The following is a 105,734-nucleotide window of genomic DNA, read 5'->3' as shown; positions in this document are numbered from 1 at the left end:
CGCCCAGCAGCGGCCAGATCAGCAGCAGATCGACCCGGATGTTGGCCTCGGGCGTTTGCAGCTGCACCAGCGCTTCCCAGGCGGCATACAACCCCCAGCCCGCGGAGGACCACAGCAGAGGCTGGGCCGATCGCCTGCTGATGGCCCCGGAGAAGCGCAGCAGGGACCAGCCAGCCAGCAGGACCAGAGCCACGATCAGACTGTGTCCGGGTTGTCCGACCAGAAGTTCAGCGAGGAGGGCCACCGTTCACGACCGAGGGCTCCCACAGGAGCGTGAGAGTTTCCTTACCTAGAACAGAATGCCGCCACAAGCGAGAAGGCACTGCTGCAGCTGCCCATCCTTGACCAGGAACGAGCTGATGAACGGTGCCTTGGAGGCCCGGCTGGTCATGGCACTGCGCCAAGCCGGGCGGCTCACGGTGTCCCTCGTCGCTACAGATCAGGAACAGATCGTCGGCCATGTGGCCTTCTCGCCGGTCACCACGGCGGCGGGACCTACCGGCGTTGGTCTGGCTCCACTGGCCGTGCCATCAACCTACCGCTGCCAGGGTATTGGCGCCCAGCTGGGGCGAGCAGGGCTGGACGTTGCCAGCCAAATGAGGCACACCTGGGCTGTAATGCTGGGGGAGCCCGGCTACCACGAGGGTGCGCAGGCCGATCTCGGCGGCTTCCCGCTTGGTGCGGGCGCCGCTGACCTGCATCGAATCGTGCATCAGCTGGTCGTCGATGACGATGTTCGTGCGCATGGCCGGCCTCCCTGATGTGTAGAGCGTAGGCATGTCATCCGCATCTTGATTGCTCGCGCTGGCGGCCAGCTTGCGCGCCAGCGCAAGGGCCCGCTCAGCAGGCATGAAACGGGGCTTTTGGACGGGACGGCCGGGAGCGGCCGTAGTGCTGGGTGATGCGCTTCTCCAACCCGATCGCATGGGCAGCTGCAAAGGCCAGGGCTGGAATCCGGCCAGGGCAAGCAAGCGCAGGAGCAATCCCTTATTCACCATCCCCCAGGAAGATCAGCGAATCCCGGTTCACCCACAGCACCCGGCCGCTCTGGCCGGGGTAGCCCACCCGGCACCAGGTGCCCTGGCTGTTTGAGGTGCACGCCAGCTTGTCGAGCGTTTCCCCCGACACCCCCATCCCCGCGATCGCGGCGCCGTAGTTGGGCTTGGCGTAGAGGGTCACCGTGGGCTGACCATGGCCGCTGAGTTTCACCTTGCTGTGGGCCTGGTGATCCACGGCCGCTGCGGGCCGACTCTTGACGTTGGAGACGGCGATTCGGTTGCCATCGCCGTTCTGCTCGCTGAGCGTGAAGCTGTGGTGGCCGCTCATCAGCCAGAGGCGGCCCTGCTCATCACGCATGCGGCGGTTGTCGGTGGTGGGTGGACCGGCCGGCACGAAGCGATAGATGGCACTGCCGCTGAAGCTGATCTCAAATCCCCCGTTGCCCCAGGGCTTCACCTGACAGGTCTGCTTGCTGTCGTTCATCCAGCAGTCCAGCGCCTGGGCGGCCGTGGCAGGACGCACCAGGGAGCCCCCGGCGATGACACTCGCGCTGACAGCAGCGATGGCGAGGAAGCGGCGGTGGAGCATGCGGGAGCAAAGGGAAGCCAATCGATTATCCAGGTGGGTGTAGCAATCCCCCCGCCACCATCACGCCATGACACACCCGGACATCACGGCACTGGAGGCCCTCAGCCGCGACTACAGCGAGACGCCCCGGCGGGTGCTGTTTGTGCTGGGTTCCGGGAAGAGCCCAGCGGTGGAGGTGTTTGAGGCTGCAGCGCAGCAGCGCTCCACCAGCATCGATCCCCAGCACCTGGCGGAGATGGCCGCCGGCAGGCGCCGCTCACTGACGCTCTGCACCCCGATGCAGATGGTGCCTGAGATCGTGCGCTCGCTTGCCCACAGCAATGTGGCCGTGTACCAGGTGCAGCTGCTGGAGGAGTGAGCCCAGACTCACTCCATCGTGCGCACGGGGGTGGTGCACCAGCGGCTGCGTCCGATGCCGGCAGCACTCTGGAAGCGATCGTCGCGGAAGTCCGCTCGGCCGGTTCTGGGCTCAATGCGGGCCACTCGCCAGAGCTCCTGCTCGCAGTTGATCGTGACGGTGATGCGGGTGCCGTCGGAGGCGTTGATGCGCACGAAGCGCACACCGTCGTAGAGGCCCAGGGGCTGGCCGCCCGCTGCCTGAAGCAGCACCGCGAGGTTGCTGCCGGCCGGGGCTGCCCATGCGGCAGCCGGGTGGGTGACAAGGCAGCCGGCGATGGCCGTGAGCACCAGTGGGAGCCGGGAGAACAGGCTGGTCATCGGGAAGAGGCGCGGCGACTCGGAACACCAGCTCCCAGCATGACAATCTATCTGGGGGCAAATCCGTCTGGAGAAAAGGCCCACGATGCGCAACTGTCTCCACCTGCTGCTGGCCGCCTCCCTGGTGCCGCTGCTGCTGCCGCTGCCGGCACCAGCAGCGGAGGTCTGCACCCCATCAGAAAGCACCGTGGCCGAAACCCGCTGCGTGATGGAAGCCCTCCAAGCCAAGGATCGGGAGCTGGAGAAGGCCCTGGTGCGAGTGGCCAGCGAGGCCAGGCAAATGCCCAGCGAAACCTTCCAGTCGCTCTGGCGCGACAACCTCACCGGCTCCTACAAGACGAGTGCCGACCCAAACGAGCAAGCGCGTGCTTTCCGAGCCGAACGCCGCAAGGTGTGCGCCTACGCCAAGTCGGTGAGTTTCCAGGGGACGGGCTACGGAATCGTCACGACGCGCTGTGAGCTGACGCTCACCCAGACCCTGCTGGAGCAGCTGCGGCCATGAAACGCCCGCTCATCCGCCTCGCGCTGCTGCTGCTCACCGGCGCGGTGGTCTGCGCCGTGGCCTACCGACTGATCGGGGTGCGGGTAGAGGCCGATGGCACGCTCAGTGAAGCTTTCGCCCTGATTCCAATCGGCTATTTCCTGGGCGGAGCCGGTATTGGGACCGGGATCGCCGGCCTGTTGTGGAGGAAGCCAGCCAAGCGCCGGTAAGGATCAGTACCGAGCCACTTCCGAACGCTCCAGATCAGAAGCGGGCAAATCATGCCTAGGGGCACCAGGCACGCTCTGCATGCCCGTCTTCTGAATCTGGATGTTAGATGCCATCTTCAAGGCGCGATTACTCGAGAAATCCGGTAAAGCAAGTCGCTATACGCTCCGTAGTAAATCTGGTTTGGAATTATAGGGAATAAATGAGCCACAGGAGCCGAAAGAAGCCTTCCTGCATCCATTCCTTGAGGTAAGACAGCATTATGCGGCAGGCCGAGATGCGGCCTTGCTGAGGCCAAGAAGCTATTGATACATTTCTTGGATCTATGTGCGACGCGATTGCGGATCACTTGTGCATACCCCAATAGTGCTCGGTCTGCTTGTGATACAGAAGAGAACGGTACGCCATTCTGAAAGTGACGATTCGCGTCTCTCACAACCCTGCTCCAACTTGGCCATGCGTGGTAATGCTGACTAGGGTTGAACTGGGGATTTCCCGTCAAGAGGCGTGCCGCATCAAGCAGAGACGATCTACGGGGTACTACTAGTGTTGGCCTAGTGCCGTTCGGCGATGCTGCGCCAATTAGGTATTTAAGATAGGCTAGATCCACAAGCTCTTCCCAGCTCCCAATAAGTGTCATAAACGAATATGACACAATTCTCTCCGCTTGCTTTCTTCTCAGTGCTTGCGTCGTGTTCCGGTAGGAAATGGTTAGATATGGGCGCATTGCAGTTACAAGGTTGTCAGAAGACAGCCTGACCGCATCAAAACTATTTCTTGCTGTTTGTATCTTTGGTGGTCTGCCTGCCATTTGTGTGCCTTGGATCCAGCGACTAGAGTTTACTGAGAGGGTTTCTGTTCTATGAGCATCTAACGCTGATTAGGCGGGTCCGGTAACCCCCTCCTTGGTGGCGCCCTAACCAGACTAAGCATCTGACGTCCTCCTCGCAACGGCTAAGAAGCCATGCCAGCACTGCTTTCTGAGTTCGAGCCTTCCAGGCTTCGGCAGTTTATGCGGACCCGTTAACCATCTGTTCGATTGGCTACAGAAGATCTGCAGGGCTGCTCACCCCCAGCGGTCCCCTGTTCAGGACATGGGTGTAGATCATCGTGGTCTTGACATCACTGTGCCCAAGCAGTTCCTGAATCGTTCGGATGTCCTGCCCCCGCTCCAGCAGATGGGTGGCGAAGGAGTGGCGGAAGGTGTGGCAGGTGGCTGGCTTGGTCAGGCCAGCTGCCAGCACGGCGCGGCGCACCGCCTTCTGAATCAGGCTGGGGTCGAGATGGTGTCTGCCCTGTTGTCCGGAGGAGACGTCGCGCCACCGCTGATGTTGGGGAAACACCCACTGCCAGCCCCACTCCACGGCAGCATTCGGATACTTTCGGCCCAGTGCATGGGGCAAGATCACCCTGCCCCACCCTTGGGCCAGATCCTGCCGATGGACCTGTCTCACCGCTTCAAGATGCCCTCTGAGCTGGGGTCCAAGCCGCTCTGGCAGCAGGGTGCGGCGATCCTTGCCGCCTTTGCCATCCCGCACCATCAGCTCGTGTCGGCCGAAGTCGAGGTCGTGCACCCGCAAGCGCAGGGCTTCGATCAGCCGCAGCCCGCTGCCGTACAGCAGGCCAGCCACCAGCGCCTCCACGCCATTCAGTCTTTGCAGCACGGCGCGCACCTCCTCCGGCGTCAGCACCACGGGTAGCCGTGGGCGCTTGCGGGCCCGCACCACCCCCTCCAGCTCCAGATCGCGATCCAGCAGTTCGCGGTAGAGAAAGAGAAGCGCTGCCAGCGCCTGGTTCTGGGTCGAGGCGCTCACCTGTCGCTCCACGGCCAGATGGCTGAGAAAGGCATTCACCTCGGCGCTGCCCATCTCCCTGGGGTGGCGCAGCTGGTGAAACCGCAGAAAGCGCCTGAGCCATTGTTCGTAGGTGTTCACCGTGCGGCGGGCGTAGTGCCGCACCTGCAGTTCCTCCCGGTAGCGCTGGATCAGCCCTGGTGGGCGTGGGGCGGGCTCCATGACGTTGGGTGCTGCTTCTGCTTCAGCATTCCCCAGCCGGAGGCCGCTTTCTACGCTGCCCATGGTTCTTGCCGGCTCACCCTTTGACCCCTTGCCTGCCCGACGGCCCCCAGGCCCGCCCGGAGGTGGAGAGCCTGCAGGCTTACAGCGCCCCGCTGGAGGGCCGCCGCGGCCTGCTGCGGCTCGATTTCAACGAGAACACAGTGGGGCCCAGCCCGAAGGTGGTGGAGGCGATCCGCGCCATCCCGGCCGATCACTACGCCATCTATCCCGAATACGACGGCCTGCGCGAGGCAGTGGTGGCATCTCTGGGAGGCAGCGGCCTGAGCCCGGCCCACATCGGCCTGTTCAACGGCGTTGATGCCGCCCTGCATGCGGTGTTCCACGCCTACGGCGCCCTGGGCGATCGGCTGCTCACCACCAGCCCCACCTTCGGCTATTACAGCCCCTGCGCCCGCATGCAGGGCATGGCGATCGAGGCGCTGCCCTACCGGGGGGCCGAGTTCGCGTTCCCGCTGGAGCAGATCCGCGCGGCGCTGCTCGGTCCCGGTGGGGCCGGAGAACCCAGCGGAAACTGGCAGCCGCCGCGGATCCTGCTGCTCTGCAACCCCAACAACCCCACCGGCACCCGTCTGGCGCCGGAGCTGATCCTGGAGCTGGCGGCTGCCGCGCCCCGCACCCTGGTGGTGGTGGATGAGCTCTACGAAGCCTTCACCGGCGACAGCGTGCTGCCACCACTGCTGAACCTGGGGGCTGCCGATTCCTTTGCGGCGCATCCCAACCTGCTGGTGCTGCGCTCCTTGGCCAAAACTGCTGGCCTGGCGGGCCTGCGCATCGGCTTTGCCATCGGCGCGCCGGCCCTGGTGGACCGCATCAGCCGCGTCACTGGTCCCTACGACATCAACAGCTTTGCCGTTACGGCTGCCCGCGCTGCCCTGGCGGATCAGGCCTACGTGGATGGCTATGTGGCCGAAGTGCTGCGGGCCCGCGAGTGGTTGCTGGAGCAACTCCAGGCCGCTGGCATCCGCCATCACGCCGCCGGTGGCAACTACCTGCTGCTCTGGCCCTCCCGGCCGGCGGCCGAGGTGGATGCTGAGCTGCGCCGTGCTGGCATCCTGGTGCGCTCCATGGCCGGCAAGCCCCTGATCGATGGGGCCCTGCGGGTGAGCCTGGGCAGCCGCCAGCAGATGGCGCGCTTCTGGGTGGCCTACCAGGCCATTGAGGCCAAGGGGATCAGCGCATCACCTTGATCTGGGGCCCATCGCTGAGGGGTGCACTGAAGCTGACCGTGCGGCCCACCCGTTGCACCGGGGTGCCGCTCATCGCTTCGAGGAAGGGCTCGATGCTGCCCTGGTCGCAGCCGTTGGGGATGCTGCCACTCACGTATTGCACCGGAATCACCCGCCGGGGTTCGAGTGCGCGCACCACGGCCGCGGCCTCAGCGCCGTCGTAGACCTTGGCGCCACCGCCCACGCCGATGATCAGCACATCGGGTTTGCCGATCAGCACCCGGTCTTCGGGGCGCAGGGCCGCCGCTGTTCCGCCCAGGTGGGCGAATTCCAGGCCGCCCTGCTTCCAGCGCCAGAGGGTGGCCTGACCGAAGCGCCGACCGCCGATGCGGTCGTGGGGGATGGCGGCCCCCTCCAGCTTCAGGCCCGCCATCCGGTAGGAGCCGGGGGTCACCAGCATCGGGCCGGAGGCCACCGGGGCGCCCTCATCGAGAAGCCGGCTGCTGGCCAGGATCACATCAGCGCGCACCCGTGGCTCGGCCAGGCCAGCGGCGCAACCCACGGCTTTGAAGGGGTTCAACAGCACGGTGGCACCGCCGCCCTGGATCAGCAGGGCGCTGTGGCCATAGCTGGTGATCGTGACGGCCCCGGCTGCCAGCCCGGCCCCGGGCAGTCCCAGGCTGACGCCAGCCACCAGGGCCGCCACGCCCAGGGCCTTGGTGCGGCGATGAAGGGGTCTGCTGACAATGCTGGAGGGGCCGTCGTGCGCTTGCCTTGATGCGGAGACCATGCCTGCTGGTGCGCCCCGCAGGCGCCGATCGTGGCGCGAACCTAGCAGCGTTGCCCCAGGGGCTTTCAGGCGGGGGTTCCGGTGAGCGCTCTGGCGCCGCCGGCTTGGTGCCGGGCCGCCTGGCGCAGGAAGTTGGCCAGCAGTTGGTGGCCGTTCTGGGTAAGCACGCTCTCCGGGTGGAACTGGACGCCTTCGATCGGGAAGTGGCGGTGGCGCAGACCCATGATCGTGCCGTCCTCCAGCCAGGCGCTGATCTCCAGGCAGGAGGGCAGGCTGTCGCGCTCGGCGATCAGGCTGTGGTAACGGGTGGCCGTGAGTGGGCTGGGCAGACCGGCGAACACCCCAGCGCCTCCGTGCAGCACCGGGGAGGTCTTGCCGTGCATCAGCTCAGCGGCTCGCACCACCCGGCCACCGAACACCTGCGCCAGGCACTGGTGCCCCAGGCACACCCCCAGGATCGGCACGGTCGGCCCCAGCTCCCGCATCACCTCCAGGCAGACCCCGGCCTGGTCGGGGTCACCAGGACCTGGTGAGATCAGGATCGCCGCCGGCTGCAGGGCTCTGATCTGCTCCACGTTCAGGGCGTCGTTGCGCTCCACCCGCAGCTCAGCGGCGATCGGGTGCTCCGCCGCCAGCTCCCCGAGGTATTGCACCAGGTTGAAGGTGAAGCTGTCGTAATTGTCGAGAACCAGGAGCATCAGGCCAGCCGCCAGGCCCCCATTCAAACGCCCAGGCGCAGCAGCAGGGGCGGCAGCAGCAGCAGTGCCGCGATCAGCAGTGAGGCCAGGGCGGCCACCAGCACGGCGGCGGCGGCGCAGTCCTTGGCGATGCGGGCCAGGGGATGGAAGCGGCGGCCGATGGCCAGATCCACCACCGACTCGATCGCGGTGTTGATCAGCTCCAGCACCAGCACGGCCGCCACGGTGAGCACCAGCAGGGCCAGATGCTCAGGGCTCAGCTGCAGCCATAGCGCCAGGGCGAAGACGCCGCCGCCGGTGATCGCATGGATGCGGAAGTTGCGCTGGCTGAGGAAGCCATAGGCCAGGCCCTGGGCGGCATAGCGAAAACTCAGGGGCAGGTCACCAGCCACCTGCCAGGCCCCGCTGCGTTGGCCCCGCCCCCGGCGTGGGGAGTCGCTGCTCATGGGATCGGCCAGCGCGAGGGGCACCGGTTTGAGGGGGACCGGGTTGACCATGCTGCCTCCTGCTGGCGTTCCGCTGCTGCGTGCATCCGGGCTGAACGTTACCGCTGCCGTCCAGGGGGCTCGCTGCCGTCGCTACAGGGTCCGCTCTCCAGCAACTGATCCTGGCGGCGCAGCATGGCCTCCAGGCGGGCGTCGTTGGGGTGGTCCCAGCCCAGCAGGTGCAGCAGGCCGTGGCTGGCCAGCCACCGCAGCTCCCGCGCCAGGCTCACGCCCGCCACGTCGGCCTGACGGGCCGCTGTGTCCAGGGAAATGACGATGTCGCCCAGCTCCAGCGGTTCCCCCTGCTTGGGCAACTCCTGATCAGCGGCCTGCTCCGGGGGCTTCGGCATCGCCGGAGCCCCCTCCAGCCCCTCGTCCTGGGCGGCGAAGGCCAGCACATCGGTGGGCCCCTGCTGGCTCCGCCAGCTTGCGTTGAGCTCGGCCATCTCCCCGTCGCCCACCAGGCTCAGCCCGAGGCTGTAGGCGGGCGCCCGCAGGGCCAGGGGCAACTCGGGCTGCAGCTGCTCCAGCCAGCCCGCCAGCAGATCGCTCCACGGCCCTTCGGCGTTGGCGGGGTCGGCCAGGGGGGCAGCCGCCTCCCGCAGCAATTCGCTCAGCTCCTCATCGCAGCTGAAGGCCAGGTCGAGGTCGGGTGGAGCGGCCGTCACTGGGGCAGGCTAGGCCGGCCGAACCAGGCCAGCAGAAAGAGAACGGTGCTGAAGCCCACGGCGGTGAGCCCGAAATGCAGCAGGCTCTGGCGGCCCTTGCGCACCATGTTGCGCATGGCCAGCTTCACGAAGCTGGGCGGCGGGCTGGCCGCAACCTCAGGGGCCGGGGCTGGGCTGGGCTCCAGGGGGGTCGTGCTGTCAGTCATGGGGAATTCGGCGGGGCTCAGGTGTCCCCATCGGTGGCGATCTCCACACCCTGGCGCAGCAGGGCCTGGATGAAGGGGTCGAGGTCGCCGTCCATCACGCCCTGCACATCGGTGGTCTCTACGGCGGTGCGCAGATCCTTGACCATCTGATATGGGTGGAACACGTAGTTGCGGATCTGGTTGCCCCAGGCCGCTTCCACGATGTCGCCGCGGATGTCGGCGATCTCCGAGGCCCGCTGCTCCTGGGCGATCACCAGCAGCTTGGCCATCAGCAGCGCCATCGCCTTCTCCTTGTTCTGGAGCTGGGAGCGCTCCTGGGTGCAGCGCACCGCCAGGCCGGTGGGCACGTGCAGGATGCGCACCGCCGTCTCCACCTTGTTGACGTTCTGGCCGCCGGCCCCGCCTGAGCGGGAGGTGGTGACCTCCAGGTCCTTGTCGGGGATGTCGAGCTTGACGTCCTCATCGAGCATCGGCATCACCTCCACCCCCGCGAAGCTGGTCTGGCGCTTGTCGTTGGCGTTGAACGGCGAGATCCGCACCAGCCGGTGGGTGCCCTTCTCGTTGCGCAGGTAGCCGTAGGCATAGCGGCCGTCGATCTCGATCGTGCAGCTCTTGATGCCCGCCTCCTCCCCTTCCGAGAGCTCATTGACCGACACCTTCATGCCGTGGTCCTCGGCCCAGCGGGTGTACATGCGCATCAGCATCAGCGCCCAGTCCTGGGCGTCGGTGCCACCGGCGCCGGCATTGATCGAGATCACGGCGCCTTCCTTGTCGTAGACGCCGCTCAGCAGCCGCTCCAGCTCCCAGCGATCGAGCGCGGCCTTGAGCGTCTGCAGGCCGCCGTTGGCTTCGCCCAGCAGCTCCTCATCCGCTTCGAGGTCGTAGAGCTCAAGGGTGGCGCGGCCATCGTCCACAGCGCTGCGCCACTGCTGCAGTTGCTCCAGCTGGGCCTTCACCTCATCGAGCTGGCGCATCTGTTTGCGGGCCTGCTGCTGGTCGTCCCAGAAGTCGGGCTGGGAGGCCAGCTGCTCCAGGTCCTGCTGGCGGGCATTCAGAGCCGGTACGTCAAAGACAGTCCTGGGCATGGCCCAGGCGGTCGGTGAGCTCGGAGAGGTCGCGTTTGAAATCGGTGAGATCGAGCACCGGCTGCCGCCCAACGGTTTTCACGACCGTATCAGCGGGGCTGAGCCCCTGAGGGGCTTCTAGGATCCCGCCACTGCCATGCAACTGGGCGATTGTGGTGAACTCACCGGCGAAAGTTGAGATCTATACCTGGCGGTTCTGCCCCTTCTGCGTGCGGGCCAAGTCTCTGCTCGACCGCAAAGGTGTGGCCTACGAGGAGCACTGCATCGATGGGGATCAGGCGGCCCGCACCGCCATGGCCCAGCGGGCGGAAGGCCGCTCCAGCCTGCCCCAGATCTTCATCGACGACCACGGCATCGGCGGCTGCGATGAACTGCACGCCCTGGAGCGGGCCGGCCGGCTCGATTCGTTGCTGCAAGGGGCCTGAGGGTGACGAGCCGCCTCGAGGCCGCCAGCCGCTCCCATCTCTTTGTCGTCGATCCGATCCAGCGGCTGCGGCCGGGCAAGGATTCAAGCGTGGCCCTGATGCAGGCCGCCCAGCGCGCCGGCCATCAGGTCTGGATCTGCGGCCTGGCCGATCTGGCGGTGGAGGGGCAGCGGGCCGACACCGCCGCACCCGGTCATCGCCCCACGGTGCTGGCCCAATCGGCCCACCTGGCTGACATTCGCCCGACGCCTGCGGGCTGGGAGATCCCTGATCCCTGGGTGCAGCTGGGGGCAGCTCAGCGCTGTGCGCTCGAGGCCTTCAACTGGGTGTGGATGCGCAAGGATCCGCCCGTGGATGAGGCCTACCTCTATGCCACCCATCTGCTGGAGCTGGTGGAGCCGGCTGGGGTACGGGTGCTCAACCGGCCGGCCGCCCTGCGGGCCTGGAACGAGAAGCTCGGCGCCCTTCGCTTCAGCCATCTGATGGCCCCCACCCTGGTGAGCGCCAACAGCGAGCAGCTCACGGCCTTCGCCGCCGAGCACGGCGAGGTGGTGCTCAAACCCCTCGGTGGACGGGCCGGCCAGGGGGTGGTGCGCAGCGACGCGCGGGCGCCGGGCCTGCGGGCGCTGCTGGAGCTGGTTACCCATCAGGGGCAGCTGCCGGTGATGGCCCAGGCTTTCCTGCCCGAAGTGGTGGCGGGCGACAAGCGCATCCTGCTGGTGAATGGAGAACCGCTGGGCGCGGTGAACCGGCGCCCAGCGCCTGGCGAGTTCCGCAGCAATCTGGCGGTGGGTGGGGAGCCTGAGGCCACGGCCCTCACTGATGCCGAGCGCCGCCTCTGCGCTGAGCTGGCACCGGCCCTGCGCGCCGCCGGGCTCTTCTTCGTGGGCATCGATGTGATCGCTGATCGCCTCAGTGAGATCAACGTCACCAGCCCCACCGGCGTGCGCGAGATCGAGCGTCTTGGCGGCGTGCCCCTGGCCGATCTCACCATCGAGGCCCTGCTGGCCAGTTGAGGGCCCCTGGCGGGCCGGATCAGGGCGCGGCTCAGAGCTCTGATTGCAGGGCGGTTCCGCAGCTTTTGCAGTAGCGGGCATCGTCGTCGTGGCTGCTGCAGGCGCAGCGCAGGCAACGGCGGCTCAAACGGCGGCTCGATTGGCTTCGCTGGCGATGGGCATCACGCAGGCCGACGCTGAGGATGCCGGTGGGCACGGCAATGATGCTGTAGCCGAGCAACATCACGGCAGAGGCCACGAAGCGCCCCAGCGGCGTGATCGGTGCCACATCGCCATAGCCCACCGTGGTGATGGTGACCACCGCCCAGTAGATGCCCACAGGGATGCTCACGAAGCCACCGGCTTCCCCCTCGATCAGAAACATCAGGGCTCCGATCACAATCACCAGGGTGATCATCGTGAGCAGAAACACCAGAATCTTGCGCCGGCTGGCCACCAGCGCCTGCCAGAGCAGGTCTGATTCCTTGAGGTATTCCCCCAGCTTGAGGATCCGGAAGATGCGCAGCAGCCGCAGGATGCGCACCACCAGGAACGACTGGGAGCCCGGCAGGATCAGCCCCAGGAAGGTGGGCAGGATCGCCAGTAGATCCACCAGGCCATAGAAGCTGGTGGCATAGCGAATCGGCTGGCCCACGCAGAGCAGCCGCAGCGCATACTCCAGGCTGAACAGCAGGGTGAAACCCCACTCGAGGGTCTCGAACGGGGCCAGGTAGAGCCCCCTCAGGCGCGGATCGCTCTCCAGCATCACCGCGAGCACACTGGCGACGATCGCCAGCAGCAGCACCACATCGAAGGCCTTGCCGGCTGGGGTGTCGGCTTCGAAGATGATGCGATAAAGGCGAGCGCGGCCCAGCCAGCGGCGCAGCAGCAGGGCCAGCCCCAGCAGGCTGGCGAGGATCAGCGCCATCTCCACGGGCGGCGCCATGGGCGATCAGCGCAGCGGCCAGGGGGCGCAGAGATTGAGCTGCTGCTGCAGCACCCCCAGCTTCAGGGCCACCTCCTGGAGTTCCCGCTCCGGCTCGGAACCGCGCACCAGCCCGGCGCCGGCGGTCAGTTCCAGCTGATCGCCCTGCAGGCGGCCGCTGCGGATCGCCACCCGCAGCTCGGCGTCGCCGGCGCTGTCGATCCAGCCGATCGGTGCGGCGTAATGCCCCCGCTCGAATGGCTCGAGGCTGCGCAACCAGGCCATCGCCTCCCGCCGCGGCAGCCCGGCCACCGCCGGGGTGGGATGGAGGGCCTCGGCCAGGGCCAGGGGCTGCTGCTCCGCCAGGGCGGCGGTGATGGGGGTGTGCAGGTGCACCAAGGTGCCGTGGCGGGCCAGGCGGGGATGGCGGGGGCGCCTTGGCGTCAGCCCCGCCTCCGAGAGCACCCGGGTGATCGCCTCCACCACCAGCTCATGCTCGTGGCGATCCTTGGCCGACTGGGTGAGCTGCTCGGCCGGTGGTCCCAGGGGGGCGGTGCCGGCCAGGGCATCGCAGCGCAGTTGCCCCTGGCGCACCGCCAGCAGCCGTTCGGGGGAGGCACCGATCAGGGCATCGCCGGGACGTTGCTGCCAGAGGAAGCGGCAGCTGCCCGGTTGGTGACGGCGCAGGCGGGCCAGCAGCTCCAGGGGGTCCAGCGGTTGATCCAGCCCCACCTGCTGGCGCACCGCCACCACCAGCTTGCGCAGGGAACCCTCCTCCACCAGCGCCAGGGCCTGACGCACCGCGTCGCGGTAGTCGCTCTCCCAGCAGGACCGGCTGGTGATGCTCACCCTGGGGTGGGCCGCCGGCTCGCCCTCGCCGCCGGCCGGCAGCCGGCTCAGCAGCTGGGCCCGCTCCCAGAGTTCCTCGGCCACGCCGCGGGGGGTGACATCACCGCCGAGGCAGCGCTGCAGCCGCAGCCAGCAGTGGCGCCCCTGGCGGCTCAGCTGCCAGCGGGGCAGCACGGCCTGAACGCCGGCAACGGCGCCGCTGCCCTCCTGCAGGGGACTGTCGAAAAAGGAGAAGGCCAGCAGCACCCGCGGCCTGGCCAGGGGCGGCACGTTCTGGGGCTGTTGCCCCAGGCGGCTGAGGCTCATGGCGCTGAAGCGCTGGGCCAGCTCGAAGCGCCTCGGTCCGCTCAGCTCCAGGCGGTGGGTGGTGCCGCTGGCCGCCAGGCAGAGCCCCGGTGCGCCATCCCAGAGAAAGCGGAAGCGTCCGCCGTCATCGAGGTGGGGGAGCAGCGCCAGGGGATCCCGGCAGGGCATGGGCAGCGCCAGGCTGAGCACGCCCTCCTCCTCCAGCTGCCGTGCCCCCTGGGCGGCGGCAGCGAGCAGTTCGGTGAAGGAAGGAACGACCTGCACCAAGACGACGGCGGCGGTGGCCAGGGAAGCTGCTCAAATGTATGGGCCCTTCCCGGCTCGCTGTCCCTGTAGCCCATGTCCGACCCCCAGGTCGTCGCAAGCCGTTACGCCGATGGGGACGCCAGCGGTGGCCTCCCGCCTGCCGATCGCTCCCTCGATCCGGCCCGCCGCCGCCTCTGGAAGGCGGCGATCAAATGGCCGATGTACTCGGTGGCGGTGATGCCGGTGCTGCTGGCCGCGGGCTGGTGGGCTGGCCAGGGCCAGGCGCCGCGGCTGGATCAGTTACTCACCTTCCTGGTGGCGGCGGTGCTGCTGCTGGCCTGGGAAAACCTGGCCAACGACGTCTTTGATGCCGACACCGGTGTGGACCGGCTTGGCAAGCCCCATTCGTTGGTGAATCTCACCGGCCGCCGCGATCGGGTGGCCCTGCTCGCCAACGGCTGCCTGGTGATCGGCCTGGCCCTGTTCGCCCTGGTGGCGGCCCGCAGCACCCCCCTGGTGCTGGCGCTGGTGCTGGGCTGCTGCGCCCTTGGCTACGCCTACCAGGGGCCACCCCTGCGGCTGGGCTACCGCGGCCTGGGTGAGCCGCTCTGCTGGTTGGCCTTTGGTCCGCTGGCCACCGCCGCGGCCCTGATGGCGCTGGCGCCCATGGCCGCCGTTGGGCTGGGCGATCCGCTGCCTGCTGCCGGGATTCCCTGGAGGGCCGCCCTGCTGCTGGGCAGTGGTCCCGCCCTGGCCACCACCCTGGTGCTGTTCTGCTCCCATTTCCACCAGGTGGAGCAGGACGCCAGCCACGGCAAGTTCTCGCCGGTGGTGAAGCTGGGCACCGCCGGTGCCGCCGCCCTGGTGCCCTGGTTCATCGCCCTGACCCTGGCCCTGCAGTGGGCGCCGGTGCTGCTGGGCCGCTGGCCGCTCACCGCCCTGCTGGGCATGGTGGGTCTGCCCGCCGCCAGGGCCCTGATCCAGCTGCTGCGCGAGCACCACGACGCCCCGGAGCGGATCGGCGGCAGCAAGTTCCTGGCCCTGCGCTTCCAGGCCTTCAATGGCCTCGGCCTGGCGCTGGGGCTGGCGATCGGCCCCTGGCTGCCGCTGCGGTGAGGCTGGGCCTGCACTGGCGGCGCTTCGAGCTGGCCCTGCCCACGCCTCTGGTCACCGCCCGGGGAAGGCTGAGCCGCAAGCGCGGCTGGTTGTTGCGGCTGGAGCGGCTGGATCGCGGCGGCGGCGAGTCTGGGGCTGGGCCTGATCAGGGCTGGGGCGAGGCGGCTCCGCTGCCGTCGGGCGCCGATCAAGGCGGGGATGGGCCGGAGCTGGTGCGCATCGCCCGGGCCATCGCGGCCCTTGGCTCCACGATCGAGGGCGAGGAGCTGGAGAGCGGCCTGCCGGGTTTGCCGCCGGCCCTGGCCTTCGCCCTCGGAGCTGCCCTGGGCGAGATCCAGGGGCTGGTGGGGTCCGCCGCCGGTGGCTGGCTGCCGGCCCCGGCCCCCGCCTGGCTGCTGCCGGCAGGGCCGGCGCTGCTGGGGGCCCTCGAGCGGGTCCTGGCTGGCCAGGAACGTGTTTGGCAGAGCAGTCCGCCTGCCCCGCCGGGAGGCCTCCCGCTGACGCTGAAGTGGAAGGTGGCGGCCAGCGGGGATCTCCAGGAGTGCCAGCTGCTGGAGCTGCTGCTGAAGCGCCTGCCCGGTGGGGCCAGGCTCCGCCTCGATGCCAATGGCGGCTGGGGGCGCCGCACGGCCGCCGCCTGGGCAACGCGCCTGGCGGGAGATCCACGCCTGGAGTGGCTGGAGCAACCCCTGGCTCCCGCCGATCACGCCGGCCTGCGGGCCCTGGCCGCTGGTCCTCCGGCCGTGCCGGTGGCCCTGGATGAGTCGCTGACGCAGGAGCCAGGCCTGCGCCAGCGCTGGGCTGGCTGGCAGGTGCGGCGGCCCTCCCAGGAGGGAGATCCCCGGCCCCTGCTGGCTCAGCTGCGCTCAGGGGTGCCCCAGCTGATGCTCAGCACCGGCTTCGAGACGGGCATCGGCCGTCGCTGGCTGGATCACCTGGCGGCCCTGCAGGTGCTGGGACCCACCCCCACAGCGCCTGGTCTGGCCCCGGGCTGGGGTGCCGGCGCGGCGCTGGCCAGTTCCGACCCCGAGCAGGTCTGGGCCGCGGCCGCCGGGCGCTGGGCTGGGCCGCCAGAGTTGCCAGGAATGACGCCGACCCCGCGATGAGCCTCAGCAAGCAGGACACCCTGGCGGCCTCGGCCCCCTGGGTGGCCGTGGTCCTCAACCTGGTGCCGGGCTTGGGCACCGGCTACATCTACCAACGGCGCTGGCGGGCCTACTGGATCACCTCGGCCCTGAGCACCGGCTGGTTCGCCCTGGGGCTGGTGCTGGGCCAGGGGGACGGGGCCGAGCTGGGCGCCCAGGCCGATCCGCGGCAGCAACTGGTGGGGCTGCTGGGCCTGCTGCTGCTGGCCGGTGTCACGGCCGTGGAGGCGGGGATCGCCGCCCGCCGCGCCCGCCAGGCCTAGGTCACGGGTTGCCGCTGATGGGGTCTCCGCTGCTGCTCACCAGTGCCCTGCCGCCCGAGGCCCTGGTGGCGCGGCTGGAGCGGGCCTGGCGGCGGGATCGTCTGGTGGGTCTCTGCGCCGAGCAGGAGCAGGACCTGCTTGCTGCGGCCTGGGCTGGCTCGGCCCTGAGCGGGGCCGGTGTGGTGGTGGGCAGCGGGGGTAGCGCTGGCGGCCGCCGCTGGTGCCTGCAGCCCCTGGCCCACCTGGAGGCCTCAGCTGCCGCCACCGGGCAGTGGTTGCAATCGATCGGCCTTGATCCCTCCACCACGCTGCAGCTCAACCCGCTGCCGCTCCATCACGTCAGCGGTCTGCTGCCCCTGGTGAGGAGCCGGGTCTGGGGAACTCCCTGGCGCCACTTGCCCCCCCAGCTGATGCGCCGGCCCCAGGAGCTGGCGCTGGCGTTCCCCCTGCCAGCGGAGGGCGGGGCGGGGGCGCTGCTGTCCCTGGTGCCCACCCAGCTGGAGCGGCTGCTGGCTGCAGCCGAGGGCTGCGCCTGGCTGCGCCGCTGCGCCGTGGTCTGGGTGGGGGGTGCGGCGCTCTCTGCTGAGCTGGCGGCCCGGGCCCGCGCCGCTGAGATCCGGCTGTCGCCCTGTTATGGGGCCAGCGAAACCGCCGCGATGGTGGCGGCCCTGCCCCCGCAACGCTTCCTGGCGGGGGAGGACGGTTGTGGCCAGCCTCTGGTCGATGTGCAACTGCGGCTCGACCCCGCTGGCGCTCTGCTGGTGCGTAGCCCACGCCTCAGCCCGGGGTGCCTGCAGGCCGGGTCGCTGCAGCCGCTGGAGCGGCCGGGCGGCTGGTGGCGCAGTGGCGATGGGGCCCGCCTCGGCCCAGCGGGCCTGGAGATCCTGGGGCGGCTGGATGGGGCGATCAGCAGCGGCGGCGAAACCGTCTTCCCCGAGCAGGTGGAGGGTCGGCTGCTGGGCTGGGCCCGGAGCGAGGGCCTGCCCCTCGACCAGCTGCTGCTGCTGCCCAGCCCCGATCCCCTCTGGGGCCAGCGTCTGGTGGCCCTGGTGCGTCATGGCGGTGGATCAGGCTCGCCAGGGGCTGAGGCGGATGTCGCCAACACGGAGGTCCTGATCGCCGCTTGCCAGCGGCTGGCCCGGCGGCTTCCCCCCGCCCAGCGCCCCCAGCACTGGCTGGTCTGCCCTGAGCTGGTCCCCAATTCCCTGGGCAAATGGGAGCGGGGGCGCTGGAGGGATTGGCTTTGCCAAGTAGAAGCAGGTATGCGTATTGGCTAAAATGTTTCCATGAATTGAAGGGATCTAAAGTTAATATCTACACTCCAAATATCATGAAAGCAGCCAAAATCTATTCGATGCCTAAGATCTTTGCCCGTAGCTTTTCTGCTTCTTCTGCTGTAATTAGATTTTGAGCTTTCATGGTTTGAATTTTTAATAGCCTTGCCTCTGTCTCCTCAAGTCCAGTTGGGCTGAAAATTGGAGAATCCTCTGAGTCGCTCAAGGTTTTGAGCTTTCTGACATGTTCTTTACTCGCTACGGGAATCGATATTGCCATAGCAATATAAATAAAAATTCCAACAAGCCAAAATAATGAGCCGAAGAAAAATAGTAAGCGATAGGCTATGGCTGAGCCTCGTCCACAGACTTCCAAGCCTTGGCAAACCCCTGATACGATCGCCCCTTCCTTGACTCGAAAAAGTTTTGTTTCTTCACTCACTGGGTTAATCTATAAATCTTTAGCAACTTTAGCACTAGCCATTTGAATGTCAAGTCAGTAGCAGGTGAAAACTGGGAATAGGCATTGATTCTTTGTAGTCATTTTATCTTGTAAGTCCTGAAGCAGGGCAAAGAGCTAGTGTGGTGTCCCGGAGATTTGTGAGCAAAGTCGCTGGAGCTTCTCCAGGATTGAATCCGCTGTGGCCGTCCAGTTGAACGGGGCCTTGGTTTTGTTGTAGGCCGCCACGAACTGCTCGATTTTGGCGATCAGCTCTTTGACGCTGGAGAAGCTTCCCCGGCGGATTGCTCGCTGGGTGATGATCCCAAACCACCGCTCCACCTGGTTGAGCCAGGAGGCGTAGGTGGGCGTGTAGTGCACGTGGAAGCGGGGCCGCTGCGCCAGCCAGGACCTGACCTTGGCGTGCTTGTGGGTGCAGTAGTTATCCACAATCAGATGGACGTCCAGGTCCTCGGGGACGGATGTCTCGATCTGGCGTAGGAAGCCCAGGAACTCCTGGTGCCGGTGGCGGGGCTTGCACTGGGTGATCACCTCCCCGGTGGCGACATCCAGGGCGGCGAACAGGGTGGTGGTGCCGTGACGGATGTAGTCATGCGTCACCCCCTCCACGTAGCCCAGGCCCATGGGCAGGAGCGGCTGGGTGCGGTCCAGGGCCTGGATCTGGGTCTTCTCGTCGACGCAGAGCACCATCGCCTTGTCTGGTGGGTTCAGGTAGAGACCGACGATGTCCCGCACCTTCTCCACGAAGAAGGGATCGGTGGAGAGCTTGAAGTGCTTCTGCCGGTGCGGTTGCACCGAGAACGTCTGCAGCCAGCGGTGCACGGTGGTTTTGGAGATGCCCGTGGCAGCGGCGAGGGAGCGAGCGCTCCACTGGGTGCTTCCATCAGCTGGCTTGGTTTGGAGTGCCCGGTTGATCACCTCCGCCACCTTGTCGTCCTCGTAGGTGCGCGGACGGCCAGGCCTGAGCTCGTCGTGCAGTCCCTCCAGGCCCAGCTCTCGGTACCGCTTGCGCCACTTGCCGACGGTCATGCCCGTCAGACCCATGCGCTTGGCGATGGCTGTGTTGGTTTCGCCAGCACCACAGGCCAGCACGATCTGGGCACGCTGAACGATGGAGTGTGGCAGTGAACGGGAGCTGGCGAGAGCCTGGAGCTGCTGAACCTCGTCGTCGCTGAGAACCAGCGGGGGCATCGGACGACCAAGCGCCACGGGGCACCTCGGGTGACACTCCTGATTCTAGCTGTTATATCCGGGACGGGGCACTAGAGTGCGCCTACAAAAAAAATGGCTGCGTTTGTAACGTCTGCGCGGAGGCTTCGGGCGTTTCTGGCTTAAATTTGGAATCAGATATCTTTCGTAGATTTAGGCTTATTGTTAAGCCCCGGCCGCATCGTTATTGTCCAGACATGGGTATCTGTGCATAATTGAGCGTATTATCATTCTAAGCTTTTCAAGCTGAATACAAAACTTGATGTCTCTTGATATCTGCGCTCGAGTGGCTTGTAGCAACAGAGGTCTTCTCGCTTGAAAATAAGATGTATGAATCATTTTTATCTATTTCACTTTCCAAAAATAGAATTAAATATTTCTCTGCGTGAATGCTTCCTCTCGTTGCCGTGCTGATTGAGGTGGCAAAATAATTGTTAATGCCTGACGCATTGAAGTGCGGAGATAGATTAGGATACTTTATGCGTGGAACATGAAGGAGTGGTTCTGATGCCTGGCCGCAGCCCCACTGCCCCGAAGGCCGGGGCCCTCAACCTGCGCGCGCCTGGGCTCTCCGGCCGCCTCGGCCTGACTCTGCTGATCGGCCTGGCGGCCACAGTGAGCTTCTCGCTGGCGGGGGTGGCGGTGGAGGATGGCTTTCATCCGCTCAGCCTCATGGCCAGCCTGATTCCGTTGCAGATGGCGGCATTGCTCTGGGCTCTCGCGCGCCGGGCGCCGATCCTCTGAAGGGATCCCGGCCTGCTGCCTCGGCCGAAGCCTCCAGCCACTGCGCGATCGCCCTGGGCAGATCACAGCGGCGGCGACTGAGGGGATCGATGGCCACATGGCGGGTGAGCCCGCGCGCCACAGGCTGAAGCCCTCCCTTCGCCTGGGTGAAGCAGTAGCCCAGCTCGAAACTTCCAGCCTCGAGCCGCTGAGGCCGCAGGGCAATCGTCAGTTGGTCGCCGCAGATCAGGGGGGCCAGGTAATCGGCCTGGCAGTGCACGATCGGCAGAGCTGTGCTCACCGGGCTGGATTCGCCTGCTGACCCCCCCGCAGGGCCCCTGTTGGGCGTGGGAAAGATCGCCGCCGCTGGGATCCCGAAGCTCTCAAGGCTTTCCTCGTAGGCCTCATGGCACCAGCGCAGCAGCTGGTGAAAATGCATCACGCCGGCGGCATCGGTGTCACCGAAGCGCACGGTTCGCTGGAGCAGCAGCCAGTGGGCAGGGGCCATCCGGCCATGCTGGCACCGCGGCCTGAGTTCATCCGGAAGACGGGAAGGCGGCAAGTCCCAACCCGTAGTGCAGCAGCAGCCGCAGGCCCCAGTAGCCCAGCAAGCCCGCTGTGGCCGCGGCCACCTGCCAGCCCCGCAGCCCCCGGGGCCGCAGACGCCTCGTGCGGATGGCCTCAATCGACCACAGCACCAGAGCCGTGGCCGCCAGCGGTCCGAAGGCATGCAGGACCACAACCTCAGACCAGTGGCCGCGCAGGCTGGCGCAGGTGGCGCGGGTCAGAAAGCAGCTGGGACAGGGGATACCCGTGAGCGCCCTGAGCGGACAGCTGAACCCAGGCAGGCCAGGATCACCGGCCTTCAGCCACAGGTAGCCCGTCAGGCCAGCCGGCAGCAGAAAACCTGCCTGGCGCAGCCGGGAGAGAAACAACGCCCTCAGCGATCCACAGAGCCCATGATCACATCGATCGAGCCGAGGATCGCCATGATGTCGGCCACCTTGGCCCCGGTAAGGATATGGGGAAGAATCTGCAGGTTGTTGAAATCAGCGGCGCGGATCTTCCAGCGCCAAGGGGTGACATCATTGTTGCCCATGATGAACACGCCCAGCTCGCCTTTTCCTGACTCCACGCGGGCGTAGAGCTCGCCATCGGGAATCTTGAAAGTGGGTGCCACTTTCTTGGCCACGTATTGGTAGTCAAAGCCATACCATTCGCTCTTCTTGCCTTCGGTCATGCGATGGGCCTCCAGGTTTTCGGTGGGGCCACCGGGGATCGCCTTGCAGGCCTGGTACAGAATTTTCAGCGATTGCCGCATCTCCTCGATGCGTACCCGATAGCGGGCATAGCAATCCCCTTCCGTCGCGGTGGCCACGTCCCAGTCGAAGTCGTCGTAGCACTCGTACTTGTCAACCTTGCGCAGGTCCCAGGGCACGCCTGAGGCGCGCAGCATCGGGCCCGAAAGACTCCAGTTGATCGCCATCTCGCGGCTGATCACCCCCAGGCCCTCGATGCGGCGCTTGAAGATCGGATTGTTGGTGATCAGCTTCTCGTATTCATCGATCTTCGGGCCGAAGTAATCGCAGAAGTCGAGGCATTTCTCCAGCCAGCCGTAGGGCAGGTCGGCGGCGACGCCGCCAATGCGGAAATAGTTGTTGTTGATCAGCCGCTGGCCGGTGGCTGCTTCCCAGAGGTCGTAGATCATCTCCCGCTCGCGGAAGATGTAGAAAAATGGGGTCTGGGCGCCCACATCAGCCAGGAATGGACCAAGCCAGAGCAGGTGGTTGGCGATGCGGTTCAGCTCCAGCATCAGCACGCGGATGTAGCTGGCGCGTTTCGGCACCTGGATGCTGGCCAGCTTCTCGGGGGCGTTGACCGTGATCGCCTCGTTGAACATGCCGGCGGCGTAGTCCCAGCGGCTCACGTAGGGCACGAACATCACGTTCGTGCGGTTCTCGGCGATCTTCTCCATGCCGCGGTGCAGGTAGCCGATCACCGGCTCGCAATCCACCACGTCCTCCCCATCGAGGGTCACCACAAGCCGCAACACCCCGTGCATGGAGGGGTGGTGTGGCCCGAAGTTGACCACCATCGGCTCCGTGCGCGTTTCCAGTTGCGTCATGGGCCCGTGGACTCGAAGGCGAACGAGCGGATCTTAGGAAGGAACCATGCCGAAGACGTTCGATCACCTGCCGGTTCTGGCCGCTGCCGTGGTAGCCGGCTTTACCGACGTGCCCTGTGAAGGAACCCTGCTGGATGCCACCGTGGGCGGCGGCGGCCACAGCGCCCTGTTGCTGGCGGCCCATCCCGGCTTGCGTCTGATCGGCCTCGATCAGGATCCAGCGGCCCTGGCGGCGGCGGCTGAGCGCTTGGCACCCTTCGCTGATCGGGTCAGCCTGGTGGCCTCCAACTTCGCCATCTACACCCCCAGCGAGCCCCTGGTGGGGGTGCTGGCCGACCTCGGGGTGAGCAGCCCCCAGCTGGATCGCCCCGAGCGGGGGTTCAGCTTCCGCCTCGATGGTCCCCTCGACATGCGCATGAACAGCGCCGAGGGTGAGACGGCCGCTGAGCTGATCGACCGGCTGGAGGAAAAGGAACTGGCTGATCTCATCTACGCCTATGGCGAGGAGAGGCTGTCGCGGCGGATTGCCCGCCGCATCGTTGAAGCCCGGCCGTGGCAGGGCTCCAGCCAGGGAACGGCGGCCCTGGCCTACCTGGTGGCCGGCTGCTATCCCCCCAAGGCCCGCCATGGCCGCATCCATGCCGCCACCCGCACCTTCCAGGCCCTGCGCATCGCCGTGAACGACGAACTCGGCGCGCTCGATCGCCTGCTTCAGCAGGCTCCCCACTGGCTGATGCCGGGCGGTGTGTTCGGTGTGATCAGCTTTCACTCCCTCGAAGACCGGCGGGTCAAGGCGGCATTCCTGGCGGATGAGCGCCTCGAGCGCCTCACCCGCAAGCCGCTGGTGGCCGCTGAAGCGGAGCAGGAGGAGAATCCCCGCAGCCGCTCGGCCAAATTCCGCCTGGCCCGCCGCCGTCCGCCGGCTCAGGCAGGAGAGGTTGAAGGATGAACCGAATGGAGCTGTTCTGGTGGCTGGCCCTGACCATCCAGCTGCTGGCGATCCCCGGCACCTTTCTGCCGGTGCTGCCGGGTCTGATGCTGCTGCCCCTTGGCGCCGGGGTGTGGGTGTGGGCCGCCGGCTGGAGTTCAGCCTGGCCTGAACTGCTGCTGGCCTCGCTGATCCTGCTGCTGGGCTGGGGCGCCGATGTGCTCGGGGTGGCCCTGGGGGCGGCGCGGCTGCAGGCCACCCGCTGGGCCTACGTGGGGGCTGGGCTGGGTTTGCTGGTGGGTCTGCTGGGCTTGCTGCCGGCCCTGCCGGTGGGCGGCCCCCTGATCGGGGCTCTGCTGGGGCCGTTGCTGGGGGCCTCCCTGGGGGAACTGCTCACGGCCTCCAGCGCCCTGGGTCCCCTGGGGCTGGAGCGTCTGCGCCGGTCGGTGCTGGTGGGACTGGCGGTGGTGGCAGGCATGCTCGTGAGCCGCGTGGCCCAGTTCCTGCTCGCCCTGGCGGGGGTGGTGGGCTTTGTGCTGCTCAGTCGGGTGCTGCTGCCGGGCTGAGCGGGCCCCGGTCGGGCGGGGCCCAGCGGAGGTAACAGTGGCCGGCATGCAGCAGCACGCCCAGGGAGAAGAGTCCTTCAGCAACCTCCTGGTCGCGGGTCACCAGCACGGGGATGACCAGGCCTTCCTTGATCAGCACCACCGGCACATAGATGAGCGCCGCGAAGAGGAAATAGCCCAACAGCGCGGAGTGTGGAAGCACCGCATCGGCCAGTGAGCGGGGGGTCAGGCCTCTGGTGTTCTCCAGCACCTGGCGGATCAGCACCAGCAGGGTCATGCCCACACACACCGCCGCCGTGATCGACCAGAGCCGGCTCTGAATCACTTTGAGGTTGTGCAGGTTGGTTTCCTTCTGGGCGTTGCCGGTGACGAAGATCTCAGGTGTCTCCCAGTTGAAGATGGTCTGCCCCCAGCTCATTTCCTCGAAGCCGATCAGCAGGCAGATCCCCCCCCAGGACGAGAAAGAGGCCGGCGAGTCGCCCCCTCCCCCATTCCCCCCGCGCAGTGAGCAGAAACAGGACCCCGGCGGCGAGGAAGAACAGGAAGGTGAGCCACTCCACCACGCTCCCTTCCGACACCAGCACCTGGTAGGCCTCCACATCGGTGACACCAAGTCGATAGATGGCGAAGAGGGCCATGGCTCCGAAGGGGAACCAGCCCAACAGACGCCTGAGGCGCCGTCGGCCCTCAGGCCTGGTCGCCGATCCCATCAGCCTGCGGCCGACACGGCCCCAGCCCAGGGTCAGCAGCAGCAGCCCCAGACCCGCCACCACCCCTTGCACCAGCGTGGCTCTGCTGCCGCCGATACCGGCGATCCGGCCGGCGGCCGAGAGCGTCAGGGCGGCCCCCAGGGCTGCCAGCAGCCCGTCAACCGATCCGGCCAGAACGTGCTCACGTCGCCGCCGCTGCTGCGACGGTTCCAGGGGCGGCAGGGCCGCGGCCCCCACATCCACAACGGAGGCACGGTCTGTCATCTGATTCGGCCAGGTCAGCCTCTGGAGGGGGCTGTGTTGGTTAAGGATCAGTGATCAATCGGTGATGGTTCGCTGCAAAAGGCCCCGATGGCAAGGATCCTTCATCCCCGCCGCAGCTGAGGCAGCACCGCTGCCATCACAGCCAGGGCCTGCTCGATGTCTGCGGCGGTGCTGCTGCGCCCGAGCCCGAAGCGGATCGAAGCGGCGGCCTGGGCGGGGCTCAGCCCCAGGGCCGCCAGCACATGGGAGGGGCTGCCGCTGCTGCAGGCCGAGCCACCGCTCACCGCCAGCTGGCGCCGCAGGGCCCGGTGCAGCTGGGTGCCATCCACCCCTTGCACCTGAACGTTGAGGTTGTGGGGCAGGCGGTGCTCGAGGCTGCCGTTCACCTGCACCCCGCCCAGCTCCAGCAGCCCCGCCAGCAGCCGATCCCTCAGTTCGCCCAGTCGCTGCTGCCGCTCCTCCCGGTCATGGCTGGCCAGCTCGGCCGCCCGCTGCAATCCCACGATCAGGGGCACCGGCAGGGTGCCGCCCCGCAGGCCCCCCTCCTGGCCACCGCCGTGCTGCTGGGGTGCCAGCACGATCCCTTCGGCCAGCACCAGGGCGCCGATGCCCTTGGGCCCGTAGAACTTGTGGCCGCTGAGGCTGAACAGATCGAGGCCCAGCTCGCCGGGGTGGATGGGTTGATGACCGAAGATCTGGGCCCCGTCGCTGTGCAGGGCGATGCCCCGCTCGCGGCAGAGCGCCCCGATGGCGGCAAGGGGCTGCAGCACGCCGATCTCGTTGTTGGCGGCCATCACGCTCACCAGCAGGGTGTCGTCGCGCAGGGCCTCGCTGAATCGGTTCAGGTCCACCAGGCCATCGGGCTGCACCGGCAGCACGGTGAGCTCAAAGCCATGGCTGGCCAGATAGCGCAGGGGCTCCAGCACCGCCCGGTGCTCCGTGGCCAGGGTGAGCAGGTGGCGCCCCCGCTGGCGGCGGGCCTCCACCAGCCCCTTGATCGCCAGGTTGTTGGCCTCCGTGGCCCCGCTGGTGAAGACCACCTGCTGCGGGGTCACCCCCAGCTGCCGGGCCAGGTTGCAGCGGGCCAGGTCCACCGCCGCTGCCGCCTCCAGTCCCGGGCGATGGGAGCCGCTGGCGGGATTGGCGAACAGCTCGCTCCAGTAGGGCGCCATCGCCGCCACCACGGCGGAGTCACAGGGGGTGGTGGCCTGGTGGTCCAGGTAGGTGGTGGCCATCCCTCCTTTCCATCCCAGCGGAACCATTCCATGCTGACAACCCAGCCGCCATGAACCAGCCGATGGCTTCACCCACGCGATCGCGGCTTCTCAGCGCTGCCCTGGCCGGCCTGGCCCTGGTCCCGGCGTCGCTCCTCTCCATTCCCTCCGCTGGAGCCCAGAGCGTGTTCGTGCGCCCGGACCAGAACCGCCCCGCCGGTATGGCCCTGCTGCTGGAGCGGGACATCGCCGATGGCAAGCAGGCCCTGGGGGTGTTCGGCATCAGCGCCGATCCCGTCCAGCCCCAGGTCTGGCGGATCAAGGTGTGGGAGGAGCTGCCCAACGACGTCAAGGTGCGCTCCGAGACCGTCCAGTGCTTGCCCTCGGCGCCGCTGAGGGTCACCAACGACGGCCGCAATCTGATCCTGCGGGAACTCAACCCCGGCGGTGCCGTCTCGTCGGCCAATCGCATCGACCATCTGGTCTGGTGGGCCACCTGTTTCCCCCAGCACGCCGGTAAGGACCCCAACAGCCTGCGCGACCTGGCCCGGGAGCTGGGCTACAGCGGCCACCGGGTGGAGCGGGAGCAGGTGGTGCCCGCCGCCAATCTCTGAATGCGCTTCAGGGAGTGCGCTTCAGGCCTCGATAGATTCCCCCCATCGCCCAGCCGGTCCATGAGCCAGAACGAGTCCATCAGCAGGCCGGAAGAAGACACCAGCGCCGAGGAGCCGATCAGCCCACCGGCCCCGGCTCGCCTGCTGCTGGTGGATGACGAGCCGGGGCTGCGCACGGCCGTGCAGGCCTATCTGGAGGATGAGGGCTTCGATGTCACCACCGCCAACGACGGCGAAGAGGGCTGGGTGGCGGCCCAGGAGCTGATCCCCGACCTGGTGATCAGCGACGTGATGATGCCCCGTCTGGACGGCTACGGCCTGCTCAAGCGTCTGAGGGGCGACGAGCGGCTGGGGGGCACTCCGGTGATCTTCCTCACCGCCAAGGGGATGACGGCCGATCGGATCGAGGGCTTCCAGGCCGGCGTCGACGACTACATCCCCAAGCCCTTCGATCCCGATGAGCTGGTGGCCCGGGTGCGCAACGTGGTGCGCCGTCAGGAGCGGCTGCTGGCCGAGGCGGCCCGCTACGCCGATGCCGACATCGGCCAGATGGCGCGGCAGATCACCGAGATCCGCTCCCTGCTGCAGCAGACCGGATCCCACAAGAGCGCCACGCCGGCCACCCATTCCTTCACCCCCCGGGAGGGGAGCGTGCTCCAGCTGGTGGCCGAGGGGCTGATGAACAAGGAGATCGCCCGCCGCCTGGAAACCTCGATCCGCAATGTCGAGAAGTACGTGAGCCGCCTGTTCACCAAGACCGGCACCACCAGCCGCACCGAGCTGGTGCGCTACGCCCTCGAGAACGGCCTGGTTGATTGAGCCGCTGCCTCCGGGCTGGCTGCCGGCCCAGCTCAACGGCGGCTGGACCTACAGCGACCGGGTGGGCCAGCCCCAGGCGTTGATCAGTGCATTTCTGGCGGAGCGCCACCGCCACTCCGCTGCCCCCCTCTGGCGGCAGCGGCTGCAGCAGGGCGAAATTCTGCTCAACGGCCGACGGCTCGATGCCGATGGCCCCCTGCAGGCCGGCGACCGGCTCCAGTGGCAGCGTCCCCCCTGGCTGGAGGAGGCGGTGCCGGCCTGTTGGCGGGTGATCCACGACGACGGTGATCTCCATGTGATCGACAAGCCCAGCGGCCTGCCCGTGCTGCCCGCCGGCGGTTTTCTGGAGCACACCCTGCTGCACCTGCTGGAGCGCTCCTGCGAGGGTCAGCTGCTGCCGAGGCCTGTGCACCGGCTGGGGCGCCACACGTCGGGGTTGCTGGTCTGTGCCCGCCGGCCCCAGACCCGCGCCTGGTTGAGCGCCAGGCTGCGCGAGAGCACCGCAGCCCGGCCGACCGATCCTGAACCTGCCAGCCCCGCCGGTGTCTGCAGAAAGGTGTATCGCGCCCTGACCGTGCCGGCCCCGCTGCCCCTGGACCCCGGCGACACCCTGGTGATCACCACGCCGATCGGCCGGTGTCCCCATGCCGGCCTCGGCCAGATCTGGGCCGCCGCTGCCAAACCCGAAAGCTCCGGCGCCCTGGCCGCCTGGAGTGAGCTGCGCCTGCTGGAGCGCCGCCCCCGGGGGCACCTGGTGGAGGTGGCGATCCGCACGGGGCGGCCCCACCAGATCCGCATCCACCTGGCCAGCGTCGGTGTGCCGCTGCTGGGCGACCCCCTCTACCGAGCGGGCGGGACGGCCCGTGCGGAGGCCCTGCCGGGGGATGGTGGCTACCGGCTGCACGCCCACCGGCTGCGCCTGCCGTTGCCCGATGGGGGCTGGCTGGATCTGGAGGCCCCGGCACCCCCGGAGCTGCGCTGAGCTCCTTTCAGCGGGGGTGCTGGCGCATCAGCCGCTGCACCTCTCCGGCGTGATAGCTGCTGCGGGTGAGGGGGCTGCTCACCACCTGCAGGAAGCCCAGCTCACCCTCGCCGCTGGCCCTGAAGCCGTCGAACTGGGCGGGGGTGACGAAGCGCTGCACCGCCAGGTGCTTCGGCCCTGGCGAGAGGTATTGGCCGATGGTCACGATGTCCACCTGGTGGGCCCGCAGGTCCCTCAGCACCGCCACCACCTCCGCGTCGGTTTCCCCCAGCCCCACCATCAGCCCTGATTTGGTGTAGGTGCGGGGCCAGCCCTGGCGCACCCGTTGCAGCAAGTCCAGTGAGCGCTCGTAGATCCCCTGGGGCCGCACCTGCCGGTAGAGCCTGGGCACGGTTTCGATGTTGTGGTTCAGCACCTCGGGCGCCCCTTCCATCACGGCGGCCAGGGCCTGCCAGTTGCCGCAGAAATCGGGGATCAGCAGCTCGATGGTGGTGCCGGGTGAGCGGCGACGTACCTCAGAGATGCAGGCCACGAACTGGCTGGCGCCTCCGTCGTCGAGGTCATCGCGGTTCACCGATGTGATCACCACGTGGGTGAGCCCCATGCGGGCCACCGCCTCCCCCAGCCGTTCCGGTTCGCTGGGGTCGAGGGCCCTGACGCTCTTGTCGAAGTCGATGTCGCAGTAGGGGCAGGCGCGGGTGCAGCCGGGCCCCATGATCAAAAAGGTGGCCGTGCCGCCGGCGAAGCACTCGCCGATGTTCGGGCAGCTGGCCTCCTGGCAGACCGTGTTCAGCTTGAGGTCCACCAGCAGATCGGCCACCGCACCGATCCGCTCCCGCTGCGGGGCCTTGACACGCAACCAGTCGGGCTTGAGCAGGGCGTCGGGGGCCATCACTGCCGGAATCCTGGGAACAGAAGTCTAGAAACCCGCCCCGGAGGCGATCCCGTAAACTGCCATCGGCGGGATGTGGCGCAGCTTGGTAGCGCACTTCGTTCGGGACGAAGGGGCCGCAGGTTCGAATCCTGTCATCCCGATTTCAGAGAGTTCAGCCCTGACAGGCTCAGCTCAGTTCGGCGCCCGGGTAGCCCCGGGGGGTCACCATCACTCCGTCCTGGCGGCGGGAGGTGCTGTTGCCCACCAGCACCAGGCTGAGCATGTCCACCTGCTCCAGGGGCAGCTCCCCGAGGCTGTACAGCTGCACGCTCTCTTCGGCCCGGCCCAGTTGCCGTGCCAGTACCACGGGGGTTTCGGCGCTGCGTCCCTCCAGCAGCAGCTCCCGGGCCCGGCCCAGCTGCCAGTCGCGACCGAGGGAGCGGGGGTTGTAGAGCGCCACTACGAAATCGCCGCTGGCGGCGGCCCGCAGCCGTTGCTCAATCGTTGCCCAGGGGGTGAGCCGGTCGCTGAGGCTGATGGTGCAGAAATCGTGCATCAATGGGGCACCGGCCCTGGCCGCGGCCACCTGCAGGGCGGAGAGGCCGGGATGCACCGTGAAAACGGGTCTGGTCCGGGGGTCGCGCTCCAGCCAGAGCTCCAGGGCCAGCCCCGCCATGCCGTAGATGCCGCTGTCACCTGACGACACCAGCGCCACACTCAGCCCGGCATCAGCCAGCTCCAGGGCCAGGCGGCAGCGGTCCCGCTCCTGGGTGAGCTGGCCGTCGCGGCGCAGCTGGTCGGGGCGCCGCAGGGGCTCCAGCAGATCCAGGTAGAGGCCATAGCCCACCCAGACCGTGCTCTCGGCCAGGGCGAGGCGGGCGTCAGGGGTGAGCAGGCTGAGCTGCCCTGGGCCGCTGCCCACCAGATGGAGCCGCCCCCGCTGCGGGGCCCACTGCCCGGCCGTCTGGGCCACCGCCAGGGTGGCGGCTCCGCGTTCCCCTGGCTGGGCCCGCTCGATGCGCTTCTCCAGCAGCAGCTCCGGCCGGGGAGATGAGGCCAGCAGAGCGGCCGCTTCAGCCACGCTGGCGGTGCCCATTTCCCGGAGCACGGCCTGGGATGGGCTGGGCACCGGCACCTCCGAGAGGGCCTCGGCACTGAACAGCCGCAGCGGCCAGCCCTGGCGGCGGGCCAGTTCCAGCAGGGCCGGTTCATCCCCTTTGCGATCGATGCTCGCCAGCCCGGCGACGGCTTCCGGGGCCAGCTGGGCGGCATCGAGGGCCTGCTCCAGCAGGCGTTCCAGCAGGCTGAGGCTGGTGTCGCGCTCGCAGCCGAGGCCCAGCCAGAGGCTGGGGGGATGCCAACGACAGCCGGGGCCCCGGCGGGAGCTGATCACCAGCTGCAGCGGTCGATCCTCCGCTGCCGAGCCCAGCAGGGGTGCGGCGGCCTGCAGGTCCTGCCAGTCGGGGCAGCCGCTCTCCTGGCGCACGGCGATCCGCTCGCCCCGGGCCGCGGCTTTCATCAGGGCATCCCAGTCGCCCGCTCCCTTGCGCCAGCCCCAGGCCTGCCCGAAGTGATCGAGAGCCAGCTGGCCGCTGCCACTGCTGGCGCCCGTGAGCACCGCTTCGCCTCCCAGCAGGGCCGCCACCCGCTGGCTGAGTGATTCGGCTCCTGCCCCATGCCCCCCCAGCAGGGGGATGGCGAAGCGCCCCTGGGGATCCACCACCACCACCGCCGGGTCCTGGTCCTTGCCCTGCAGCAGTGGGGCCACCAGCCGGGTCACGGCCCCGCAGGCTCCCACCACCACAAAGGCCGACGCCTCACTCCAGTGGCGGCTGAGCAGCTCGGCGGCCCCGATGCCAGGTTCGGGGTGGACCTGCAGCAGACCGCCCTGATCCAGGCGCTCCAGCACGGGGGCTCCGGCCCGGCTCAGGGCCAGTCCCCAACAGATGAAGTCACTCATCCCCCGAACCTGGCACGCAGCCGCTCCAGTGCCGATGGCTTCGCTTCAGGGGCCCCACCCACCTCGCCTGCAGGCACCAGCACGGGCTCGGCCAGCAGCTCCTCGGCGGGCTGATCCGGGGCCAGATCGGAGGGCGCCTCAACAGAGATGGCATCCAGCGGTGGTTCCTCCGAAGCTGGCCATTCGCTGGCCTCGGGCACGGCCAGCGGCTCGGTCGGCTCGGCCGGTTCTGCTGGTTTCATGGGCTGCACCGGCTCGACCATGGTGGCCCCTGGCCCTAAGGAGCTGTCGTCTTCCGCGTCCTCGGGGTCAGGACTCGCCTCAGGTTCGGATCGCCGCTCAACAACAGGCTCCTCCTCCTCCACATCAGAGTTGACCTCCTCTGGATCAGGCTCTGTCTCCATTGCCACCTCCTCGGCAGGGTTCTCCGGCCGCTCACCCAGCAGGCGTTCCAGGTCTTCGCCGGAGATGGAGGCCCTTTGCCAGGGAGGAGGGGATTCAGGGCGCATCTCCAGGTTCTGAACCAGGCTGTTGAAGGGCGGATTCAGCGGCTCCCCCAGCCCGTCCAGCAGCTCCAGTTGCAGGGGGTTGCTGCCGGGGTGAAGGCCGGTGAGCCAGAGCGGCTCCTGCCGATCCACCTGGAAGCTGTCGCCATTGAGGGTCACCCGCAGCCGCCAGAGCGAGCCATCCCCGGCCAGGCGCTGCAAGGGAGCATCGATCAACAGCCAGTCGATCAGCGCGGGCTCGTGGTGGATCAGATCGCTGGGGGTGCTGCTCACCAGCTGGGGGGTGCCCCGGCGGGGTTGACTGAGGGGATTGGCGGCCAGGCCATGCAGGCGGAGTTGCGTGGCGGCGCCGGGATCCTTCACCGCTTCGCCCCAGGGTCGGGCCGCGTAGATGGTGAGGCGGTGGCTGCCAGGGCTGAGGGGAGCCATCGCCACGCTCAGGCGGTTGTCCTGACTGACTGGCGTCCCGGCGGCGTCGGGGCCGAGGCGCAGGGGCTCCTGGTCATCCAGCTGCACCACCAGATGGGCGCCAAGACCGAGAGCGCCTGCATCGGTGAGAGGCCAGTCATCAAGCGCCAGCTCCAGCGCCCAGGGCGCCACAGGCAGCACGGTGTCATCGGCCGGGGCCAGAATCCGCAGCCGGGGCTGGTGCTCCGCCAGGCGCTGGCGCAGGGCCTGACTGCCCTTGGGTGGGGACACCTCGCGCAGACTCCCGGTCATGGCCGGGCTGCCGCTGCTGAGCGGTGGCGCCTGGGGCCTCGGCCGCAGACTCCAGCCTCCGCTCAGCAGTACGGCCAGGCAGAGGAGCATCGCCCCCAGGCCCCGAAGCCCCGCTGCCACCATGCCCACCGCTCCTGATCGATGTCGGCCCACGGCCCTGGTGCCGGAAACCCTGGGCACAGTTTGGCCAGCCGACCTCGGATCGGTAAACAATGATGCCGAATGTATCCCCAACTCCGTCGGGAATTGGATAAAGAAAGCGCACTATCGCACCCTTGATGAGTGATAGAGAGCCGTGGTCAGAGCCCTGTGCCAGACAGGGGTGGCGCCGGATTGAACCTTTGTTACTTATCCCCCAAAGGGCTTGAAACTCGCCCTTATACTTCCGCCAGCGGTCCCCTCATCGGGGCCCCAGCTCCAGTGATGGCAGTGGCTTTCGGTCTTTTCCGGAACCGCTCCGCACTGTTGCCCATGGTTCCAAGGGTCTTGCCCGCGGAGCCGTGAGGCCCACCGGCCTGGCCTTCTGGCCCGGTCCGGAGGGGTGGACCTCCACCTCGACTCCGTCCCTCGAGGAACGTCTCGATGACCATCAGCCCACCAGAGCGTGGGAAAACGGCGAAGGCCCAGGTCGACCGGGTGAACAACCCGGCCACCTTCGAGCTGTTCGGCAAGCCCGGACACTTCGATCGCACCCTCGCCAAAGGTCCCAAAACCACCACCTGGGTTTGGAACCTCCACGCCAACGCTCACGATTTCGACAGCCACACGAGCGATCTTGAAGAGGTCTCCCGGAAGATCTTCAGCGCTCACTTCGGCCATCTGGCCGTCATTTTCATCTGGCTGAGCGGCGCCTTCTACCACGGTGCCCGCTTCTCCAACTACACCGGCTGGCTGGCCGACCCCCTGCACGTCAAACCCAGTGCTCAGGTGGTCTGGCCCATTTTCGGCCAGGAAATTCTCAACGCCGATGTGGGCGCCGGCTTCCACGGCATCCAGATCACTTCAGGCCTCTTCCATGTGTGGAGAGCCTGGGGTATCACCAACGAGTTCCAGCTGCTCTGCACCGCCATCGGTGCCCTAGTGATGGCTGGCCTGATGCTGAATGCAGGCGTCTTCCATTATCACAAGGCAGCCCCCAAGCTCGAGTGGTTCCAGAACGTTGAGTCCATGCTCAACCACCACCTGGCTGGTCTGCTGGGCCTGGGCTCCCTGTCCTGGACCGGGCACCTGCTGCATGTGTCCCTGCCCACCACTCAGTTGATGGATGCCATCGACGCCGGCCAGCCGCTGGTGCTCGACGGCAAGACCATCGCTTCGGTGGCGGACATCCCCCTCCCTCACGAATTCCTGAACCTGGATCTTCTGACCCAGCTGTACCCAGGTTTCGGCGCGGGTCTCTCTGCTTTCTTCACTGGCAACTGGGCCGCCTACAGCGATTTCCTCACCTTCAAAGGTGGGCTGAATCCTGTCACCGGCAGCCTCTGGATGACTGACATCGCCCATCACCACCTGGCGATCGCGGTGCTGTTCATCGTTGCTGGCCACCAATACCGCACCAACTGGGGTATCGGTCACAGCATCAAGGAGATCCTGGAAGGCCAGAAGGGTGATCCCCTGCTGTTCCCGGCTCCGAAGGGTCACGATGGCCTGTTTGAGTTCATGACCACCTCCTGGCATGCCCAGTTGGCCGTGAACCTGGCCCTGCTCGGTTCGCTGAGCATCATCGTGGCGCATCACATGTATGCGATGCCGCCCTACCCGTACATCGGGATCGACTATCCAACGCAAGTGTCGCTCTTCACCCACCACATGTGGATCGGCGGCTTCATCATCGTTGGAGCCGGTGCCCACGCGGCCATCGCACTCATCCGCGATTACGACCCCGCCCTGCATGTGGACAACGTGCTGGATCGGGTGCTCAAGGCTCGGGATGCCCTGATCAGCCACCTCAACTGGGTGTGCATCTTCCTGGGATTCCACAGCTTCGGCCTCTATATCCACAACGACACCATGCGTGCCCTGGGTCGTCCCCAGGACATGTTCAGTGACACCTCCATTCGGCTACAGCCTGTCTTCGCTCAATGGATTCAAGGTCTGCACGCCGCCGCCGCCGGTTCCACCGCACCCAATGCGCTGGCCGGTGTCAGTGAAGTGTTCAACGGTGCCGTCGTCGCCGTTGGCGGCAAGGTGGCTGCCGGTCCGATCCCCCTGGGAACGGCCGACTTCATGGTCCACCACATTCACGCCTTCACGATCCACGTCACCGTGCTGATCCTGCTGAAGGGCGTGCTTTACAGCCGCAGCTCCAGGCTTGTTCCCGACAAGGCCAACCTGGGCTTCCGCTTCCCCTGCGACGGCCCCGGCCGTGGCGGTACCTGCCAGGTTTCGGCTTGGGACCACGTGTTCCTCGGCCTCTTCTGGATGTACAACTCCATCTCTATTGTGATCTTCCACTTCAGTTGGAAGATGCAGAGCGATGTCTGGGGCACCGTGAATGCGGACGGCAGCGTCCAGCACATCACGAACGGGAACTTCGCGCAGAGCGCCATCACCATCAATGGCTGGCTGCGTGATTTCCTCTGGGCTCAGGCCGCACAGGTGATCAACAGCTACGGCTCGTCCTCCAGTGCTTACGGCCTGATGTTCCTCGGCGCCCACTTCGTCTGGGCCTTCAGCCTGATGTTCCTCTTCAGTGGCCGCGGCTACTGGCAGGAGCTGATTGAGTCCATCGTCTGGGCTCACAACAAGCTGAAGGTGGCACCCGCCATCCAGCCCCGTGCGCTGAGCATCACCCAGGGCCGTGCCGTAGGCGTTGCCCACTATCTCCTGGGAGGTATCGCTACCACCTGGGCCTTCTTCCTGTCCCGACTCATCGCGGTCGGCTGACCTCACACCTGACCTTTCCCAATGGCAACGAAATTTCCTTCGTTCAGCCAGGGTCTGGCACAGGACCCGACAACCCGCCGTATTTGGTACGGCATCGCCACGGCTCACGACTTCGAGAGCCATGACGGAATGACGGAGGAGAAGCTTTACCAAAAGCTCTTCTCCACCCATTTCGGTCACCTGGCGATCATCGGCCTCTGGGTTTCGGGCAACCTGTTCCATATCGCCTGGCAGGGCAACTTCGAACAGTGGGTCGCCGATCCACTGCACGTCCGCCCTATCGCTCACGCGATCTGGGATCCGCACTTCGGCCAGGGGGCCATCACCGCCTTCACCCAGGCGGGAGCCACCTCCCCGGTCAACATTGCGTATTCCGGTCTGTACCACTGGTGGTACACCATCGGCATGACGACCAACGTCGAGCTGTATCAGGGTTCCATCTTCATGATGATCCTGTCGGCCTGGGCGCTGTTCGCTGGTTGGCTCCACCTTCAGCCCAAGTTCCTGCCTTCCCTGGCCTGGTTCAAGAACGCTGAATCCCGCCTCAACCACCACCTCGCCGTTCTCTTCGGCTTCAGCTCCATCGCCTGGACCGGTCACCTGGTTCACGTGGCGATTCCTGAATCCCGCGGACAGCACGTTGGTTGGGACAACTTCCTGAACGTCCTGCCTCACCCCGCCGGTCTGGCTCCGTTCTTCACCGGTAACTGGGGCGTTTACGCCCAGAATCCCGACACCCTCAATCAGGTGTTCGGCACTTCAGAAGGCTCCGGCACTGCGATCCTCACCTTCCTGGGTGGTTTCCAGCCCCAGACCGAGGCCCTGTGGCTCACGGACATCGCCCACCACCACCTGGCGATTGGCTGCATCTTCGTGATTGCCGGCCACATGTACCGCACCAATTTCGGGATCGGTCACTCGATCCGTGAAATTCTCGAGGCCCACAATCCCCCCAAGGGAACTCCTGGCGACCTCGGTGCCGGCCACAAGGGTCTGTACGACACCATCAACAACTCGCTTCACTTCCAGCTCGGTCTGGCCCTGGCTTCGCTGGGTGTGATCACGAGCTTGGTGGCGCAGCACATGTATGCACTGCCGTCCTATGCGTTCATCGCTAAGGACTACACAACGCAGGCTGCTCTGTACACCCACCACCAGTACATCGCCATCTTCCTGATGTGCGGTGCCTTCGCCCACGGTGCGATCTTCTTCATCCGTGACTACGACCCCGAGGCCAACAAGGACAACGTCCTTGCTCGGATGCTGGAGCACAAAGAAGCGATCATCAGTCACCTGAGCTGGGTCTCCCTGTTCCTCGGATTCCACACCCTGGGTCTCTACGTCCACAACGACGTGGTGGTCGCCTTCGGTACCCCCGAGAAGCAGATCCTGGTGGAGCCGGTGTTCGCTCAGTTCGTGCAGGCTTCCTCCGGGAAAGCCCTTTACGGCATGGACGTCCTGCTCTCCAATTCCGAGAGCATCGCTTCCACCGCCTGGCCCAACTCCGGAGCCGTCTGGCTTCCCGGTTGGCTGGAGAGTCTCAACTCAGGCACCAACTCGCTGTTCCTGCAGATCGGCCCTGGTGACTTCCTTGTTCACCACGCCATCGCGCTTGGACTGCACACCACCACCTTGATCCTGGTGAAGGGTGCCCTGGATGCCCGGGGTTCCAAGCTGATGCCCGACAAAAAGGACTTCGGCTATTCCTTCCCCTGCGACGGCCCCGGCCGTGGCGGCACCTGCGACATCTCAGCCTGGGACGCCTTCTACCTGTCGGTCTTCTGGGCTCTGAACACCGTCGGCTGGGTCACCTTCTACTGGCACTGGAAGCACCTCGCCATCTGGCAGGGCAACGTGGCTCAGTTCAACGAATCCAGCACCTATCTGATGGGCTGGTTCCGCGACTACCTCTGGCTGAACAGCTCCCAGTTGATCAACGGCTACAATCCGTTCGGCTCGAACAACCTGGCCGTCTGGGCCTGGATGTTCCTGTTCGGTCACCTGGTGTGGGCCACCGGTTTCATGTTCCTCATCTCCTGGCGCGGTTACTGGCAGGAGCTGATTGAAACCATCGTCTGGGCTCACCAGCGCACCCCGCTCGCCAACCTGGTTGGCTGGCGCGACAAGCCCGTGGCTCTCTCGATCGTCCAGGCCCGCGTGGTTGGTCTGGCTCACTTCACAGTGGGCTACATCCTCACCTACGGAGCCTTCCTGATCGCTTCCACATCAGGCAAGTTCGGCTGATCCCTGAGGATCAGCCATCCCGAGGGACGCACCTCTAACAACTCACCCCCGGAGATTCTCCGGGGGTTTTTTTATGCGCTCTTGTTCCCTGGCCACCAGCGACGGCCCTCCAACAGCTTCACCTCCAGGTACACCACCGGCACCACGAACAGGGTCAGGCCGGTGGAGACCAGCAGCCCGTAGAAGACCACCGTGCCGATGCTGATCCGGCTGGCGGCTCCAGCTCCGGTGGCCAGCAGCAGGGGCAGGAATCCGGCCAGCGACGAGAGAGCGGTGAGCAGAATCGGGCGCAGGCGGCTGACCGCCGCTTCTTCCACCGCCTCGCGCAGACCCAGGCCTTCCTTGAGCCGCTGGTTGGCGAATTCAACGATCAAGATGCCGTTCTTGGCGGCCAGGCTCACCAGCACTAGCATGCCCACCTGGGCATAGATGTCGAGGAAGAGTCCGCGGCCGGCCAGGCCCAGCAGGGCGCCCAGCAGGGCCAGGGGCACCGTGATCAGGATGATCAGCGGATCGAGGAAGCTCTCGTAGAGACCAGCCAGCACCAGAAACACCACCACCATTCCCAGGGCGAACAGCTGCCAGGTGCGCCCCCCCGCCTGCCGCTCCTCCTTGGCCAGCCCCACCCACTCCAGGGCGATCACGGGGTTGGCCAGCTCCTGCTTCACCGCCTCCAGTCTCTGGATCGCCTGGCCTGTGCTCAGACCTGCTTTCGGCAGAGCCTGAACGGTGATCGATCGGGCCAGGCGGCTGTGGTTGATCACCGTCGGGCCGCTGTCCTGCCGCAGAGTGGCCAGCTCACGCAGGGGCACCAGATTCCCGTCCTGGCTGCGCACCTCCAGAGCCAGCACGTCCTCCGCCGTACGCCGGTAGGCCCCATCCAGCTGCACGATCACCCGCCTGACCCGCTCACCTTCGAAGGTGTCGTTGACGTAGCTGCTGCCGATGCTGGCGCCGATCGTGCTCACCACCGTGTCGAGGTCCACCCCGAGCGAAGCCATGCGCAACCGGTCGGGTTCCAGGCGCAGTTGCGGTGAATCGGCACTGAAGCGTGTGCCCACCCTCTGGAAGTCGCCTGTGGCGTTGGCGGCGGCGATGAATTCGCCGGTGGCCTGCTCGAAGTCGCTCAGGCTGAGACGGCCTCCGCTGAGATCCAGCAGCTCCAGCTCCAGTCCCCCTTCACTGCTGAATCCCCTCACCACCGGCGGCACGCTCACCAGCACCGTGGCCTCGTTGATGGAGCTGCGCAGGCGCTGGGAGAGCCGCTCAGCCACCGCCTCGCTGCTGTTCTCCGGCCGGGATCCCCGCTCCTTCAGCGGTTGCAGGCGCAGGAAAAAGATGCCTCGGTTCGGGGCGCTGTCGCCGAAGGAGCGCCCTGAGTAGAAGTTGCCCACCCGCACCAGCGGTTCGCTGGTCACCAACTGCCGCACCTGCTCCATCACCGCTTCGGTGCGCTGGATCGAGGCCCCGCCAGGCAGTATCACCACGCCGCGGATCTGGCTGTCGTCTTCCTGGGGGATGAAAGCTGTGGGCAGCTGCCCCAGGCCCCAGCCCGCCAGGATCAGGCCACCCAGCAATCCCACCAGGATCCGCCGCCGCCAGCGGAAACTGCGGTCCAGGGCCCGGCCGTACTGCTCGCCGAGTTGATGGATCCAGCGCTGGGGGCGATCCAGCAGCCGGCGCAGCCAGCGTGGTTCCGTCCAGCCGTGTTGCAGCAGCCAGCTGGAAGCCACCGGTGTGAAGGTGAGGGCATTGATGGTGGAGAAGAGGATCGTGGCGCTGATCGTGATGGCGATCGGCTGATAGAGCCGGCCCACGCTGCCGGGCATGGCCAGCACCGGCAGGAACACCACCACCAACACCAGGGAGGTGGCGATCACGGCACTGCCCAGCTCCTGCATGGCGTTTTTCGCCGCTCGCCAGGGTGGCTCCCCTTGCTCCAGCCGGCGGCCGATGTCTTCGCTGACCACGATGGCGTCATCCACCACCAGACCTGTGGCCAGCACCATGCCGAACAGGCTGAGGGTGTTGATCGAGCTGTCGGTGAGGCGCAGGATCGTGAAGCTGCCCACCAGGGCCACGGGCACCGCCACGGCGGTGATGGCCGCCAGGCGGCTGTTGCCCAGCGCCAGCACCAGCACCAGCAACACCAGCAACACCGCGTCGCGCAGGCTGCTCCAGGTGAGATCGATGCTCTCGCGCACACTGTCGGCCACATCGACGATGCGCTGCAGCTCTACCCCCAGGGGGAAGTCGGGCTCCAGCTGGCTCAGCGCGGCGTTCACGGCTTTGCTCACCTCCAGGGCATTGCTGCCGTCGCGCTGGAAGATCAGCACCGCCAGGGTGGGCTGGCCGGCCAGGTTCATGGCAGTGCTCTCGAAGCTCTCCTCATCGAGCACCACCCGCCCCACATCCTTGAGCTGCACCACTCCGCCATTGCTGGCCCGGCTCACCACCAGGCCCTCCAGTTCTCCGGCGCTGCGCAGCCGTCCCTCCATCTCCAGGGGCAGGGTGATCTCCTGATCCGCCGGGCTGGGGGCAGCGCCCACCTGACCCAGGGCGGCGAGGACGTTCTGCTCCTCCAGCGCGTCTTCGACATCGCTGATGGTGAGGTTGCGCTGCTCCAGGGCCACCGGATCCAGCCAGATCCGAAACGCCAGTTCACTGCCGCCGGCGACGGCCACGTTGCCCACCCCCGGCACCCGCTGCAACTCATCCCTGAGGCGCTGATCCAGCCAGCCGCTGAGGAAGGCATCGCTGTACATCCCCTTCGGGGTGCTGAAGCTGATCACCATCAGCAGGTCATCGGAGCTGCGGCGCACCTGCACGCCCAGCCGGGCCACTTCGGGCGGCAGCCGCCGGTTCACCAGAACGGCTTCGTTCTGGGCATTGATCTGGTTGAGCTCGGGATTGCCCCCCTCGAAGGTGAGGGTGATCGAGCTGCCGTTGGCGGAACTGGTGGAGCGGATGCTCTCCAGTCGCTCCAGCCCGTTCAGCTGTCGCTCCAGCGGAGTGGTCACCCCCTGCTCCACGGCCAGGGCCCCGCCTCCGGGATAGCTGGCGCGCACGTTCACCCGCACCGGAGCGATCGGAGGCAGGCTCTCCACCTGCAGTCCCGGCAGGCTGAGCAGGCCGGCCATCACGATCAGCACGCTCACCACCAGGGTGAGCACCGGTCGGCGCAGGAAGGGATCAGAGACCGACATCGAAACGTCTGCTCGTGGCATGTCCGGGGAGTCTGCCTGCCCTGCCCCTGCCCCTGGGTTCTGCGCTCAGGCCTGCGCGGACCTCTGACCATGAAAAAACCCCGCCGAAGCGGGGCCTGGGACAACCCGGAGGGTGTGCCTAGGGTGTGCCTGGCGGGTTGTGAGATTCAGACCGTTATGGGCTGCGGCTCAGCCGCCGCTCCAGCCGCCGCCGATGAGGTCGACCAGGGGGGAAACCAGAGCCGTGCTGGCCAGGAACCAGGCGAAGGCGGCTCCACCGCAGCCACCCAGCCAGAAACCGCTGGCGAATTCAGCCCAGCCGGCCTTTGTGAATAGATCAGCGGGGGGATTGTCGATCGTTGCGTCGGGGGGCTGCACGTTGGGGCCGGTGCCGGCGGTGCCGTAGATCGACAGGCAGATCGTCAGGATCGTCACCAGGCCGATGGTGGCCAGCAGTCCAGCGGTGGTGGCGTACTCCGTGTGCCGCAGGGGGCCGGTGAGGGCGAAGGGTCCGTAGAGGAAGAACCCGTGGGCCATTCCCACTTCCAGGCCGCGGCGGTTGGGGGACAGCGCCGGGCGATAAGCGGGCAAAGCGTTCAGGAACGCTTTGGTGAAGTAGCTGGTGTTAATGGGGGTGGCGAGATTGCCGACGGTGGGGTCGGCCACGGGATGCACGGTCACGGTCATGGGCGGGCTCGTGGTGGGAACGAAGGGCAGAAGAACGGGCGAGGCGCTCAGTCGCGCGCTTCGATCACGTTGAACAGCAGGGCCATGGCCACGGCAGGGCCGAGAATCCCCACCATGGGGACCAACAACGAGGGCAGCCAGGCGGCAGCGAATTCTCCAGTCATGGCGAGGGCCAATACAGCAACCGCCGGTACTGTAAAGATCACTGCAGGGCAGGCTTTGTCGGCCTGCCGTTGCGACATAAAAATTCAATCCGATGCAGCAGGCCCTTCCCGCCGCCGCGGCGCTGCTGCTGCTGTTCTGGCTGCTGCGGCGCCGCAGCACTCCGCGCCCCTCCCTCAATGACGTCAGGGCTGTCGCCGCGATCAACCGGGCCCAGCTTGAGCAGGTCGTTCGACCAGTCGCGCCAGCTGCCACAACCGTTCCCGCCGTCCCAGCCGCTCCTGAGGCGGCTGGGACGGCGGGGGCCATCGCCTGGTCGATAGATCCTCAGCCGGCCGGGTTTCTGGAACCGCAGCGGCGCCAACAGCTGCTCGCCGCCCTTCGCGCCGCTGCCGCCGGCCGTGAGGACGAGCGGCTGGCGGCACTGGCCGCCTGCCTGGCCTGGGGCGATCGGGCCAGCCTGCCCCTGCTCAGGCGCGCTCGCTTCGATCCCGACCCCCGCGTGGCGGCCCTGGCGGCCGAGGGGATCGAGGGCTTCCGAGGACGAACGACCCTGGCGGCGGCCCCGGCTCAGCCCGCCAGGCTGCCGCGCAACGTGCTGCGCACTCGGTAGATCGGCCGACCCTGGCTTTCGTGGTATGTGCGCATCTGCAGCTCCGCCAGCAGCCCGAAGCAGAACAGCTGGATGCCGGCCACGATCGCCAGCACCGCCACCATCAGCAGGGGGCGGGTTCCCACGTCGGCATTGAACAGAATCTTCTCGCCCAGCAGCATCAGGCCCAGCGCCAGGCCGATCGCCAGACAGGCCAGGCCACCGAAACCGAACACGTGCATCGGCCGGGTGAGGAAGCGCTTCATGAACCAGACCGTGAGCAGGTCCATCAGCACCCGGAAGGTGCGATCGATGCCGTACTTGCTCTGGCCGAAACGTCGGGCGTGGTGATTCACCTTCACCTCGGTGATGCGTGCCCCCTCGATGAAGGCCAGCGCCGGCAGGAAGCGGTGCAGCTCGCCGTAGAGGTTCATGTCCGCCACCACCTCACGGCGGTAGGCCTTGAGGGAGCAGCCGTAATCGTGCAGGCGCACCCCGGTGACCCGCGCGATCAGACGGTTGGCGATCTTGGAGGGGAGCAGGCGTTTGACGGCCGCATCCTGGCGCTGGTGGCGCCAGCCGCTCACCAGGTCGTAGCCCTGCTCAAGCCGGTCCAGCAGCAGGGGAATGTCGGCGGGATCGTTCTGCAGATCGCCATCGAGGGTGACGATCACGGCCCCGTGGCTGGCATCGAAACCGGCGGCCATCGCCGCGGTCTGGCCGTAATTGCGCCGCAGCAGCACCGCCACCAGTTCAGGGGTGGCTGCAGCCAGTTCCTCCAGCCGGGTCGGGGTGCTGTCAGTGGAGCCGTCGTCGACCAGCACCAGCTCGAAGGGGCGAGCCAGGGGCCTGAGACTGGCCAGCACCTGCTCCACCAGCAGGCCGACGCTCTCCTCCTCGTTGAACAGAGGGATCACGATCGAGAGCTCGGGGCCGTGCGACGCGGTCATGGCGGCAGGGCTGCATCGATGCTGCAACCTACGGGAGCCGCGGTTCAGGGCTGGCTGGCGTGGTCAGGGCAGGCTTGTTCCGTCATGACAGCGGTGCACCCGCCCGGCGCCGCGCAGTTCAGAGCGGTAGTGGCACGACACGGGGTGGTCGGCCTCGGGACTGAGCTGATCGATGCCGAGGCCATCACGGCCATGCTCTTGACCGGAACTGTGCAGGTAGCGGCCTCCCCCCAGGTACAGCCCCACATGGCTGCAGCGCTGGGGGCGGCCGAAGAAGATCAGATCCCCCGGCCGCAGCAGCGCGAAAACCCCAGGGCGCACCGCCACCGGCTGACAGAAACGCTCCTGCTGGTAGGCATCCCGGGGGATCCAGATCCCTGCGCTGGCGAAGGCGCTCTGCACGAAGCCCGAGCAGTCGTAGTCGGGACCGAGGCTGCCGCCCCAGAGGTAGTGGTTGGGCTGCTGCCGGGCCCGCTCGGCAAAGGCCATCACCTCCGGCAGGAGAGCGTTGATGCGGCCCTCCCCCAGGGGCAGGGGCCGACTGGGCAGGGCAGGGATGGCCCGCTCCAGCAGGTCGCTGATCTCCACCCAGCAGGGATAGCCATCCTCCAGCAGGCGCACCAGCAGCCGGTTTCCCTGGCGCTGGTTGAGCAGTTGCAGCCTGCGGCCACGGCGGGCCTGGGTGGCCAGCCCCGGGCCGCTGGAGCGGGCGTGGCCATTGATGTCGGCGATCAGTCGCCAGCAGCGACCCGCCTGCAGCCCTTCGGCGCTCACAGCGGTTCCTACGCTCTCCATGGCAGACGACGGTACCGATGGCGTTCTACAGCCCCGATGCGGCGATGGGAGCGATGCTCGAGGATCAACTTCGGGCCCTGGAATTCCAGGGGCGCCCCGGCCTTGGCTCCCAGGTCTCGATCACCTGGTTGCGTTACCCCCGCAGCCTGATCGACGCGGCTGAGGCCAATGAATCGTCGGGAAACTGGCTCCCGTCGGTGCCGGGGGCCGCCTGGGCCGGCTCCAGGCACCGCTATCCGGCCAGTGTGGTCAAGCTGTTTTATCTGGCGGCCACCGAAGCCTGGCTGCAGCGCCAGCTGCTTGAAGACGGCGCTGAGCTGCGCCGGGCGATGGCCGACATGATCCGCGACTCCAGCAACGACGCCACCGCCGTGCTGGTGGACTGGCTCACGGGCACCACCAGTGGCCCCGATCTGCCCGAGCGACCGCTGAGGGCCTGGATGGAGGGCCGTCAACTGGTGAACCAGTGGTATGCCTCCCAGGGCTGGAGCGAGTTCGAGGGTTGCAACGTCTGCCAGAAGACCTGGGGGGATGGTCCCTACGGACGGGAGCGGCAGTTCTATGGACCGGAGTTGCAGAATCGCAACCGGCTCAGCACCGATGCCACGGCCCGACTGCTGCACGGGATCATGGCGGGGGGCCTGGTGTCGCCCCCGGCATGTGCGCGCATGCGTGCGCTGCTGAGTCGCTCCCTCGATCCCGAGCTGCGGGCGGCGGATCCGGAGAACCAGGTGGATGGGTTCATCGGAGCTGGCCTGCCCGCCGCTGCCCGGCTGTGGAGCAAGGCCGGCTGGATGAGCCAGGCCCGCCATGACGCGGCCTATGTGGAGATCCCAGACCGTGATCCCTTCCTGCTGGTGATCTTCAGTGAAGGGGCGGAGCGTGCCGCCGATGAGCAGCTGCTGCCCGAGCTGAGCCGCCGGCTCAGTGGAGCCACTGAGCCGGGCTGAACATCAGCGGGCGAGAGCCGGGATCTTGGAACGGAGAGGGAGGGATTCGAACCCTCGACAGAAGTTGCCTCCTGTAACTCCTTAGCAGGGAGCCGCTTTCAACCACTCAGCCACCTCTCCAGGGGGCCAGCAGAGCTTATCAGCGATCGTGCTCCGTCTCGCCCAGGAGCAGCCGAGGCAGGCGATGTTTGAAGCCGCAGAGAATTTCCCAGGGGATGGTGCCACTGGCCCGGGCCCAGTCCTGGGGGCTGATGCGCTCGTCGCCGTCGTGGCCCAGGAGGGTGACCACCGAGCCCACCTCCAGTTCGGGAGCCTCGGTGGCATCGATCAGCAACTGATCCATGGTGATGGCCCCCACCTGGGCCAGCCGGCGCCCGGCGAAGAGCACCTCCAGCCGGTTGCTGAGCAGCCGGGGCACGCCATCGGCGTAGCCGATCGTGACCACCGCCAGCCGACTGGGGCGCCGGGTGGTGTAGCTGTGGCCGTAGCTCACCCCCACCCCAGCCGGCACCTCGCGGATCAGGCACACCCTCGCCCGCACGCTCATGGCGGGCCGCAGCGGCACCGTCTGGCTGAGGTGCTCGGCGGGTGTCTGCCCGTAGAGCGCCAGTCCCACCCGCACCAGGTCGTAGTGGAGCTGGCGGCTGCGCAGGGTGCCGGCGGAATTGGCCAGATGGCGCACTCCGGTGGCCAGCCCCAGCTCGCCGGCGCCGCGCAGCATGCTCTCGAAACGCTCCTGCTGCAGAGCGGTCAGGCCGCCCCCTCCCGGGTCGGGAGCGTCGGCATCGGCCAGGTGGGAGTAGACCCCCGCCAGCTGCACCGCCTCCAGCCCGAGCAGGGCCTGCAGCAGTCTGACCCCGTCGCCCCAGTCCACCCCCAGCCGGGCCATGCCGGTGTCGAGCTTGAGATGCAGGGCCATGGAGCGCCCACTGCCACTGGCCAGGTTCTGGCAGAGCAGGGCCTCGCGCATGCCGCTGATGGTGGGCATGAGCTCCCACTCCAGGCAGCTGCGCAGTTCCTCGGGCTGGGTCAGGTTTCCCATCACCAGCAGCGGCGTCTCCAGGCCCGCCTGGCGCAACTCGATGCCTTCCTGCAGGGTGGCCACTCCGAGGGAGGTGGCGCCGCCCGCCAAAGCCGCACGCGCCACCGGGGCGGCGCCATGGCCATAGCCATCGGCTTTGACCACTGCCATCAGCGACGAGTCCGGTGCCAGCCAGCGGCCCAGGGCCCTGGCGTTGTGCTCGATGGCGGCCTCATCCACCTCCACCCAGGCCCGCTGGCGCGGATGCAGCCCGGCTGCCACGAACTTCAGGGGATCCCCAACGGGCCGTGGTTGGCTGAACTTGAGCTTCGGTGCCATCTCAGGCGAGTATCACAGCGGGCTGACTCCGAGCTGAACCGTAGGGCCAATCTCGTGTCAGAAGGCTAAGACCCGTTAGCATGGCAGCCATCTGGGGATGTGGCACCCCGTCCGTGGACCACGCGCCGTGAGCCAGGTTCTGGTCCTGAATGCGTCCTACGAGCCTCTGAACATCACCAGTTGGCGTCGGGCCACGGTGATGCTGCTCAAGGGCAAGGCCGAAGGCCTTGAGCACGATTCCAATCACCCCATCCGTGGTGAGATGCTGCTTCCATCGGTGATCCGCCTGCGTCAGTTCGTGCGGGTGCCTTTCAAACAGTTGCCACTCACCCGCCGCAACGTGTTCCAGCGCGACAGCCACAGCTGTCAGTACTGCGGCTACCAGGGTGAGCAACTCTCGATCGATCACGTGATCCCCCGCAGCCGCGGCGGGACCGACACCTGGGAGAACGTCACCACAGCCTGTCTGCGCTGCAATGTGCGCAAGGGCAGCCGCACCCCCCGGGAAGCGGCCATGCCCCTGGCCCGGGTGCCGCGGCGGCCGGTGAGCACCCTCTACTTCGAGGCCACCCGCCACATCCGCTCCGGTCGCCAGGAGTGGGCCAAGTACGTGATCGGGGCTTAGGGCCTCGGCCTAGGAGACACCCTCGGCCACCAACTGTTCCATCAGGGCCCTCTGTTCCGCCGCCACGCAGGCGCCGATCACTTCGGCCAGCTGGCCCTGCAGCACCGGCTCCAGCGCGAAGTTGCGTCCCAGCCGGTGGTCGGTGACCCGGTTGTCCTTGGCGTTGTAGGTGCGGATCTTTTCGCTGCGCTCGCCGCTGCCCACCTGGGCACGGCGGGCGGAACTCTCGGCGGCGGCGGCCTCCGCCAGCTGCCGCTCCAGCAGCTTGGCCCGCAGGATTTCCAGGGCCCGCTCCCGGTTCTGCAGTTGCGAGCGCTCCTGGGTGCAGAACACCCGGATGCCCGTTGGCTTGTGCAGCAGATCCACCGCCGTTTCCACCTTGTTGACGTTCTGACCGCCGGCGCCGCCTGAGCGGGCTGTGCTGATGTCGAGATCCGCGGGATCGAGCTGGACCTCCACCGGATCGGCCTCGGGCATCACCGCCACGGTGGCGGTGGAGGTGTGCACCCGACCCTGGGACTCGGTGGCGGGAACTCGCTGGACCCGGTGCACGCCGGCTTCGTACTTGAGCTGGCTGTAGACCCCCTCGCCGCGGATGGCCAGGATCAGTTCCTTGAACCCGCCCAGGTCGGATTCCGAGGCGCTCAGGGGCTGCACGCTCCAGCCCACAGTCTGGGCGAAGCGCTCGTACATCCGGGCCAGATCGCCTGCCCACAGAGCGGCCTCATCTCCGCCGGTGCCGGCGCGGATCTCCAGCATCACGCTGCGTTCATCGCGGGGATCGCTGGGGAGCAGGGCCACGGTGAGTTGCTGCTCAAGCTCGCCCAGCTGACCGCTCAGCTGGGCGAGCTCCTCCTGGATCAGGGCCTCCATCTCGGGCTCCCCTTTGCTTTGGCGCGCCAGTTGCTGGGCGTCCTGCTGCTGCTGCTGCAGGCCTTGCCACTGACTGAGCCCGGTGGCCAGCGGCTCGAGTCTGGCCCGTTCCTTGGAGAGGCGGCGCAGCTCGTTGGGGTCGGCGGCCACGGCAGGATCGGCCAGCTGCCGCTCAAGCGCGTGGAAGGTGCGATCGGCAGCCTCAAGGCGCTCACGCAGCAGCGAAGGATCCATGGAGATGGGTGAGCAGACAGCACAAAGCCGGACACCCGTGGGCGTCCGGCTTGAGAAACGAACCTGAATGGATCAGGTCTGAACCTCGGCCTCAGGCTTGGCTGCTTCTACGGCAGCCTCACCGCTGGCGTTGTCGGTGCTGGCCATGCCGTACTTGCGCATGAAGCGGTCCACGCGTCCCTCGGTGTCGAGGATCTTCTGGGTACCGGTGTAGAAGGGGTGGTTGCCACTCCACACGTCCACGTGCAGCTCGGGCTGGGTGGAGCCGGTGGTCATCACCACCTCTCCGTTGCAGATCACCTTGGCATCGGAATACCAGGTGGGATGGATGTCGGCCTTAGGCATGGCTGGAGTGGGCTGAATGCGGAAGAAAAGGATCAGCGCTTGGAGAACTGGGGCGCCTTACGGGCTTTCTTGAGGCCGTACTTGCGACGCTCCTTGGCGCGGGGATCGCGGCTGAGGTGGCCTTCGGTCTTGAGGGGCTTGCGGTTGTCCGGCGAGAGCTCACAGAGGGCACGGGCGGCTCCCTGCTTGATGGCATCGGCCTGGCCGGTGAGGCCACCACCTTTGACGTTGACCAGCAGGTCGTACTCGGCAGAGAGCCCCAGGGTGTCCAGGGGAGCCTTCACCGCGCTGAGGTAGCTGGGGTTGTAGTTGAGGTAATTGTCGCCGGGGCGGCCATTGATGGTGATCGAGCCGGTGCCGGGCACGACCCGCACACGGGCTACAGCCGTTTTACGACGACCTGTTCCCCAGTAGACGACGCGGTTGGAAGCGGTGCTCATTGGGCGGTGGCGGAAGGATCGAGGGCCAGAACCTGGGGCTGCTGGGCGGTGTGGGGATGCTCAGCACCCTTGTAGACCTTCAGCTTGCGGAACAACTGACGGCCGAGGGCATTGTGGGGAAGCATGCCCTTGATGGCCTTCTCGACGATGCGCTCGGGCAGGCGAGCCTGCAGCGCCTCGAAGGTTTCGGTCTTCATGCCGCCGGGACGACCGGAGTGACGGCGATAGATCTTCTGGCTGGCCTTGTTGCCGCTGATGCGGATCTTGTCGGCGTTGATGATGACCACGAAGTCACCGGTGTCCAGGTGGGGTGTGAAGGTGGGCTTGTTCTTGCCACGCAGCACACTGGCCACCTCGGTGGCCAGACGGCCGAGGGTCTGATTCTCGGCGTCCACCAGGAACCACTGGCGGTCGAGGGAATCGAGAGAGGGAACGGATGTCTTGTTCATCGCACCGGCGGGCCGGATCGGAGTAAGGCACCATCCCGGAGGATGGGGCTGGACATGGGGCGGGAGGGCCGCATCGTTGGGTGAACCCAACAGCGCGACACGCAATTCCTGAGCCTAACCTGTGGCCCGCTCACCCGTTTCCGGGATCGCGCTGGATGGATGGATCCAGTCTTGAACTGGCCTCAACGCTGTTGAACAGCGTGGGCAGGCTCAGGCCAAGGACGCCCAGGCGAATCCTGGCCTTCCAGCCAGTGCCGCGGTTGGCCATCGTACCAGGCAGGCCAGGGGAAAGGAGGCGTGGGATAGCCCACCCTCAGCAGGCAAAGCCCATGGGCTGGGGCCGCTTCTCTGACCTCGGCGCGGGCCCGGTCGCGCCAGCGTCGCTCGAAGTCGGCCAGGCTGAGCGTCCCCTCTCCCACCGCCACCAGCTGGCCCATGATCAGTCGCACCATTCCGTAGAGAAAGCCGCTGGCCTGGAGCTCGGCCACCACCAGGTCGCCATGGCGCTCCAGGCTCACGGCCTGCACGGTGGTGAGGGCATTGGGCCGGCGGCTGCCGGCCCGCTGGAAGGCGCTGAAATCATGGAAGCCCAGTAATCCACGCAGGGCGCAGGCCATGGCGCGCTCATCGAGGCGCTGCCGGTAGCAGTGCCAGCTCCAGGGGGAGAGGAAAAGATTGGCTCTGCGCCCGTTGTAAAGCGTGTAGCGGTAGCGGCGATAACGCGCAGAAAAGCAAGCGTGCCAGTCGAGGGGAACGCTGGCGGCGGCCCTGACCCTGATGGAGGGCGGCAGGTGGCCATTGAGAGCAGCGGCCCAGCGCCGGGCGGGAATCGGCCCGCTGGCATCAAAATGAACCACCTGGCCCGCCGCATGAACGCCGCTGTCGGTCCGGCCGGCGGCCATGGCCCGCGTGGGGCGGTGCGGATCGAGTCTGGCCAGGGCTTGCTCCAGGGTCTCCTGCACGCTGGGCTGATGGCTCTGGCGCTGCCAACCGCAAAAAGAAGAACCCTCGTACTGCAGGCAGAGGGCGACCCGCTGGATCGATCTCTGCTCGGAGCACAAGGGCAAGGTGGCGTGGGCGTTGGGCGTCAGACCAGCTCGATGATGGCCATTTCGGCGTTGTCACCCCGGCGGGGAACGGTGCGGATGATACGGGTGTAGCCGCCGTTGCGTTCGCCGTAGCGCTCCTGGGCTTTGTCGAACAGGGAGTGCACCAGCTGCTTGTCGAAGATGTAGCCCATGGCCCGACGGCGGGCCGCCAGGGTGCCGTCTTTGGCGAGGGTGATCATGCGCTCGGCCTCGTTGCGCAGGGCCTTGGCGCGGGTCTTGGTGGTGGTGACGCGGCCTTCACGGATCAACTGGGTGGTGAGGCCACGCAGGAGGGCCTTGCGTTGGTCGGCGGGTCGTCCGAGCAGGGGGACGCGGCACTGGTGTCGCATGGTTCCGGGGAATGGAAAAGGGAAAGGGGGGAAAGGGCGCCGCTCAGGCGGTGGTGCGGCTCTGGGGCAGGGAGATGCCGATGCGCTCCAGCGCTTCGATCACCTCATCCGCCGACTTGGAACCGAAGTTCTTGATCTCGAGCAGATCTTCGTAACTGAAGCCCATCAGATCAGAGACCGAATTGACCTGGGCTCGCTTCAGGCAGTTGTAGGCCCGAACCGAGAGGTTCAGCTCCTCCAGGGGAATCTGGCTCTCAGCCGAAGGTTCAGGTTCCAGGCCCGGCTCCTCGACCATGGTCAGGCTGGCCAGGGGCTGGAACAGCTGGATCAGCTGATTGGCCGCCTGGGCCATGGCGTCGTCAGGAGTGATCGAGCCGCTGGTGACGATTTCCAGGCGCAGGCGCTCGCGGGCTGAACCGCCTTCACCAACGGCCGTTTCATCAACGGTGTAGTTGACCCGGCGTACGGGCATGAAGACCGCATCGATCTGCAGCAGATCAATGGCGTTGGTGTCCTCGTGGTGACGATCCACCGGCCGATAGCCGACGCCCCGCTCCACATGCACTTCCAGCTCCAGAGAATGGCCTTCGGCCACGGTGGCGATCGGCCGATCGAAATCGATGATCTGAACCTGGGAGGAAAACTGAAGGTCGGCGGCGGTGACGGTGGCGGGGCCGTTGATGATCAGCCGACCGATCTCAAGATCGCGGTTGCGGCTGTTGACGACCACTTCCTTGCAGTTCAGCAGGATGTCGAGGACGTCTTCACGCACACCGGGGATGGTGGCGTACTCATGGTTGACGCCGGCAATGCGGACGGCGGTGATGGCGCTGCCCTCCATGCCTCCCATCAGCACACGCCGCAGGGCGTTGCCGAGGGTGACGGCCTGACCCCGGTCGAGGGGCCCGATCACGAACACACCGGTCTGGGAGCGGTCGTCGGCGATTTGATGCTCGACCCGATCGATCTGATACTGATGCACGGCCTGATGGTGGTGAAGAGGAACGCCGAGGAGCGGCTGGAAACGGATACTCAGACCCGGCGGCGCTTGGAGCGACGGCAGCCGTTGTGAGGCAGAGGGGTGACGTCCCGGATCAGGGTGATCTCAAGGCCGGCCACCTGCAGGGCGCGGATGGCGGTTTCACGGCCGGAACCCGGACCACGGACCAGAACCTCGATCTGACGCATCCCCTGGTCCAGGGCCCGGCGGCCGGCGGCTTCAGCCGCGGTCTGGGCCGCGAAGGGGGTGCCCTTGCGAGCTCCCTTGAAGCCGCTGGCGCCGGCCGAAGACCAGGAGATCACCTCACCGGCCGAGTCGGTGATCGAGACGATGGTGTTGTTGAAGGTGCTCTGGATGTGTGCCACACCGTTGGGCACATTGCGCTTGGTCTTCTTTGCGCCGGTTTTCTTGGCTGGCTTCGCCATGGACGGGGGCCTGGTGGGGTGATGGGGTGGTGGGACTGAGCGGCGGAGCCGGACTCAGGCGGGCGGCTTACTTCTTCTTGCCGGCCACGGTCTTGCGGGCGCCGCGGCGGGTGCGGGCATTGGTGCGGGTGCGTTGACCGCGCACGGGCAGCCCCATGCGGTGGCGGCGACCACGGAGGCAGCCGATGTCCTGCAGCCGCTTGAGGGCCATGCCTTCCTGACGGCGCAGATCACCCTCGAGGGTGAAGCTTTCGGCCGCTGCACGCAGTTTCTGGACGTCCCCGTCGTCGAGGTCCTTGACGCGGATGTCCGGGTTGACGCCGGCCTTCGCCAGAATCTTCTGGGCGCGGTTGAGCCCGACCCCGTAGACGTATGTGAGAGAAATCTCGACCCTCTTGTCGCGAGGGATATCGACACCGGCAATCCGAGCCACGAAAAAACGATTCAGTTGGGCAGAGGGGGCCCGGCCACAGAGGGCAGGGCGAAGTGCCTCGAAAGGCACTTGGGAGGAAGAACGCTGGGCGGATCAGCCCTGGCGTTGCTTGTGCTTGGGATTGGTGCAGATCACCATCACCCGGCCGTGGCGACGAATCACGCGGCACTTGTCGCACATCTTCTTGACTGAGGCACGCACCTTCATGGGCGGCGGCTCTCCACTTTGCAAACAGCTAACGTATCACAATGGTCAACTCACCACTGAGCTGATCCTCCCAGCGACGGCCTGGACGTCGCCTTCCGCCTCCACCTCCCGGATCAGCCCCAGTTGGCGATAGAAGGCGATCAGGGGCTCGGTCTGCTCGCGGTAGACCTCCAGGCGGTTGCGGATCACCGCTTCATTGTCGTCGTCGCGTCCACGGCTGAGCAGCCGCTGCAAGAGGATCCCGTCGTCGAGCTGCAGCAGTACCACATGCTCGATCGGCTGGTTCAGCTCCTGGAGCAGCTGGCTGAGGGCTTCGGCCTGGGCCAGGTTGCGGGGAAAGCCATCCAGCAGCCAGCCGCCGTCATGGCTGAGCAGGCGTGCCCTCACGATCGCCAGCACCAGGGCATCGCTCACCAGCTCGCCCCTGGCCATCACGGACTGGGCTTCAGCGCCGAGCTCCGTGCCCGCCTGCACTTCGGCGCGCAACAGCTCGCCGGTGGACAGGTGGAGCAGGCCACGGTCGGCGGCCAGCACCTGGGCCTGGGTGCCCTTGCCGGCTCCTGGGGGGCCGAGGAAAAGAAAGCGATCGGACATGACGGGAACGGGAACGGGATGGGGCAGCTCTGGGCCGGTGTGGATCACTCCCGCACCATGCCCTCATAGCGCTGGGAGATCACGTAGGTCTGGACCTGCTTGGCGGTGTCGATGGCCACGCCGACCAGGATCAACAGAGAGGTGGCCCCCAGCCCCTGGAAGGTGCGCACCTGGGTGGCGCCCTCCACGGCGGAGGGGATGATCGCCACCGCCCCGAGGAAGAGACCCCCCAGCAGGGTGAGCCGGTTCTGCACGCCGCTCAGGTATTGGGCGGTGGCGGATCCCGGCCGCACCCCTGGGATCGCCACACCCCCTCGCTTGAGGTTGGTGGCGATGTCGATGGGGTTGATGGTCAGCGAGGCATAGAAGAGTGAGAAGCCGCAGATCAAGGCAAAGAAAACCAGGGCGTAGAGCCAGGGGGTGCTGCTGTTGGGGTTGAGGTAGCCCGCCAGCTGTATCAACCAGGGGGCCCGGGTGATGTTGGCGATCGTGAGGGGGAGGAAGACCACCGCCGAAGCGAAAATGATCGGCATGACGCCGCCGGCGTTGAGCTTCAGCGGCAGATAGCTCTGGCGGCTGGCGAGGCTGGCCTGACCCACCTGGCGCTTGGCGCTGACGATCGGGATGCGGCGGCTGCCTTCCTGAACGAAAATGATGCCCACGATCGTGACCAGGAAGATCAGCACCAGCACCACGATCCCGCCGATGGTGGCTCGGTCGCCGCTCTCAGCCAGCTTGACCGTGGAGCCGAGGGCCCTGGGAAGGGTGGCAACGATGTTCACGAAGATCACCAGGGAGGCCCCCTGGCCAATGCCCCGTTCGGTGATCACTTCGCTGATCCACATCACCACCATCGCGCCGGTCACCAGGGCGAGGGTGGTCTGAATCACGAACACCGGCACGGGGATACCGGGGAGGGCGTACTGGCGCAGGATCAGCGCAAAGACCGTGCTTTGCAGCAGGCCCCAGCCCAGGGCCACATAGCGGGTGATCTGAGCGATCTTGCGCCGACCGGCTTCACCTTCGTTCTTCTGCAGGTCCTCGAGCTGAGGCAGCGCCGCGGTCAGCAGCTGCAGGATGATCGAGGCGTTGATGAACGGCAGGATCCCCAGGGCGAAGATCCCGAGGGTGGAGATGCCACCGCCGGTGAAGATGTCGAGGAAGCCGATCAGCTGGCCCCCCTGCTCGATGAACTGCTGAAAGGCCACCCGGTCGATGCCCGGCATGGGGATGTAGATCCCCAGACGCACGAGTAACAGCAGCCCCAGGGTGGTGAGAACCCGATCCCTCAGTCCCTTGGACTGAATCACCTGGGTGATGATTTCCGCGGCACTGGGGTTACGGCCCCGGCTGACGAGCATGGCGAGAAGGGTCGAGGGACGGGCTGGCGGAGAGGAGGCAACGACGGCAAAGCCGCCTGCTCATCCGAAGAACGGTGGCAGACGGCTGGATGCCTGACAGATCCCTGAGCGATCAGGGATCCGGGGTTGGCTGATCAGTGGATCAGCTCGCAGGTGCCACCGGCTGCCTCGATCTTGGCGCGGGCCGAGGCGGTGAAGCCCGCCGCCTCGACATTGAGCTTGACGCTCAGTTCGCCGCTGCCGAGGATTTTCAACGGATGCTTGGGGCTGGTGACCAGGCCATCAGCCACGAGGCTGTCGAGGTTGACGGTGCTGCCAGCGGCGAGGTCGGCCAGCTTGCCCACATTCAGCACGGTGAAGTGCTTGGGGTTCACCAGGGGGAAGTGCTTCAGCTTGGGCAGCCGCCGGTAGAGGGGCATCTGGCCACCCTCGAAGCCGGGGCGGGTGGGACGGCCTGAGCGGGACTTCTGGCCGCGCATGCCGAAACCGCAGCTGGCGCCCTGGCCGGCGGCGATGCCACGACCTTTGCGCAGCTTGCGGCGGCGGGACCCGGTCTGGGGAGTGAGGGTGCTGAGAGAGAGGGTCATGGGGCTCAGGAGTAAATCTGCTCGAGGGAGATGCCCCGTTCCTTGGCCGTCTCTTTGTGGGTGCGCAGAGACTGCAGCGCCTGGATGGTGGCGCGGGCGTTGTTGAGGGGAGTCTTGCTGCCGAGGCGCTTGGCCAGCACGTTCTTGATTCCGGCCAGCTCCAGCACGGTGCGGATCGAGCCGCCCGCGATCACGCCGGTACCGGGGGCTGCCGGACGCATCAGGATGCTGGCGGCACCATCGACGCCATGGCCGTTGGTGGGGATCGAGCTGGTGCGGGTCAGGGGGACCTTGACCAGGTGCTTTTTGCCATCGGCCACGCCCTTGCGCACGGCGCCGATCACATCACCTGCCTTGCCAACGCCCACACCGACCTGGCCGCGCTCGTTGCCGACCACGACGATGGCGCGGAAGCTCATCTTCTTGCCGCCCTTGACGGTCTTGGAGACGCGGCGGATCTGAACCACGCGCTCCTGCCATTCGGAGTCGCGCTCCTGGCCACGGCGGTTGTCGCCCCGGCGCCCGCCGCCGCCGCCGCCGCGACGATCACCGCCGCCGCCGCCACCGCGGTTTCCGCCGCCGCCACCGCCACGACGCTCCTGTTGCTGGCCTTCGCTGGCCGCAGGAACGCCGACGGCCGCAGAGGGAACGTCGCTGGATCTGGTCTGTTCGTTGGTTTCGGTCATGGTTGGAGGCGGTTCAGAACTGAAGGCCCGCTTCCCGGGCGGCATCGGCGAGGGCCTTGACCCGGCCGTGGTACAGGTTGCCACCGCGGTCGAAGACCACCTGCTGGATCCCCTTGGCGATGGCGCGGGTGGCCAGCAACTGGCCTACGGCAACGGAGGCGTCACAGGAGGCACAGGACTCGAGGCTGGTGCGCAGATCCTTGTCGAGGGTCGAGGCCGCGCAGAGGGTGGTCTGGGCGTCGTCGTCGATGACCTGGGCGTAGATGTGGTTGTTGGAGCGGAACACAGCCAGCCGCGGGCGGACGGAGGTTCCGTTGAGATGACGACGCAGACGGCGGTGACGCTTCTGAGTCTGCTGTTTTCTGGAAAGGGTGGACATGGCAGTACAGGGTGGGAACGCTCAGGCAGGCCTCATTTCTTACCGGTCTTGCCGGCCTTGCGCAGGATGCGCTCACCCGCGTACTTGATGCCCTTGCCCTTGTAGGGCTCGGGCGGCCGGATGGCGCGGATCTTGGCGGCTTCATTGCCCACCAGCTCCTTGTTGGCCCCAGAGACGATGACCTGGGTGGTGCCTTCGACCGTGAAGCTCACGCCTTCGGGAGGATTGACCTCCACGGGGTGGCTGTAGCCGGCGGTGACCACGAGCTTGCGGCCCTGGACCTGGGCGCGGTAGCCCACGCCGATGATCTCGAGCTTGCGGGTGAAGCCCTGGCTGACGCCCTCGACCATGTTGGCGACGAGGGTGCGGCAGAGACCGTGACGCTCGCGGGAGCGACGGCTGCCATTGGAGGGGGTGACCACCAGGGTGTTCTCCTGCTGGCTGACCGCCACACCATCGGGGAGGGTGCGCTGGAGCTCACCCTTGGGACCTTTGACCGTGACCGCAAGACCAGACAAGGTGACGTTCACCTTCTCGGGGATGGGGATCGGCGCTTTACCAATACGAGACATGGATCGACTCCCTGATCAATAGATGTAGCAAAGCACTTCGCCGCCGACGCCCTGCTTGCGGGCATCACGGTCACTCATCACCCCTTTGGACGTGGAGATGATCGCCACACCGAGGCCACCGAGGACCTTGGGAAGCTGACGGTTGTTCTTGTAGATGCGCAGGCCAGGCTTGCTGACCCGCTGCACCGAGCGGATGGTGGGCTGACGATGCTTACCGCTGTACTTCAGCTCGAGCACGAGGAAGCGTTCGACGCCTTCTCCTTCCTCGCTGATCTGGGCGATGAAACCTTCGTGCTGCAGCACCTTGGCGATGCTGTGGGAAAGGCGTGAAGCGGGCACCTTGGTGGTCTGGTGCTTCTTCTCACTCGCATTGCGGATGCGGGTGAGCATGTCGGAAATCGGGTCGTGATTGGCCATGGTTGGGATCCGAGGAGGGCTCAGTTGCTGCGGAACGGCATTCCCATCTCGCGGAGGAGGGCCCGGCCCTCTTCGTCGTTGCGGGCGCTGGTCACGATGGTGATGTCCATGCCACGGATGGCGTCGATCTTGTCGTAGGAGATTTCGGGGAAGATGATCTGCTCCCGCACCCCCAGGGTGTAGTTGCCGCGCCCGTCAAAGCTCTTGGGGCTGACCCCACGAAAATCGCGGATGCGTGGCAGGGCCAGGTTGATCAGGCGCTCCAGGAAGGCATACATCCGGTCTCCCCGCAGGGTGACGACCACGCCAATCGGCATGCCCTGGCGAATCTTGAAGCCGGCGATGGCTTTCTTGGCACGCGTCACCACCACCTTCTGTCCGGTGATCGTGGCCAGTTCGCTGATCGAGGCTTCAAGAGCCTTGGCGTTCTGGGCGGCTTCGCCAAGTCCCCTGTTGACGGTGACCTTCACCACCTTGGGGACTTCATGGATGTTCGAGAGAGTCAGATCCTTGAGCAACTTGGGCTGGATCGTCTCCCGATAGCGCTGTTTGAGTGACATGGCGGGGATGGGGGAATGCGCTTCTGGGCGTTGTCAGAAAGCGGACGGGGTTGCGTTCAGCGATGGGAGCGGTCGTGCTTGCCGTCAGGCAAGAACTTCACCCGTCTTCTTGAGGCGGCGCTTTTTGGTGCCGTCGGCTTCGACGACGAGCTCCACCCGGCTGGGAACGTTGTTGGCGGTGGAGAACACCATCACGTTGGAGGCGTGGATGGAGGCCTCTTCGGTGAGGATCCGGCCGGATTCGCCGTCCTGGGTGGGTTTGATGTGGCGGGTCCGCAGGTTGATGCCCTGAACGACCACACGGTTGGCTTCGGGAAGGGTGCGCAGGACCTCACCGGTCTTGCCCTTGTCCTTGCCGGCAATCACCTTGATGGTGTCACCCTTGCGGATGCGCATCTTGACCCGCTGAACGGGCCTGGCTTTTGGGGTGGCTGTGGCCATCTCAGATCACCTCCGGGGCGAGAGACACGATTTTGGTGAAGTTGCGTTCCCGCAGCTCCCTGGCCACGGGACCGAACACCCGGGTGCCTTTGGGGTTGTTGTCGGTGCCCAGGATCACGGCGGCGTTGTCGTCAAAGCGGATCGCATTGCCGGTGTCGCGACGCAGGGTGGCCCTGGTGCGAACGACCACGGCCTTGACCACATCCGATTTCTTGACACCCATGTTGGGCATGGCGTCTTTGACGGCAGCCACAATCACATCACCCACGTGGGCATAGCGACGGTTGGTGCCCAGCACTCGGATGCACTGGATGCGCTTGGCCCCGCTGTTGTCAGCGACGTTGAGGAAAGTTTCCTGTTGAATCATGGTGGGGTCTCCTCAGCTCGCGCCGGATGGTGTGAAAACCTCGGCCACAGCCCAGCGCTTGGTACGGCTGAGGGGGCGGGTTTCGGTGATGCGGACCCGATCACCCACGCGACAACGGTTGTCCTCGTCGTGGGCTTTGTAACGGGTGGTGCGGCTGACGGTCTTCTGGTAGATGGAGTGGGGGAAGCGGTTTTCAACCGCCACCACCACTGTTTTGTCCATCTTGTCGCTGACGACGACGCCGACCCTTTCCTTGAGTGCCATAGGTGGTGTGGGGGGGATCAGGAGGCGGAGGGGGCGGAGCTCTGGCGCTCCTTCTGCACCGTCAGCAGGTGGGCCAGCTTGATGCGGCTCTCCTTGAAGCGGTGGGGGTGCTCCAGGCGACGGGTGGCCTGCTGGAAGCGCAGATCGAAGAGATCGCGGCGGCAGGCGTTGATCTGTTCGCTGATTTCGGCGTCGGTGAGCTTGCGCACCTCGGCGATGTCAGGACGGGCCATGGGTTCAGGACTCCACAGGAACGGTGGTCTCCGGTTCGACCGCGCTCGCCTGCTCGTCAAGGGCCAGGAACTTGGTCTTGATGGGCAGCTTGTACTGGGCCAGGCGCATGGCCTCCTTGGCAATGGCTTCGGTGATTTCGGCACCGCCCATTTCAAAGAGAATGCGACCTGGCTTGATCACAGCCACCCAGAACTCGGGGTTGCCCTTACCGGAACCCATGCGGGTTTCGGCGGGGCGCATGGTGACGGGCTTGTCGGGGAAGATCCGGATCCAGATCTTCCCGCCCCGCTTGACGTAGCGGGTCATGGCCCGGCGGCTGGCCTCAATCTGGCGGGAGGTGATCCACCCGCATTCCTGGGCCTGCAGCGCAAACTGACCGAAGGCAATGGTGTTGCCCCGGGTGGCGACACCGCACATGCGGCCTCGCTGCTGTTTGCGGAATTTGACGCGACGTGGACTCAGCATGGTTCAGGCTTCCTGCTCACTCTTCGTTGGAGCGGTCTTCGAACTGTTGGGGCCGGCGGTTGGCGCGGCGCCGTGGTGCCGCCCCGACGGGGAGTTTTTCCTGTTGACCAGGAAGCACCTCACCTTTGAACACCCACACCTTGATTCCCAGCACCCCGTAGGTGGTGGTGGCCACCTTGGTGGCGTAATCGATGTCGGCACGGAGGGTGTGCAACGGGACCCGGCCTTCCCGGGTCCATTCGGTCCGGGCGATTTCGGCGCCGTTAAGGCGCCCGCTCACCTGGATCTTGAGGCCGAGCACGCCGGCCCGTTGGGCCCGCTGCACGGTCATGCGCATGACCCGGCGGAACGCCACCCGCTTCTCCAGCTGCTGGGCGATGTACTCGGCCAGCAGGAAGGCATCGGCGTCGACCCGCTCCACTTCCACCACGTTGATGCGCACCTGACGGTTGCGATCACCGACGGTTTTCTGAATGCCGGCGCGCAGCTCCTCGATGCCGCTGCCCTGGCGGCCCACCAGCACACCGGGGCGTGCTGTCTTGAGCTCGACCTCCAGCTGGTCGGCCTTGCGGGCGATCAGCACATCGCTGATGCCGGCTGAGGCGTACTTCTTGTGGATGAAGCAACGAATCCGGTCGTCCTCCTGGAGGAGGATTGGATAGGTCTTGCTGGGGGCGTACCAACGGGAGCGGTGGTCCTGGGTGATCCCCAGGCGCAGGCCGGTTGGATGGATCTTGTGTCCCATCGGGCGGTGTCCTCGGGGGTCAGGCGGAAGGAGCCACAGCAATGCTGATGTGGCAGGTTTGTTTTTTGATGGCGTAGGCACGGCCCTGGGCCCGCGGCCGGAAGCGCTTCAGGGACGGACCCATGTCGGCGCTGGCGGTACTGATCACGAGAGAGGCTGGGTCGAGACCCATGTTGTGTTCCGCGTTGGCCACGGCGGAGCGAAGCACCTTGGTGATCGGTCCGGTGGAGCGGTAGGGCATGAACTCGAGCAGGATGAGCGCCTCGCGATAGGTGCGGCCGCGGATCTGATCGAGTACCCGGCGCACCTTGGAAACGGAACCGCGGATGTAGCGGCCGTGGGCGCGGGCTTCTTGGCTGGGGGTGGTGGTGTTGGCCATGGTGATTCGCTCCTTAACGGGCACCTTTTTTGTCTTTGATGTGGCCCCGGAAGGTGCGGGTGGGGGCGAATTCCCCCAGCTTGTGGCCCACCATCTGCTCGGTCACATAGACCGGCACATGGCTTTTGCCGTTGTGAACGGCAATGGTGTGGCCGATCATCATCGGCAGGATGGTGGAGGCCCGTGACCAGGTCTTGATCACAGTCTTGTCGCCAGCGCTGTTCTGCGCTTCGACCTTGCGCAGCAGGTGGTCGGCGACGAAGGGGCCTTTTTTGAGTGAACGTCCCATAGCGAATCAGGCAGACAGCAGTGCGGTGTTGAGCATCAGGAATCCCGTCCGCCACGGCTCCGCTTGGAGGTGCGGCGACGCTTCCGCAGCACAAACCGATTGCTGGGCTTGTTGCGTTTGCGGGTTTTCAGGCCCAGGGCGGGCTTGCCCCAGGGGGTGACAGGACCGGAGCGGCCGATGGGAGCCCGGCCTTCACCACCACCGTGGGGGTGATCGCAGGGGTTCATCACGCTGCCGCGCACCTGGGGACGGCGCCCGAGCCAGCGGGTGCGGCCGGCCTTGCCGAGGCTGGTGTTGCGCACTTCGGCGTTGCCCACTTCGCCGAGGGTGGCGAAGCATTCACGACGCACCAGGCGCACCTCGGTGGAGGGCAGCTTGAGGGCGACGTAGTCGCCTTCCTTGGCCATCACCTGAGCGCTGGCACCGGCGGTGCGCACCATCTGGCCGCCGCGGCCGGCGTAGAGCTCGACGTTGTGGACGCTGGAGCCCAGGGGGATGGCCGATAGCGGCAGGGCATTGCCCACTTCAATCGGGGCCTCGGGCCCGGAGATGACGCTCTGGCCCACCGAGATTCCAGCCGGAGCCAGGATGTAGCGCTTTTCGCCGTCGGTGTAGAAGAGCAGCGCCAGCCGCGCATTGCGGTGGGGGTCGTAGTGGATGGCGGCCACCCGGGCGGTCACGCCGACCTTGTCGCGGCGGAAGTCGACGAGACGGTAGAGGCGTTTGTGGCCACCGCCGCGGTGGCGGCAGGTGATCACACCGCGGTTGTTACGACCTTTCTTGCGGTGTTTGGCCACCACCAGCGTGCGCTCGGGACGGCGCTCGGTCACCTCGCTGAAGTCGCTGGAGGAGCGGCCGCGGGTGCCGGGGGTGTAGGGGCGGTAGTTGCGGATTGCCATAACGATTCAGACCCCTCAGGCCTCTGGGAACAACTGGATGGCATCGCCAGGGGCAAGACGCACCACGGCTTTCTTCACCTGGGCGCGCTTGCCGGCGAAGCGGCCGACCCGCCGGCTGCGGCGGGGGGGATTCATGGTGCTCACCCCGACCACATGCACATCGAAGAGATGTTCGACGGCGGCCTTGATGTCGGGTTTGGCAGCCCGGGGATCCACTTCGAACGTGTACTGGTTGAGTTCCAGGGCACGGGTGGCTTTCTCGGTGATCAGCGGCTTGCGGATCACATCCGCGAGCCGGCCATTGAAACGTTCAGTCATCGCCGTAGATCTCCTGAATCTTCGCCAGTGCCTCTTCGCTCAACACCAGCACATTGGCGTGGAGCAGGTCGAACACGTTGAGCTGATCAGCAGCGATCAGCTTCACCTTTTCGAGGTTGCGCACCGAACGGCGCACCACATCGGTCGGTGCATCGAGCACCAGCAGCACCTTGCTGCCCGCCGGCACCTCCCAGCGCTCCAGGGCCGCCACGATCTCCTTGGTTCTGGGAACCTCAAGATCGGGGGCAAATCCTTTCACCACCAGAATGTCGCTGGCGCGGCTGATCAAAGCCGTGCGCAGGGCCAGACGACGTTCCTTGCGGTTCATCGCCACGGTGTAGCTGCGGGGCTTGGGCCCGAAGATCACGCCACCGCCGGGACGCAGAGGCGTGCGGATCGATCCCTGACGGGCTCGACCCGTACCCTTCTGCTTGTAAGGCTTGCGACCACCACCACGGACTTCAGCCCGGGTGAGGGTGCAGGCCGTGCCCTGTCGAGCATTGGCCAGTTGCCGCACCACAGCCCGGTGGACCAGGGCAGCAGCGGTCGATTTCTTGGCGACTTTCAGGTCAAGGCTGGCCTCGCCGGCCTCCTTGCCCTGCCAATCGCGAACAACACAATTCACCATCTGATTTCTCCTCAGTTCGCGGCCTTGGCGCCGACCCGCAGGGCGGGACGGATGCTGAGCAGGGCGCCGGGCTTGCCGGGCACCGAACCCTTCACCACCAGCAGGTTGCGCTCATGATCCACCTTGAGGATGGTGAGGCCGCGGGTGGTGATCTGCTTGCCGCCGTAGCGGCCCGCCATGCGCTTGCCTGGATAGACACGACCCGGCGTGGTGCCGGCACCGGTGGATCCGGGCTGGCGGTGGTTCTTGGAGCCGTGGGTCATCGGACCGCGGCTGAAGCCGTGGCGCTTCTGATAGCCAGAGAAACCCCGGCCGATCGTGTCGCCACTGACATCCACCTTCTGTCCGGCCTCGAAGGCCTCGACAGTGATGGAAGCGCCGAGTTCAAGGCCATCGAGGGACTCGAGGCGGTATTCCTGCAGATGGCGGAGCAGCTCCTCGCCTGATTTGGCCAGGTGACCGGCCGCAGGCTTGTTGACGAGCTTTTCGCGGACCTCGCCGAAACCGATCTGAGCGGCGCTGTAGCCGTCGGTGGCGGGAGTCTTGAGTTGGGTGATGCGGCAGGGACCCGCCTCGATCACGGTGACCGGGATGGATTTGCCGTTGGGGTCGAAGAACTGAGACATGCCCAGTTTCTTCCCAAGGATGCCGAAGGACATAGGAGGGAGAAACGCCAGCGGGACAGTGGCGCGCAGGGGGTGCGAACCACTCAGGACTGATTCGGGCAGACGCGCTGGGCCAGAAATCTGGCTCCGGAACCACTGGGAGGACGAACCTCGAAGGCGATTGCGGGTGGGCTAGCGGTTGGCGAAACAGTTGGCTGGGACTTGTCCGCGCCTGCTGAGCAAGGCGGCAGTATCCCGGCAGATCAGGCACTGCTCGGACGAATCCGGCGGGCCTGGCTGCACTGGCCAGAAGAGACCGTCGCCAGCGACGATCCCGCGCACAGCTCTGGAGGCCCGGCTAGCGGTCGGGCACAGATCAGATGCACAAGAGGCCACCATACCCCACGGCCTACACCCACATCGTCCACTCCCTGCCAGACTGCCCACACCAGTTCTGAAGCTGCCCCATGCCTCTGCTGCTCTCCGGTCGTCGCTTCCGTCAGGACCTGGAGAAGGCCGGCGCCCTGGCCCTCTACGCCCCCCTGGAAGGAGGCGCCGAGACCCGTCTGCTGCGCCGCCTGCGGGCCGCCGGTTACGGCGCCCAGATCACCTCCGCCCGGGGCCTGGGTGACCCTGAAGTTTTTCTGTTTCAGAGCCATGGGGTTCGCCCGCCCCACCTCGGTCACCACAGCATCGGCCGCGGGGCTGCCGTGGGCGAGGTGCAGCGGGTGATGCCCCAGCTGGGCGCCCTGCTGGAGGGCACCAAGCCGATGGTGCTCTGGTTGCTGGAGGCTCAGGTGCTCTCCTCAGCCGAGCTGCAGTCGCTCTGCTCGCTCACCAGGCGTGAGCCCCGGCTCAAGATCGTGGCGGAGTTGGGCGGCTCCCGCAGCCTGCGCTGGACGCCCCTGGAGCCGATGGTTGCGGCCTGAGCAGGCCCTGGTCTCGGGTCGCTGGGTCAAGTTGATCTGCGGGGCCAGCAACCAGGATCTCGCTGCCATCGAAGACCTCTGCGGCCTCTACGCCCTCGCTGGCGTTCACTGCATCGATCTGGCCGCTGATGAGGCAGTGGTGGCCGCCGCCCGCCGCGGTCTCAGCTGGGCCCGTGATCAGCGCCCCCAGCTGAGACCGCCCTGGCTGATGCTCAGCCTCAGCGATGGCGAGGATCCCCACTTCCGCAAGGCCTGGTTCGACCCCGGCCGCTGCCCGCCCGACTGCCCCAGGCCCTGCGCCCGCATCTGCCCGGCCGAAGCCATCCCGGCCGGGGCCGGTGTGAGCAGGGAGCGCTGTTATGGCTGTGGCCGCTGTCTGCCCGCCTGCCCCCACGGGCTGATTGAGGCCCGGAGCCATGGGCTGGATGCTGCGGCGGTGCCGGGACTCCTGGCCCGTCTGCGCCCGGACGCGGTGGAGATCCACACCAGCCTGGGCCGGGGGGAGGCCTTCGGCCGGCGGCTGGAGCAGGTGGTGGCCTCGGGCCTGCCCCTGCGGCGCCTGGCCGTGAGCTGTGGCGCCGAAGCCGGTGCCGGTGCCGAGGGGCGCCGCCCCACGGTCAGCCCGCAGGATCTGGCCAGCGAGCTCTGGCAGCGGTTTGCCCTGCTGCGGAGCCATCGTTTCCTGCCCCTCTGGCAACTCGATGGCCGTCCAATGAGTGGCGATGTGGGGGATGGCACGGCCCATGCCGCCGTCAACCTTCTTCTGGCGCTGCGCGAATTGGCCCCGCCTGGCCCCCTGCAACTGGCGGGGGGCACCAATGCCCGCAGCCTGCCGCTGCTGCGCCAGCGCAGTGGCGGCCCCCGGGCCGCCCGCAGCGCCGCCGCCGGTGTGGCCTTTGGCGGGCTGGCCCGCCGGCTGCTGGCCCCGCTGGTGCTGGAGGCGGAGCGCCGCGGCCGGCGTCTGCTGGATGAACCGGCCCTCTGGCCCCAGGGCCTGGCGCTGGCTCAGGGGCTGGTCTCACCCTGGCTGGCCGCCGATGGCTAGAACGTCGAGGCACAGGGGCCGTGCCCATGCCCAGTCCAAGTGTCACCGCCCTGGCCGCCGCCGCCAGGCTCGTCAGCCCCCAGCGGATCACTGACGATCTCGATCGCCTGCTGGAGGTGCTTCCCGAGCGCATCTGTGACGCGCTGGCGAGCCCCTTCAGCCGCGATCAGTTGCTGGAGGTGGTGCTCGACCTGGGCCGCGCTCCGGAAGCCCGCTATCCAGGCCGAGCTCAGCTGCTGGATCAGCAGCCGATCGATCGGGCCGACCTGGCGGCGGTGGTGCAGCGGCTGGGGACCTTCGGTGGCGACAACCGGGCCGGCATCGAGCGCACCCTGCATCGCATCAGTGCGATCCGCAACCGCGGCGGGGAGGTGGTGGGCCTCACCTGCCGGGTGGGCCGGGCGGTGTTCGGCACGGTGGAGATGGTGCGCGATCTGCTGGACAGTGGTCAGTCGCTGCTGCTGATGGGCCGGCCTGGCGTCGGCAAGACCACGGCCCTGCGCGAGATCGCCCGGGTGCTGGCCGACGACCTGGAGCGGCGGGTGGTGGTGATCGACACCAGCAACGAGATCGCCGGTGATGGCGACATTCCCCATCCCGCCATCGGCCGGGCCCGGCGCATGCAGGTGGCGCGGCCTGAGCTGCAGCATCAGGTGATGATCGAGGCGGTGGAGAACCACATGCCCGAGGTGATCGTGATCGATGAGATCGGCACCGAACTCGAGGCCCAGGCGGCCCGCACCATTGCCGAGCGTGGCGTGATGCTGGTGGCCACGGCCCATGGCAACGAGCTGGCCAATCTGATCAAGAACCCCACCCTGGCCGACCTGATCGGTGGCATTCAGTCGGTCACCCTCGGAGATGAGGAGGCCCGTCGGCGCGGCTGCCAGAAAACAGTGCTGGAGCGCTGCGCCGACCCCACCTTTCCCCTGGCGGTGGAGATGCACAGCCGCAGTCGCTGGCTGGTGCACCGCGATGTGGCCCGCACCGTCGATCAGCAGCTGCGGGGACAGCCGGTGCGCCCCCAGGTCCGCGAGCTGGGCAGTGATGGCCTGTTGCGCCTCAACGATCCCGAGCCCGGTCCCACCGGTCCGACCTCACCGCGAATGCCCCGCCGTGGCCTGGTGGCGGCCGCCGCCGGTCGCCCGGCCCTGGCGCCGGTTCCGCTGCCTGATCCGGAACTGCTCCCGCCCCATCGACGCTCGCCACCACCGGCCCCTGCGGCCCCGCCCCTGCGCCTCTACTGCTGCGGGGTCAGCCCCCAGTTGCTGGAGCAGGTGGTGCGCAGCCGCCAGCTGCCTGTGCAGCGCGCCAGCCAGCTGGAGGAGGCCGACGCCGTGCTGAGCCTGCGCCAGCAGCTGGGCCGCGAACCGCAGGTGCGCAGCCAGGCCCTGGAACGGCATGTGCCGATCCTGGTGATCAAGGCTGACACCCTTCCCCAGATCCAGAGGGGTGTGGAGCGGCTGCTGCGTCGCCGTGCCGGTGACCGGGACAGCGCGGCTGCCGCCCCAGGCCCTGCTGGCGCCCCCGACGACGCCCATGGCGCCATGGAGGAGTGCCGTCTGGCGGTGGAGCAGGTGGTGCTTCCCCAGGGCCGGCCGGTGGAGCTGTTGCCCCGCAGCCTGTCGGTGCGCCGCATTCAGGCGGATCAGGTGGATGGTTACGGTCTGCGCAGTGCTGAATTCGGCAGTGGCGAGCTGCGGCGGCTGCGGGTCTTTCCCCCCTGACTCGGTGCGCCCGGGGGCAGCGGCTTCCTCACCGGCCCCCAGAGATTGACGAAGGACGGCCCGCTGTGGGTAACTAACAAGGCAACCGGTCACGCGCCCGACCAACCCGGATCCATCCCCATGGATCGCCTGGATTGGAAAGCCGCCGCTGGAGCTTTGGGCCGTCGCCAAGTGGTAAGGCAGCGGGTTTTGGTCCCGCCATTCCTAGGTTCGAATCCTAGCGGCCCAGTTTTGAGAGATCCCTGCGTGACCCCCAGCCCCCTGCTGGTGTTCGACTTTGATGGCGTGCTCGTCGATGGCATGGCGGAGTACTGGTGGGCGGCTCGCCAGGCGGCCCTGAGCCTGCGGCCGGATCTGAGGCTTCCTGAGCAGGCACCCGCCGCCTTCGTCCGGCTGCGGCCGCTGATCCACAAGGGTTGGGAGATGGTGCTGGTGGCTGCTGAGCTGGCCCGCGGCACCAGCGACCTCACAGCCCCTGGGGCGGCCTACGACCAGGCTCTGGCTCCTGCCCTGGCCCACTGGGGCTGGAGAGCCGAGACCCTGCAAACCAGCCTTGAGACGGTGCGTCTGCAGGCCATTGCCGCCGATCGCCCCCACTGGCTGGGCCTGCACCGCCCGTATCCCGGCGTGCCGCAACGGCTGCGGGCCCTGGCGCAGGAGGGGGCCGACTGGGCCGTGCTCACCACCAAGGGCGGCGCCTTTGCGCGGGAGCTGCTGGCGGCCGAGGGTCTCACTCCCCTGCACACCTTCGGCCACGAGGATGGAAGCAAGCCGGAGGTGCTGCTGCGCCTGTGCGCGCTGCATCGGCCGCTCTGGTTCATCGAGGACCGCCGACCCACCCTGGAGGCGGTGCGGGCCACCGCCGGGCTGGAGGCGGTGCGCTGCTTCCTGGTGAGCTGGGGCTATCTGGGCCCCAGTGATCTGATCGATCTGCCCGAGGGCCTGGCGCTGCTGGAGCCGGCCACCTTCGCGGCCCCCTTGGCGGCGTGGCCCTGATCCGCTAGCGTACGCCTGTACTAATTTCGGGTTGTTCGGCGCCAGGGGCGCTGCCGCTGTTTCGCCACCTCCTTGATACACCCAGCGGCTTTGGTGGCACCTGTAGCTGTGAGGCCGCACGGCGACATCCCCCCCCAGGGTCCGTCCCTTTCCGGTCCGTTCCTTCATTCCCTTCTGACCATGCCTGCCGATCACAAGAGCACCGACCTCAGGGCTGCCCAGCCCCGCTCCTCGAGCGCGGCGACGGCGGCCGGGGCGGCCGAGCGTGACAAGGCCCTCAACCTGGTGCTTGGCCAGATCGAGCGCAACTTCGGCAAGGGCTCGATCATGCGCCTGGGGGATGCCTCCCGGATGCGGGTGGAGACCATGTCCACCGGTGCCCTCACGCTCGATCTGGCCCTCGGCGGCGGCTATCCCAAGGGTCGGGTGGTGGAGGTTTACGGACCGGAGAGCTCCGGCAAGACCACCCTCACCCTCCATGCCATCGCTGAAGCCCAGCGCCGCGGCGGGGTGGCCGCCTTCGTGGATGCTGAGCATGCGCTCGATCCGGTCTATGCCGCGGCCCTGGGGGTCGATGTGGAGAACCTGCTGGTCTCCCAGCCCGACACCGGCGAAATGGCCCTGGAGATCGTTGATCAGCTGGTGCGCTCCGCCGCCGTCGACATCGTTGTGGTCGACTCCGTGGCGGCCCTGACGCCCCGCGCCGAGATTGAGGGGGAGATGGGGGACCTGGCGGTGGGCAGCCAGGCGCGGCTGATGAGCCAGGCGATGCGCAAGATCACCGGCAACATCGGCAAGTCGGGCTGCACGGTGATCTTCCTCAACCAGCTGCGCCAGAAGATTGGCGTCACCTACGGCAACCCTGAAACCACCACCGGCGGCAACGCCCTCAAGTTCTATGCCTCGGTGCGGCTCGACATTCGCCGCATTCAGACTCTCAAGCGCGGCACGGAGGAATACGGCATCCGCGCCAAGGTGAAGGTGGCGAAGAACAAGGTGGCGCCCCCATTCCGCATCGCTGAATTCGACATTCTCTTCGGCCGTGGCATCAGCACCCTCGGCTGTGTGATCGATCTGGCCGAGGAAACCGGTGTGGTGATCCGCAAGGGTGCCTGGTACAGCTACGGCGGCGACAACATCGGCCAGGGCCGCGACAACACGATCACCTGGCTGGAGCAGAACCAGGAACAAAAAGAGCTGATCGAGGCCGAGGTTCGGCGCAGGCTCACCGAAGGGGCTGATGTGACTGCCAATTCGCTCAAGCCACTGGCAGCGGCGGCCGCCAGGCTGGCCGCCACCGGCTCGGCCGCCGCTGCGTCGAAGTCTAGCGAATCAGCGTCGGAGAACGGCGTGGAAGCGGGTGTGGCCTCGCTGGAGTCTGCCTCCAGCTGAGATCAGCTCAGATCTGGGGAGCCTCGAGCCTGCTGGGCTCGGGCTCTTGAGCGGATTCCAGGGCAGTGGGCCTGGGTGGTGGGGCCTGCTGAAGGACCGTGGCGACCCGCTGCAATTCCTGGATCGCTTCGGCCCCTTCGAGCTTCACCAGTTCGCAGCCGTGGCGTGATTCCACCCAGCTGATGCCGAAGTCGGAGACGAGAAAGCGCACCATGTGGGCATCACCGAGGTCGGCGACAAAAGAGGCCCCGTGGCCATCACGGCCATCGCCGCAGACATAGCAGGTGGCCACGAGGCCTTTGCGCTGCAGGCTGCTGGCCAGGGCCTGCAGACTCATCACCAGGTCGAGCACCACGGAGCGGTACTGCTCAGCGAGGCGGGGAAACATCAGCCAGCTCAGAATTTGAAGAGATCCTAAAGTTTCCGCCTGGGTTTCCGCGCCAGCCCAAGGCCTGCTGTGGGCAAAGCCGCACCCGATCAATCGGAGAGGACCCACCAGCCGGCGGCCGGTCCGATGAAGCGCACCGTGATCCAGAACAGCACCAGAGCCGCAATGCCCACCCAGGCCCCCTGGGTGGAGACCTGAACGAAGCGATCGGCCTGGCGGCGGGTCAGCGGCAGCCAGGCAACCAGCCGTGGCGAGGTGTCCTTGCCCTTGGCTGAGCCGGGCTGTTTCTGTGGCCCGCGTGGCGGCAATCCCTGCTCCGAGCGGCGTTTGGCCTCTCCCATGCGTCCCGGCGGCGATTCGGCGAGTATCAGGCTACGAGCTCCCGATCGCTTGACTGATCCAGGCGGTCATCAGGGCGGCAGCAACCTGGTCAGGGCCACCCAGGGCTCCAGGGCGCTGAGCACCTGGTGCCCCCAGCTGCGGCTGCGCAGGCGTCCGTCCAGCACCGCCAGCCGACCTCCGCCCCGGCGCAGTCCCGCCAGAGCCAGCTGCAGCCGGGTCATGGCCTCCGGCAACAGCAGCTCCCGGAACCAGTCACGGCCGGCCTGGCGCAGCCGGTTGACCCGGGCTGCGGTGAGCGGATCTTCGAGGCTGGTGATCGGCAGCGGACCGACGATCACCTGGCGCGGCAGGGGCAGCCGCCCCTGATGCTCCAGCCACCACTGCCAGCCGCAGCAGATCACCCCATTGCTCTCCGGTGCGGTGCTTTCGTGGCCCACCCGGCGACCGAATTCCGCCGCCAGGGCGCTGGCGAGGCTGAGGCGCTGGGATTGCTCATCCACCAGCACGATCGTCAGGCCGCTCTGGCCCAGCACCAGCCGCCGGCAGTGATCCAGCAGGTGGGTGCCGAAGTGGGGGCTGTTGGGGAATGGTTGGCCCAGGGGTGCATAGAGGGGCAGCGGATCGGAGAGGGGCGGATCCGAGAGATTCACGCTCACCTGGGGACTGATCCCCGCTGGGGCGGCGCTGCGACCGAATTGACCCACCAGCACGGCGCCACGGTGGTGCAGAAGGCCCTCCATGGCCTCCAGGGGCTCCAGGGGCTGGCGATGCAGGCGCCACTGCAGCAGCTCCCTGTCGACGCTGGCCCAGCTGGTCCAGCCAGGCCCAACGGCTGAGCGCCAGAGCTGCCAGGCCTCCGGCAGGGGGCCGAGCAAGGCCAGCAGGTGCCTCAGCGGCGCTTCCTCCTCGGGACTGATCGGCACCAGGCCCGATGGGGTGCGGGGATGGGCGAAGATCCGCCGACTCATGCGCTCATGCAGGCTCAGCAGGCTGGGTTCGGCGCTGGGCAACACCCGGCGCAGCCGTTCCCAGTCGCTGTTCTCGATCGGACGGTCGAGGGCCTGGCGCAGCTGCTGGTGCAGCCGCTCGGCCTCGGGGATCACCAGTTGCCGCTGCCCCAGTTGCCCCTGGCGCCAGGCCAGCTCCAGTTCTGCGTGGTTCAGCAGCCAGAGGGGGGCCTCATCTGGGGCGCCGGCGGATCCTTCCCAGCAGGGCAGATGCAGGCCCACCGCCTTCAGCCGCGGCATCTCCACCTGCTGCAGGCGCCGACGCAGGGGATCGCTCACCACCAGGGCGATCGGGGCATCCCCCAGGGCCAGGGGGACCAGCAGGCCCACCAGCCAATCGGGATCGCTGCCCGGCGCCAGGCGCACCAGGGTGTGGTCAGCGCGTCGCAGGCTGCGCGCCACCAACCGACTCATGGTCAGGTGGTGCGGCCAGCGGATGCCGCCCTCCTGGCGCAGGAGTTGCTTGAGCTGCTGGTGGGCGCGGGCTTCCAACATCGCGGAATCGTAGGAAGGTGAGGCCCATGGGCCGTACCAGCGATGACAACCCTCTGGCGTGAGCGACCGGTGGGGGTGGTGGGTCTCGGTCTGATCGGCGGCTCGATCGGCCTTGACCTGATGGCCCTTGGCGTTGATGTACGCGCTCTGGTGCACCGCGAGGCCACGGCGGAGCGGGCCCGGCAGCGGGGCCTGGCCTCTCAGGTGAGCATCGATCCTTCGGTGCTCACAGGCTGTGGGCTGGTGCTGCTGGCCCTGCCCCTTGATCGGCTGCTGGAGCCCTCACCGGAGCTGCTGGCGGCCCTGCCCAGGGAGGCGGTGATCGCCGATCTGGCCTCGGTGAAAGCGCCGGTGCTGTCGGTCTGGGAGCCGCTGGTTCCCCGCTTCGTGGCCAGTCACCCCATGGCGGGCACCAGTGGGGCCGGGGTGGAGGCGGGCCTGCCGAACCTGTTCCGCGACCGCCCCTGGGTGGCCACCCCCAGCGACCACACCGACCCAGCAGCCCTGGAGCAGGTGCGCGCCCTGGCGGGCGCCCTCGGGGCCCGCTGGCTGGAGTGCGCCGCACCCGATCACGACCGGGCCGTGGCCCTGATCTCCCACCTGCCGGTGTTGGTGAGCGCCGCCCTGCTGCGGGCGGCCGAGCGGGGCGCAGCAGCCGCTGCGCCCCGCTCGGCGCTGCCGGCGCTGGTGCGCGCCCTGGCCTCCAGCGGCTTCGCCGACACCACCCGGGTGGGCGGTGGCAATCCGGAGCTTGGCACTCTGATGGCACGAAGCAACAGTGTCGCCGTGGCCGAGGCGCTGGGCCACTACCGTCAGGCCCTCGACAGCCTTGAAGATCTGCTCGAGCGCCAGGACTGGGAAGGGTTGGCCCGGGAACTGGAGGGCTGCCGGGCCCTGCGGCCGGAGTTTCTCTGAGCCCTGGCCTAGGCCGGGGCCAGGCTTCTGCCCCGCGCCTGCAGCAGTTGTCTGCAGGCCATCAACGCCGACAGGCTTACCCCCGCGGTGCCCTCGCCCGGGTGGATGCTGTCGCCGCAGAGCCAGAGCCCCGGCAGGGGGGTGCGACTGGCCAGGCCGAAGGGCCCGAAGCGGGAGGGGTGTTGACCCAGCCCGCCCACGAAGCCGAAGGGTCGCCCCGTCCAGCGGGCAAAACCCCGGGGCGTGGCCAGTTCCCGGTGGCGCCAGGCCGTGGCGGTGAGCCCCAGGCTCTGCTCCAGGCCGGCCTGGATCCGCTCCATGGCCTCAGCCTTGGCCTGGGCATAGGCCTCCTTCTCCAGCTCCAGCCAGGGGCGCGCCGGGGTGAACACGCTGGCGATCACCGTGGCCTGCCCCGCCGGCGCCCGCCCATCCCCCTCGCGGCTCACCGACACAAACAGCGAACCTGGCTCATCCCAGTCGATCTGCAGATGGGCCGGACACTCCGCCGGCAGCAGAGCCCGCTCCACGGCGCCATAGAACACCAGGGCGCCGCTGGGGTCCGGGAAGCCGCTGATGCGCTCGCGGTAGGCCCTGGGCATCGCCTCCCCCAGCAGGTCAGCCAGGGTCTGGGGGGGCAGGGTGACCACCAGATCACGGCTGAGGCTGGTGAAGGGTCGCCCGCCCGGCCCCTGGCCCCGCACGCACCAGCCCTTCGCCTTGGTCTGCTGCAGGCTTGTTGCCCGGTGGCGCAGGAGCAGCTGGCCGCCCTGGGTGGCCAGGGCGGTTTCGAGCCTTGCACTCAGGGCCTGCATCGAGCCCTGCAGGTGCCACAGGCCCAGGGGCGCCTGGGCCATCGACAGCACGCTGGCGCCATAGAGGGCCGCGGTGCCCCCGGCCGGTTCCTGGGAGTAGAGGCGCAGCTGCAGATCCAAGAAGCGCCGCAGGCGGGGATCGTCGCTGCAGCCGCTGAGCCACAACAGGTCAGCCACGCTGGCAAGCACCAGGGCACCACTGGCGAGATTGGCGGGTCTCAGGGCTCCAAGCAACTGCCCCAGGTCCCAGAGGGTGCGGGGCGGCAGCACCGGATCACGCCCCGCGAACGACCAGTTGGCCCCGTGCAGGGCGGCGCAGAGACTCCAGAAGCGCTCACTGCCGGGAAACTGCCGCTGCCGCTCCTGGCGCCAGCGCTCGGGATCCCGCCACAGCTGCACGGGCGGCTGGCCATCGCAGAGATCCACCACGCAGCCGGGATCGAGCGGGCTGGCCGCCGGCGCCTCGACCCCCAGATGCCGGAACAGCCGTTCGTGGATGCCGCCGGGCTCCAGCCCCGCCACCTGGGTGGCCCCCACATCGAAGACATAGGCGCCACGGCGAAAGGTGCCGGCGCAGCCCCCGGTCTGGTTGTGGGCCTCCAGCAGCTGCACCGAGAGGCCTTCGCGGGCCAGCAGCGCGGCGGCGCTCAGCCCGGCGATGCCCCCGCCGATGACGGTGACGTCGTGTTGCACGGACTCGCTGGGACAGGGGCTGACGGCCAAGCGCTGGGCGGCAGGGGCGGCCGGCATGCTGGCAGGGGTGGCAGGGCCGGTGATGCGCGACGCCTGGGTGGGTTGGCTGGAGGAGACGCTGGGCCAGGGGGTGGAGCGCTGCCGGCCCGTGGGCGGCGGCTGCAGTCACAGTGCCTGGGCGGTGGAGCTGAGCGGCGGTGGCCGGCTGTTTGCGAAAACGAACCAGGCCCGGCTTCTGCCCGTGCTGGAGGCGGAGATGGAGGGTCTGCGGGCTCTGGCCGCCGCCGCCGACTCAGCGCTGCTGGTGCCCACGCCCCTGCACTGCGCCCTGGCGGGCTCCCAGGCCCTGCTGGTGATCGACTGGCTGGATCTGGAGCCCTGTGGATCCGGCTCAGGCACGGCGGCTCAGCTGGCCTGGGGCTCCGCGGGGGCGGCGCTGGCAAGGTTGCACCGGCGCAGTGCCGCCTCCAGTGCCGCCACCGGCTCCGCCGGCTTTGGTTGGGCGTACGACAACTACATCGGCAGCACCCTGCAGCCCAACTCTTGGTGCCTCAGTTGGGGACAGTTTTTCGCCGAGCAGCGCCTGGGCCCGCAGCTGAAGCTGGCCGAGCGCTCGGGCCGGGTGTTGAGGGGAAGCCAGAGGCTGCTGGAGCTCACTCCGGCCTGGCTCAATGGCCACGGTGCTGTTCCCTGCCTCGTGCACGGCGATCTCTGGTCAGGCAATGCCGCCCGGGTGGCCCCCAGCTCAAGTTCGCCGGGCTCAGCCGTGGTGGCCCTGTTCGATCCCGCCGTCTACAGGGGGGACCGGGAAGTGGATCTGGCCATGGCCCAGATGTTCGGTGGCTTTCCGCCAGCCTTCTTCAGCGGCTATGAGGAGGAATGGCCCACACCCGCGGGCCACCCGCAGCGGCGCAAGCTCTACGACATGTACCACCTGCTCAACCACGCCAATCTGTTTGGCGGGAGCTACTGGAGACAGGCCCAGGCCCTGATCGCCGAGCTGGTGGGCTGAGCCTGGGCCTGCTGGCGCTTCAGCCCAGGTATTCCTGACGCAGGGTCTGGAACTGGGACATCACATTGGCGCGCTTCTCACTGGTGCTGAGGTTCTTCCAGCTCCACTGGCCGACCACCACCAGACCGAGCAGCTCCAGCAGACCTGGCACCACCGGCAGCAGATTGATGGTGTCGAGCACTCCTTTGATCAGCACCTGGGCCACGATCACCGCCAGCAGGATGCCGACGCCCTTGCCGATGCGGCTGACCTGGGACCAGTCCACCTGATCCAGGGTCTGGTTGACCTTGGAGAGAATCTCGCCGTAGCGCTCGGTGAAGTTGGCGCCCGCTTCGCTCTCCGCCCATGAAGTGCCGGCCTCGGTGGTCGTCGGCTCCTGTTCGGTGGTTGCGTCGCTCATCAATGGAGTGGCGATGGTGTGAGAGTCAATGGCACAAGGTATCGGTATGGACAGCGGCTGGCCAGAGCAGCTGGCGGTTGATTCGCATCAGCTGACCGTTCTGCGGGCCGTGCTGGCCGCTGCGGCGCCGCAGGAGGGCTGCGCTCTGCTGCTGGGACAGCCCGCCCGCTCAGGGCCTGAAACGCCCGCCCCGGCCCACGTGCAGCTCATCTGGCCCTGTCTGAACATCTGGCCGCAGAAGGAGCAGCGCTGCGGGCGTTTCGCCATCGACCCCCGCGAGCAGTTGCTGGCCCAGCGCTGGGGACGGCAGCGTGGTTGGCAGGTGCTGGGCACGGCCCACAGCCACCCCAGCTCGGCGGCGATTCCCTCCAGCACTGATTGCGCCTGGGCCTTTCCCCCGGCCCTGATGCTGATCCTCGGCGTTTCCGCCGAGCTGCGCGCCTGGTGGATCGCTGAGTCCGCCGAGGATTCCAGCGCCCTGCCGGCGGCTCGAGAACTGGAGCTGATACAGCCGGATGTCCGCTCCTTTCGGGGGGGCGGGGATTTGGGAGAGTAGGGAGAGGGCCGCCGCGCGCGGTCCCCTCTGCGCTCCACGGCCTTCTCGCCCATGCTTCCTCCTGACATCAGCGGCGTCCAGCTCAGTCCCGACGAGGTGGCGCGTTTCTCCCGCCACCTGATCCTGCCGGAGGTGGGCATGGCGGGCCAGAAGCGCCTCAAGGCGGCTTCTGTGCTCTGCGTGGGCACCGGCGGCCTGGGCTCACCCCTGCTGCTTTACCTGGCCGCCGCCGGCGTCGGCCGTCTCGGCATCGTCGACTTCGACGTGGTGGATCACTCCAACCTGCAGCGCCAGGTGATCCATGGCACCAGCTGGGTGGGCAAGCCCAAGATCGAATCAGCCAAGGCGCGCATCCTTGAGATCAACCCCCACTGCCAGGTGGATCTCTACGAGACGGCCCTCACGAGCGAGAACGCGCTCGAGATCATCGAGCCCTACGACCTGGTCTGCGACGGCACCGACAATTTCCCCACCCGCTACCTGGTGAACGACGCCTGCGTGCTGCTGGGCAAACCGAATGTGTACGGCTCGATCTTCCGCTTCGAAGGTCAGGCCACGGTGTTCAACCTGGAGGCCGAAAGCCCCAACTACCGCGATCTCTTCCCCGAACCGCCGCCGCCGGGCATGGTGCCCTCCTGCGCCGAGGGCGGTGTGGTGGGCGTGCTGCCCGGCATCATCGGCATGATCCAGGCCACGGAGGCCGTGAAGATCATCATCGGCATCGGCACCAGCCTCAGCGGCCGGCTGCTGCTCTTCGATGCTCTGGGCATGAAGTTCCGCGAGCTCAGGCTGCGGCCCAATCCCGAGCGACCGGTGATCACTGAACTCATCGACTACCAGGAGTTCTGCGGTGTGGGCGGCACGGCCCCGGGCCAGGAGGAATCCGGCAGCGTGCCCAGCATCACCGTGGCGGAACTCAAGACCGTGATCGACGGTCAGCTGGAGGAGTTCCTGCTCCTGGATGTGCGCAACCCCCCCGAAGCCGACATCGCCGTGATCCCCGGCTCGGTGCTGATGCCCCTCGACCGGATCGAGAGTGGCGAGGCCATTGAGGATGTGCGCCGCCTGGCGGAGGGCAAACGGCTCTACGTGCACTGCAAGCTGGGGGGACGCAGCGCCAAGGCTCTGCTGGCCCTGGGTCGCCATGGCATCGAAGGTGTGAATGTCAGCGGCGGCATTCAGGCCTGGAGTGAGCAGGTGGACCCTGCCGTGCCGATCTACTGAGTGCCCCTGCCGCTCAGTACCCCGCAGCTCAGTACCCCGCAGCTCAATAATCCACTCCCCGCTTGAGGTCGACGCCGCGCTCGGCGTAGTGCTTGTGGCACACCATCTCGGAGTGCACACTGGCCAGATCGAAATAGGCGGGGGGATTTTTGCAGCGCCCGGTGATGATCACCTCGGTTTCAGCTGGTTTGCGCAGCAGTGTCTGCATGATCGGCTCCACCGGCAGCAGTTCCAGATCAACGGTGGGATTGAGCTCATCGAGGATCACTGTTTTATAGAGCCCACTGGAGATGGCGGCCCGGGCAATCTCCCAGGCCCGCTCCGCTTCCACATAATCAATGGGCTGCTGCTGACCCCTCCAGACGATGGCATCGCGGCCGGAGCGGAGATGATCCACCAGGTGGGGATAGCTCTCGCGCAGGGCTGCAATTGCCGCATCTTCGGTGTAGCCGCTGCCGCCCTTGAGCCACTGCAGAATCAGCACGCGGTGGCTCTTGTCCTGGCTGATGCCCCGGCCGATCGCCTGCAGGGCCTTGCCCAGGGCGCTGGTGGACTTTCCCTTGCCTTCGCCGGTGTAGATCTCAAGGCCAGCGATGCCCTCGCTGTCGTTGGAGCCGCGCCGATGGGCCCGCATCTCCGAGTGCAGGTCAGCGAGTTGCACCAGTGATCGCGGCGCTCCCCGGCCGGTGACGATCACCTCCATGCCCGCCGGCCTGGCGGCCAGGGTGCGCACCACCTCCTCCACCTCCAGCAGGCCGAGGTCGAGCACCGGACTCAGCTCATCCAGCACCACCACGGAGTAGAGGGCACTGGCGATGGCTCCGCGGGCGATGTCCCAGCCGCGCTGGGCCTCCTGGCGATCGAAGCGGGTGGCCTCCTCCGCATTGAAATAGTCGCCGCGGCCGGTGCGCACCTGATCGATCAGGTGGGGAAAGCCCTGCTGCAGGGCCTCGATTGCCGAATCCTCGTCGTAGGCGCGGCCGGGGCCCTTGAGGAAGCGCAGCAGCAGCACCCGGGTGCGCTTGCGCTCGCAGATCCCCAGGCCGATGGTGCGCAGCACCACCCCAAGGGCGGCCTGGCTCTTGCCCTTGCCGTCACCGTCGTAGACGTGCAACTGGCCGTGGCTGCGCTCGTGGCTGCCGGCGGCCGTGCGGATGCCGATGGCGCGGGATGGCGCACCGGAAGCCGCGCTGGAGGTCGGTGCCATGGCCTGGCCTTCTACGGTTGGATCCTAACGACTGTTGCCCGAGGCCATGCTCTCCCCGGCCCTCCATCCGCTGGTGGAATTCCTGCCGCCGCCGCTGGAGCAGGCCCTCGGTCAGCTGCGCCAGAGCGTCAGGGGGCTGGATGCCGCGCTGGTGGCCTACTCCGGTGGTGTCGACAGTGCCCTGGTGGCGGCCATCGCCGCCGAACAACTGGGCACCGATGCCGAAGCGGTCACCGGAGTGTCGCCGGCCCTGGCTCCCCACCTGCTGCAGGAAGCGCGTTCCCAGGCGGCCTGGATGGGGATCCGGCACCGGGAAGTGGCCACCCGCGAACTGGAGGATCCCGCCTACAGCAGCAATCCCACCGACCGTTGCTACGCCTGCAAGCGGGAACTGCATGGCCTGCTGGCCTCGCTTACGGGCGGCATGATTCAGGTGCTCGATGGGGTGAACCAGGACGACCTCGGCGACCATCGCCCAGGCATTCGGGCCGCCCGCGAGCGGGGCGTGCGCTCGCCTCTGGCGGAGCATGGCCTCGATAAGGCGGCCGTGCGCCAGATTTCCAGAGCCCTGGGCTTTCCCTGGTGGGACAAGCCGGCCCAGCCCTGCCTGGCGTCGCGGTTTCCCTACGGCGAGCCGGTCACGGCCTCTCGTTTGCAGCGGGTGGCCGCCGCCGAAGACTGGCTGCGCCAGCGCGGAGTGAAGCAGCTGCGGGTGCGCTGCCAGGGGGCGACCGCCCGTGTGGAGGTTCCTTCCGACCAACTCGACGACCTGTTCAGCTGGTTGCCGCGCCAGGAACTGGTGGAGGCCTTCCGATCCCTTGGATTCGCGGCCGTCAGCCTCGATCTGGAGGGATTGATCAGCGGCAAGCTCAACCGAGAGGCGAACCTGAAGCCAGCAGCGCCGGGGCCACTGGCTTCTCCCGGGCTCAGGCAGCCAGACCGAGCGGTTCCCTGATCTGTTCGCTGATCGAATCAGGAGTTTCTCGGCGGAAACTCTTGAGGTTGCGGCTGGAGGCCTCCAGCTCATCGGCCAGCACCTGGCAGGCCCGCTCGGGCATGGTGTGGTCGCCGCAGGTGAACACATCCACCGCCGCGTAGCCCGACTCGGGCCAGGTGTGGATCGAGATGTGGGATTCAGCCAACAGAGCCAGACCCGTGACCCCCTGCGGTTCAAAGCGGTGGGTGATCAGATTGAGGAGGGTGGCGCCGGCACGTTTCGCTGCAATCGTGATGGCGTCCCTGAGAAAGGCTTCGTCGTCGAGCTTCTTGGAATCGCAGTTGTAAAGCTCGAGGATGCAATGTTTCCCCACCATGTCATTGGTTGTGGGGGGCTCGCTCGGAAGGCTTTGGGGGCTTTGAGCTCCACTCCATCCCGGGTTGGGGTGGAGGCAGGGCAGGGTCTGGGTCATCGAATGCGGCCACACAAGGCTGCACTCTACGCATCCCTTCACGTTCCCTACGGAAACGGGTCCGAATCCACCAGCTGCCCCCCACAGATCCGCACCACCTGGGAGTCGCCGCCCTGCCAGGTGGCGCTGAGCGAGGTCAGATGGGTGGCGCTCACCAGGCACTGGTGCCCCGTGCCCACCACCTCCAGCAGCAGCTCCTGCCGCCTGGGGTCGAGTTCCGCCAGGACGTCATCGAGCAGCAGGAGCGGCGGCTCACCCCAGAGTTGTTGCACCAGCTCCAGTTCCGCCAGTTTCAGGGCCAGCACCAGGGTGCGCTGCTGGCCGGCGGAGCCGAAGCGGCGAGCCGGCTCCTCCCCCAGCAGCAGGGCCACCTCATCGCGCTGGGGGCCCACCTGGCAGGTCCCCAACCGGCGCTCCTCCGGGCGCTGACGGCGCAATTGCTCCAGCAGCCCCTCCCGCCAGGGGGCCTCCGCTTCCTCCCCCTCCAGCTGGCTGCCGGCCTGATAGCGCAACTCCAGCTGCTCACGGCCGCCGCTGAGCCGCTCCTGCCAGGCGGCGGCCAGCGGTTGCAGCCGGGCCAGGGCGCGGCGGCGGCGGCGGTGCAGGCGTGTGCCGATCAGGGCCATCTGCAGATCAAAGGCATCAAGGAGGGAGTGCAGCTGCTGTTCCCCCTGGCTGAGGCTCCGGCGCAGCAGCTGGCTGCGTTGACGCAGCAGGCGGCCATAGCGTGCCAGCAACTCCCCGTACACCGGCTCCAGCTGCAGCACCACCCGATCGAGCCACTGACGCCGCAGGGCAGGCTCTCCCCGCACCAGCTCCAGATCGAGGGCGCTGAAGCCCACGCAGCGCAGCGGTCCCACCAGATCGAGCTGGCGCTCCAGGGTCCGACCATTGCGGCGGGCCTGGCGCCCCCCCTGACGCCTCACCTCCAGGTCGAGCTCCAGCTGATCGAGCAGCGCAGCCGGCCCCTCTGCCTCAGGGGAGGCGCTGTCGCTGCACCAGCCGCGCACCAGCGCACGGCTCTGGCCATGGCGGATCAGATCGCGGTCGTGGCTGCTGCGGTGAGAGCGCAAGCTGCCGAGCAGTTGCACGGCCTCCAGCAGGTTGGACTTGCCCTCTCCATTGGCGCCGATCACCAGCAGACGCGGCTCAGCAAGCTCGAGCGAGAGCTGGGCGTAGTTGCGAAAATCGAGCAGCTCCAGGCGATGCAGCCGAATGGGTCAGGAGCGACGTGCGGGTAAGCTACGACCACCGGGACAGGGATGACCTCCCCGCTCGGGCATGTAGCTCAGTTGGATAGAGCGTCAGATTCCGGTTCTGAATGTCGGGGGTTCGAGTCCCTCCATGCTCGCTTCATTCGGCTCCTCCGGCTGGTGTTCCTCACGGCTGCTGAGCACCAGCCCCATGGCACGGATGCCACCGGGGTCCACCAGGAAGCCGTGCTGCTGAAGAGCTGAAAGGGCTTCCGGCGGCGCTGCCACAGAAATACTGCAGCCACTCAGCTCGCGGCGCAGGCGAGTGAGGGCGCCATGCACCAGCACCGCCAGCACGGTGGCCTGCTGAGGCTCCCGCGGCCAGGCGGAGAGATCCCAGAGGTTGGCGTTGAGGGCCTGGTCGCTGGTGGCCCGCACGAAGCCCACCAGGCGCCCGTGCGAATCGCGCACACACAGCTGCCAGGCACTGCGCTCCAGCACCAGGGCCAGGCGCCGTTCATCCCGTCTCGCCTCGCCGCAGGCCATCAGCAAGCCGTTCAGCTCCTCCGGCTCGGGGGGCTCCGTCTCGGTGCGGTAGCCCTCGGGCAGGCGCGGGGTGGGTGGGTGGTTACGGAAGGGAATCAAGCGCAGCTCAACCGGTGTTGCGCATGCCCGCAGCGATGCCGTTGATGGTGAGCAGGGCGCCGCGCAGCAGTTCGCTGCGGCTGTAGGTGCGGCCATCCTGGCCATCACCGCTGCTGGCTTCGCTCATCGGCGGCTGCCGGTTCTGGTCGCGCAGACGCCGCAGCAGGGCCACCTGCAGGTAGCCCAGGGGAACGATCGTCTGATTGCGCAGATCGACCGAGAGCTGCAGGGCCGGATCGCCATCCAGCAGGCGGCCGTGACCGGAGATCTTCAGCACCAGATCACGGGTGAGCTCGAATTCGGCCGCGATCACCTGGAAGATCTGCTCGAAGGCCTCGCGGTGGGTGGGGCGACCCAGGGCCTGGACGTAGTGGTGGGCCAGGTCGAGGTCCACTTTCGAGAGGGTCATCTCCACCTTGGAGATCAGCATCCGGAAGAAGGGCCAGCGCTGATACAGCAGCCGCATCAACTCCAGCTGGCCGGGATCGTCGTCGAGGTCCTCCTGCAGGGCTGCCCCCACACCGAACCAGCTGGGCAGCAGGAAGCGGCTCTGGGTCCAACCGAACACCCAGGGAATCGCCCGCAGGCTGGAGAGATCCTTGGCTCCACTCTTGCGGCGGGCGGGGCGACTGGAGATCTGCAGCTTGCTGATCTCCTCGATCGGCGTGACCTGCTGGAAGAAGGCCACCAGGTCGGGGTTTTCATGCACCAGGCGCCGGTAGTGCACCCGGGAGCGAGCCGCCAGCCGGCCCATCAGTTCGTTCCAGGTGGGGGTGTCATCGACGTTGGTGCTCACCAGGCTGTTCTGCAGCACGGCGGTGGTCACCGTTTCGAGGTTGTAGAGCGCCAGCTCCGGCAGGGAGTATTTGGAGGCCAGCACCTCCCCCTGCTCGGTGATCTTGATGCGGCCGTTGAGGGTGCCGCTGGGCTGGGCCAGGATCGCCTGGTAGGCCGGCCCGCCACCCCGTCCCACCGAGCCGCCCCGGCCGTGGAAGATGCACAGCGCCACATCGTGCTCGCTGGCCAGTCGCTGCAGGGCGATCTGGGCCTTGTGGATTTCCCAGTTGCTGGAGAGGAAACCCGAATCCTTGTTGCTGTCGGAGTAGCCGAGCATCACCTCCTGCAGGGGCTTGTCTGCTTCGGCGCTGCTGGCCAGCAGGGTCCGGTAGAAGGGCTCCGAGAACAGGCGCTGCATCACCGCCGGCGCCCGCTGCAGATCCTCCACCGTTTCAAACAGGGGCACCACCAGCAACTGGGTCTGCACCGCTTTGGGATCCACCAGGCCGGCTTCTTTGGCCAGCAGCAGCACCTCCAGCAGGTCGGAGACCGTGTGGGCCATCGAGATGATGTAGCTGCGGCAGATGCGGGGGCCGAATTCCTGCTGCAGCCGCTGCAGCATGCGGAACACCGCGAAGGTCTCGTCGGTGGCCGGGCTCCAGCGGGCCGCGGGTGGCAGCAGCGGCCGTCGGGTCTGCAGTTCCTGCAGCAGCCACTCCACCCGCTGCTCCTCCTCCATCTCGCCGTAGGGAATGGGCAGTTGCAGGTAGCGACTCAGTTCATCGAGGGCATCGCTGTGGCGGGTGCTCTCCTGACGGATGTCGAGGCTGGCCAGGCAGAAGGCGAAGATGTGCACCTGACTGAGCAGTGTCTGCAGCGGCTCACAGCTGAGGCCGGTGGTCTCGAGGCTGTCGCGCAGCAGTTCCAGGTCCTGACGCAGCTCATTCACCGAGCCGTAGTGCAGTTCGGGCGGCGCCGCCGCCATCGGCCCGGTGCCTGTGCTCAGCACCGACGGACCGGCGTTGTCGCAGGGAGATTCCCAGCCGGCTTCAGCCAGTTGCTGATTGCGCTGGTGGGTGAGGCGCAACCGTTCGACGATGTAGCTGAGCTTGAGGCGGTAGGGCTCGAGCCGATAGCGGGCGGCGCGCTCCTCATAGATCTCCGGGAAGCGCAGCCGGTCCATCTCCAGCGATTCCAGCAGCGGTGCGCTCACCTGGGACCACTGCATCGAGATGCTGAGCTGGTCGCGCAGGCTCGATACCGCCGTGATGTAGCGCTCGATCATCAGCTGACGCTGATAACAGGCGGTGCGCCAGGTGATGTCGGGGGTGACGGAAGGATTGCCATCGCGGTCGGAGCCCACCCAGGAGCCGAAGGTGCAGAAGGCATCACGGGGGGGCTCCACATCCGGGTAGCTGCCGGCGAGGGCATTGATGATGCGCTGGCGCAGCAGCGGCATCGCGTCGAAGAGCACCTGCTGGAAGTAGTGGAGGGCGTAGTCCACTTCATCCAGCACCGAGGGCTTGAACTGGTGCAGCTCGTCGGTGCGCCACCACAGCCGGATCTCCTCCTCCAGCTGCAGCCGCAGGCTGCGCTCGTCCTGCAGCTCACTGGGGCTGTCCTGCTGCAGGCGTTGGATCAGGGCCGCCACCCGCCGCTGCTTGTGGCGCACGGTGTGGCGCACGATCTCGGTGGGGTGGGCCGTGAACACCAGGCGGATGTCGAGTTCCCGCAGCAGGTTCTCGATCTGGGCGGGGGGCACATTCAGCCCGCGCAGGCGGGTGAACAGCTCCCGGAAGGTGGCCGGATCGGTCTGGCTGGCCAGCGGTGGGGCGAAGGGATCGGGGCTGGAGGGAATGGTGGTTTCCTGCAGGCTGGCCAGGTAGCTGTCTTCCTCGATGTGCTGCTCGAGGATGTTCACCAGCTGGAAATAGAGCGAGAAGGCGCGGGCTGCGGCGATCGCTTCCGAGAGGTCCATCTCGCGAATCAGCTGCACGAGGGCCGCCGTGGTATCGACGGTGCCGTCGGCCGCTTCAGCGGGGTCGCTCAGCCGCTTGAGTTTCAGCAGCCGTTCGGCCTGATCGGGCGGACACTCGCTGCGCAGCACTGTTTGCCAGAGATCCTCCACCAGCTCCAGGCGCTCTCCGAGCAGCCGGGTGACCCGGGGGGCTGGAGCCGTGGGAACTGCCTGGGGGGCCTGGGCCAGAACGGCGGATGGGGCGGGCAGGGGCTGCCGCATGGGGGCCGGCGCAGGCGAGGAAGGCTCCATGATCATCCCTAAGGGTGGGAGGCCGCTGTGTTGCGTGGTGCCGGTTCCACTTCAGCCAGCGCCATGGCCGTGGCTCCATCGGCCAGGATCTGGCTCAACGGCACTCCGGCGTCGTGACGCTCCAGCCAGCGCATCGCCTCATTGCCCTGGCGCAGGATGCTGTGGAGCGGCTCCAGCCAGGCGCTGAGGCCCAGTTGGGCGGCGAGCGGCGCCATCTGCTCCAGCTCCCGCTGAATCCAGGCAGCGGCTTCGATCTCCTCCCCCGTGCGCCAGTCGCAGAGGGTGGCCCTGAGGCTGTGGCGGGCGGCGGCGCGGTCGTTGCGATCGGCCAGCTCGGCCAGCTGATCCGGTCCCAGCCGGCTGGCGTGCAGGGGATCGTGGGTCTGGGGGTCTTGGAGAAGCTGCAGCAGGCGCAGTTCCGCGAACACCGTGACGGCCAGAAGCTGGCGGGGATGGCTGATCAGGTCACAGATCCGGATCTCCAGCCGATTGAGGTCGTGGGGCCGCTCCTCTCCGTTGGGCCGCACGGAGGTCCAGAGGTGGCGGACATTGCGCATGGACCCGGCCGCCAGCTGGGCTTCCATCCAGGCGATGTAGTGCTGATGATCGAGAAACAGCGGCACCGTGGGCGGGGTGAGCGGGAACTGCAGCCAGCGCTGGGAGTGGGCGCCGGTGGCGAGGCCGTCGAGGAAGGGTGAACTGGCGCTGAGGGCCAGCAGCAGGGCGCCCTCGCAGCGCAACAGCCGGCAGCCGGCGAACAGGCCCCCCATCTCGGTGAGCCCGAGGTTGATGTGCACGCTGGCGGTCACCACCCGGGTGCCGTAGGTGGTCTCGATGTAGCCGTGATACGGGTTCGAGGGGTCGGAGCGCTCGAAGCGCTGGCTGTCCCCCAGGCTGAGGGTGCTGCCCGGCAACAGGGTCAAGCTGCGCTCGCCCAGCCAGCGGCGCAGACGCCGCCTCGGCTCCAGCAGCAGCTCCAGCTGGCGGGCGTAGTCGGCATCCGGCGGAGTGATGTACTCCAGGTTGCGGTGGTCCGGTTCGGTGACGAACCCATCGAGCACGGCTGCGGCTTGCTCCGCCACCCCCACCACGGTGCCGTCGGCCCGGCCGGTGAACAATTCCACCTCAAAGCCCTTGAGCAGCAGACGATCGCTCATGTGCCGCTCCCCTGCAGGCAGGCCAGGGCCTTGAGCAGACCGCGGGCTTTGTTGAGTGTTTCCTGATACTCAGCGGCCGGCTGTGAATCGGCCACCAGGCCCGCACCGGCCTGCACCTGCACCCGCCAGCCCCCTTCGCCGTCGGGAAGCACCACCATGGTGCGGATCGTGATGGCGGTGTTGAGGGCACCGGCAAGATCCACCGCCCCGTACACCCCGGAATAGGGGCCGCGGGCATCTGGTTCGTGCTGATGGATCAGTTGCATGGCCCGGATCTTGGGGGCGCCGCTGACCGTACCTGCAGGGAAGGAGGCCTTGAGCAGGTCCCAGACGTCGCGGCCGGGATCGAGCAGGCCCTCCACCTGACTGACGATGTGCATCACGTGGGAGTAGCGCTCCACCACCATCAGCTCCGTCACCTCGACCGTGCCCGGCCGGCAGACCCGGCCGAGGTCGTTGCGACCCAGATCCACCAGCATCACGTGCTCGGCGCGCTCCTTGGGGTCGGACAGCAGGTCCTGTTCCAGGGCCAGGTCGTGGGCCTCATCCACCCCGCGCGGGCGGGTGCCGGCGATTGGGCGCAGGGAGGCCCGGATGCCTCCGGTCACCGGCTCGGCCTTGACCATCACCTCAGGGCTGGAGCCGATCAGGTACCAGCCGCCGAAGTTGAAAAAGGCCATGTAGGGGGATGGGTTCACCATCCGCAGGCTGCGGTAGAGCTCGAAGGGATCCTGCTGGATGCGGGTTTCGAGCCGCTGGCTGAGCACCAGCTGGAAGACGTCACCGGCGGCGATGTGCTCCCGGGCGGCCATCACCGCCGACTCAAAGTCGGCCTGGCTGCGGTTGCTGCGGGTGTCCAGCTCCTGCGTGGGCTCAGCTTCCCAGTGCAGGGGGCTGACGCCGGCTGGCAGAGGGCCGTGCATGCGTCCTTCCAGCGACTGGATCCGCGCACTGGCCTCGTCGTAGGCCTGCAGGGGATCGGCGTCGCCGCTGAGGTCGGCGTAGGCCACGGCCGTGATCTGCCGTTTCACCTGATCGAACACCAGCAGGCTGTCGGCCAGCATCCAGCAGCCGTCAGGCGGGCCGCCGGGGTCGCTGGGGTGGACGGGCACGCTGGGCTCGATCCAGCGGATCAGCTCGTAGCCCCAGAAGCCGAACAGTTGGCCCAGGGGCGGCAGGCCGGGGATGGTACTGGGCCGAAGCGAGGCCAGGCAGGCGGAGAGCAGCTCGAAGGGGTTGCCCCTCAACTGGGCCTGACGGCCATCGCGCCAGTTCTGCACGCCGTTCTCCCCGCGCACCGTGAGGGTCCAGACCGGGTCGGTCACCACGAAGCTCCAGCGCCCCAGCCGCTCGCCACCCTCCACAGATTCCAGCAGCACGCCATGGTCGCTGGCCGCCCCCACCTTCAGCCAGGTGGTGAGGGGGGTTTCCAGATCAGCGGGCCAGCGCTTCCAGAGGGGGATGAAGGTGCTGCCGTCCGCCGCCTGGGCAAGGAACGCGTCGCGATCGGGGAAGGGCATCACGGCAACGGGCAGGCAAAAAAAACGGGGCACCCGGCCCCGCCTTTCTAAAGGTTGGAGGACTCACACCTTGCAGCGGAGTTCCGCAAATGAGTCCTGACCGGTTCCCGGGGCAGACCCGGGAGCTGATTCAGGAGTCGAAGGTGTTGCGCCCGGAGAACTTGAGGGTGGAAGGGTCGGGGTTCTGACCGATGCTGCGGGGGTTGTGGCCCACGATCGGACGGCCTTCGTTCACTTTCTCGGGGAAAACACCATCTTTCGGGTGCAGATACTCGGTATCGCCGCCGGGGAAGATGCGGTAGACCTTGTAATCCTCGATACGAGGCTTGAACTTGGTGCGCAGCTGGGTGCCGAGGGCCAGGCACTGCTCCTTGCGGGAGAAGTACATGATGTTTTCGCCCTCGTTCATCTCCGCAGCTCCACCGGTGGGAAGCTCAAACACCTGGTCCTTGCCACTGGTCCAGGTGATGGCGTACTTCTCCTCGGTTTCGGCGGAGTTGAGCAGACCGCCCGTGCTGCCGATGGACTTGGGAAGTTGACCGCTCAGCGCCGTTGCTGTCATGGCTGTTGGGGATGGTGAGTCGGCGGACCCATCAGTGAGTCGGCGGACCATGTCGGCTGGAAGCTAGCACTGCAATCTCGGGGGACCTGCCGGGGGGAGAGCTCTCTTCACACCCGTCAACAAACGTCCCCGCCGGTATCGCTGCTGAGGCCCGCCACGGGAAAGAACACGGTCAGCCCCTGGCCGGCCCGCTCGGTGAAACGTCCTCCCAGGCTGTGGAACAGGCGCTGGGTGGCCTGGCGGCTCAGCTGCAGGCTGCCCGTGAGCGGATTCCAGCGCAGCACCGGACCCACGTCGGCGGCGGCGCCATCGTCGGGGGAGGGCGATTGGCTCACGTCCCTTGCGGATGCGTCGGTGCAGCGCAGTTGCAGCTTCAGCCGTGAGCCTGCCGGTTGCAGACGGATCAGCACCGTGCTGCCCGAAGGCAGACTGCGGATGAAGCGATCCACCAGGCCACCCAGCATCGTCTCGAGCCGGCTCGGATCGCTCAGCACCGGCGGCAGATGGGCGCTGATCTCCAGCTGCAGCTTCAGCCCCCGGCGCCCCAGCTGCCGTTGCCACAGCTCTTCGAAACCCTGCAGCAACTGGGCCAGGTCGGTGCGGGCCAGGGTCTGGCGGGACGGTGGTTGTCGCTGGAGCTCGGCCGCATGGAAGATCAGGCCGAAGCGGTCGATCTGCTCGCTGCATTCCCCATCGATCTGCTCCAGCCGCTGACGCACCACCGCTGGCAGATCAGTTCGCCGCAGCAAGGAGCGAATCAGGGTGCGGATCGTGGCCAGGGGAGTGCGCACCTCGTGGGTGAGGGCCTCGAGCAGGGCCAGCTCGCCGCTGCTCTCGCTGCGGCCGTCCACCCGGTCCTGAACCAGGGGCTGGAGGGTCAGGCTCGGGGCCATCGCCGCCAGTCGCTCCGCCAGCCTTGGCCAGAACTGCAGCGCCATGCTCTCCTCGCTGCGCAGGGGACCGAGCGCCTGCAGGGCCTGGCGCAAGCGCAGGGCGGCTTCGGGAGCGGTGGTCCGCAGCCGCTGATCCACCAGGGCCAGCGTTTCCGAGAGGGTGGTGGGGTCGAAGCGCAGCAGCAGCTGCCGCTGCTGTGGTGGGCCCTCCAGGGCCATGGCCAGCTGCAGCTTGGGGGTGATCAGCACCAGCAGGGGGTCGGTGCCGTCGGCGGGTTCGAGAACCAGACGTTCATAGGGGCCGGTGCGGCCAGGGGCATCGGCTCTGCCGGCCGGGCTCACTCCAGGCAGCAGCGGGCCCGTGCGGCTGAGGTCACCGGCGATCTGCGCTGGAGCCCAGACCCAGCCCTGCAGGGCCTCCAGCAGCTCCGGCTCGTAGAGCGCCGGCAGCGGTGAGGCCAGCCAGACTCCCCGCAGCGGTTGCAGGGACGGCAAAAAATCATCCTGGAGGGTGGCCAGGGCTGCCCACCACTGCCGCCTGGCGGTGTCGTCGTCGCTGTGGCCCGCTGGTACCCCCTGGGCCAGCCGCACCCGCAGGGCGGCCAGGCTCACCATCGCCGCTGGGGCGGGCGGCCATGGCGCGACACCGAAGCGCACATCCCCAGGGAGATGAAATTGACGAGCATCGCCGAGCGGCCATAGCTCAGCCAAGGCAGGGGAATGCCGGTGATCGGACCCAGTCCGATGGTCATGTTGATGTTCACCACCACCTGAAACATCAGCATCGCGCCGATCCCCACTACCACCAGGGACTCGTAATCGCTGCGGGCCCGCCCGGCGATCTGGAGCAGACGCCACATCAGCAGCAGGAAGCCCACCACCACCAGGGTGGAGCCGATGAAGCCGGTTTCCTCCCCCAGGGCACTGAAGATGAAATCCGTGTGCTGCTCGGGAATGAAGCGCAACAGGGTGAGATGGCCCTGCATCAGTCCGGTGCCCCAGAGCCCGCCCGAGCCGATCCCCACCATGCTCTGCAATAGGTGATAGCCGCCTCCCAGGGGATCGTGGGATGGATCGAGAAACATGGTCAGCCGAGCCCGCTGGTGCTCCTTGAGGCCGTGGGCCCAGAGCCAGGGTGTTCCCAGGGCGAACACCCCCTGAATCGTCAGGGTGACGGAGGCCGCCAGGGCTTTCCAGGGCAGGGAGCGCCAGGCCAGCACCCCCATCGCCGGCACCCAGGCCACCAGAACCCAGGGGATGGTGCCCGCCAGGATGGCGGTGAACAGGGGCGAGAGCAGCAGCAGCAGCCAGGCCCCTGGCATTCCCGACCAGAACATCATCACCAGCAGCACCGCTCCGAACACCAGTGAGGTGCCCAGATCCGGCTGCACGAACACCAGCAGCCAGGGCACGCTGATCATGGCCACCGGCCGGATCAGGTCCACCGGCCGCTCCACCGGATGGCGGGTCAGCACACCGGCCAGCAGCAGGATCGCCGCCACCTTGGCGAACTCCGAGGGTTGCACGTTGAAGCCGGCGATGTTGATCCAGCTCTGGGCGCCCAGCGCGCTGACCCCCACCACCCGCACCGCCACCAGGCTGGCCACCATGGCTGCGTAGATCAGCCAGCGGAACGGCTGGTAGCGCTCCAGGGGGATCCGGGCCAGCACCAGGGCGAGGCCCAGGCCCACCGCTGCCGTGACCCAGTGCTGATACCAGACCGCGTAGGGGGCCTGGCGCTGGGTGCTGGCAATCAGGATGCCGGCCACCGCCACCATCGCCAGGGGAATGCCCCAGAGCAGCAGATCCACCCCCTCCAGCAGTCGTCGCCGGGCCGGCCGCGCCGCTGAGAACATGCTGCGCCGGCTGCCCAGCAAAGCCATCGTGATCAGGCGGCGGTGAGGCTGAGGCTGATGACCCGCTGGGCCAGGGTCTGGAAGGCCCGGGCTGTGGCCGATTCGGGCCGGGAGATCACCACAGGCTGCCCCTGGTCGCCCCCATCCATCACGGCCATCTCCAGGGGCAGCTCGGCCAGCAGGGGCACGTCGGCTTCGGCGGCCAGGGTGGCCCCACCACCACTGCCGAAGATGGCGTAACGGGCTTCAGGCCGGTCGGGGGGGATGAAGGTGCTCATGTTCTCGACCACACCCAGCACCTGCACCCCCATCTGCAGGAACATCGCCAGGCCGCGGCGGGCATCCTGCAGGGACACCCGCTGGGGGGTGGTCACGATCACCACGCCGGCCATCGGCACCGCCTGGGCCAGGGTGAGCTGGGCATCGCCGGTGCCGGGAGGCAGGTCCACCACCAGCACGTCGCGCTCGCCCCAGTCGGCCTGATAGAGGAACTGGCGGATGATGCCGTTGAGCATCGGCCCCCGCCACACCACCGGTTGGTTCTCCTGGATCAGCAGCCCCATCGACACCATGCCGATGCCGCAGGTTTCGATCGGCACCAGCACCTGCTCATTGCCGCTGCCGCGCACCTCTGGCGTGCGGTCGGCCACACCCAGCATGGTCGGGGCGTTCGGTCCATAGATGTCGGCGTCGAGCAGTCCCACCCGCAGGCCGCTCTGGGCCAGGGCACAGGCCAGGTTCACGGCCACGGTGCTCTTGCCCACGCCGCCCTTGCCGCTGCTCACGGCGATGATCCGGGCCACACCGGGAATGCCCTGGCGCTCGGGCAGGTTGCCACCACCGCCGGGACCATGGCCGGCGCCGCCGATCGGTGAGCCCTCGGGCCGTCCGCCCGCGCCGGGCTGGGCCACTTCGATCTGCACATCTTCGATGCTTTCGATCGCCATCAGCGCCTCACGCGCTTCGGCGGCGATCCGCTCCCGCTGGCTGGTGGCGTAGCCCGGCAGAGCCAGGCTGAAGACCACGCGGCTCCCCTGGGGACGCACCTGCTGGATCCAGCCCAGTTCCAGCAGACTGCGGCCGGTGCCCGCGTCGCAGAGGGGCTCAAGGGCGGCGAGGGCCTGTTCAGCGGTGGCCATCCGTGGGTGCCGGCATCAGGGCTGATCCTAGGGGCCGCCCCATGACAGAGGCTCTCGAAGGGTTGTGCCCCGGCTCGGCGGGCTGGAATGGTGGAGTGGTTTCGAACGTCCGGCGGGGCGTGGTGATCAGTGGTGGAGCAGGGACAGCCGGGCGTGGCCGATGCAGAACAGGGCCAGGGAGGTGCCCGGCCCATGGAGCATCCACCGGCCGATTCCCGCGCTCGCGCCCGCGCCCTGCTAATGGGTCTGCAGGACAGCATCTGCGCCGGCCTGCAGACCCTTGATGGGGAAGGGGAGTTCGAGGAGGAGAGCTGGGAGCGCCCGGAGGGGGGTGGCGGTCGCTCGCGGGTGATGAAGGCCGGCCGGATCTTTGAGCAGGGCGGGGTGAATTTCTCCGAGGTGGAGGGCGATCAGCTGCCCCCCTCGATCCTCAGCCAGCGGCCTGAGGCCGCCGGCCAGCGCTGGTTCGCCACCGGCACCTCAATGGTGCTCCACCCCCGCAATCCCTATGTGCCCACGGTGCACCTCAATTACCGCTATTTCGAGGCGGGTCCGGTCTGGTGGTTCGGTGGTGGCGCCGACCTCACCCCCTACTACCCCTTCCTGGCGGATGCCCGTCACTTTCATGGCAGCCTGCAGGGGGCCTGTGACAGCGTTGATCCCAGCCTGTACCCCGTTTTCAAGCCCTGGTGCGATGAATACTTCTTCCTGAAGCATCGCGGCGAAACCCGTGGTGTGGGCGGCATCTTCTACGACTACCAGGATCCCGCCGGAGTGCTCTACAAGGGTCAGGATCCCAGCGGACCTGCGGCGGCCGCGGCGGCGTCCCTTGGAGCCGCTCCCCGCAGCTGGGAGCAGTTGTTCCAGCTGGCCAGCGCCTGCGGCAACGCCTTTCTGCCGAGCTATGTGCCGATCGTGGAGAAGCGCCATGGCACGGCCTATGGGGATCGGGAGCGTCAGTTCCAGCTCTACCGCCGAGGCCGCTACGTGGAGTTCAATCTGGTGTTCGATCGCGGCACGATCTTCGGCCTGCAGACCAACGGACGCACCGAGTCGATCCTGATGTCGCTGCCACCGCTGGTGCGCTGGGAGTATGGCTACGGCCCCGAGCCCGGCAGTCGCGAAGCGCTGGTCACCGAGGTGTTCACCAAGCCCCAGGACTGGCGCGGAGATGCCGCCCTGGAAGAGCTCTGCCGCGCCCGGGAAGCGTTCGACTGAACCAGCCGCGGCTAGCTCTGGGGACGCCTCATTGGCTCCCTCCGTTGCTCCGTGCTGATGCCCTGCTCGAGGGCGGTCACCACCCGCTCGGCGATGGCGTTGAGCGCTGCATCCCGGCTGCCGGGATCCCTCAGGGCCGATTCCAGCGGGCTCTCCAGCTTGCCGATCTCGAGAATGGCGATGCCCCGGCGGGGTGCCCCCAGCCCGCCCCGGAACTGAAAGGGAAAGGCCCCGAAGGCGGCGGCCAGGCTTTCATCGAGCAGGCTGGGCGACCTGTGCAGCGGCGGAATCAGACCGGAGCCGAAGCCATCGGGTCCGTAGGCGTCGTAGTGGATCTCCAGGGCGTAGCCCCCCCGGCGCACATGCTCCTTGCCCACACTCCAGTTGGTGCGGGGGTCGTCCCCATCGGCGATGCTGCGCAGGGGCGGCACATAGAGGCTGATCGGCAGCCCGCGCTGGCGCCCCAGGGTCACCACCCGCTCCGCGGTGAGCAGATTCCAATAGAGCTCATCACGGATGCCGTTCAGCATCGGGGGGGCGCCAAAGAGATCCACCGCTTCACCGCTGGTGCCTGATCCGGCCATGCCCTGGGAATCGGCGTGGCCGGCCATCACCAGGATCGGTGTGCCGGTCGCCAGTAATCGGCGGCCGATCCAGTCTTTGTTCAGGGGAGCGCGCGGCCCGGTGAGCGGATCGACGGCGAGCATGGCCGGGGCTTCGGCGGCGCTGCCCAGCACCAGCGCCAGGCCGAGGCCCAGCAGCAGGCCCCTGCCCAGATGGCGCGTCCGCGCCTGGAGCCGAAGAGGGGATGCAGGTTGGGAATGGAGCGCCATGGTCCGGGGATTCAGATGGGGGAGCTCAGCAGCGTGCCGTCACTGGCCAGCTGCAGCCGGGGGCCCAGTTCCAGTTCCAGGGCAATCAGTTCATCGCGGTGGGCCCGCAGCCGCAGCTGGCTGAGGGGAGCGTCGTCGTCGCTGATCAGGCGCAATTCCACCAGTTCCTGGCGCGCGGCCCGCCGCCGGTAGACCAGCCCCGCCAGGGGACCGATCAGGGCCAGCAGCAGTGGCCACCAGCCCAGCGGCGGCAGCAGCTGGCGCAGCACGAGGCCCAGGCAGGCTGCCCCGACCGTTCCCAGCAGCGAGAGCAGGAGTGCCAAGGTGCTGCTGGCTCCCACCTGGCCGCGGAAGCGCAGCACCCGCCGTTCGGGATCCCCGTCCTCTGCCTGCCAGCCCCGTTGCCTCAGCCACTGGCTGAGGCCGTCGAGCACCTCCAGCGCCGGTCGCGGCGACTGCACATCCACCACCGTGGTGCGGTCCTTGCTGGCGGCGCGCAGAAAGAACACCAGGCCGATGGTCATCAGCAGGGTGAGCAGAAGGGTGGAGCCCAGGGCTGGGGACAGGAGCGATGGCACGCGGGCGATCCAAGGCGGAAGCGCTCCATTCTCCCCCTTTCGGCACGATGGCGTTGGTTGCTCCCCCGCCCATGCCTTCGGCCCTCGCCTCCACCCCCCATCGCTTCGCCGTGTTTGAGGGGGATCTCGACGCCGAATGGCTGAGCCTGCTGGCTCAGGCCCCGGCTCTGGCGGTGGACACCGAAGCCATGGGGCTGATCCATGGCCGCGACCGCTTGTGCCTGGTGCAGATCGCCGACCATCTCGACAATGTCTGCTGCATCCGCATCGCCCGGGGCCAGCAGGAGGCTCCCCGCCTGCGCCAGCTGATGGAGAGCGCGGCGATCGAGAAGGTGTTCCACTTCGCCCGCTTCGATCTGGCGGCCCTGGGGGAAGGCCTCGGCATTGCCGTGGCGCCCCTGTTCTGCACCAAGGTGGCCAGTCGACTGGCCCGTACCTACAGCTCCCGCCACGGCCTCAAGGAGGTGGTGCAGGAGTTGGTGGGGGTGGAACTGGACAAGCAGTCGCAGAGCAGCGACTGGGGACGGGCGGAGGATCTGGGCGAGGCCCAGCTGATCTATGCGGCCAACGACGTGCGCTACCTGCTGGCCGCTCGCCAGGCCCTGGCCGCCATCCTTGAGCGGGAGGAGCGACTGGATCTGGCCCGCCGTTGCTTCGCCTGTCTGCCGGTGTTCGCCGAGCTCGACCGCAGCCGCTTCGGCTCGGTGTTCGAGCACTCCTCCCAGTCGCGCTGAGGGCTCCCAGGCGATCAGTCCTCGACCATGAAGCCGCTTTCGTCGTCTTCGGCCACCAGCAGTGCATCCAGCAGCTGACCCTGGGCCCTGGACCCTGTCTGGGCCTCCTGAATCATGCGCTCGGCGATGGTGATGCGCTCGCCCTGGGCCCGGGTTCCCTCCCGGGCCGCCTGCTGGTCGACCCGGCGCCGGGCCGCGGCAATGCTCACCCCCAGCAGGGTGGCCAGCTGACCGGTGACGGTGGCGTAGGCCCGGTCGATCGGTGCTGGCATCGGGGATGGGCCTGGGTGAGATGAGAGCCCATCATCCCTGGGGCTGGGCCAGCAACTCACGGTCCACCAGCTCCGCCAGGCGCTCGCTGCCGCCGGCTTCCCCCATGCGTTGCCGGCCGATGGCTCCCAGGTGCCGGCGCCGCTGGGCGTCCCCGAGCAGCCTCTCCAGTTCGAGGGCCAGCTCCTGCCCGGAGGCGCAGGGCTGGACCGCACCGCCCAGCAGCCGGCTCTGGCGCCGGGCGAACCCCCGCTTGAACTGCGGGCCCGGCCCCGGCAGCGAGAGCACAGGCACTCCGAGGCCCACCAGTTGCTCGGTGGCGGTGCCGGCGGTGGCCAGACCCACCTCCCCCCAGCCGGCCCAGCGCTCGAAGCAGCCAGGGCCCAGCAGCAGCAGCCGTTGCTGGCACTGCCAGGCGGAGCTGCCGCCACAACCTCCCGGCAGGGTCACCTCGCGGTAGCCCTGGGCGCGCAGGATCGGCTCCAGGTCGTGCCGACTGGGGCGGGAGCCGGTGGGGCAGAGCACCACCTGCGCGTCCCTGGGCGGCGCGCAGGCCAGGGATGCCAGCAGGCGGCGGGCATTGCCGAGGGCTTCGGGCAGGCGGCTGCCGCAGAGCAGCACGATTCGCCGCCGCCCCCCCAGCGACAGGGGCAGCGGCAAGCGATCCAATGCGTCCATCATCGGGTTGCCCGGTGCCAGCGCCGCCACCCCCCGTCGCCTCAGCCCCCGAGCGGTGAGGCCGTCGCGCACCGCCACCAGTCGGGCGCGGCGATCGGCCATCAGGGCCCATTCCCACGGATCCCATTCGCTGCCCTTGCAGCGGTGGTAGCCGTCGGCGACGGGGTCGCGGCTGGGCCCGCTCCGCCAGGTGTAATCACTCTTGGGCGTGCCGATGAAGCCGTAGGGCGCGCCACTGGCCCAGGCCAGCAGCAGTGGCAGCAGATCCCCCACCGCCAGAATCGACGCGCCGCCAGCCCCCCAGCGGCGCACCAGCTGCCACTGGCCCCAGCTCAGGCCGCCCAGCCCTGCCCCCAGGTCACGCAGCAGCGCGAGGAGGCTCTGGTTGCTGAAGCCGCCGCTGGGCAGCCGCTGGCGGGGTCCCACCCGCTGCAGCCAGCCCTCCTGCTCCGCCTGGCGGAAGGTCTCCCCCTCCCCCACCAGCGGCAACACATCAACCTGCAGCTGTGGGCGCCGCTGATGCAGGGCCTGGAGGACGCGCAAACCGATCAGATCCTCCCCATGGCCGTTGCTGAGCAGCAGGAGTCGGGGCTGTCGTGGACGGCTGATACGATCCGCAGCACGGGGGTTCGCCTCCGGAAAGGCGGCATGGCCAAGTGGTAAGGCAGAGGATTGCAAATCCTTTACCCCCAGTTCGAATCTGGGTGCCGCCTCTGATTTTTCTCCTGCCGGCGGTTGGCCGGAGGGCTTCTTCACAGCTCGGCGCTGGCTGCCCAGCGCTCGCCTGTGAGCGCCCTGGCTTCGCAGCGCACGTCATTTTTCTCCACCCTGCAGGTGCCATCGGCCGGCCAGGCGTTGGGCAGGCTCGTGGGCAGCCCCCGCTGGTCGTAGCTCAGTTCACTCACGCTGCTGATTTCGGTGCTGAGGGGACCCTCCAGGCGGCAGCGACCTTCGCTGCAGCGCATCCCTGCAGCCCCCCCTTTGACAACCCCGACAAAGGTGACCAGGTTGGTGGTGATTTCGCCGCTGCCGGGGCCGACGAAACGGATGGTCAGCAGTCCCTGCTGGTTCTGCTCAAAGCGCAACTCCGAGCAGGGGCCCGGGCTGGCCTCAGCCAGGTTGCGTTCGCAGCTGCGTGTGGACCGTTGCACCCGGCCGAAGTCGCTTGAGGGTTTCTCCTGCGCCCGCAGCCCTGCTCCGGGAAGGACCAGAGTGAGCAGCACTCCGGCCAGCAGCAGCCCCCTGGCACCAGGGCCTGACCCGCTGCCAGGGGAGCTCTTGAATCGGTTGGGCCTGGTGCAAACGGTCAAGGAGAAACCACGCGCAGATCATCCATTCTGAAACCGCCTGGCCCCGGCAGCCACGGCCGGGAGCAGGGTCAGTAGTCCGAATCGGCCACGCAGTAGCCCTGACAGCTGATGCCGTTGCTGGCGGTGCGGCCGCAGTGGTTGCAGAGCACCGCTTCGCTGGGCTGTGGCGGCAGGTCCTGCTGCGTCGCTGCTGCCGGGCTCGCTCCAGACGCTGGCAACTGGATCCTGGGGGGCGGTGACGTCATGCTCCGATCATGGCGAGGTCGCTCGCAGGCCGGAGATTCCATGGCGCAGTCCGTCTCGATCGGCGTGGGCACCTGGGCCTGGGGCAATCAGTTCCTCTGGGGTTACAGGCCCGATCTCCATGACGCGGCCCTTGAGGCCACGTTCCAACGGGCGGTGGCCCTGGGTCTTCGCTTCTTCGACACGGCCGACTCCTACGGCACCGGCCGCTTCACCGGCCGCAGCGAACTGCTGCTTGGTCGCTTCCTGCAGGCGCTGCCCCCCCAGCAGCGGGACCAGCTGTGTGTGGCCACCAAACTGGCCCCTTTCCCCTGGCGCCTGGGCCGCCGGGGCTACCACCGGGCCTTTGAGGCCTCCCGTCAGCGGCTGGGCGGTCGCCTCGATCGGGTGCAGCTGCACTGGAGCACCGCCCGTTATGCCCCCTGGCAGGAGGGACCCCTGCTGGAGGGGTTGGCTGATCTCGTGGCGGCCGGCGAGGCGGAAAGCCTGGGGGTCTCGAACATGGGGCCCAGGCGCCTGAGGCAGGTGCAGCAGCGGCTGGCTCAGCGAGGGGTGCACCTGGCCAGTCTTCAGGTGCAGGTGTCGCTGCTGGCTCCTGAGGCGGTGACCGGCGGTGAACTGGGGGCCTGCTGCCGGGAGCTGGGGGTGGATCTGATCGCCTACAGCCCCCTGGCCCTGGGTCTGCTCGTCGACCGAGCCCGGACCGGCGGCGGCACCGACGTCCCCCCGGGGCCGCGGGGGCTGCTGTTCCGGCGGCTGCGGCCGAAGATCGAGCCGCTGCTGGCCCTGATGCGGGAGATCGCGGCCGGCCATGGCGCCCAGGTGAGCGAGGTGGCCCTGAACTGGTGCCGTGCCCATGGGGCCATGCCGATCCCCGGTCTGCGCAGCCCTGAACAGGCCGATTCGGCGGCGGCGGCCCTGGCCTGGCAGATGAACGAGCAGGAGCGCCTTGCCCTCGACCGTCGGGCGCTGGACCTGCCGGTGAGGATGCCTGCCAACCCCTTCCTCAGTGACTGAGGCGGGGCTGAAGCCTCAGACCCGCTGGAGGATCAGGCGGATTCCACCGCTGCAGAGGAGTCCGTGGGGTCAGGAGAGAGGACCACGGGCAGGGCGGCTGGCCTGGGGGTAGGGAGGTTTTTCAGCGGCGGAGCTGCTCCGCCGCCCTGGGTGCCGCTCGACCCGGTCTGGTCTATGGACTCAGGGTCATCGCTCTGGGCGGCGGAGCCGTGTTCACCGCAGGCACTGAGGGCCTCCTGCAGCAGGGAGTCGAACGTGGCTCCAGGCAGGCGGTGGCGGGAGAGTTCCAGGAAGGCCCTCGCCAGCGACTCCCCCGCCGCAGCGAGCAGGGCCGGGTTGTTGCGGCGTTCGCTCTGCTCGTCCTCGATGGCCTGCAGGAAGCGCTCGGTGACACCCCTCTTGGTGCTGGCCCTGATCTGGGTCTCCTGCTCAGCCGGCTGGAGGGCGGGGAGCTGGTCCAGCTCCTCCAGGCGCCGATTGAGGCTCTCCAGCACCTCCTGCGCCTCGGTGGCCACCCGCGAGAGCTGGCCCTCGGAGAGGCGGGGCAGGTCGGCCACGAACACCTTGCCGTGATCGCGCAGGGTGAGATAGGTGGGTCGACTGATGCTGCGCCCCTGGGCTGGAACGATCAGCCGCCGTGGTGGTGCTGCCGGCTGGGGCCCCGCTGAGCTGCGCCGTCGGGTGATGCGGGTGCTGGGGCTGTGCATGGTTAGTGACGTATGAATTTCCGGGTGCGTCGCCGCCGATCCAGGGCGGACGGAGCCCGCTGCAATCTGCCAGGGACGGCCAAGGGGCGGTCAGTACGGCAAACCCACCAGGGGCTGGGCGCCGTGGCCACCGGCCTCCACCACGCCCAGGGGCCAGGCCCGATGGCCCAGCTGCCCGCACACCTCCAGAGCCCTGGAGACCGCAGGCTCCGGCACCACCAGACAGAAGCCGACCCCCAGGTTGAAGGTGTTCCATAGGTCGGCCTCCGGCACCTCACCGTTGTCCTGGAGCCAACGGAAGAGCTCGGGCCGCTCCCAGCTGCCGGCTTCGATCCGGCCATGGGTTCCGTCCGGCAGGCAGCGGGGCAGGTTCTCAGGTAACCCGCCGCCAGTGATGTGGGCCATCGCATGCAGGGGAACCAGATGTTGGCGCAAGGCTTTCACCAGGTCGCCATAGAGGCGGGTGGGCTCCAGCAGCGCTTCGATCACCGGCCGGCCATCCCCCTCCAGGGACGTTCTCTCGGTGGTGTTGCTCCCGGCAAGGATCCGCCTCACCAGGCTGAAGCCATTGCTGTGAACACCGCTGCTGGCCACAGCCAGGATGCGGTCGCCGGCTTGCACCTGTCGGCCATCGATCAGCTCGTCCTCCTCCACCACAGCCACGCAGAAGCCGGCCAGGTCGTAGCGGCCGGGCGCATAGAAGCCCGGCATTTCCGCTGTCTCGCCCCCCAACAGGGCGCAGCCGCTCTGGCGGCAGCCGTCGGCGATGCCTTCCACCACCAAGGCCATGGCCTCGGGCGCGAGCTTGCCGGTGGCGATGTAGTCGAGGAAGAAAAGGGGCTCGGCCCCGCTGGTGATCACGTCGTTGACGCACATCGCCACCAGGTCAAGGCCCACGGCGTGGTGGCGCCCATGGGCCTGGGCCAGCTCCAACTTGGTGCCGACCCCGTCGCTGCCGGCCACCAGCAACGGACTCCGCAACCCGGCGGGCAACCGGCAGAGCCCACCGAACCCCCCCAGGCCACCCAGCACCTCAGGTCGGCGCGTGCTCTCGACACTGGCGCGGATTCGCTCGACGAAGGCCCTGCCGGCGGCCACATCCACTCCGGCCGTTCGGTAATCCATGGCATTGCTCCTGCTGGGCAGATCCTCATCACCACCGATCCTCCGATGCCAGCGAACCCGGGGTCGTTCGCCATCGGGTTCGCTGGCCGCTCTCCCCGGCGAAGACGGTGACGGGGCCGGCCGTTCAATTGGCACAGGATTTGATCAGCTCTGCTGATGAGCCTGATTGGCGTCGCTGATCAATATCAGGAGTTCTGGTGGTTCTCTGGGCTGTGGCTGTCAGCGATCTCGCCATAGATCACTCGTCCTGATCAATTCTTCCGTCCATCCTGCGCCTCCGATTTCCTCAGACTTCCGGTAAGTTTCCTGGGTCGTCATTTTTTATCAAGGACTCCTTCACGGATTTCGCGCTTTCAGCTCTTCCAATCGTCAGCGCGAACCATCAAGTAACGATCCTTCTGTTCGAAGAATCCGAAGACGTTGCTGATCCGTGGTGGGTTTCGACTGTTATGCGTCGCACTTTCCCCCTGGGCGCACTCGCCCTCCTGCTCACTGGCAGCGGCGTTGCCGTTCCCGTGCTGGCCAGCTCGATCCTTTCGGAGTCAGAATCCCGCGTGGCCATGGCCCGTCCGGCTTCTGAAGTCCCTGCCCTGGAGTCATCTGAGCCAATTCAGCCGGCCCAGCCTGTGGCCATTCGCCAGCAGGAGAGCGAGGCTCCGGCGCTGAAAGCGCCTACCGCTCCCACCGCGCCGGCACCAACCCCTCGCACTTTCAAGCTGGCCGGCACCGGTGAAGCCAGCTGGTACGGCCCCGGGTTCTTTGGCAATCGCACCGCCAACGGCGAAGTCTTCCGCCCCGGCACCATGACGGCGGCCCACCGCACCCTCCCCTTCGGCACGAAGGTGAAAGTCACGAATCTCTGGAACGGGCGCAGCGCCATCGTGCGCATCAACGACCGCGGCCCCTTCCACGGCAACCGCATCATCGACCTGGCCCATGGTGCGGCCCATAACCTCGGCCTGGTGGCCAGTGGTGTGGCGCAGGTGCGCCTGGAAGTGGTCCAGTAGCCCCTCAAGGCCTTCCATCCATCCCCTTGAGTGGCCCATCCGGCAGATTGCCGGATGGGCTTTTGTTTGGCGCTTCCATGCAGCTGCTGCAGACCTGTGATGAGTTGCGGCGCTGGTGCAGGTCCGCCCCTGGGGATCCGGCGGCAGCCCTGCACTTCGTTCCCACCATGGGCGCCCTGCACCAGGGCCATCGCCACCTGATCGAGCGGGCTGCCGCCCCCCTCTCCCCCTCAGGACCGCTGCCGCGGGTGCTGGTGAGCGTGTTCGTCAATCCGCTCCAGTTCGGTCCTGGGGAAGACTTTGAGCGCTACCCGCGCGACCCCCTGGCGGATGGCGCTCTGGCGGCCGCGGCAGGGGCTGGGGCCCTGTTCAGCCCGAGCGTTGGCGAGATGTTCCCCGGTGGTGAGGCTGAACTGACGCGGGTGCTGCCCCCGCCCGCTCTGCTCCAGGTGCTCTGCGCCCGCAGCCGGCTGGGCCATTTCGAAGGGGTGGCCACGGTGGTGGCCCGGCTTCTGGCTCTGGTGCAGCCTGATCGTTTGCTGCTTGGCGAGAAGGACTGGCAGCAACTGGTGATCGTGCGCCGGATCGTGGCGGATCTGGCTCTGCCGCTGCGGGTCCAGGGATGTGCCACCTGGAGGGAGAGCGATGGTCTGGCGGCCAGCTCCCGCAACCGCTATCTCTCAGAGCAGCAGCGCGCCCAGGCGGCACGCCTGCCCGCTGCCCTGGCCCAGGGGCGGCGGGCCTGGCAGAGCGGTGAGCGGGATCCCGCCCGCCTGGAGCAGTTGGTTCGGGCCGAGCTGGAGCAGGGCGGTCTGGCGGTGGAGTATGTGGAGATGCTGGAAGCCCGGCGGCTGCGCCCCCTGGACTCTTCCGCCCCACCCCAGGGGCCAAGGCTGCTGGCGGCCGCCATCCGCTGCGGCCCCAGCCGCCTCATTGATCACCTTGTGCTCATGAACCGTCCTCCGATCGTCGCCATCGATGGCCCTGCCGGGGCCGGCAAGAGCACGGTCACCCGGGTCCTGGCCCGTCGCCTGGGCCTGATCTACCTCGACACCGGAGCGATGTACCGGGCTGTGACCTGGTGGGTGCTGCGCCATGGGGCCAATCCTGCTGTGGCGACGGAGGTGGCGCCCCTGCTGGCGGGGCTGGAGCTCAGCCTTGACCTGGAGGCCAGCGGTGAGCAGCAGGTGAGCGTCAACGGCCACGACGTGAGCCAGGCCATTCGCCATCCCGATGTCACGGCCCAGGTGTCGCAGGTGGCCGCCCATGCCTGCGTGCGCGAGGCGCTCACCCAGCAGCAGCGGGCCCTCGGCGCCCGAGGTCGGCTGGTGGCGGAGGGCCGCGATATCGGCACCGCCGTGTTCCCGGATGCGGATCTCAAGGTGTTCCTCACCGCCACGGCGGCGGAGCGGGCCCGCCGCCGTGCCCACGACCTGGAGCAGCGGGGGTTCGCCGTACCTCCCCTGGTGGAGTTGGAGGCACTGATCGCCGAGCGCGACCGTCAGGATTCCAGCCGTGAGGTGGCCCCCCTGCTTCAGGCTGAGGATGCGGTGGAACTGATCACCGATGGCCTCGCCATCGAGGAGGTGATCACCACCCTGGTGGATCTGTTCCGTGAGCGCATTCCCGAAGAGGCCTGGCCAGCGCCGGAGGGTGGCGCAGACGCCTGAGCGCTCTGGGTCCTGCCCGCTGCATCGTTGGCCGGGCCGGGTCTGGTCTGGGGAAGCTAGCTGTTGTGGCTGGCCAGCAGATCCTCGAGCAGCCCCGTGCAGGCGTCTTCGAGCAGATCCAGCACCCGCTCGAAGCCCTCGGTACCGCCGTAATAAGGATCGGGCACCTCACGGACCCGCTGTCTGCGGCAGTGCTGGGTGATCGGCCTGATCTGGGCCTTCGTTTCACGGCCACGGCCCATGGCCTGAACGGCCATTAGGTTGTCGTCATCCATGGTCAGGATGTGATCGAAGCCGTCGAGATCGGCGGCCACGATCTGGCGGGCTCGGCTGGGCAGGTGGATGCCACGCCCTGCTGCCGCAGCGCGCATGCGGGCATCGGCCGGCTGGCCGGTATGCCAGGACCCTGTGCCGGCTGAATCAACACGGAAGGATTGCTCCAGACCCCTTTGCTGCAGCTGGTGAAGAAAAACCCCTTCGGCGGCGGGTGAGCGGCAGATGTTGCCCAGGCAGACGAACAGCAGGCGGGAGCGCTCCATCAGTTCCGCGCCTGATCGGCAAGGCGTTCCAGGGCCAGTTCGGCCCGCAGTCGCACCACAGGGGTGTCGTCACCGGGGTCGCCGGCGAACGCTTGCAGGGCCCCCAGCCCTTCTGTCTGTGCCCCGTCGGTCTTCTCCATGCCGAGCAGCAGTTGCTCCAGGCCCGTGGCCACGGCGTAGCGCACCACCCATTCGCCATCACCGGCCCCGGCCAGCAAGGCTTCAAGGCAGCGCTGGCGAACCCTGGCCTGCTCGCTCTGGGACAGGGCACTCAGCTGCAGCTGACCCAGGCCTCTGGCGGCGGCGCGGCGCACGCTGGGCCCGATGTCACAGGCCAGGGCGCTCTCGAGCAGCTCAAGGCCGCGCACATCTCCGATACCGGCCAGGGCGCGCACGGCCCAGGCCCTGGCGCCGTAGTTGTGGCCATCGAGATTGGCCAGCAGCGGCTCCACCGCCTGCTCGCCCAAAGCAATCAGGCCGTCGACGGCCGCCACGGCGGCACCAGGATTGTTGAATCCCAGCACCTCCACCAGGCTGGTGGCTGCCCCGGGGTGACAGGCCTCGGCCAGACGGCGGGTGGCCAGCAGCAGGCCCATGGAGCTGTCGGCCTCACGCAGGGCCTCGATCAGCTCGGTGGGCTCGGTCGCTGCAGGGGTGGGGGAGGGCATGGCGTGCTCAGAGCAGGTCGTCCATCACCGCCAGCAGGGCGGTGGTGTCGTCGTCAAGCCGGGTGGCAACGCCGGCCTGAGCAGGATCTCCATTCTCCACCAGCCCTCGCAGGGCCATCAATTTGAGACTGTTCTCCGCCAGGGTGCGTCGGATCGGCTCCAGTGCCGGTCGCCAGCCGGCGGCACCCAGATCCATCAGGGCAGCACGACGCACTTGGAGCTGGGGATGGTCCAGCAGGGCCAGCAACTGCTCCCCCCAGCGGCTGTCGCCGGTGAGTTGCAAGAGGGCCCGGCAGGCGGCACTGCGGATCAGGGGGCGCTCGTGGTCCACGAATGGTTCGATCACGGCCAGCACCCGCGACTCGCTGTTCCCCAGTGCTCCGAGGGCCTCCAACATGGCCTCACAGGGCTCCTGCAGGCGGCTGCTCTCCAGCTGGGCGGCACCGGCCACGCCGGGACCTGAGGCCAGCCTGGCGCAGAGGGGCTCCAGGGCTTCGCTCGCGCCCAGTTCCCCCAGGGAGCGGGCTGCGGCTTCGCGCAGGCCATCGTCGGGATCAGCGAGGGCCTGCAGCAGGTGGGGAATGGCGCCGGGTTGGCCCAACTTGCCCAGGGCGCGGGCCGCATTGCGGGCCACCGCGTTGTGCTCCACACCAGCCTCGGCCTGGCGTGGCTGACGCTGGCTCAGGGCGTGACAGAGCAAGGCAATGGCTTCCGGGTTGCTGCAGCGCATACGCCCCAGCCACCAGGCCGCGTAGTACTGGGCGGAGAGGTCTTCACTCTGGCGCAGGCGCCTCAGGGCCTCGGCCTCGTCGATCGGGGCTCCGGCGGCAGGGGATGGATCGATGGTTTCAGGGGCAACGACCATGGCCGTGGCGTGATGGAAGAAAGCCAGAAAGAAAAAAGGAGGCCAGAAGGCCTCCTTGAGGTGTGAGACGTGTGACGAAGCCGTCAGGAACGCTGTTGAGAACCGCGAGGCGGAAATCAGACGAGGGCGTTGATGGCGTAGTCGATGTAGTTGTTGGCGATGACGCCGGGGTCGCCGGAGATGCCGTGGTTGGCCTTGATGTAGTTCAGGGCCT

The 105,734-nt window shown here is 67.5% G+C and carries 122 protein-coding genes, 5 tRNA genes and 2 pseudogenes (1 of these 129 running past the window's edge); 41 read left to right on the top strand and 88 right to left on the bottom strand.

Going from position 1 to position 105,734, the window contains the following annotated elements; translation table 11 throughout:
- A protein-coding gene (locus KQ304_RS10685; protein WP_259737063.1) for a hypothetical protein crosses the window boundary here: on the bottom strand, positions 1 to 244 show its 5' portion. Its footprint begins 50 nt before the window's first position; 244 of the gene's 294 nt are visible here — the first part of the coding sequence; the start codon lies at positions 242 to 244; the stop codon falls past the left edge of the window.
- Between the two features lie 55 nt (positions 245 to 299).
- On the opposite strand from KQ304_RS10685, the pseudogene KQ304_RS10680 reads away from it, so the two are divergent.
- Positions 300 to 587: pseudogene (locus tag KQ304_RS10680) on the top strand (GNAT family N-acetyltransferase); the annotation flags it as partial.
- On the opposite strand, the gene KQ304_RS10675 reads toward KQ304_RS10680, so the two are convergent.
- The gene (locus KQ304_RS10675) at positions 531 to 701 is read right to left on the bottom strand and encodes a type II toxin-antitoxin system VapB family antitoxin (RefSeq protein ID WP_259737075.1); all 171 of its coding nucleotides are present in this window, start codon (positions 699 to 701) and stop codon (positions 531 to 533) included. The pseudogene KQ304_RS10680 and the gene KQ304_RS10675 sit on opposite strands and share 57 nt — an antisense overlap.
- A gap of 286 nt (positions 702 to 987) precedes the next feature.
- Complete coding sequence (locus KQ304_RS10670; RefSeq protein ID WP_259737062.1) at positions 988 to 1,587, bottom strand: hypothetical protein; 600 nt, start codon at positions 1,585 to 1,587, stop codon at positions 988 to 990.
- 67 nt (positions 1,588 to 1,654) lie between these two features.
- Here KQ304_RS10670 and KQ304_RS10665 point away from each other — a divergent pair, with 67 nt between their 5' ends.
- On the top strand, positions 1,655 to 1,945 hold the full coding sequence (locus KQ304_RS10665) for a hypothetical protein (RefSeq protein WP_259737061.1): 291 nt from the start codon (positions 1,655 to 1,657) through the stop codon (positions 1,943 to 1,945).
- Between the two features lie 8 nt (positions 1,946 to 1,953).
- Here KQ304_RS10665 and KQ304_RS10660 read toward each other — a convergent pair whose 3' ends face one another.
- A complete protein-coding gene (locus KQ304_RS10660) occupies positions 1,954 to 2,304 on the bottom strand; it encodes a hypothetical protein (protein ID WP_197210785.1) in 351 nt (116 codons plus the stop codon).
- An 85-nt stretch (positions 2,305 to 2,389) separates the two neighbouring features.
- On the opposite strand from KQ304_RS10660, the gene KQ304_RS10655 reads away from it, so the two are divergent.
- Both KQ304_RS10655 and KQ304_RS10650 read left to right on the top strand, forming a co-directional pair.
- Positions 2,390 to 2,806: a lysozyme inhibitor LprI family protein gene (locus tag KQ304_RS10655; RefSeq protein ID WP_259737060.1), complete on the top strand. Its 417-nt coding sequence runs from the start codon at positions 2,390 to 2,392 to the stop codon at positions 2,804 to 2,806.
- A complete protein-coding gene (locus KQ304_RS10650; RefSeq protein WP_259737059.1) occupies positions 2,803 to 3,015 on the top strand; it encodes a DUF3955 domain-containing protein in 213 nt (70 codons plus the stop codon). Before KQ304_RS10655 ends, KQ304_RS10650 begins: the two co-directional genes overlap by 4 nt.
- Positions 3,016 to 4,056: 1,041 nt before the next feature.
- On the opposite strand, the gene KQ304_RS10645 is transcribed toward KQ304_RS10650, so the two are convergent.
- Entirely contained in the window at positions 4,057 to 5,028 is a 972-nt protein-coding gene (locus KQ304_RS10645; RefSeq protein ID WP_259737058.1) for an integron integrase, read from the bottom strand.
- A gap of 83 nt (positions 5,029 to 5,111) precedes the next feature.
- Here KQ304_RS10645 and KQ304_RS10640 point away from each other — a divergent pair, with 83 nt between their 5' ends.
- Complete coding sequence (locus tag KQ304_RS10640; protein ID WP_259737057.1) at positions 5,112 to 6,278, top strand: histidinol-phosphate transaminase; 1,167 nt, start codon at positions 5,112 to 5,114, stop codon at positions 6,276 to 6,278.
- Here KQ304_RS10640 and KQ304_RS10635 read toward each other — a convergent pair.
- The 6 genes from KQ304_RS10635 to prfB form a co-directional block, all read right to left on the bottom strand.
- On the bottom strand, positions 6,262 to 7,047 hold the full coding sequence (locus tag KQ304_RS10635) for an MBL fold metallo-hydrolase (RefSeq protein ID WP_259737056.1): 786 nt from the start codon (positions 7,045 to 7,047) through the stop codon (positions 6,262 to 6,264). The two genes, KQ304_RS10640 and KQ304_RS10635, sit on opposite strands and share 17 nt — an antisense overlap.
- 65 nt (positions 7,048 to 7,112) lie before the next feature.
- Positions 7,113 to 7,745 (bottom strand): aminodeoxychorismate/anthranilate synthase component II, encoded by a 633-nt coding sequence (locus KQ304_RS10630; RefSeq protein WP_259737055.1) that lies wholly within the window; start codon positions 7,743 to 7,745, stop codon positions 7,113 to 7,115.
- Positions 7,746 to 7,768: 23 nt separating this feature from the next.
- Positions 7,769 to 8,191, bottom strand: coding sequence for a diacylglycerol kinase family protein (locus KQ304_RS10625; protein ID WP_259737074.1), 423 nt, complete (start codon positions 8,189 to 8,191; stop codon positions 7,769 to 7,771).
- A 98-nt stretch (positions 8,192 to 8,289) separates the two neighbouring features.
- Positions 8,290 to 8,898, bottom strand: coding sequence for an rRNA maturation RNase YbeY (ybeY, locus tag KQ304_RS10620; protein ID WP_259737054.1), 609 nt, complete (start codon positions 8,896 to 8,898; stop codon positions 8,290 to 8,292).
- A complete protein-coding gene (locus tag KQ304_RS10615) occupies positions 8,895 to 9,104 on the bottom strand; it encodes a DUF3285 domain-containing protein (RefSeq protein WP_259737053.1) in 210 nt (69 codons plus the stop codon). The genes ybeY and KQ304_RS10615 overlap by 4 nt, the downstream gene beginning before the upstream one ends.
- 17 nt (positions 9,105 to 9,121) lie before the next feature.
- A protein-coding gene (gene prfB / locus KQ304_RS10610) for a peptide chain release factor 2 (protein WP_259737073.1) occupies positions 9,122 to 10,247 on the bottom strand; the annotation gives its coding sequence in 2 pieces (ribosomal slippage) (positions 9,122 to 10,171 and positions 10,173 to 10,247; 1,125 coding nt in all).
- Between the two features lie 97 nt (positions 10,248 to 10,344).
- On the opposite strand from prfB, the gene grxC reads away from it, so the two are divergent.
- Both grxC and gshB read left to right on the top strand, forming a co-directional pair.
- On the top strand, positions 10,345 to 10,614 hold the full coding sequence (grxC, locus tag KQ304_RS10605; protein WP_259737072.1) for a glutaredoxin 3: 270 nt from the start codon (positions 10,345 to 10,347) through the stop codon (positions 10,612 to 10,614).
- 2 nt (positions 10,615 to 10,616) lie between these two features.
- On the top strand, positions 10,617 to 11,630 hold the full coding sequence (gene gshB / locus KQ304_RS10600; protein WP_259737052.1) for a glutathione synthase: 1,014 nt from the start codon (positions 10,617 to 10,619) through the stop codon (positions 11,628 to 11,630).
- Positions 11,631 to 11,661: 31 nt separating this feature from the next.
- Here the strand turns inward: gshB and KQ304_RS10595 are convergent, their stop codons facing one another.
- Positions 11,662 to 12,555, bottom strand: a complete 894-nt coding sequence (locus KQ304_RS10595) for an ion transporter (protein ID WP_259737051.1) — start codon at positions 12,553 to 12,555, stop codon at positions 11,662 to 11,664.
- A gap of 6 nt (positions 12,556 to 12,561) precedes the next feature.
- A complete protein-coding gene (locus KQ304_RS10590) occupies positions 12,562 to 13,953 on the bottom strand; it encodes an isochorismate synthase MenF (RefSeq protein ID WP_259737050.1) in 1,392 nt (463 codons plus the stop codon).
- 75 nt (positions 13,954 to 14,028) lie between these two features.
- Between KQ304_RS10590 and menA the strand changes: the two genes are divergently transcribed.
- The 4 genes from menA to KQ304_RS10570 are packed head-to-tail and all read left to right on the top strand — an operon-like array spanning position 14,029 to position 17,736.
- On the top strand, positions 14,029 to 15,051 hold the full coding sequence (gene menA / locus KQ304_RS10585) for a 2-carboxy-1,4-naphthoquinone phytyltransferase (protein WP_259737049.1): 1,023 nt from the start codon (positions 14,029 to 14,031) through the stop codon (positions 15,049 to 15,051).
- A complete protein-coding gene (locus tag KQ304_RS10580; RefSeq protein WP_259737048.1) occupies positions 15,048 to 16,157 on the top strand; it encodes an enolase C-terminal domain-like protein in 1,110 nt (369 codons plus the stop codon). Before menA ends, KQ304_RS10580 begins: the two co-directional genes overlap by 4 nt.
- On the top strand, positions 16,154 to 16,459 hold the full coding sequence (locus KQ304_RS10575; protein WP_259737047.1) for a hypothetical protein: 306 nt from the start codon (positions 16,154 to 16,156) through the stop codon (positions 16,457 to 16,459). Before KQ304_RS10580 ends, KQ304_RS10575 begins: the two co-directional genes overlap by 4 nt.
- 17 nt (positions 16,460 to 16,476) lie before the next feature.
- Complete coding sequence (locus tag KQ304_RS10570; protein ID WP_259737046.1) at positions 16,477 to 17,736, top strand: AMP-binding protein; 1,260 nt, start codon at positions 16,477 to 16,479, stop codon at positions 17,734 to 17,736.
- Positions 17,737 to 17,806: 70 nt separating this feature from the next.
- Here KQ304_RS10570 and KQ304_RS10565 read toward each other — a convergent pair whose 3' ends face one another.
- Together KQ304_RS10565 and KQ304_RS10560 are read right to left on the bottom strand one after the other, a co-directional pair.
- Positions 17,807 to 18,175 (bottom strand): PspC domain-containing protein, encoded by a 369-nt coding sequence (locus tag KQ304_RS10565; protein WP_259737045.1) that lies wholly within the window; start codon positions 18,173 to 18,175, stop codon positions 17,807 to 17,809.
- Between the two features lie 135 nt (positions 18,176 to 18,310).
- A complete protein-coding gene (locus tag KQ304_RS10560; RefSeq protein WP_399229140.1) occupies positions 18,311 to 19,384 on the bottom strand; it encodes an IS630 family transposase in 1,074 nt (357 codons plus the stop codon).
- Between the two features lie 525 nt (positions 19,385 to 19,909).
- On the opposite strand from KQ304_RS10560, the gene KQ304_RS10555 reads away from it, so the two are divergent.
- Entirely contained in the window at positions 19,910 to 20,146 is a 237-nt protein-coding gene (locus KQ304_RS10555; protein WP_259737043.1) for a hypothetical protein, read from the top strand.
- Here the strand turns inward: KQ304_RS10555 and KQ304_RS10550 are convergent.
- From KQ304_RS10550 to KQ304_RS10540, 3 genes are read right to left on the bottom strand one after another with little or no spacing between them, the layout of a single operon-like run.
- A complete protein-coding gene (locus KQ304_RS10550) occupies positions 20,073 to 20,633 on the bottom strand; it encodes a thioesterase family protein (protein ID WP_259737042.1) in 561 nt (186 codons plus the stop codon). The two genes, KQ304_RS10555 and KQ304_RS10550, sit on opposite strands and share 74 nt — an antisense overlap.
- Positions 20,634 to 20,661: 28 nt before the next feature.
- Entirely contained in the window at positions 20,662 to 21,060 is a 399-nt protein-coding gene (locus tag KQ304_RS10545; RefSeq protein WP_259737041.1) for a DUF2752 domain-containing protein, read from the bottom strand.
- A gap of 5 nt (positions 21,061 to 21,065) precedes the next feature.
- Positions 21,066 to 22,250, bottom strand: a complete 1,185-nt coding sequence (locus tag KQ304_RS10540) for an NAD(P)H-quinone oxidoreductase subunit H (protein ID WP_259737040.1) — start codon at positions 22,248 to 22,250, stop codon at positions 21,066 to 21,068.
- A 46-nt stretch (positions 22,251 to 22,296) separates the two neighbouring features.
- Here KQ304_RS10540 and rsmH point away from each other — a divergent pair, with 46 nt between their 5' ends.
- Entirely contained in the window at positions 22,297 to 23,199 is a 903-nt protein-coding gene (gene rsmH / locus KQ304_RS10535) for a 16S rRNA (cytosine(1402)-N(4))-methyltransferase RsmH (RefSeq protein ID WP_259737039.1), read from the top strand.
- A complete protein-coding gene (locus KQ304_RS10530) occupies positions 23,196 to 23,744 on the top strand; it encodes a DUF456 domain-containing protein (RefSeq protein ID WP_259737038.1) in 549 nt (182 codons plus the stop codon). Before rsmH ends, KQ304_RS10530 begins: the two co-directional genes overlap by 4 nt.
- On the opposite strand, the gene KQ304_RS10525 is transcribed toward KQ304_RS10530, so the two are convergent.
- The 3 genes from KQ304_RS10525 to KQ304_RS10515 all read right to left on the bottom strand — a co-directional run bounded on the left by KQ304_RS10525 (position 23,719) and on the right by KQ304_RS10515 (position 25,953).
- The gene (locus KQ304_RS10525) at positions 23,719 to 24,162 is read right to left on the bottom strand and encodes a hypothetical protein (RefSeq protein ID WP_259737037.1); all 444 of its coding nucleotides are present in this window, start codon (positions 24,160 to 24,162) and stop codon (positions 23,719 to 23,721) included. The two genes, KQ304_RS10530 and KQ304_RS10525, sit on opposite strands and share 26 nt — an antisense overlap.
- Positions 24,122 to 24,718, bottom strand: coding sequence for a hypothetical protein (locus KQ304_RS10520; protein WP_259737036.1), 597 nt, complete (start codon positions 24,716 to 24,718; stop codon positions 24,122 to 24,124). The genes KQ304_RS10525 and KQ304_RS10520 overlap by 41 nt, the downstream gene beginning before the upstream one ends.
- A gap of 101 nt (positions 24,719 to 24,819) precedes the next feature.
- A complete protein-coding gene (locus tag KQ304_RS10515) occupies positions 24,820 to 25,953 on the bottom strand; it encodes a cysteine desulfurase family protein (protein ID WP_259737035.1) in 1,134 nt (377 codons plus the stop codon).
- Positions 25,954 to 26,015: 62 nt separating this feature from the next.
- On the opposite strand from KQ304_RS10515, the gene KQ304_RS10510 reads away from it, so the two are divergent.
- Genes KQ304_RS10510 through KQ304_RS10500 form a run of 3 tightly spaced genes read left to right on the top strand, consistent with a single transcriptional unit; the run spans position 26,016 to position 28,347 of the window.
- Positions 26,016 to 26,546 carry a hypothetical protein gene (locus KQ304_RS10510; protein WP_259737034.1) on the top strand — a complete coding sequence of 177 codons (531 nt, stop codon included), beginning with the start codon at positions 26,016 to 26,018 and terminating at the stop codon, positions 26,544 to 26,546.
- A gap of 60 nt (positions 26,547 to 26,606) precedes the next feature.
- A complete protein-coding gene (locus KQ304_RS10505; RefSeq protein WP_259737033.1) occupies positions 26,607 to 27,365 on the top strand; it encodes a response regulator transcription factor in 759 nt (252 codons plus the stop codon).
- Positions 27,358 to 28,347 carry an RluA family pseudouridine synthase gene (locus KQ304_RS10500; protein ID WP_259737032.1) on the top strand — a complete coding sequence of 330 codons (990 nt, stop codon included), beginning with the start codon at positions 27,358 to 27,360 and terminating at the stop codon, positions 28,345 to 28,347. The genes KQ304_RS10505 and KQ304_RS10500 overlap by 8 nt, the downstream gene beginning before the upstream one ends.
- A 7-nt stretch (positions 28,348 to 28,354) precedes the next feature.
- Here KQ304_RS10500 and lipA read toward each other — a convergent pair whose 3' ends face one another.
- Positions 28,355 to 29,224 carry a lipoyl synthase gene (gene lipA / locus KQ304_RS10495; RefSeq protein WP_259737071.1) on the bottom strand — a complete coding sequence of 290 codons (870 nt, stop codon included), beginning with the start codon at positions 29,222 to 29,224 and terminating at the stop codon, positions 28,355 to 28,357.
- Between the two features lie 84 nt (positions 29,225 to 29,308).
- Here lipA and KQ304_RS10490 point away from each other — a divergent pair.
- Positions 29,309 to 29,382: transfer RNA gene (locus tag KQ304_RS10490), tRNA-Pro, on the top strand.
- A 26-nt stretch (positions 29,383 to 29,408) separates the two neighbouring features.
- Here the strand turns inward: KQ304_RS10490 and cobJ are convergent.
- On the bottom strand, positions 29,409 to 31,181 hold the full coding sequence (gene cobJ / locus KQ304_RS10485) for a precorrin-3B C(17)-methyltransferase (RefSeq protein WP_259737031.1): 1,773 nt from the start codon (positions 31,179 to 31,181) through the stop codon (positions 29,409 to 29,411).
- Entirely contained in the window at positions 31,178 to 32,527 is a 1,350-nt protein-coding gene (locus tag KQ304_RS10480; RefSeq protein WP_259737030.1) for a hypothetical protein, read from the bottom strand. Before KQ304_RS10480 ends, cobJ begins: the two co-directional genes overlap by 4 nt.
- 462 nt (positions 32,528 to 32,989) lie before the next feature.
- Between KQ304_RS10480 and psaA the strand changes: the two genes are divergently transcribed.
- Together psaA and psaB are read left to right on the top strand one after the other, a co-directional pair.
- Positions 32,990 to 35,293 (top strand): photosystem I core protein PsaA, encoded by a 2,304-nt coding sequence (gene psaA / locus KQ304_RS10475; RefSeq protein ID WP_259737029.1) that lies wholly within the window; start codon positions 32,990 to 32,992, stop codon positions 35,291 to 35,293.
- 21 nt (positions 35,294 to 35,314) lie between these two features.
- Positions 35,315 to 37,537 (top strand): photosystem I core protein PsaB, encoded by a 2,223-nt coding sequence (gene psaB, locus KQ304_RS10470; RefSeq protein WP_259737028.1) that lies wholly within the window; start codon positions 35,315 to 35,317, stop codon positions 37,535 to 37,537.
- A 71-nt stretch (positions 37,538 to 37,608) separates the two neighbouring features.
- On the opposite strand, the gene KQ304_RS10465 is transcribed toward psaB, so the two are convergent.
- The 3 genes from KQ304_RS10465 to KQ304_RS10455 form a co-directional block, all read right to left on the bottom strand.
- Positions 37,609 to 40,743, bottom strand: a complete 3,135-nt coding sequence (locus KQ304_RS10465; protein WP_259737027.1) for an efflux RND transporter permease subunit — start codon at positions 40,741 to 40,743, stop codon at positions 37,609 to 37,611.
- 189 nt (positions 40,744 to 40,932) lie between these two features.
- Positions 40,933 to 41,430 carry a photosystem I reaction center subunit XI gene (locus KQ304_RS10460; RefSeq protein WP_259737026.1) on the bottom strand — a complete coding sequence of 166 codons (498 nt, stop codon included), beginning with the start codon at positions 41,428 to 41,430 and terminating at the stop codon, positions 40,933 to 40,935.
- A 47-nt stretch (positions 41,431 to 41,477) separates the two neighbouring features.
- Positions 41,478 to 41,594 (bottom strand): photosystem I reaction center subunit VIII, encoded by a 117-nt coding sequence (locus KQ304_RS10455; RefSeq protein WP_259737025.1) that lies wholly within the window; start codon positions 41,592 to 41,594, stop codon positions 41,478 to 41,480.
- A 92-nt stretch (positions 41,595 to 41,686) separates the two neighbouring features.
- Here KQ304_RS10455 and KQ304_RS10450 point away from each other — a divergent pair, with 92 nt between their 5' ends.
- Positions 41,687 to 42,205 (top strand): hypothetical protein, encoded by a 519-nt coding sequence (locus KQ304_RS10450; RefSeq protein ID WP_259737024.1) that lies wholly within the window; start codon positions 41,687 to 41,689, stop codon positions 42,203 to 42,205.
- Here KQ304_RS10450 and KQ304_RS10445 read toward each other — a convergent pair.
- Positions 42,163 to 43,134 carry a glycosyltransferase family 2 protein gene (locus KQ304_RS10445; protein ID WP_259737023.1) on the bottom strand — a complete coding sequence of 324 codons (972 nt, stop codon included), beginning with the start codon at positions 43,132 to 43,134 and terminating at the stop codon, positions 42,163 to 42,165. The genes KQ304_RS10450 and KQ304_RS10445 overlap by 43 nt on opposite strands.
- A gap of 63 nt (positions 43,135 to 43,197) precedes the next feature.
- On the bottom strand, positions 43,198 to 43,929 hold the full coding sequence (locus tag KQ304_RS10440) for a C40 family peptidase (protein ID WP_259737022.1): 732 nt from the start codon (positions 43,927 to 43,929) through the stop codon (positions 43,198 to 43,200).
- Between the two features lie 17 nt (positions 43,930 to 43,946).
- On the opposite strand from KQ304_RS10440, the gene KQ304_RS10435 reads away from it, so the two are divergent.
- Positions 43,947 to 44,879 carry a class A beta-lactamase-related serine hydrolase gene (locus tag KQ304_RS10435; RefSeq protein WP_259737021.1) on the top strand — a complete coding sequence of 311 codons (933 nt, stop codon included), beginning with the start codon at positions 43,947 to 43,949 and terminating at the stop codon, positions 44,877 to 44,879.
- A gap of 31 nt (positions 44,880 to 44,910) precedes the next feature.
- On the opposite strand, the gene KQ304_RS10430 is transcribed toward KQ304_RS10435, so the two are convergent.
- Both KQ304_RS10430 and alr read right to left on the bottom strand, forming a co-directional pair.
- Positions 44,911 to 44,999, bottom strand: a tRNA-Ser gene (locus KQ304_RS10430).
- 19 nt (positions 45,000 to 45,018) lie between these two features.
- The gene (alr, locus tag KQ304_RS10425) at positions 45,019 to 46,239 is read right to left on the bottom strand and encodes an alanine racemase (protein WP_259737020.1); all 1,221 of its coding nucleotides are present in this window, start codon (positions 46,237 to 46,239) and stop codon (positions 45,019 to 45,021) included.
- Positions 46,240 to 46,366: 127 nt separating this feature from the next.
- On the opposite strand from alr, the gene KQ304_RS10420 reads away from it, so the two are divergent.
- Positions 46,367 to 46,864: an HNH endonuclease gene (locus tag KQ304_RS10420; protein WP_259737019.1), complete on the top strand. Its 498-nt coding sequence runs from the start codon at positions 46,367 to 46,369 to the stop codon at positions 46,862 to 46,864.
- Between the two features lie 9 nt (positions 46,865 to 46,873).
- Here the strand turns inward: KQ304_RS10420 and prfA are convergent, their stop codons facing one another.
- From prfA to rplC, 30 genes are all read right to left on the bottom strand, one after another.
- Positions 46,874 to 47,971, bottom strand: coding sequence for a peptide chain release factor 1 (gene prfA, locus KQ304_RS10415; protein ID WP_259737018.1), 1,098 nt, complete (start codon positions 47,969 to 47,971; stop codon positions 46,874 to 46,876).
- A 72-nt stretch (positions 47,972 to 48,043) separates the two neighbouring features.
- The gene (rpmE, locus tag KQ304_RS10410) at positions 48,044 to 48,316 is read right to left on the bottom strand and encodes a 50S ribosomal protein L31 (protein ID WP_259737017.1); all 273 of its coding nucleotides are present in this window, start codon (positions 48,314 to 48,316) and stop codon (positions 48,044 to 48,046) included.
- A 32-nt stretch (positions 48,317 to 48,348) separates the two neighbouring features.
- Positions 48,349 to 48,756, bottom strand: coding sequence for a 30S ribosomal protein S9 (gene rpsI / locus KQ304_RS10405; RefSeq protein ID WP_006173329.1), 408 nt, complete (start codon positions 48,754 to 48,756; stop codon positions 48,349 to 48,351).
- A complete protein-coding gene (gene rplM / locus KQ304_RS10400; RefSeq protein WP_259737016.1) occupies positions 48,753 to 49,205 on the bottom strand; it encodes a 50S ribosomal protein L13 in 453 nt (150 codons plus the stop codon). Before rplM ends, rpsI begins: the two co-directional genes overlap by 4 nt.
- Before the next feature lie 182 nt (positions 49,206 to 49,387).
- On the bottom strand, positions 49,388 to 50,296 hold the full coding sequence (gene truA / locus KQ304_RS10395; RefSeq protein WP_399229159.1) for a tRNA pseudouridine(38-40) synthase TruA: 909 nt from the start codon (positions 50,294 to 50,296) through the stop codon (positions 49,388 to 49,390).
- The gene (gene rplQ / locus KQ304_RS10390; protein ID WP_259737014.1) at positions 50,293 to 50,643 is read right to left on the bottom strand and encodes a 50S ribosomal protein L17; all 351 of its coding nucleotides are present in this window, start codon (positions 50,641 to 50,643) and stop codon (positions 50,293 to 50,295) included. Before rplQ ends, truA begins: the two co-directional genes overlap by 4 nt.
- A 43-nt stretch (positions 50,644 to 50,686) precedes the next feature.
- Positions 50,687 to 51,625, bottom strand: a complete 939-nt coding sequence (locus KQ304_RS10385; protein ID WP_259737013.1) for a DNA-directed RNA polymerase subunit alpha — start codon at positions 51,623 to 51,625, stop codon at positions 50,687 to 50,689.
- Positions 51,626 to 51,675: 50 nt separating this feature from the next.
- Positions 51,676 to 52,068 (bottom strand): 30S ribosomal protein S11, encoded by a 393-nt coding sequence (gene rpsK, locus KQ304_RS10380; protein ID WP_071800923.1) that lies wholly within the window; start codon positions 52,066 to 52,068, stop codon positions 51,676 to 51,678.
- Positions 52,069 to 52,135: 67 nt separating this feature from the next.
- Positions 52,136 to 52,501 carry a 30S ribosomal protein S13 gene (gene rpsM / locus KQ304_RS10375; RefSeq protein WP_255110680.1) on the bottom strand — a complete coding sequence of 122 codons (366 nt, stop codon included), beginning with the start codon at positions 52,499 to 52,501 and terminating at the stop codon, positions 52,136 to 52,138.
- A gap of 93 nt (positions 52,502 to 52,594) precedes the next feature.
- On the bottom strand, positions 52,595 to 52,708 hold the full coding sequence (gene rpmJ, locus KQ304_RS10370; RefSeq protein WP_006173336.1) for a 50S ribosomal protein L36: 114 nt from the start codon (positions 52,706 to 52,708) through the stop codon (positions 52,595 to 52,597).
- Positions 52,709 to 52,753: 45 nt separating this feature from the next.
- The gene (locus tag KQ304_RS10365) at positions 52,754 to 53,302 is read right to left on the bottom strand and encodes an adenylate kinase (RefSeq protein WP_259737012.1); all 549 of its coding nucleotides are present in this window, start codon (positions 53,300 to 53,302) and stop codon (positions 52,754 to 52,756) included.
- 44 nt (positions 53,303 to 53,346) lie between these two features.
- Positions 53,347 to 54,663 carry a preprotein translocase subunit SecY gene (secY, locus tag KQ304_RS10360; protein ID WP_259737011.1) on the bottom strand — a complete coding sequence of 439 codons (1,317 nt, stop codon included), beginning with the start codon at positions 54,661 to 54,663 and terminating at the stop codon, positions 53,347 to 53,349.
- Between the two features lie 134 nt (positions 54,664 to 54,797).
- On the bottom strand, positions 54,798 to 55,250 hold the full coding sequence (rplO, locus tag KQ304_RS10355) for a 50S ribosomal protein L15 (protein WP_259737010.1): 453 nt from the start codon (positions 55,248 to 55,250) through the stop codon (positions 54,798 to 54,800).
- Between the two features lie 5 nt (positions 55,251 to 55,255).
- Positions 55,256 to 55,936, bottom strand: a complete 681-nt coding sequence (gene rpsE / locus KQ304_RS10350; RefSeq protein ID WP_259737009.1) for a 30S ribosomal protein S5 — start codon at positions 55,934 to 55,936, stop codon at positions 55,256 to 55,258.
- Positions 55,937 to 55,949: 13 nt separating this feature from the next.
- Positions 55,950 to 56,315 (bottom strand): 50S ribosomal protein L18, encoded by a 366-nt coding sequence (gene rplR / locus KQ304_RS10345; protein WP_259737008.1) that lies wholly within the window; start codon positions 56,313 to 56,315, stop codon positions 55,950 to 55,952.
- 32 nt (positions 56,316 to 56,347) lie between these two features.
- Entirely contained in the window at positions 56,348 to 56,887 is a 540-nt protein-coding gene (gene rplF / locus KQ304_RS10340) for a 50S ribosomal protein L6 (protein ID WP_259737007.1), read from the bottom strand.
- Between the two features lie 15 nt (positions 56,888 to 56,902).
- Positions 56,903 to 57,304 carry a 30S ribosomal protein S8 gene (gene rpsH / locus KQ304_RS10335; protein ID WP_259737006.1) on the bottom strand — a complete coding sequence of 134 codons (402 nt, stop codon included), beginning with the start codon at positions 57,302 to 57,304 and terminating at the stop codon, positions 56,903 to 56,905.
- Between the two features lie 20 nt (positions 57,305 to 57,324).
- Positions 57,325 to 57,864: a 50S ribosomal protein L5 gene (rplE, locus tag KQ304_RS10330; RefSeq protein WP_255092219.1), complete on the bottom strand. Its 540-nt coding sequence runs from the start codon at positions 57,862 to 57,864 to the stop codon at positions 57,325 to 57,327.
- Positions 57,865 to 57,948: 84 nt separating this feature from the next.
- Entirely contained in the window at positions 57,949 to 58,305 is a 357-nt protein-coding gene (rplX, locus tag KQ304_RS10325; RefSeq protein ID WP_259737005.1) for a 50S ribosomal protein L24, read from the bottom strand.
- A 1-nt stretch (position 58,306) separates the two neighbouring features.
- Entirely contained in the window at positions 58,307 to 58,672 is a 366-nt protein-coding gene (gene rplN, locus KQ304_RS10320; RefSeq protein WP_006173346.1) for a 50S ribosomal protein L14, read from the bottom strand.
- A 12-nt stretch (positions 58,673 to 58,684) separates the two neighbouring features.
- Positions 58,685 to 58,936 (bottom strand): 30S ribosomal protein S17, encoded by a 252-nt coding sequence (gene rpsQ / locus KQ304_RS10315; protein ID WP_259737004.1) that lies wholly within the window; start codon positions 58,934 to 58,936, stop codon positions 58,685 to 58,687.
- Between the two features lie 17 nt (positions 58,937 to 58,953).
- Positions 58,954 to 59,169, bottom strand: a complete 216-nt coding sequence (gene rpmC / locus KQ304_RS10310) for a 50S ribosomal protein L29 (RefSeq protein WP_006173348.1) — start codon at positions 59,167 to 59,169, stop codon at positions 58,954 to 58,956.
- Positions 59,170 to 59,173: 4 nt separating this feature from the next.
- A complete protein-coding gene (rplP, locus tag KQ304_RS10305; protein ID WP_259737003.1) occupies positions 59,174 to 59,635 on the bottom strand; it encodes a 50S ribosomal protein L16 in 462 nt (153 codons plus the stop codon).
- Positions 59,636 to 59,651: 16 nt separating this feature from the next.
- Positions 59,652 to 60,380 carry a 30S ribosomal protein S3 gene (gene rpsC / locus KQ304_RS10300; RefSeq protein WP_094555101.1) on the bottom strand — a complete coding sequence of 243 codons (729 nt, stop codon included), beginning with the start codon at positions 60,378 to 60,380 and terminating at the stop codon, positions 59,652 to 59,654.
- Positions 60,381 to 60,399: 19 nt separating this feature from the next.
- A complete protein-coding gene (rplV, locus tag KQ304_RS10295; RefSeq protein WP_197162137.1) occupies positions 60,400 to 60,759 on the bottom strand; it encodes a 50S ribosomal protein L22 in 360 nt (119 codons plus the stop codon).
- Between the two features lie 13 nt (positions 60,760 to 60,772).
- Positions 60,773 to 61,048 carry a 30S ribosomal protein S19 gene (rpsS, locus tag KQ304_RS10290; protein WP_006173352.1) on the bottom strand — a complete coding sequence of 92 codons (276 nt, stop codon included), beginning with the start codon at positions 61,046 to 61,048 and terminating at the stop codon, positions 60,773 to 60,775.
- 35 nt (positions 61,049 to 61,083) lie between these two features.
- The gene (gene rplB / locus KQ304_RS10285; RefSeq protein ID WP_259737002.1) at positions 61,084 to 61,947 is read right to left on the bottom strand and encodes a 50S ribosomal protein L2; all 864 of its coding nucleotides are present in this window, start codon (positions 61,945 to 61,947) and stop codon (positions 61,084 to 61,086) included.
- A gap of 15 nt (positions 61,948 to 61,962) precedes the next feature.
- The gene (locus KQ304_RS10280; RefSeq protein WP_094555099.1) at positions 61,963 to 62,265 is read right to left on the bottom strand and encodes a 50S ribosomal protein L23; all 303 of its coding nucleotides are present in this window, start codon (positions 62,263 to 62,265) and stop codon (positions 61,963 to 61,965) included.
- Positions 62,258 to 62,893, bottom strand: a complete 636-nt coding sequence (gene rplD / locus KQ304_RS10275; RefSeq protein ID WP_259737001.1) for a 50S ribosomal protein L4 — start codon at positions 62,891 to 62,893, stop codon at positions 62,258 to 62,260. Before rplD ends, KQ304_RS10280 begins: the two co-directional genes overlap by 8 nt.
- Positions 62,894 to 62,904: 11 nt before the next feature.
- Positions 62,905 to 63,552 (bottom strand): 50S ribosomal protein L3, encoded by a 648-nt coding sequence (gene rplC / locus KQ304_RS10270; protein WP_259737000.1) that lies wholly within the window; start codon positions 63,550 to 63,552, stop codon positions 62,905 to 62,907.
- Between the two features lie 413 nt (positions 63,553 to 63,965).
- Here rplC and KQ304_RS10265 point away from each other — a divergent pair, with 413 nt between their 5' ends.
- The 6 genes from KQ304_RS10265 (at position 63,966) to recA (ending at position 69,587) form a co-directional block, all read left to right on the top strand.
- Entirely contained in the window at positions 63,966 to 64,427 is a 462-nt protein-coding gene (locus KQ304_RS10265) for an NAD(P)H-quinone oxidoreductase subunit N (protein ID WP_259736999.1), read from the top strand.
- Positions 64,417 to 65,472, top strand: a complete 1,056-nt coding sequence (locus tag KQ304_RS10260; RefSeq protein WP_259736998.1) for an LdpA C-terminal domain-containing domain — start codon at positions 64,417 to 64,419, stop codon at positions 65,470 to 65,472. The genes KQ304_RS10265 and KQ304_RS10260 overlap by 11 nt, the downstream gene beginning before the upstream one ends.
- A gap of 26 nt (positions 65,473 to 65,498) precedes the next feature.
- On the top strand, positions 65,499 to 67,199 hold the full coding sequence (locus tag KQ304_RS10255; RefSeq protein WP_259736997.1) for an AAA family ATPase: 1,701 nt from the start codon (positions 65,499 to 65,501) through the stop codon (positions 67,197 to 67,199).
- 157 nt (positions 67,200 to 67,356) lie between these two features.
- Positions 67,357 to 67,428, top strand: a tRNA-Gln gene (locus tag KQ304_RS10250).
- Positions 67,429 to 67,445: 17 nt separating this feature from the next.
- On the top strand, positions 67,446 to 68,195 hold the full coding sequence (locus KQ304_RS10245; protein WP_259736996.1) for an HAD family hydrolase: 750 nt from the start codon (positions 67,446 to 67,448) through the stop codon (positions 68,193 to 68,195).
- Positions 68,196 to 68,375: 180 nt separating this feature from the next.
- Complete coding sequence (recA, locus tag KQ304_RS10240; RefSeq protein ID WP_259736995.1) at positions 68,376 to 69,587, top strand: recombinase RecA; 1,212 nt, start codon at positions 68,376 to 68,378, stop codon at positions 69,585 to 69,587.
- Between the two features lie 7 nt (positions 69,588 to 69,594).
- Here recA and KQ304_RS10235 read toward each other — a convergent pair whose 3' ends face one another.
- The 3 genes from KQ304_RS10235 to KQ304_RS10225 form a co-directional block, all read right to left on the bottom strand.
- Complete coding sequence (locus KQ304_RS10235; protein WP_259736994.1) at positions 69,595 to 69,975, bottom strand: DUF1815 family protein; 381 nt, start codon at positions 69,973 to 69,975, stop codon at positions 69,595 to 69,597.
- A gap of 89 nt (positions 69,976 to 70,064) precedes the next feature.
- Entirely contained in the window at positions 70,065 to 70,316 is a 252-nt protein-coding gene (locus KQ304_RS10230) for a DUF2839 domain-containing protein (RefSeq protein ID WP_259736993.1), read from the bottom strand.
- A 69-nt stretch (positions 70,317 to 70,385) separates the two neighbouring features.
- Positions 70,386 to 71,819 (bottom strand): helicase, encoded by a 1,434-nt coding sequence (locus tag KQ304_RS10225; RefSeq protein WP_259736992.1) that lies wholly within the window; start codon positions 71,817 to 71,819, stop codon positions 70,386 to 70,388.
- 42 nt (positions 71,820 to 71,861) lie between these two features.
- On the opposite strand from KQ304_RS10225, the gene KQ304_RS10220 reads away from it, so the two are divergent.
- Positions 71,862 to 72,734 carry a prephenate/arogenate dehydrogenase gene (locus KQ304_RS10220; RefSeq protein ID WP_259736991.1) on the top strand — a complete coding sequence of 291 codons (873 nt, stop codon included), beginning with the start codon at positions 71,862 to 71,864 and terminating at the stop codon, positions 72,732 to 72,734.
- Positions 72,735 to 72,742: 8 nt separating this feature from the next.
- Here the strand turns inward: KQ304_RS10220 and crtD are convergent, their stop codons facing one another.
- Positions 72,743 to 74,296, bottom strand: coding sequence for a C-3',4' desaturase CrtD (crtD, locus tag KQ304_RS10215; RefSeq protein WP_259736990.1), 1,554 nt, complete (start codon positions 74,294 to 74,296; stop codon positions 72,743 to 72,745).
- On the opposite strand from crtD, the gene KQ304_RS10210 reads away from it, so the two are divergent.
- Complete coding sequence (locus KQ304_RS10210) at positions 74,217 to 75,251, top strand: fructosamine kinase family protein (protein ID WP_259736989.1); 1,035 nt, start codon at positions 74,217 to 74,219, stop codon at positions 75,249 to 75,251. The two genes, crtD and KQ304_RS10210, sit on opposite strands and share 80 nt — an antisense overlap.
- Before the next feature lie 19 nt (positions 75,252 to 75,270).
- Here KQ304_RS10210 and KQ304_RS10205 read toward each other — a convergent pair whose 3' ends face one another.
- Positions 75,271 to 75,651, bottom strand: a complete 381-nt coding sequence (locus tag KQ304_RS10205; protein ID WP_259736988.1) for a CAAD domain-containing protein — start codon at positions 75,649 to 75,651, stop codon at positions 75,271 to 75,273.
- A 46-nt stretch (positions 75,652 to 75,697) separates the two neighbouring features.
- Between KQ304_RS10205 and KQ304_RS10200 the strand changes: the two genes are divergently transcribed.
- A complete protein-coding gene (locus KQ304_RS10200; protein ID WP_259736987.1) occupies positions 75,698 to 76,207 on the top strand; it encodes a M67 family metallopeptidase in 510 nt (169 codons plus the stop codon).
- A gap of 51 nt (positions 76,208 to 76,258) precedes the next feature.
- Positions 76,259 to 77,431, top strand: a complete 1,173-nt coding sequence (gene moeB / locus KQ304_RS10195; RefSeq protein ID WP_259736986.1) for a molybdopterin-synthase adenylyltransferase MoeB — start codon at positions 76,259 to 76,261, stop codon at positions 77,429 to 77,431.
- A gap of 43 nt (positions 77,432 to 77,474) precedes the next feature.
- Here the strand turns inward: moeB and KQ304_RS10190 are convergent, their stop codons facing one another.
- The gene (locus tag KQ304_RS10190; protein WP_259736985.1) at positions 77,475 to 78,638 is read right to left on the bottom strand and encodes a cob(I)yrinic acid a,c-diamide adenosyltransferase; all 1,164 of its coding nucleotides are present in this window, start codon (positions 78,636 to 78,638) and stop codon (positions 77,475 to 77,477) included.
- Positions 78,639 to 78,684: 46 nt separating this feature from the next.
- Here KQ304_RS10190 and larE point away from each other — a divergent pair, with 46 nt between their 5' ends.
- Positions 78,685 to 79,593 (top strand): ATP-dependent sacrificial sulfur transferase LarE, encoded by a 909-nt coding sequence (larE, locus tag KQ304_RS10185; protein WP_259736984.1) that lies wholly within the window; start codon positions 78,685 to 78,687, stop codon positions 79,591 to 79,593.
- Here the strand turns inward: larE and speD are convergent.
- Together speD and recF are read right to left on the bottom strand one after the other, a co-directional pair.
- Positions 79,565 to 80,047, bottom strand: coding sequence for an adenosylmethionine decarboxylase (gene speD / locus KQ304_RS10180; protein WP_259736983.1), 483 nt, complete (start codon positions 80,045 to 80,047; stop codon positions 79,565 to 79,567). The genes larE and speD overlap by 29 nt on opposite strands.
- A gap of 47 nt (positions 80,048 to 80,094) precedes the next feature.
- Complete coding sequence (recF, locus tag KQ304_RS10175) at positions 80,095 to 81,243, bottom strand: DNA replication/repair protein RecF (protein WP_399229156.1); 1,149 nt, start codon at positions 81,241 to 81,243, stop codon at positions 80,095 to 80,097.
- An 81-nt stretch (positions 81,244 to 81,324) separates the two neighbouring features.
- Here recF and KQ304_RS10170 point away from each other — a divergent pair.
- A tRNA-Arg gene (locus KQ304_RS10170) sits at positions 81,325 to 81,398 on the top strand.
- Positions 81,399 to 81,892: 494 nt separating this feature from the next.
- On the opposite strand, the gene ppc is transcribed toward KQ304_RS10170, so the two are convergent.
- The 7 genes from ppc to KQ304_RS10130 form a co-directional block, all read right to left on the bottom strand.
- Positions 81,893 to 84,937 carry a phosphoenolpyruvate carboxylase gene (gene ppc, locus KQ304_RS10160; RefSeq protein WP_399229105.1) on the bottom strand — a complete coding sequence of 1,015 codons (3,045 nt, stop codon included), beginning with the start codon at positions 84,935 to 84,937 and terminating at the stop codon, positions 81,893 to 81,895.
- A gap of 2 nt (positions 84,938 to 84,939) precedes the next feature.
- Entirely contained in the window at positions 84,940 to 86,088 is a 1,149-nt protein-coding gene (gene gshA, locus KQ304_RS10155) for a glutamate--cysteine ligase (protein ID WP_259736981.1), read from the bottom strand.
- Positions 86,085 to 87,608, bottom strand: a complete 1,524-nt coding sequence (locus KQ304_RS10150; RefSeq protein ID WP_259736980.1) for an anthranilate synthase component I family protein — start codon at positions 87,606 to 87,608, stop codon at positions 86,085 to 86,087. Before KQ304_RS10150 ends, gshA begins: the two co-directional genes overlap by 4 nt.
- Positions 87,609 to 87,738: 130 nt before the next feature.
- Positions 87,739 to 88,170, bottom strand: a complete 432-nt coding sequence (locus KQ304_RS10145) for a photosystem I reaction center subunit II PsaD (RefSeq protein ID WP_259736979.1) — start codon at positions 88,168 to 88,170, stop codon at positions 87,739 to 87,741.
- A 116-nt stretch (positions 88,171 to 88,286) separates the two neighbouring features.
- Positions 88,287 to 89,720 (bottom strand): sensor histidine kinase, encoded by a 1,434-nt coding sequence (locus KQ304_RS10140; RefSeq protein WP_399229100.1) that lies wholly within the window; start codon positions 89,718 to 89,720, stop codon positions 88,287 to 88,289.
- Complete coding sequence (rodA, locus tag KQ304_RS10135; RefSeq protein ID WP_259736978.1) at positions 89,672 to 90,946, bottom strand: rod shape-determining protein RodA; 1,275 nt, start codon at positions 90,944 to 90,946, stop codon at positions 89,672 to 89,674. The genes KQ304_RS10140 and rodA overlap by 49 nt, the downstream gene beginning before the upstream one ends.
- 5 nt (positions 90,947 to 90,951) lie before the next feature.
- The gene (locus tag KQ304_RS10130) at positions 90,952 to 92,058 is read right to left on the bottom strand and encodes an Mrp/NBP35 family ATP-binding protein (protein ID WP_259736977.1); all 1,107 of its coding nucleotides are present in this window, start codon (positions 92,056 to 92,058) and stop codon (positions 90,952 to 90,954) included.
- Between the two features lie 192 nt (positions 92,059 to 92,250).
- On the opposite strand from KQ304_RS10130, the gene hemF reads away from it, so the two are divergent.
- Positions 92,251 to 93,276: an oxygen-dependent coproporphyrinogen oxidase gene (gene hemF / locus KQ304_RS10125; RefSeq protein ID WP_259737068.1), complete on the top strand. Its 1,026-nt coding sequence runs from the start codon at positions 92,251 to 92,253 to the stop codon at positions 93,274 to 93,276.
- 11 nt (positions 93,277 to 93,287) lie between these two features.
- Here the strand turns inward: hemF and KQ304_RS10120 are convergent, their stop codons facing one another.
- Positions 93,288 to 94,109, bottom strand: coding sequence for a dehydrogenase (locus KQ304_RS10120; RefSeq protein ID WP_259736976.1), 822 nt, complete (start codon positions 94,107 to 94,109; stop codon positions 93,288 to 93,290).
- An 11-nt stretch (positions 94,110 to 94,120) separates the two neighbouring features.
- Positions 94,121 to 94,675: a cofactor assembly of complex C subunit B gene (locus KQ304_RS10115; protein ID WP_259737067.1), complete on the bottom strand. Its 555-nt coding sequence runs from the start codon at positions 94,673 to 94,675 to the stop codon at positions 94,121 to 94,123.
- A gap of 83 nt (positions 94,676 to 94,758) precedes the next feature.
- Between KQ304_RS10115 and KQ304_RS10110 the strand changes: the two genes are divergently transcribed.
- A complete protein-coding gene (locus KQ304_RS10110) occupies positions 94,759 to 95,421 on the top strand; it encodes a ribonuclease D (protein ID WP_259736975.1) in 663 nt (220 codons plus the stop codon).
- Between the two features lie 14 nt (positions 95,422 to 95,435).
- Here KQ304_RS10110 and KQ304_RS10105 read toward each other — a convergent pair whose 3' ends face one another.
- Both KQ304_RS10105 and KQ304_RS10100 read right to left on the bottom strand, forming a co-directional pair.
- A complete protein-coding gene (locus KQ304_RS10105) occupies positions 95,436 to 95,693 on the bottom strand; it encodes a hypothetical protein (protein ID WP_259736974.1) in 258 nt (85 codons plus the stop codon).
- Between the two features lie 31 nt (positions 95,694 to 95,724).
- Entirely contained in the window at positions 95,725 to 96,912 is a 1,188-nt protein-coding gene (locus KQ304_RS10100) for a lipid-A-disaccharide synthase-related protein (protein ID WP_259736973.1), read from the bottom strand.
- A gap of 99 nt (positions 96,913 to 97,011) precedes the next feature.
- Between KQ304_RS10100 and KQ304_RS10095 the strand changes: the two genes are divergently transcribed.
- Positions 97,012 to 97,082, top strand: a tRNA-Cys gene (locus tag KQ304_RS10095).
- 39 nt (positions 97,083 to 97,121) lie between these two features.
- Here KQ304_RS10095 and KQ304_RS10090 read toward each other — a convergent pair.
- Both KQ304_RS10090 and KQ304_RS10085 read right to left on the bottom strand, forming a co-directional pair.
- A complete protein-coding gene (locus KQ304_RS10090) occupies positions 97,122 to 97,592 on the bottom strand; it encodes a hypothetical protein (protein WP_259736972.1) in 471 nt (156 codons plus the stop codon).
- Positions 97,593 to 97,747: 155 nt separating this feature from the next.
- A complete protein-coding gene (locus KQ304_RS10085) occupies positions 97,748 to 97,924 on the bottom strand; it encodes a hypothetical protein (RefSeq protein WP_259736971.1) in 177 nt (58 codons plus the stop codon).
- A gap of 40 nt (positions 97,925 to 97,964) precedes the next feature.
- Here KQ304_RS10085 and KQ304_RS10080 point away from each other — a divergent pair, with 40 nt between their 5' ends.
- Positions 97,965 to 98,939 (top strand): aldo/keto reductase, encoded by a 975-nt coding sequence (locus tag KQ304_RS10080; RefSeq protein ID WP_259736970.1) that lies wholly within the window; start codon positions 97,965 to 97,967, stop codon positions 98,937 to 98,939.
- A 32-nt stretch (positions 98,940 to 98,971) separates the two neighbouring features.
- Here KQ304_RS10080 and KQ304_RS10075 read toward each other — a convergent pair whose 3' ends face one another.
- Both KQ304_RS10075 and purM read right to left on the bottom strand, forming a co-directional pair.
- The gene (locus KQ304_RS10075; RefSeq protein WP_259736969.1) at positions 98,972 to 99,646 is read right to left on the bottom strand and encodes a hypothetical protein; all 675 of its coding nucleotides are present in this window, start codon (positions 99,644 to 99,646) and stop codon (positions 98,972 to 98,974) included.
- Positions 99,647 to 99,736: 90 nt separating this feature from the next.
- A complete protein-coding gene (purM, locus tag KQ304_RS10070; RefSeq protein ID WP_259736968.1) occupies positions 99,737 to 100,771 on the bottom strand; it encodes a phosphoribosylformylglycinamidine cyclo-ligase in 1,035 nt (344 codons plus the stop codon).
- A 449-nt stretch (positions 100,772 to 101,220) separates the two neighbouring features.
- Between purM and KQ304_RS10065 the strand changes: the two genes are divergently transcribed.
- A complete protein-coding gene (locus tag KQ304_RS10065) occupies positions 101,221 to 101,778 on the top strand; it encodes a septal ring lytic transglycosylase RlpA family protein (RefSeq protein WP_259736967.1) in 558 nt (185 codons plus the stop codon).
- A 77-nt stretch (positions 101,779 to 101,855) separates the two neighbouring features.
- Complete coding sequence (locus KQ304_RS10060) at positions 101,856 to 103,448, top strand: bifunctional pantoate--beta-alanine ligase/(d)CMP kinase (protein WP_259736966.1); 1,593 nt, start codon at positions 101,856 to 101,858, stop codon at positions 103,446 to 103,448.
- 56 nt (positions 103,449 to 103,504) lie between these two features.
- Here the strand turns inward: KQ304_RS10060 and KQ304_RS10055 are convergent, their stop codons facing one another.
- The 4 genes and pseudogenes from KQ304_RS10055 to KQ304_RS10040 form a co-directional block, all read right to left on the bottom strand.
- Complete coding sequence (locus KQ304_RS10055) at positions 103,505 to 103,987, bottom strand: low molecular weight protein-tyrosine-phosphatase (protein WP_259736965.1); 483 nt, start codon at positions 103,985 to 103,987, stop codon at positions 103,505 to 103,507.
- Positions 103,987 to 104,655: a HEAT repeat domain-containing protein gene (locus tag KQ304_RS10050; protein ID WP_259736964.1), complete on the bottom strand. Its 669-nt coding sequence runs from the start codon at positions 104,653 to 104,655 to the stop codon at positions 103,987 to 103,989. The genes KQ304_RS10055 and KQ304_RS10050 overlap by 1 nt, the downstream gene beginning before the upstream one ends.
- Before the next feature lie 7 nt (positions 104,656 to 104,662).
- On the bottom strand, positions 104,663 to 105,520 hold the full coding sequence (locus tag KQ304_RS10045) for a HEAT repeat domain-containing protein (RefSeq protein ID WP_259736963.1): 858 nt from the start codon (positions 105,518 to 105,520) through the stop codon (positions 104,663 to 104,665).
- Positions 105,521 to 105,636: 116 nt separating this feature from the next.
- Positions 105,637 to 105,734: pseudogene (locus tag KQ304_RS10040) on the bottom strand (phycocyanin subunit alpha); the annotation flags it as partial.

This window comes from Synechococcus sp. CS-1329 (assembly GCF_025128055.1).
Taxonomy (GTDB): Bacteria; Cyanobacteriota; Cyanobacteriia; order PCC-6307; family Cyanobiaceae; genus Regnicoccus_A.
The sequence above is the reverse complement of the archived record's forward strand: the minus strand, read 5'-3'. Positions and strand labels throughout refer to the sequence as shown.

Excerpts from the sequence above, each read along its gene's own strand:
- KQ304_RS10255 (WP_259736997.1), top strand. The coding sequence starts at position 65,499 with ATGCCCAGTCCAAGTGTCACCGCCCTGGCCGCCGCCGCCAGGCTCGTC.
- rplX (WP_259737005.1), bottom strand. The coding sequence starts at position 58,305 with ATGGCCACAGCCACCCCAAAAGCCAGGCCCGTTCAGCGGGTCAAGATG.
- rplD (WP_259737001.1), bottom strand. The coding sequence starts at position 62,893 with ATGGTGAATTGTGTTGTTCGCGATTGGCAGGGCAAGGAGGCCGGCGAG.
- rodA (WP_259736978.1), bottom strand. The coding sequence starts at position 90,946 with ATGGCTTTGCTGGGCAGCCGGCGCAGCATGTTCTCAGCGGCGCGGCCG.
- rpsQ (WP_259737004.1), bottom strand. The coding sequence starts at position 58,936 with ATGGCACTCAAGGAAAGGGTCGGCGTCGTCGTCAGCGACAAGATGGAC.
- KQ304_RS10440 (WP_259737022.1), bottom strand. The coding sequence starts at position 43,929 with ATGGAGAGCGTAGGAACCGCTGTGAGCGCCGAAGGGCTGCAGGCGGGT.
- rplC (WP_259737000.1), bottom strand. The coding sequence starts at position 63,552 with ATGTCCTTCGGCATCCTTGGGAAGAAACTGGGCATGTCTCAGTTCTTC.
- cobJ (WP_259737031.1), bottom strand. The coding sequence starts at position 31,181 with ATGAGTGACTTCATCTGTTGGGGACTGGCCCTGAGCCGGGCCGGAGCC.
- rpsH (WP_259737006.1), bottom strand. The coding sequence starts at position 57,304 with ATGGCCAATCACGACCCGATTTCCGACATGCTCACCCGCATCCGCAAT.
- KQ304_RS10465 (WP_259737027.1), bottom strand. The coding sequence starts at position 40,743 with ATGTCGGTCTCTGATCCCTTCCTGCGCCGACCGGTGCTCACCCTGGTG.
- KQ304_RS10560 (WP_399229140.1), bottom strand. The coding sequence starts at position 19,384 with ATGCCCCCGCTGGTTCTCAGCGACGACGAGGTTCAGCAGCTCCAGGCT.
- hemF (WP_259737068.1), top strand. The coding sequence starts at position 92,251 with ATGGAGCATCCACCGGCCGATTCCCGCGCTCGCGCCCGCGCCCTGCTA.
- menA (WP_259737049.1), top strand. The coding sequence starts at position 14,029 with ATGTCCGACCCCCAGGTCGTCGCAAGCCGTTACGCCGATGGGGACGCC.
- rplN (WP_006173346.1), bottom strand. The coding sequence starts at position 58,672 with ATGATTCAACAGGAAACTTTCCTCAACGTCGCTGACAACAGCGGGGCC.
- KQ304_RS10105 (WP_259736974.1), bottom strand. The coding sequence starts at position 95,693 with ATGCCAGCACCGATCGACCGGGCCTACGCCACCGTCACCGGTCAGCTG.
- purM (WP_259736968.1), bottom strand. The coding sequence starts at position 100,771 with ATGGATTACCGAACGGCCGGAGTGGATGTGGCCGCCGGCAGGGCCTTC.
- KQ304_RS10435 (WP_259737021.1), top strand. The coding sequence starts at position 43,947 with ATGGCGTTCTACAGCCCCGATGCGGCGATGGGAGCGATGCTCGAGGAT.
- KQ304_RS10645 (WP_259737058.1), bottom strand. The coding sequence starts at position 5,028 with ATGGAGCCCGCCCCACGCCCACCAGGGCTGATCCAGCGCTACCGGGAG.
- KQ304_RS10575 (WP_259737047.1), top strand. The coding sequence starts at position 16,154 with ATGAGCCTCAGCAAGCAGGACACCCTGGCGGCCTCGGCCCCCTGGGTG.
- KQ304_RS10655 (WP_259737060.1), top strand. The coding sequence starts at position 2,390 with ATGCGCAACTGTCTCCACCTGCTGCTGGCCGCCTCCCTGGTGCCGCTG.
- gshA (WP_259736981.1), bottom strand. The coding sequence starts at position 86,088 with ATGAGCGATCGTCTGCTGCTCAAGGGCTTTGAGGTGGAATTGTTCACC.
- KQ304_RS10050 (WP_259736964.1), bottom strand. The coding sequence starts at position 104,655 with ATGCCCTCCCCCACCCCTGCAGCGACCGAGCCCACCGAGCTGATCGAG.
- KQ304_RS10445 (WP_259737023.1), bottom strand. The coding sequence starts at position 43,134 with ATGACCGCGTCGCACGGCCCCGAGCTCTCGATCGTGATCCCTCTGTTC.
- KQ304_RS10540 (WP_259737040.1), bottom strand. The coding sequence starts at position 22,250 with ATGACGCAACTGGAAACGCGCACGGAGCCGATGGTGGTCAACTTCGGG.
- rpmE (WP_259737017.1), bottom strand. The coding sequence starts at position 48,316 with ATGCCTAAGGCCGACATCCATCCCACCTGGTATTCCGATGCCAAGGTG.
- rplF (WP_259737007.1), bottom strand. The coding sequence starts at position 56,887 with ATGTCTCGTATTGGTAAAGCGCCGATCCCCATCCCCGAGAAGGTGAAC.
- KQ304_RS10060 (WP_259736966.1), top strand. The coding sequence starts at position 101,856 with ATGCAGCTGCTGCAGACCTGTGATGAGTTGCGGCGCTGGTGCAGGTCC.
- rplR (WP_259737008.1), bottom strand. The coding sequence starts at position 56,315 with ATGTCCACCCTTTCCAGAAAACAGCAGACTCAGAAGCGTCACCGCCGT.
- KQ304_RS10110 (WP_259736975.1), top strand. The coding sequence starts at position 94,759 with ATGCCTTCGGCCCTCGCCTCCACCCCCCATCGCTTCGCCGTGTTTGAG.
- KQ304_RS10150 (WP_259736980.1), bottom strand. The coding sequence starts at position 87,608 with ATGCCCTTCCCCGATCGCGACGCGTTCCTTGCCCAGGCGGCGGACGGC.
- larE (WP_259736984.1), top strand. The coding sequence starts at position 78,685 with ATGCTCTCCCCGGCCCTCCATCCGCTGGTGGAATTCCTGCCGCCGCCG.
- KQ304_RS10555 (WP_259737043.1), top strand. The coding sequence starts at position 19,910 with ATGCCTGGCCGCAGCCCCACTGCCCCGAAGGCCGGGGCCCTCAACCTG.
- rplO (WP_259737010.1), bottom strand. The coding sequence starts at position 55,250 with ATGACCCTCTCTCTCAGCACCCTCACTCCCCAGACCGGGTCCCGCCGC.
- KQ304_RS10570 (WP_259737046.1), top strand. The coding sequence starts at position 16,477 with ATGGGGTCTCCGCTGCTGCTCACCAGTGCCCTGCCGCCCGAGGCCCTG.
- KQ304_RS10520 (WP_259737036.1), bottom strand. The coding sequence starts at position 24,718 with ATGACAGACCGTGCCTCCGTTGTGGATGTGGGGGCCGCGGCCCTGCCG.
- psaA (WP_259737029.1), top strand. The coding sequence starts at position 32,990 with ATGACCATCAGCCCACCAGAGCGTGGGAAAACGGCGAAGGCCCAGGTC.
- KQ304_RS10365 (WP_259737012.1), bottom strand. The coding sequence starts at position 53,302 with ATGTCCGATCGCTTTCTTTTCCTCGGCCCCCCAGGAGCCGGCAAGGGC.
- KQ304_RS10615 (WP_259737053.1), bottom strand. The coding sequence starts at position 9,104 with ATGACTGACAGCACGACCCCCCTGGAGCCCAGCCCAGCCCCGGCCCCT.
- KQ304_RS10045 (WP_259736963.1), bottom strand. The coding sequence starts at position 105,520 with ATGGTCGTTGCCCCTGAAACCATCGATCCATCCCCTGCCGCCGGAGCC.
- rpmC (WP_006173348.1), bottom strand. The coding sequence starts at position 59,169 with ATGGCCCGTCCTGACATCGCCGAGGTGCGCAAGCTCACCGACGCCGAA.
- KQ304_RS10235 (WP_259736994.1), bottom strand. The coding sequence starts at position 69,975 with ATGTTTCCCCGCCTCGCTGAGCAGTACCGCTCCGTGGTGCTCGACCTG.
- rsmH (WP_259737039.1), top strand. The coding sequence starts at position 22,297 with ATGCCGAAGACGTTCGATCACCTGCCGGTTCTGGCCGCTGCCGTGGTA.
- KQ304_RS10550 (WP_259737042.1), bottom strand. The coding sequence starts at position 20,633 with ATGGCCCCTGCCCACTGGCTGCTGCTCCAGCGAACCGTGCGCTTCGGT.
- KQ304_RS10200 (WP_259736987.1), top strand. The coding sequence starts at position 75,698 with ATGGACAGCGGCTGGCCAGAGCAGCTGGCGGTTGATTCGCATCAGCTG.
- KQ304_RS10280 (WP_094555099.1), bottom strand. The coding sequence starts at position 62,265 with ATGACTGAACGTTTCAATGGCCGGCTCGCGGATGTGATCCGCAAGCCG.
- rpsK (WP_071800923.1), bottom strand. The coding sequence starts at position 52,068 with ATGGCGAAGCCAGCCAAGAAAACCGGCGCAAAGAAGACCAAGCGCAAT.
- KQ304_RS10515 (WP_259737035.1), bottom strand. The coding sequence starts at position 25,953 with ATGGCCACCACCTACCTGGACCACCAGGCCACCACCCCCTGTGACTCC.
- KQ304_RS10080 (WP_259736970.1), top strand. The coding sequence starts at position 97,965 with ATGGCGCAGTCCGTCTCGATCGGCGTGGGCACCTGGGCCTGGGGCAAT.
- KQ304_RS10670 (WP_259737062.1), bottom strand. The coding sequence starts at position 1,587 with ATGCTCCACCGCCGCTTCCTCGCCATCGCTGCTGTCAGCGCGAGTGTC.
- KQ304_RS10145 (WP_259736979.1), bottom strand. The coding sequence starts at position 88,170 with ATGACAGCAACGGCGCTGAGCGGTCAACTTCCCAAGTCCATCGGCAGC.
- KQ304_RS10625 (WP_259737074.1), bottom strand. The coding sequence starts at position 8,191 with ATGAGCAGCGACTCCCCACGCCGGGGGCGGGGCCAACGCAGCGGGGCC.
- KQ304_RS10265 (WP_259736999.1), top strand. The coding sequence starts at position 63,966 with ATGCCTCTGCTGCTCTCCGGTCGTCGCTTCCGTCAGGACCTGGAGAAG.
- KQ304_RS10065 (WP_259736967.1), top strand. The coding sequence starts at position 101,221 with ATGCGTCGCACTTTCCCCCTGGGCGCACTCGCCCTCCTGCTCACTGGC.
- KQ304_RS10085 (WP_259736971.1), bottom strand. The coding sequence starts at position 97,924 with ATGACGTCACCGCCCCCCAGGATCCAGTTGCCAGCGTCTGGAGCGAGC.
- KQ304_RS10530 (WP_259737038.1), top strand. The coding sequence starts at position 23,196 with ATGAACCGAATGGAGCTGTTCTGGTGGCTGGCCCTGACCATCCAGCTG.
- recA (WP_259736995.1), top strand. The coding sequence starts at position 68,376 with ATGCCTGCCGATCACAAGAGCACCGACCTCAGGGCTGCCCAGCCCCGC.
- KQ304_RS10210 (WP_259736989.1), top strand. The coding sequence starts at position 74,217 with ATGACGGTGACGTCGTGTTGCACGGACTCGCTGGGACAGGGGCTGACG.
- KQ304_RS10230 (WP_259736993.1), bottom strand. The coding sequence starts at position 70,316 with ATGGGAGAGGCCAAACGCCGCTCGGAGCAGGGATTGCCGCCACGCGGG.
- prfA (WP_259737018.1), bottom strand. The coding sequence starts at position 47,971 with ATGGATCCTTCGCTGCTGCGTGAGCGCCTTGAGGCTGCCGATCGCACC.
- KQ304_RS10595 (WP_259737051.1), bottom strand. The coding sequence starts at position 12,555 with ATGGCGCCGCCCGTGGAGATGGCGCTGATCCTCGCCAGCCTGCTGGGG.
- KQ304_RS10460 (WP_259737026.1), bottom strand. The coding sequence starts at position 41,430 with ATGACCGTGACCGTGCATCCCGTGGCCGACCCCACCGTCGGCAATCTC.
- rpsE (WP_259737009.1), bottom strand. The coding sequence starts at position 55,936 with ATGACCGAAACCAACGAACAGACCAGATCCAGCGACGTTCCCTCTGCG.
- rplM (WP_259737016.1), bottom strand. The coding sequence starts at position 49,205 with ATGAACAAGACATCCGTTCCCTCTCTCGATTCCCTCGACCGCCAGTGG.
- KQ304_RS10220 (WP_259736991.1), top strand. The coding sequence starts at position 71,862 with ATGACAACCCTCTGGCGTGAGCGACCGGTGGGGGTGGTGGGTCTCGGT.
- KQ304_RS10190 (WP_259736985.1), bottom strand. The coding sequence starts at position 78,638 with ATGGCACCGACCTCCAGCGCGGCTTCCGGTGCGCCATCCCGCGCCATC.
- KQ304_RS10510 (WP_259737034.1), top strand. The coding sequence starts at position 26,016 with ATGGCTTCACCCACGCGATCGCGGCTTCTCAGCGCTGCCCTGGCCGGC.
- KQ304_RS10120 (WP_259736976.1), bottom strand. The coding sequence starts at position 94,109 with ATGGCGCTCCATTCCCAACCTGCATCCCCTCTTCGGCTCCAGGCGCGG.
- alr (WP_259737020.1), bottom strand. The coding sequence starts at position 46,239 with ATGGCACCGAAGCTCAAGTTCAGCCAACCACGGCCCGTTGGGGATCCC.
- speD (WP_259736983.1), bottom strand. The coding sequence starts at position 80,047 with ATGACCCAGACCCTGCCCTGCCTCCACCCCAACCCGGGATGGAGTGGA.
- ppc (WP_399229105.1), bottom strand. The coding sequence starts at position 84,937 with ATGATCATGGAGCCTTCCTCGCCTGCGCCGGCCCCCATGCGGCAGCCC.
- secY (WP_259737011.1), bottom strand. The coding sequence starts at position 54,663 with ATGCTCGTCAGCCGGGGCCGTAACCCCAGTGCCGCGGAAATCATCACC.
- KQ304_RS10635 (WP_259737056.1), bottom strand. The coding sequence starts at position 7,047 with ATGGTCTCCGCATCAAGGCAAGCGCACGACGGCCCCTCCAGCATTGTC.
- KQ304_RS10205 (WP_259736988.1), bottom strand. The coding sequence starts at position 75,651 with ATGAGCGACGCAACCACCGAACAGGAGCCGACGACCACCGAGGCCGGC.
- KQ304_RS10665 (WP_259737061.1), top strand. The coding sequence starts at position 1,655 with ATGACACACCCGGACATCACGGCACTGGAGGCCCTCAGCCGCGACTAC.
- rplQ (WP_259737014.1), bottom strand. The coding sequence starts at position 50,643 with ATGCGACACCAGTGCCGCGTCCCCCTGCTCGGACGACCCGCCGACCAA.
- KQ304_RS10055 (WP_259736965.1), bottom strand. The coding sequence starts at position 103,987 with ATGGAGCGCTCCCGCCTGCTGTTCGTCTGCCTGGGCAACATCTGCCGC.
- KQ304_RS10450 (WP_259737024.1), top strand. The coding sequence starts at position 41,687 with ATGCAGCAGGCCCTTCCCGCCGCCGCGGCGCTGCTGCTGCTGTTCTGG.
- KQ304_RS10675 (WP_259737075.1), bottom strand. The coding sequence starts at position 701 with ATGCAGGTCAGCGGCGCCCGCACCAAGCGGGAAGCCGCCGAGATCGGC.
- psaB (WP_259737028.1), top strand. The coding sequence starts at position 35,315 with ATGGCAACGAAATTTCCTTCGTTCAGCCAGGGTCTGGCACAGGACCCG.
- KQ304_RS10455 (WP_259737025.1), bottom strand. The coding sequence starts at position 41,594 with ATGACTGGAGAATTCGCTGCCGCCTGGCTGCCCTCGTTGTTGGTCCCC.
- KQ304_RS10525 (WP_259737037.1), bottom strand. The coding sequence starts at position 24,162 with ATGAGCTGGGGGCAGACCATCTTCAACTGGGAGACACCTGAGATCTTC.
- KQ304_RS10505 (WP_259737033.1), top strand. The coding sequence starts at position 26,607 with ATGAGCCAGAACGAGTCCATCAGCAGGCCGGAAGAAGACACCAGCGCC.
- rpsS (WP_006173352.1), bottom strand. The coding sequence starts at position 61,048 with ATGGGACGTTCACTCAAAAAAGGCCCCTTCGTCGCCGACCACCTGCTG.
- rplE (WP_255092219.1), bottom strand. The coding sequence starts at position 57,864 with ATGTCACTCAAACAGCGCTATCGGGAGACGATCCAGCCCAAGTTGCTC.
- KQ304_RS10660 (WP_197210785.1), bottom strand. The coding sequence starts at position 2,304 with ATGACCAGCCTGTTCTCCCGGCTCCCACTGGTGCTCACGGCCATCGCC.
- rplB (WP_259737002.1), bottom strand. The coding sequence starts at position 61,947 with ATGGCAATCCGCAACTACCGCCCCTACACCCCCGGCACCCGCGGCCGC.
- crtD (WP_259736990.1), bottom strand. The coding sequence starts at position 74,296 with ATGCCGGCCGCCCCTGCCGCCCAGCGCTTGGCCGTCAGCCCCTGTCCC.
- KQ304_RS10130 (WP_259736977.1), bottom strand. The coding sequence starts at position 92,058 with ATGGCCACCGCTGAACAGGCCCTCGCCGCCCTTGAGCCCCTCTGCGAC.
- rplV (WP_197162137.1), bottom strand. The coding sequence starts at position 60,759 with ATGGCCAACACCACCACCCCCAGCCAAGAAGCCCGCGCCCACGGCCGC.
- moeB (WP_259736986.1), top strand. The coding sequence starts at position 76,259 with ATGCTTCCTCCTGACATCAGCGGCGTCCAGCTCAGTCCCGACGAGGTG.
- KQ304_RS10075 (WP_259736969.1), bottom strand. The coding sequence starts at position 99,646 with ATGCACAGCCCCAGCACCCGCATCACCCGACGGCGCAGCTCAGCGGGG.
- KQ304_RS10225 (WP_259736992.1), bottom strand. The coding sequence starts at position 71,819 with ATGTTGGAAGCCCGCGCCCACCAGCAGCTCAAGCAACTCCTGCGCCAG.
- KQ304_RS10630 (WP_259737055.1), bottom strand. The coding sequence starts at position 7,745 with ATGCTCCTGGTTCTCGACAATTACGACAGCTTCACCTTCAACCTGGTG.
- rplP (WP_259737003.1), bottom strand. The coding sequence starts at position 59,635 with ATGCTGAGTCCACGTCGCGTCAAATTCCGCAAACAGCAGCGAGGCCGC.
- rpmJ (WP_006173336.1), bottom strand. The coding sequence starts at position 52,708 with ATGAAGGTGCGTGCCTCAGTCAAGAAGATGTGCGACAAGTGCCGCGTG.
- rpsI (WP_006173329.1), bottom strand. The coding sequence starts at position 48,756 with ATGAGCACCGCTTCCAACCGCGTCGTCTACTGGGGAACAGGTCGTCGT.
- KQ304_RS10650 (WP_259737059.1), top strand. The coding sequence starts at position 2,803 with ATGAAACGCCCGCTCATCCGCCTCGCGCTGCTGCTGCTCACCGGCGCG.
- rpsC (WP_094555101.1), bottom strand. The coding sequence starts at position 60,380 with ATGGGACACAAGATCCATCCAACCGGCCTGCGCCTGGGGATCACCCAG.